This is a genomic window from Variovorax sp. 160MFSha2.1 (assembly GCF_048305075.1).
Classification (GTDB): domain Bacteria; phylum Pseudomonadota; class Gammaproteobacteria; order Burkholderiales; family Burkholderiaceae_C; genus Variovorax; species Variovorax guangxiensis.
The window spans coordinates 5417992-5529023 of the sequence record NZ_CP157624.1; the positions used below are offsets into that span (position 1 = coordinate 5417992).

At 67.7% G+C, this 111032-nt stretch carries 111 protein-coding genes and 1 tRNA gene (2 of these 112 only partly in view); 58 read left to right on the forward strand and 54 right to left on the reverse strand.

Going from position 1 to position 111032, the window contains the following annotated elements; translation table 11 throughout:
• From ABL838_RS24740 to ABL838_RS24765, 6 genes are all read left to right on the forward strand, one after another.
• Positions 1-366 carry the final stretch of a segregation and condensation protein A gene (locus ABL838_RS24740; protein ID WP_019656612.1) on the forward strand. The gene continues 471 nt to the left of window position 1, outside the view, so only the last 366 of its 837 coding nucleotides appear in the window; its start codon lies off the left edge, out of view; its stop codon occupies positions 364-366.
• Between the two features lie 10 nt (positions 367-376).
• On the forward strand, positions 377-1951 hold the full coding sequence (gene nadB, locus ABL838_RS24745) for an L-aspartate oxidase (RefSeq protein ID WP_418122367.1): 1575 nt from the start codon (positions 377-379) through the stop codon (positions 1949-1951).
• 69 nt (positions 1952-2020) lie between these two features.
• The gene (panB, locus tag ABL838_RS24750) at positions 2021-2938 is read left to right on the forward strand and encodes a 3-methyl-2-oxobutanoate hydroxymethyltransferase (RefSeq protein ID WP_418122369.1); all 918 of its coding nucleotides are present in this window, start codon (positions 2021-2023) and stop codon (positions 2936-2938) included.
• A 14-nt stretch (positions 2939-2952) separates the two neighbouring features.
• Positions 2953-3792 carry a pantoate--beta-alanine ligase gene (gene panC / locus ABL838_RS24755; RefSeq protein WP_418122371.1) on the forward strand — a complete coding sequence of 280 codons (840 nt, stop codon included), beginning with the start codon at positions 2953-2955 and terminating at the stop codon, positions 3790-3792.
• Positions 3789-4427, forward strand: coding sequence for a 7-carboxy-7-deazaguanine synthase (queE, locus tag ABL838_RS24760; protein WP_418122372.1), 639 nt, complete (start codon positions 3789-3791; stop codon positions 4425-4427). The genes panC and queE overlap by 4 nt, the downstream gene beginning before the upstream one ends.
• Before the next feature lie 36 nt (positions 4428-4463).
• Entirely contained in the window at positions 4464-4826 is a 363-nt protein-coding gene (locus ABL838_RS24765; RefSeq protein WP_418122374.1) for a 6-carboxytetrahydropterin synthase, read from the forward strand.
• Between the two features lie 129 nt (positions 4827-4955).
• Here ABL838_RS24765 and nadA read toward each other — a convergent pair whose 3' ends face one another.
• The 6 genes from nadA to ABL838_RS24795 form a co-directional block, all read right to left on the reverse strand.
• Positions 4956-6077, reverse strand: coding sequence for a quinolinate synthase NadA (gene nadA, locus ABL838_RS24770; protein ID WP_418122376.1), 1122 nt, complete (start codon positions 6075-6077; stop codon positions 4956-4958).
• A 7-nt stretch (positions 6078-6084) separates the two neighbouring features.
• Positions 6085-6963, reverse strand: a complete 879-nt coding sequence (gene nadC, locus ABL838_RS24775) for a carboxylating nicotinate-nucleotide diphosphorylase (RefSeq protein WP_418122377.1) — start codon at positions 6961-6963, stop codon at positions 6085-6087.
• Positions 6964-6988: 25 nt separating this feature from the next.
• A complete protein-coding gene (locus ABL838_RS24780; RefSeq protein WP_418122378.1) occupies positions 6989-8041 on the reverse strand; it encodes an NAD(P)H-dependent glycerol-3-phosphate dehydrogenase in 1053 nt (350 codons plus the stop codon).
• Between the two features lie 42 nt (positions 8042-8083).
• Positions 8084-8548 (reverse strand): protein-export chaperone SecB, encoded by a 465-nt coding sequence (secB, locus tag ABL838_RS24785; protein ID WP_093198195.1) that lies wholly within the window; start codon positions 8546-8548, stop codon positions 8084-8086.
• 119 nt (positions 8549-8667) lie between these two features.
• Positions 8668-8928: a glutaredoxin 3 gene (gene grxC, locus ABL838_RS24790; RefSeq protein ID WP_126024726.1), complete on the reverse strand. Its 261-nt coding sequence runs from the start codon at positions 8926-8928 to the stop codon at positions 8668-8670.
• A 21-nt stretch (positions 8929-8949) separates the two neighbouring features.
• The gene (locus ABL838_RS24795) at positions 8950-9333 is read right to left on the reverse strand and encodes a rhodanese-like domain-containing protein (protein ID WP_418125908.1); all 384 of its coding nucleotides are present in this window, start codon (positions 9331-9333) and stop codon (positions 8950-8952) included.
• A gap of 105 nt (positions 9334-9438) precedes the next feature.
• On the opposite strand from ABL838_RS24795, the gene gpmA reads away from it, so the two are divergent.
• The 3 genes from gpmA (at position 9439) to ABL838_RS24810 (ending at position 12640) form a co-directional block, all read left to right on the forward strand.
• Positions 9439-10182, forward strand: coding sequence for a 2,3-diphosphoglycerate-dependent phosphoglycerate mutase (gene gpmA, locus ABL838_RS24800; protein WP_126024724.1), 744 nt, complete (start codon positions 9439-9441; stop codon positions 10180-10182).
• Between the two features lie 126 nt (positions 10183-10308).
• Positions 10309-11751, forward strand: coding sequence for a S41 family peptidase (locus ABL838_RS24805; protein ID WP_126024802.1), 1443 nt, complete (start codon positions 10309-10311; stop codon positions 11749-11751).
• Between the two features lie 115 nt (positions 11752-11866).
• On the forward strand, positions 11867-12640 hold the full coding sequence (locus tag ABL838_RS24810; RefSeq protein ID WP_126024723.1) for a HesA/MoeB/ThiF family protein: 774 nt from the start codon (positions 11867-11869) through the stop codon (positions 12638-12640).
• On the opposite strand, the gene ABL838_RS24815 is transcribed toward ABL838_RS24810, so the two are convergent.
• Positions 12637-14679, reverse strand: coding sequence for an AsmA family protein (locus ABL838_RS24815; protein ID WP_418122379.1), 2043 nt, complete (start codon positions 14677-14679; stop codon positions 12637-12639). The two genes, ABL838_RS24810 and ABL838_RS24815, sit on opposite strands and share 4 nt — an antisense overlap.
• A gap of 236 nt (positions 14680-14915) precedes the next feature.
• On the opposite strand from ABL838_RS24815, the gene ABL838_RS24820 reads away from it, so the two are divergent.
• Positions 14916-15329, forward strand: coding sequence for a response regulator transcription factor (locus ABL838_RS24820; protein ID WP_184642541.1), 414 nt, complete (start codon positions 14916-14918; stop codon positions 15327-15329).
• 61 nt (positions 15330-15390) lie between these two features.
• On the opposite strand, the gene ABL838_RS24825 is transcribed toward ABL838_RS24820, so the two are convergent.
• On the reverse strand, positions 15391-16023 hold the full coding sequence (locus ABL838_RS24825; RefSeq protein WP_019656595.1) for a response regulator transcription factor: 633 nt from the start codon (positions 16021-16023) through the stop codon (positions 15391-15393).
• 131 nt (positions 16024-16154) lie between these two features.
• Here ABL838_RS24825 and ABL838_RS24830 point away from each other — a divergent pair, with 131 nt between their 5' ends.
• From ABL838_RS24830 to ABL838_RS24855, 6 genes are all read left to right on the forward strand, one after another.
• Complete coding sequence (locus ABL838_RS24830; protein WP_126024801.1) at positions 16155-17474, forward strand: CHASE3 domain-containing protein; 1320 nt, start codon at positions 16155-16157, stop codon at positions 17472-17474.
• A gap of 208 nt (positions 17475-17682) precedes the next feature.
• A complete protein-coding gene (locus ABL838_RS24835; protein WP_093198217.1) occupies positions 17683-17847 on the forward strand; it encodes a DUF1328 domain-containing protein in 165 nt (54 codons plus the stop codon).
• 54 nt (positions 17848-17901) lie between these two features.
• Positions 17902-18279 carry a hypothetical protein gene (locus tag ABL838_RS24840; protein ID WP_418122381.1) on the forward strand — a complete coding sequence of 126 codons (378 nt, stop codon included), beginning with the start codon at positions 17902-17904 and terminating at the stop codon, positions 18277-18279.
• A 43-nt stretch (positions 18280-18322) separates the two neighbouring features.
• Positions 18323-18706 carry a hypothetical protein gene (locus ABL838_RS24845; RefSeq protein ID WP_418122383.1) on the forward strand — a complete coding sequence of 128 codons (384 nt, stop codon included), beginning with the start codon at positions 18323-18325 and terminating at the stop codon, positions 18704-18706.
• Positions 18693-19277 (forward strand): hypothetical protein, encoded by a 585-nt coding sequence (locus ABL838_RS24850; protein ID WP_418122385.1) that lies wholly within the window; start codon positions 18693-18695, stop codon positions 19275-19277. The genes ABL838_RS24845 and ABL838_RS24850 overlap by 14 nt, the downstream gene beginning before the upstream one ends.
• Positions 19274-19843 carry a ferritin-like domain-containing protein gene (locus ABL838_RS24855; RefSeq protein ID WP_126024717.1) on the forward strand — a complete coding sequence of 190 codons (570 nt, stop codon included), beginning with the start codon at positions 19274-19276 and terminating at the stop codon, positions 19841-19843. Before ABL838_RS24850 ends, ABL838_RS24855 begins: the two co-directional genes overlap by 4 nt.
• A gap of 73 nt (positions 19844-19916) precedes the next feature.
• On the opposite strand, the gene ABL838_RS24860 is transcribed toward ABL838_RS24855, so the two are convergent.
• The 20 genes from ABL838_RS24860 to serA form a co-directional block, all read right to left on the reverse strand.
• Positions 19917-20447 (reverse strand): BON domain-containing protein, encoded by a 531-nt coding sequence (locus ABL838_RS24860; protein ID WP_418122386.1) that lies wholly within the window; start codon positions 20445-20447, stop codon positions 19917-19919.
• Positions 20448-20546: 99 nt separating this feature from the next.
• Positions 20547-20744, reverse strand: coding sequence for a CsbD family protein (locus ABL838_RS24865; RefSeq protein ID WP_093198234.1), 198 nt, complete (start codon positions 20742-20744; stop codon positions 20547-20549).
• A 127-nt stretch (positions 20745-20871) separates the two neighbouring features.
• Positions 20872-21696 (reverse strand): DUF429 domain-containing protein, encoded by an 825-nt coding sequence (locus ABL838_RS24870; RefSeq protein WP_126024716.1) that lies wholly within the window; start codon positions 21694-21696, stop codon positions 20872-20874.
• A 4-nt stretch (positions 21697-21700) separates the two neighbouring features.
• Positions 21701-22582 (reverse strand): EamA family transporter, encoded by an 882-nt coding sequence (locus ABL838_RS24875; RefSeq protein WP_418122388.1) that lies wholly within the window; start codon positions 22580-22582, stop codon positions 21701-21703.
• A 102-nt stretch (positions 22583-22684) separates the two neighbouring features.
• Entirely contained in the window at positions 22685-23107 is a 423-nt protein-coding gene (locus ABL838_RS24880) for a BLUF domain-containing protein (protein WP_126024714.1), read from the reverse strand.
• A 3-nt stretch (positions 23108-23110) separates the two neighbouring features.
• Positions 23111-23842 (reverse strand): GTP cyclohydrolase I, encoded by a 732-nt coding sequence (folE, locus tag ABL838_RS24885; protein WP_126024713.1) that lies wholly within the window; start codon positions 23840-23842, stop codon positions 23111-23113.
• A 73-nt stretch (positions 23843-23915) separates the two neighbouring features.
• Positions 23916-24683: an endonuclease/exonuclease/phosphatase family protein gene (locus tag ABL838_RS24890; RefSeq protein ID WP_418117661.1), complete on the reverse strand. Its 768-nt coding sequence runs from the start codon at positions 24681-24683 to the stop codon at positions 23916-23918.
• The gene (gene nudB / locus ABL838_RS24895; protein ID WP_184642546.1) at positions 24680-25156 is read right to left on the reverse strand and encodes a dihydroneopterin triphosphate diphosphatase; all 477 of its coding nucleotides are present in this window, start codon (positions 25154-25156) and stop codon (positions 24680-24682) included. Before nudB ends, ABL838_RS24890 begins: the two co-directional genes overlap by 4 nt.
• A gap of 7 nt (positions 25157-25163) precedes the next feature.
• On the reverse strand, positions 25164-26969 hold the full coding sequence (aspS, locus tag ABL838_RS24900; protein ID WP_184642547.1) for an aspartate--tRNA ligase: 1806 nt from the start codon (positions 26967-26969) through the stop codon (positions 25164-25166).
• A gap of 39 nt (positions 26970-27008) precedes the next feature.
• Positions 27009-27641 (reverse strand): DUF502 domain-containing protein, encoded by a 633-nt coding sequence (locus ABL838_RS24905; RefSeq protein ID WP_126024709.1) that lies wholly within the window; start codon positions 27639-27641, stop codon positions 27009-27011.
• A 15-nt stretch (positions 27642-27656) separates the two neighbouring features.
• Positions 27657-27986, reverse strand: coding sequence for an FmdB family zinc ribbon protein (locus ABL838_RS24910; protein WP_126024708.1), 330 nt, complete (start codon positions 27984-27986; stop codon positions 27657-27659).
• 103 nt (positions 27987-28089) lie between these two features.
• On the reverse strand, positions 28090-29541 hold the full coding sequence (locus tag ABL838_RS24915) for a sodium:solute symporter family protein (protein ID WP_418122390.1): 1452 nt from the start codon (positions 29539-29541) through the stop codon (positions 28090-28092).
• Positions 29542-29554: 13 nt separating this feature from the next.
• Positions 29555-31120 (reverse strand): ubiquinone biosynthesis regulatory protein kinase UbiB, encoded by a 1566-nt coding sequence (ubiB, locus tag ABL838_RS24920; protein WP_184642549.1) that lies wholly within the window; start codon positions 31118-31120, stop codon positions 29555-29557.
• Positions 31117-31689, reverse strand: a complete 573-nt coding sequence (locus ABL838_RS24925) for a ubiquinone biosynthesis accessory factor UbiJ (protein ID WP_126024705.1) — start codon at positions 31687-31689, stop codon at positions 31117-31119. The genes ubiB and ABL838_RS24925 overlap by 4 nt, the downstream gene beginning before the upstream one ends.
• A 56-nt stretch (positions 31690-31745) precedes the next feature.
• Positions 31746-32753: a Tim44 domain-containing protein gene (locus ABL838_RS24930; protein ID WP_418122391.1), complete on the reverse strand. Its 1008-nt coding sequence runs from the start codon at positions 32751-32753 to the stop codon at positions 31746-31748.
• Positions 32754-32787: 34 nt separating this feature from the next.
• Entirely contained in the window at positions 32788-33519 is a 732-nt protein-coding gene (gene ubiE, locus ABL838_RS24935) for a bifunctional demethylmenaquinone methyltransferase/2-methoxy-6-polyprenyl-1,4-benzoquinol methylase UbiE (protein WP_126024703.1), read from the reverse strand.
• Positions 33520-33667: 148 nt separating this feature from the next.
• Positions 33668-34081 carry a gamma-butyrobetaine hydroxylase-like domain-containing protein gene (locus ABL838_RS24940; protein WP_418122393.1) on the reverse strand — a complete coding sequence of 138 codons (414 nt, stop codon included), beginning with the start codon at positions 34079-34081 and terminating at the stop codon, positions 33668-33670.
• On the reverse strand, positions 34081-34524 hold the full coding sequence (locus ABL838_RS24945) for an HIT family protein (RefSeq protein ID WP_418122394.1): 444 nt from the start codon (positions 34522-34524) through the stop codon (positions 34081-34083). The genes ABL838_RS24940 and ABL838_RS24945 overlap by 1 nt, the downstream gene beginning before the upstream one ends.
• Positions 34521-38399, reverse strand: a complete 3879-nt coding sequence (locus ABL838_RS24950) for a DUF3683 domain-containing protein (RefSeq protein ID WP_418122396.1) — start codon at positions 38397-38399, stop codon at positions 34521-34523. Before ABL838_RS24950 ends, ABL838_RS24945 begins: the two co-directional genes overlap by 4 nt.
• A 147-nt stretch (positions 38400-38546) precedes the next feature.
• Positions 38547-39779 (reverse strand): phosphoglycerate dehydrogenase, encoded by a 1233-nt coding sequence (gene serA / locus ABL838_RS24955; RefSeq protein WP_126024699.1) that lies wholly within the window; start codon positions 39777-39779, stop codon positions 38547-38549.
• Between the two features lie 275 nt (positions 39780-40054).
• Between serA and ugpB the strand changes: the two genes are divergently transcribed.
• The 6 genes from ugpB (at position 40055) to ABL838_RS24985 (ending at position 47411) form a co-directional block, all read left to right on the forward strand.
• Positions 40055-41368 carry a sn-glycerol-3-phosphate ABC transporter substrate-binding protein UgpB gene (ugpB, locus tag ABL838_RS24960; RefSeq protein WP_126024698.1) on the forward strand — a complete coding sequence of 438 codons (1314 nt, stop codon included), beginning with the start codon at positions 40055-40057 and terminating at the stop codon, positions 41366-41368.
• Between the two features lie 102 nt (positions 41369-41470).
• A complete protein-coding gene (gene ugpA / locus ABL838_RS24965; protein ID WP_126024697.1) occupies positions 41471-42352 on the forward strand; it encodes a sn-glycerol-3-phosphate ABC transporter permease UgpA in 882 nt (293 codons plus the stop codon).
• A 1-nt stretch (position 42353) separates the two neighbouring features.
• On the forward strand, positions 42354-43205 hold the full coding sequence (gene ugpE, locus ABL838_RS24970; RefSeq protein ID WP_019656566.1) for a sn-glycerol-3-phosphate ABC transporter permease UgpE: 852 nt from the start codon (positions 42354-42356) through the stop codon (positions 43203-43205).
• Between the two features lie 3 nt (positions 43206-43208).
• Positions 43209-44216, forward strand: a complete 1008-nt coding sequence (locus tag ABL838_RS24975; protein WP_418117665.1) for a sn-glycerol-3-phosphate import ATP-binding protein UgpC — start codon at positions 43209-43211, stop codon at positions 44214-44216.
• A 3-nt stretch (positions 44217-44219) separates the two neighbouring features.
• Positions 44220-44966: a glycerophosphodiester phosphodiesterase gene (gene ugpQ, locus ABL838_RS24980; RefSeq protein WP_126024695.1), complete on the forward strand. Its 747-nt coding sequence runs from the start codon at positions 44220-44222 to the stop codon at positions 44964-44966.
• Positions 44967-45017: 51 nt separating this feature from the next.
• Entirely contained in the window at positions 45018-47411 is a 2394-nt protein-coding gene (locus ABL838_RS24985; RefSeq protein WP_418122398.1) for a DUF3772 domain-containing protein, read from the forward strand.
• Between the two features lie 145 nt (positions 47412-47556).
• Here ABL838_RS24985 and ABL838_RS24990 read toward each other — a convergent pair whose 3' ends face one another.
• Positions 47557-48027 (reverse strand): Lrp/AsnC family transcriptional regulator, encoded by a 471-nt coding sequence (locus tag ABL838_RS24990; protein WP_418122399.1) that lies wholly within the window; start codon positions 48025-48027, stop codon positions 47557-47559.
• Between the two features lie 246 nt (positions 48028-48273).
• On the opposite strand from ABL838_RS24990, the gene ABL838_RS24995 reads away from it, so the two are divergent.
• The 4 genes from ABL838_RS24995 to ABL838_RS25010 are packed head-to-tail and all read left to right on the forward strand — an operon-like array spanning position 48274 to position 51454.
• Complete coding sequence (locus ABL838_RS24995; RefSeq protein WP_418122400.1) at positions 48274-49218, forward strand: ABC transporter substrate-binding protein; 945 nt, start codon at positions 48274-48276, stop codon at positions 49216-49218.
• 30 nt (positions 49219-49248) lie between these two features.
• Positions 49249-50145 carry an ABC transporter permease gene (locus tag ABL838_RS25000; protein WP_184642558.1) on the forward strand — a complete coding sequence of 299 codons (897 nt, stop codon included), beginning with the start codon at positions 49249-49251 and terminating at the stop codon, positions 50143-50145.
• The gene (locus ABL838_RS25005; RefSeq protein WP_126024692.1) at positions 50145-50939 is read left to right on the forward strand and encodes an ABC transporter ATP-binding protein; all 795 of its coding nucleotides are present in this window, start codon (positions 50145-50147) and stop codon (positions 50937-50939) included. Before ABL838_RS25000 ends, ABL838_RS25005 begins: the two co-directional genes overlap by 1 nt.
• On the forward strand, positions 50939-51454 hold the full coding sequence (locus ABL838_RS25010; protein ID WP_418117670.1) for a GNAT family N-acetyltransferase: 516 nt from the start codon (positions 50939-50941) through the stop codon (positions 51452-51454). The genes ABL838_RS25005 and ABL838_RS25010 overlap by 1 nt, the downstream gene beginning before the upstream one ends.
• A 13-nt stretch (positions 51455-51467) precedes the next feature.
• Here the strand turns inward: ABL838_RS25010 and ABL838_RS25015 are convergent, their stop codons facing one another.
• Positions 51468-51746, reverse strand: coding sequence for a hypothetical protein (locus ABL838_RS25015; protein WP_126024690.1), 279 nt, complete (start codon positions 51744-51746; stop codon positions 51468-51470).
• 112 nt (positions 51747-51858) lie between these two features.
• Here ABL838_RS25015 and hemA point away from each other — a divergent pair, with 112 nt between their 5' ends.
• The 6 genes from hemA to ABL838_RS25045 all read left to right on the forward strand — a co-directional run bounded on the left by hemA (position 51859) and on the right by ABL838_RS25045 (position 57426).
• Entirely contained in the window at positions 51859-53130 is a 1272-nt protein-coding gene (gene hemA / locus ABL838_RS25020; protein ID WP_093302366.1) for a glutamyl-tRNA reductase, read from the forward strand.
• A gap of 97 nt (positions 53131-53227) precedes the next feature.
• On the forward strand, positions 53228-54316 hold the full coding sequence (gene prfA / locus ABL838_RS25025) for a peptide chain release factor 1 (protein WP_126024689.1): 1089 nt from the start codon (positions 53228-53230) through the stop codon (positions 54314-54316).
• Positions 54313-55167 (forward strand): peptide chain release factor N(5)-glutamine methyltransferase, encoded by an 855-nt coding sequence (gene prmC, locus ABL838_RS25030; RefSeq protein ID WP_418122402.1) that lies wholly within the window; start codon positions 54313-54315, stop codon positions 55165-55167. The genes prfA and prmC overlap by 4 nt, the downstream gene beginning before the upstream one ends.
• Before the next feature lie 29 nt (positions 55168-55196).
• Positions 55197-55526, forward strand: coding sequence for a Grx4 family monothiol glutaredoxin (gene grxD / locus ABL838_RS25035; protein WP_126024687.1), 330 nt, complete (start codon positions 55197-55199; stop codon positions 55524-55526).
• Between the two features lie 16 nt (positions 55527-55542).
• On the forward strand, positions 55543-56061 hold the full coding sequence (locus tag ABL838_RS25040; RefSeq protein WP_418122404.1) for a cupin domain-containing protein: 519 nt from the start codon (positions 55543-55545) through the stop codon (positions 56059-56061).
• Between the two features lie 54 nt (positions 56062-56115).
• A complete protein-coding gene (locus ABL838_RS25045; protein WP_126024685.1) occupies positions 56116-57426 on the forward strand; it encodes a hemolysin family protein in 1311 nt (436 codons plus the stop codon).
• A gap of 34 nt (positions 57427-57460) precedes the next feature.
• Here ABL838_RS25045 and ABL838_RS25050 read toward each other — a convergent pair whose 3' ends face one another.
• Together ABL838_RS25050 and ABL838_RS25055 are read right to left on the reverse strand one after the other, a co-directional pair.
• On the reverse strand, positions 57461-58141 hold the full coding sequence (locus ABL838_RS25050; protein WP_418122405.1) for a lytic transglycosylase domain-containing protein: 681 nt from the start codon (positions 58139-58141) through the stop codon (positions 57461-57463).
• Entirely contained in the window at positions 58138-59883 is a 1746-nt protein-coding gene (locus tag ABL838_RS25055) for a proline--tRNA ligase (RefSeq protein WP_418117673.1), read from the reverse strand. The genes ABL838_RS25050 and ABL838_RS25055 overlap by 4 nt, the downstream gene beginning before the upstream one ends.
• A gap of 137 nt (positions 59884-60020) precedes the next feature.
• Between ABL838_RS25055 and ABL838_RS25060 the strand changes: the two genes are divergently transcribed.
• Both ABL838_RS25060 and ABL838_RS25065 read left to right on the forward strand, forming a co-directional pair.
• Positions 60021-60692, forward strand: a complete 672-nt coding sequence (locus ABL838_RS25060; RefSeq protein ID WP_126024797.1) for an RNA pyrophosphohydrolase — start codon at positions 60021-60023, stop codon at positions 60690-60692.
• Positions 60637-61233 carry a CNP1-like family protein gene (locus tag ABL838_RS25065; RefSeq protein ID WP_418122406.1) on the forward strand — a complete coding sequence of 199 codons (597 nt, stop codon included), beginning with the start codon at positions 60637-60639 and terminating at the stop codon, positions 61231-61233. The genes ABL838_RS25060 and ABL838_RS25065 overlap by 56 nt, the downstream gene beginning before the upstream one ends.
• 62 nt (positions 61234-61295) lie before the next feature.
• Here ABL838_RS25065 and proB read toward each other — a convergent pair whose 3' ends face one another.
• The 4 genes from proB to rplU form a co-directional block, all read right to left on the reverse strand.
• Positions 61296-62438 carry a glutamate 5-kinase gene (proB, locus tag ABL838_RS25070; RefSeq protein ID WP_126024682.1) on the reverse strand — a complete coding sequence of 381 codons (1143 nt, stop codon included), beginning with the start codon at positions 62436-62438 and terminating at the stop codon, positions 61296-61298.
• 89 nt (positions 62439-62527) lie between these two features.
• Entirely contained in the window at positions 62528-63604 is a 1077-nt protein-coding gene (cgtA, locus tag ABL838_RS25075) for an Obg family GTPase CgtA (protein ID WP_184642159.1), read from the reverse strand.
• A 72-nt stretch (positions 63605-63676) separates the two neighbouring features.
• Complete coding sequence (rpmA, locus tag ABL838_RS25080) at positions 63677-63937, reverse strand: 50S ribosomal protein L27 (protein WP_093057448.1); 261 nt, start codon at positions 63935-63937, stop codon at positions 63677-63679.
• A gap of 12 nt (positions 63938-63949) precedes the next feature.
• Entirely contained in the window at positions 63950-64261 is a 312-nt protein-coding gene (gene rplU / locus ABL838_RS25085; protein WP_057592097.1) for a 50S ribosomal protein L21, read from the reverse strand.
• Positions 64262-64457: 196 nt separating this feature from the next.
• Between rplU and ABL838_RS25090 the strand changes: the two genes are divergently transcribed.
• From ABL838_RS25090 to ABL838_RS25135, 10 genes are all read left to right on the forward strand, one after another.
• The gene (locus ABL838_RS25090) at positions 64458-65450 is read left to right on the forward strand and encodes a polyprenyl synthetase family protein (RefSeq protein ID WP_418122407.1); all 993 of its coding nucleotides are present in this window, start codon (positions 64458-64460) and stop codon (positions 65448-65450) included.
• Between the two features lie 51 nt (positions 65451-65501).
• A tRNA-Pro gene (locus tag ABL838_RS25095) sits at positions 65502-65578 on the forward strand.
• A 116-nt stretch (positions 65579-65694) separates the two neighbouring features.
• On the forward strand, positions 65695-67428 hold the full coding sequence (gene pilB / locus ABL838_RS25100; RefSeq protein WP_126024679.1) for a type IV-A pilus assembly ATPase PilB: 1734 nt from the start codon (positions 65695-65697) through the stop codon (positions 67426-67428).
• A 26-nt stretch (positions 67429-67454) separates the two neighbouring features.
• Complete coding sequence (locus ABL838_RS25105) at positions 67455-68684, forward strand: type II secretion system F family protein (RefSeq protein ID WP_418122408.1); 1230 nt, start codon at positions 67455-67457, stop codon at positions 68682-68684.
• Complete coding sequence (locus ABL838_RS25110) at positions 68684-69649, forward strand: prepilin peptidase (RefSeq protein WP_184642162.1); 966 nt, start codon at positions 68684-68686, stop codon at positions 69647-69649. Before ABL838_RS25105 ends, ABL838_RS25110 begins: the two co-directional genes overlap by 1 nt.
• 7 nt (positions 69650-69656) lie before the next feature.
• On the forward strand, positions 69657-70268 hold the full coding sequence (gene coaE, locus ABL838_RS25115; protein ID WP_418122410.1) for a dephospho-CoA kinase: 612 nt from the start codon (positions 69657-69659) through the stop codon (positions 70266-70268).
• Between the two features lie 69 nt (positions 70269-70337).
• Positions 70338-71831: an MBOAT family O-acyltransferase gene (locus tag ABL838_RS25120; protein ID WP_126024676.1), complete on the forward strand. Its 1494-nt coding sequence runs from the start codon at positions 70338-70340 to the stop codon at positions 71829-71831.
• A gap of 4 nt (positions 71832-71835) precedes the next feature.
• Complete coding sequence (locus ABL838_RS25125; RefSeq protein ID WP_418122411.1) at positions 71836-72870, forward strand: hypothetical protein; 1035 nt, start codon at positions 71836-71838, stop codon at positions 72868-72870.
• Between the two features lie 30 nt (positions 72871-72900).
• Positions 72901-73656 (forward strand): cell division protein ZapD, encoded by a 756-nt coding sequence (gene zapD, locus ABL838_RS25130; protein ID WP_126024674.1) that lies wholly within the window; start codon positions 72901-72903, stop codon positions 73654-73656.
• A complete protein-coding gene (locus tag ABL838_RS25135) occupies positions 73653-73865 on the forward strand; it encodes a DNA gyrase inhibitor YacG (RefSeq protein ID WP_184642167.1) in 213 nt (70 codons plus the stop codon). The genes zapD and ABL838_RS25135 overlap by 4 nt, the downstream gene beginning before the upstream one ends.
• 18 nt (positions 73866-73883) lie before the next feature.
• Here ABL838_RS25135 and ABL838_RS25140 read toward each other — a convergent pair whose 3' ends face one another.
• From ABL838_RS25140 to secA, 6 genes are all read right to left on the reverse strand, one after another.
• Positions 73884-75854 (reverse strand): acyltransferase family protein, encoded by a 1971-nt coding sequence (locus tag ABL838_RS25140; protein ID WP_418122412.1) that lies wholly within the window; start codon positions 75852-75854, stop codon positions 73884-73886.
• A 51-nt stretch (positions 75855-75905) separates the two neighbouring features.
• A complete protein-coding gene (locus tag ABL838_RS25145) occupies positions 75906-77873 on the reverse strand; it encodes an acyltransferase family protein (RefSeq protein ID WP_418125909.1) in 1968 nt (655 codons plus the stop codon).
• A gap of 7 nt (positions 77874-77880) precedes the next feature.
• On the reverse strand, positions 77881-78342 hold the full coding sequence (locus ABL838_RS25150) for an NUDIX domain-containing protein (RefSeq protein WP_418122414.1): 462 nt from the start codon (positions 78340-78342) through the stop codon (positions 77881-77883).
• Positions 78339-79214: an ATP-binding protein gene (locus ABL838_RS25155; protein WP_184642171.1), complete on the reverse strand. Its 876-nt coding sequence runs from the start codon at positions 79212-79214 to the stop codon at positions 78339-78341. The genes ABL838_RS25150 and ABL838_RS25155 overlap by 4 nt, the downstream gene beginning before the upstream one ends.
• Positions 79211-80440 carry a bifunctional glutamate N-acetyltransferase/amino-acid acetyltransferase ArgJ gene (gene argJ / locus ABL838_RS25160; RefSeq protein WP_418122415.1) on the reverse strand — a complete coding sequence of 410 codons (1230 nt, stop codon included), beginning with the start codon at positions 80438-80440 and terminating at the stop codon, positions 79211-79213. The genes ABL838_RS25155 and argJ overlap by 4 nt, the downstream gene beginning before the upstream one ends.
• 164 nt (positions 80441-80604) lie before the next feature.
• Positions 80605-83391 (reverse strand): preprotein translocase subunit SecA, encoded by a 2787-nt coding sequence (gene secA, locus ABL838_RS25165; protein ID WP_418122416.1) that lies wholly within the window; start codon positions 83389-83391, stop codon positions 80605-80607.
• A 173-nt stretch (positions 83392-83564) separates the two neighbouring features.
• On the opposite strand from secA, the gene ABL838_RS25170 reads away from it, so the two are divergent.
• From ABL838_RS25170 to ABL838_RS25180, 3 genes are all read left to right on the forward strand, one after another.
• Positions 83565-83873 carry a hypothetical protein gene (locus tag ABL838_RS25170; RefSeq protein WP_126024667.1) on the forward strand — a complete coding sequence of 103 codons (309 nt, stop codon included), beginning with the start codon at positions 83565-83567 and terminating at the stop codon, positions 83871-83873.
• Between the two features lie 58 nt (positions 83874-83931).
• Positions 83932-84918 carry an ornithine cyclodeaminase family protein gene (locus tag ABL838_RS25175; protein ID WP_418122417.1) on the forward strand — a complete coding sequence of 329 codons (987 nt, stop codon included), beginning with the start codon at positions 83932-83934 and terminating at the stop codon, positions 84916-84918.
• Between the two features lie 610 nt (positions 84919-85528).
• Positions 85529-87523 (forward strand): YadA family autotransporter adhesin, encoded by a 1995-nt coding sequence (locus tag ABL838_RS25180; RefSeq protein WP_418122418.1) that lies wholly within the window; start codon positions 85529-85531, stop codon positions 87521-87523.
• A gap of 120 nt (positions 87524-87643) precedes the next feature.
• Here the strand turns inward: ABL838_RS25180 and ABL838_RS25185 are convergent, their stop codons facing one another.
• On the reverse strand, positions 87644-88789 hold the full coding sequence (locus tag ABL838_RS25185; RefSeq protein WP_418122420.1) for a threonine synthase: 1146 nt from the start codon (positions 88787-88789) through the stop codon (positions 87644-87646).
• Between the two features lie 106 nt (positions 88790-88895).
• Between ABL838_RS25185 and ABL838_RS25190 the strand changes: the two genes are divergently transcribed.
• The gene (locus tag ABL838_RS25190; protein WP_126024663.1) at positions 88896-89525 is read left to right on the forward strand and encodes a helix-turn-helix transcriptional regulator; all 630 of its coding nucleotides are present in this window, start codon (positions 88896-88898) and stop codon (positions 89523-89525) included.
• A gap of 12 nt (positions 89526-89537) precedes the next feature.
• Here ABL838_RS25190 and ABL838_RS25195 read toward each other — a convergent pair whose 3' ends face one another.
• Positions 89538-90530, reverse strand: a complete 993-nt coding sequence (locus ABL838_RS25195; RefSeq protein WP_418122422.1) for a Bug family tripartite tricarboxylate transporter substrate binding protein — start codon at positions 90528-90530, stop codon at positions 89538-89540.
• 17 nt (positions 90531-90547) lie between these two features.
• Positions 90548-91738: a threonine synthase gene (locus ABL838_RS25200; protein ID WP_369662400.1), complete on the reverse strand. Its 1191-nt coding sequence runs from the start codon at positions 91736-91738 to the stop codon at positions 90548-90550.
• A gap of 140 nt (positions 91739-91878) precedes the next feature.
• Between ABL838_RS25200 and ABL838_RS25205 the strand changes: the two genes are divergently transcribed.
• On the forward strand, positions 91879-92799 hold the full coding sequence (locus ABL838_RS25205; RefSeq protein ID WP_126024661.1) for a LysR substrate-binding domain-containing protein: 921 nt from the start codon (positions 91879-91881) through the stop codon (positions 92797-92799).
• Positions 92800-92806: 7 nt separating this feature from the next.
• Here ABL838_RS25205 and ABL838_RS25210 read toward each other — a convergent pair whose 3' ends face one another.
• From ABL838_RS25210 to ABL838_RS25220, 3 genes are all read right to left on the reverse strand, one after another.
• Positions 92807-93529 carry a hypothetical protein gene (locus ABL838_RS25210; RefSeq protein ID WP_418122424.1) on the reverse strand — a complete coding sequence of 241 codons (723 nt, stop codon included), beginning with the start codon at positions 93527-93529 and terminating at the stop codon, positions 92807-92809.
• An 82-nt stretch (positions 93530-93611) separates the two neighbouring features.
• Entirely contained in the window at positions 93612-94619 is a 1008-nt protein-coding gene (locus ABL838_RS25215; RefSeq protein WP_126024792.1) for a response regulator transcription factor, read from the reverse strand.
• A gap of 20 nt (positions 94620-94639) precedes the next feature.
• Entirely contained in the window at positions 94640-98206 is a 3567-nt protein-coding gene (locus ABL838_RS25220; RefSeq protein ID WP_418122426.1) for an ATP-binding protein, read from the reverse strand.
• 104 nt (positions 98207-98310) lie between these two features.
• On the opposite strand from ABL838_RS25220, the gene ABL838_RS25225 reads away from it, so the two are divergent.
• The 7 genes from ABL838_RS25225 (at position 98311) to ureG (ending at position 103338) form a co-directional block, all read left to right on the forward strand.
• Positions 98311-98613 (forward strand): urease subunit gamma, encoded by a 303-nt coding sequence (locus ABL838_RS25225; RefSeq protein ID WP_042578881.1) that lies wholly within the window; start codon positions 98311-98313, stop codon positions 98611-98613.
• Positions 98614-98651: 38 nt separating this feature from the next.
• Positions 98652-99251 (forward strand): HupE/UreJ family protein, encoded by a 600-nt coding sequence (locus ABL838_RS25230; protein ID WP_418122428.1) that lies wholly within the window; start codon positions 98652-98654, stop codon positions 99249-99251.
• A 10-nt stretch (positions 99252-99261) separates the two neighbouring features.
• Entirely contained in the window at positions 99262-99567 is a 306-nt protein-coding gene (locus ABL838_RS25235) for an urease subunit beta (RefSeq protein ID WP_126024658.1), read from the forward strand.
• The gene (gene ureC / locus ABL838_RS25240; RefSeq protein WP_418122430.1) at positions 99567-101285 is read left to right on the forward strand and encodes an urease subunit alpha; all 1719 of its coding nucleotides are present in this window, start codon (positions 99567-99569) and stop codon (positions 101283-101285) included. The genes ABL838_RS25235 and ureC overlap by 1 nt, the downstream gene beginning before the upstream one ends.
• 92 nt (positions 101286-101377) lie before the next feature.
• Positions 101378-101995: an urease accessory protein UreE gene (gene ureE, locus ABL838_RS25245; RefSeq protein ID WP_369660986.1), complete on the forward strand. Its 618-nt coding sequence runs from the start codon at positions 101378-101380 to the stop codon at positions 101993-101995.
• Positions 101958-102668, forward strand: a complete 711-nt coding sequence (locus tag ABL838_RS25250) for an urease accessory protein UreF (RefSeq protein ID WP_418122432.1) — start codon at positions 101958-101960, stop codon at positions 102666-102668. The genes ureE and ABL838_RS25250 overlap by 38 nt, the downstream gene beginning before the upstream one ends.
• Before the next feature lie 16 nt (positions 102669-102684).
• Complete coding sequence (ureG, locus tag ABL838_RS25255) at positions 102685-103338, forward strand: urease accessory protein UreG (RefSeq protein ID WP_184642184.1); 654 nt, start codon at positions 102685-102687, stop codon at positions 103336-103338.
• A 43-nt stretch (positions 103339-103381) separates the two neighbouring features.
• On the opposite strand, the gene ABL838_RS25260 is transcribed toward ureG, so the two are convergent.
• Positions 103382-103561 carry a DUF3606 domain-containing protein gene (locus tag ABL838_RS25260; protein WP_126024654.1) on the reverse strand — a complete coding sequence of 60 codons (180 nt, stop codon included), beginning with the start codon at positions 103559-103561 and terminating at the stop codon, positions 103382-103384.
• Entirely contained in the window at positions 103551-103820 is a 270-nt protein-coding gene (locus ABL838_RS25265; protein WP_418117695.1) for a hypothetical protein, read from the reverse strand. Before ABL838_RS25265 ends, ABL838_RS25260 begins: the two co-directional genes overlap by 11 nt.
• Before the next feature lie 11 nt (positions 103821-103831).
• Here ABL838_RS25265 and ABL838_RS25270 point away from each other — a divergent pair, with 11 nt between their 5' ends.
• Positions 103832-105313, forward strand: coding sequence for an ATPase domain-containing protein (locus ABL838_RS25270; RefSeq protein WP_418122434.1), 1482 nt, complete (start codon positions 103832-103834; stop codon positions 105311-105313).
• Positions 105310-106887 (forward strand): ATP-binding protein, encoded by a 1578-nt coding sequence (locus ABL838_RS25275; RefSeq protein ID WP_369660981.1) that lies wholly within the window; start codon positions 105310-105312, stop codon positions 106885-106887. Before ABL838_RS25270 ends, ABL838_RS25275 begins: the two co-directional genes overlap by 4 nt.
• A gap of 39 nt (positions 106888-106926) precedes the next feature.
• Here the strand turns inward: ABL838_RS25275 and ABL838_RS25280 are convergent, their stop codons facing one another.
• The 4 genes from ABL838_RS25280 to ABL838_RS25295 all read right to left on the reverse strand — a co-directional run.
• Complete coding sequence (locus ABL838_RS25280) at positions 106927-107457, reverse strand: hypothetical protein (protein WP_418122437.1); 531 nt, start codon at positions 107455-107457, stop codon at positions 106927-106929.
• A gap of 79 nt (positions 107458-107536) precedes the next feature.
• Positions 107537-109048 (reverse strand): tripartite tricarboxylate transporter permease, encoded by a 1512-nt coding sequence (locus tag ABL838_RS25285; protein WP_184642187.1) that lies wholly within the window; start codon positions 109046-109048, stop codon positions 107537-107539.
• Between the two features lie 50 nt (positions 109049-109098).
• On the reverse strand, positions 109099-109587 hold the full coding sequence (locus tag ABL838_RS25290) for a tripartite tricarboxylate transporter TctB family protein (protein WP_369660979.1): 489 nt from the start codon (positions 109585-109587) through the stop codon (positions 109099-109101).
• Positions 109588-109719: 132 nt separating this feature from the next.
• Positions 109720-111032, reverse strand: partial view of a sensor histidine kinase gene (locus tag ABL838_RS25295; protein ID WP_418122439.1) — the 3' portion only. It continues 58 nt past the right edge of the window; only the last 1313 of its 1371 coding nucleotides appear in the window; the start codon falls outside the window, past its right edge; the stop codon is at positions 109720-109722.

Below are 111032 nucleotides of genomic sequence, written 5' to 3' on the forward strand. Positions count from 1 at the left end.
GGCCGCGACTTCTGGAAGGCGCAGGTCTACATCGAGCAGTCGCTGAAGCCGCGCTTTCCCGACGTGGACGTGATCGAGCTGCGCGACGCCTGGGCCGACATCATGAAGCGCGCCAAGCTCGTGCAGCACCACAAGATCTCGCGCGAGGAACTCAACGTGCGCGAGCACATGAGCATCGTGCTGCGCCACCTGCAGGGCCAACGCTTCGTGGAGTTCGAGAAGCTCTTCGACGTGTCGCGCGGCGTGCCGGTGCTGATCGTCACCTTCATCGCGATGCTGGAGCTCGCGAAGGAGACGCTGATCGAGATCACGCAGGCGGAAGCCTTCGCTCCCATCTACGTGCGGCTGGCGTACTCCCCTTCCTGATTCATACCTCGTGCGCGACTTCGACGTCCTCATCGTCGGCAGCGGATTGGCCGGCCTCTCGGCGGCGCTGCACCTGGCGCCCACGCACCGCGTGGCCGTGCTGACCAAGCGCGCGCTGAACGACGGCTCCAGCGCCTGGGCGCAGGGCGGCATCGCGGCGGTGCTGGCCGCGGGCGACAGCTTCGACGCGCACGTCGAGGACACGCTGGTGGCCGGCGCCGGCCTGTGCGACCCCGAGGCCACACGCTTCGTGGTGGAGCACGCGCCCGAGGCCATCGGCTGGCTGCGCGAGCTGGGCGTGCCCTTTTCCGAAGAAGATGGCGGCCTGCACCTGACGCGCGAAGGCGGCCACAGCCAGCGCCGCATCGTGCACGTGACCGACGCCACCGGTGCGGCGGTGCAGCAGGTGCTGATCGAACGGGTGCGCCGCACGCCGAACATCGCGCTGTTCGAGAACCACACGCTGGTCGACCTCATCACCGGCCCGAAGCTTGGGCTCGACGACCCCGCCTGCCTGGGCCTGTACGCGCTCGACGGAGATACCGACGAGGTGGTGGCTTTCCGCGCGCCGCACACCATCCTGGCCACCGGCGGCGCGGGCAAGGTGTATCTCTACACGACCAATCCGGACACGGCCACCGGCGACGGCATCGCCGCCGCGTGGCGCGCGGGCTGCCGGGTGTCGAACATGGAGTTCATCCAGTTCCACCCGACCTGCCTGTACCACCCGCACGCGAAGTCCTTCCTGATCAGCGAAGCGGTGCGCGGCGAAGGCGGGCTGCTGAAACTGCCCGATGGAACCCGCTTCATGCCGGAACACGACGGGCGCGCCGAACTCGCGCCGCGCGACGTGGTGGCCCGCGCCATCGACTTCGAGATGAAGAAGCACGGCCTGGACTGCGTGTACCTCGACATCTCGCACCAGCCGGCCGCGTTCCTGAAGGAGCACTTCCCCAACATCCTGGCGCGCTGCCTGGAGCTGGGCATCGACATCACGCGCGAGCCCATCCCGGTGGTGCCGGCCGCGCACTACACCTGCGGCGGCGTGCTCAGCGACCTGAGCGGGCGCACCGACATCCCGGGCCTCTACGCCATCGGCGAGACCGCCTGCACCGGCCTGCACGGCGCGAACCGGCTTGCGAGCAACTCGCTGGTCGAGTGCATGGTGTTCGCGCGCGCGGCGGCCGGCGCCATCGCCTCGGCACCGGTGCGCGAACTCGCCGAACTGCCCGCCTGGGACGACAGCCGCGTCACCGACGCCGACGAGGCCGTGGTCATCTCCCACAACTGGGACGAGCTGCGCCGCTTCATGTGGGACTACGTCGGCATCGTGCGCACCAACAAGCGCCTGGAGCGCGCGAGCCACCGCATCGCGCTGCTGCAGGCCGAGATCCAGGAGTTCTACGCGAACTTCCACGTCACGCGCGACCTGCTCGAGCTGCGCAACCTGGTGCAGGTGGCCGAGCTGATCGTGCGTTCCGCGCAGGCCCGCCACGAGAGCCGTGGCCTGCATTTCAGCCGCGACTACCCCTCGCTCGCCGAGCCCACCGCACCCACGGTGCTGGCGCCTCCGGCAGACCGATAACCCCCACCCGTTCGTTTTTCTTCACTCAAGGATGCCCGGCCACCGACGCCCGCAGGGAGAAACCCAACCATGTCGAACACCACACCCGCCACCACATCCGTTACCACCCCCGTCACGGAGGCACCGCCGGCCTCGCCCTACGGCACGCTGCCGCCGGCCTCCCCGCCCGCGTCGCGCAAGCCGGTGAGCCTGCCGAGGCTGGCCGACATGCACGCGCGCGGCGAGAAGATCGCGATGCTCACCGCCTACGACGCCACCTTCGCCGCCATGGCCGACGCGGCCGGCGTCGACTGCCTGCTGGTCGGCGACTCGCTCGGCATGGTCTGCCAGGGCCTGAACAGCACCGTGGGCGTAAGCCTGGACACCATGCGCTATCACACCGACAGCGTCTCGCGCGGCCTGCGCCGCGTGCAGGGCACGGCCTGGCTCATCGCCGACCTGCCCTTCGGCAGCTATCAGGAATCGCGCGAGCAGGCGCTGCGAAGCGCCACCGTGCTGATGCAGGCCGGTGCGCACATGGTCAAGCTCGAAGGCGGCGGCTGGACCACCGACACGGTGCGCTTCCTGGTCGAGCGCGGCATTCCCGTGTGCGCCCACCTCGGCCTCACGCCGCAGACGGTGCATGCGCTGGGCGGCTACCGCGTCCAGGGCAAGGGCGACACGGCCGGCGCACTGCTGAAGCAGCAGGCCCATGAACTGCAGGACGCGGGCGCCGCGATGCTGGTGCTCGAGATGGTGCCGGCCGCGCTGGCCGCCGAACTCACCGCAGAGTTGAAGCACTGCGCCACCATCGGCATCGGCGCCGGCAAGGCCACCGCCGGACAGGTGCTCGTGCTGCACGACATGCTGGGCATCAACCTCGGGAAGATGCCCAAGTTCGTGCGCAACTTCATGGCCGACGCGCCGGGCGTGCTGCCCGCGCTCAAGGCTTACGTGCAGGCCGTCAAGGACGGCAGCTTCCCCGACGACCGACTCCACGCCTGGTAAGGAAGGAAACCCTCATGTACATCGCACACACCATCGCCGAACTGCGCGATCACCTGGCCGCCTTCAGGCGCCCCGCCTTCGTCCCGACCATGGGCAACCTGCACGACGGCCACCTGGCCCTGGTGAAGCAGGCGAAGCCGCTGGGCGACGTGACGGTCGCCAGCATCTTCGTGAACCGCCTGCAGTTCCTGCCGCACGAGGACTTCGACACCTACCCGCGCACCTGGGAGAGCGACTGCGAGAAGCTGCGCTCGGCCGGCTGCGACGTGCTGTTCGCGCCCGACGAGAAGGCGCTCTACCCCGAGCCCCAGACCTGCAAGGTGCACCCCGACCCGGCGCTGGCCGACATCCTCGAAGGCCACTTCCGCCCGGGCTTCTTCGTCGGCGTGTGCACGGTGGTGATGAAGCTCTTCCAGTGCGTGCAGCCGCGCGTGGCCGTGTTCGGCAAGAAGGACTACCAGCAGCTGATGATGATCCGGCATATGGTCCGGCAGTTCGCGCTGCCCATCGAGATCGTGGGCGGCGAGACCTTCCGCGCCGACGACGGCCTGGCGCTCTCGTCGCGCAACGGCTACCTCAGCGAGAGCGAGCGTGCCGAGGCGGTGCAGCTGTCGAAGGCGCTGAAGGCGATGGCCGAGGCGGTGCGCTCGGGCGAGCGCGACCTCGGCGCGATCGAGGCCCGCGCCATGCAGGCGCTCGCGCAGCGCGGCTGGCAGCCCGACTACCTGGTGCTGCGCCGCCGCTCCGACCTGCAGGCGCCGGCTGCCGGCGAGCCGCTGGTGGCGCTGGCCGCCGCGCGGCTGGGCAGCACGCGGCTGATCGACAACCTCGAGATCGAGACGGCTGCCCCATGACCTACAGCGTCAAGGAAATCTTCTACACGCTGCAGGGCGAAGGCGGACAGGCCGGCATGCCGGCCGTGTTCTGCCGCTTCGCGGGCTGCAACCTCTGGACAGGCCGCGAGGAAGACCGCGCCTCGGCCATCTGCCGTTTCTGCGACACCGATTTCGTCGGCACCGACGGCACGCTGGGCGGCAAGTTCAAGACCGCCGCCCTGCTGGCCGACACCATCGCCGCGCAATGGCCTGCCACCGATGCCGACCACCGGCTGGTGGTGCTGACCGGCGGCGAGCCGCTGCTGCAGGTGGACGCGGCGCTGGTCGACGCGCTGCACGCGCGGCGCTTCCGCATCGCGGTCGAGAGCAACGGCACGGTCGAAGCGCCCGAGGGCATCGACTGGCTGTGCATCAGCCCCAAGGCCGGCGCGCCCTGGGTGCAGCAGCGCGGCCAGGAGCTGAAGCTGGTGTGGCCTCAGCCAGGCATCGACCTCGGCGCCATGGCGCGCACCGGCGAGTTCACCCACCGCTTCCTGCAGCCCATGGACGGCCCCGACCAGCTCGCGAACACCGAGCTGTGCATTGCCGAATGCATGAAGCAGCCCGTGTGGCGCCTGAGCGTGCAGACGCACAAGATCACCGGCATCCGCTGAGGCAGAGCCTTTTTCCCCGAGTTTTTGTTTTCGACGATGCGATTCACCATCAGCCAACGCTTTTTCTTCGATGCCGCCCACACGCTCAAGCGCGAGATCGAGGCCGAAGGCAGCCGCCGTATCCACGGCCACACCTATCACGCGGAAGTGTGGCTCTCGGGCGAGCGCGATCCTGTGACCGGCATGGTGATCGACCTGGGCCTGCTGCGTCGCAGGCTCGAGGAAGTGCGCGAGCAGCTCGACCACCACCTGCTGGACGACGTGCCGGGGCTGCATCCGCCGACGCTGGAGAACCTGTGCGTGTTCATCGCGGATGCGCTGCCGGACCTGCGGCCCTCGCTGGCGCGCGTGCGGGTGTGGCGCGAGGCGATGGGCGATTCCTGCACCGTGGATTTCTAGGGGCTTGCTCCCTCTCCCCTCGGGGAGAGGGTTGGGGTGAGGGCTGACGGCGTCGAAGGCCACGCGGTGTTGTAAGGCCCAAGACCCTCACCCTAACCCTCTCCCGCACGCGGGAGAGGGAACAACACCTCAGGCGGCGCCGATGCCCGCCACCAGGCTCCCCGGCGCCTGCCCCTTCTTCAGCCCGGCCGTGAACGCCAGCATCCGATCGATCGGCACCCGCGCCCGCAGCCCCAGCGCCGGATCGACATGGATCTCCCCCGCCCCCGTCTCCAGCGCATTCGCCAGCTCCACCAGTCCGTTCATCGCCATCCACGGGCAATGCGCGCAGCTCTTGCAGGTGCCGCCGTTGCCGGCCGTGGGCGCCTCGATGAAGACCTTGCCGGGGTTCAGCGTGCGCAGCTTGTGCAGCATGCCGGTGTCGGTGGCGACGATGAACTCCTTGGCGTCCATGCGCTGCGCGGCGTTGAGGATGGCCGAGGTGGAGCCGACCGCATCGGCCAGCGCGATCACGTCGGAAGGCGACTCGGGGTGCACCAGCACCTTGGCCTTCGGGTGCTCCTTCATCAGCAACTCGAGCTCCAGCGCCTTGAACTCGTCGTGCACGATGCAGGCGCCGTTCCAGCTGACCATGTCGGCGCCGGTCTGGCGGCGGATGTAGTCGCCCAGGTGGCGGTCGGGGCCCCACAGGATCTTCTGCCCCGCCGCATGCAGCGCGTTCACCACGTCGAGCGCGCAGCTGGAAGTGACCAGCCAGTCGGCGCGCGCCTTCACGGCCGCGCTGGTGTTGGCGTATACGACCACTGTGCGGTCGGGATGCTGGTCGCAGAAGGCGCTGAACTGGTCGACGGGGCAGCCCAGGTCAAGCGAGCAGTTCGCGTCGAGGTCGGGCATCAGCACGCGCTTCTCGGGCGAGAGGATCTTGGAGGTTTCGCCCATGAAGCGCACGCCCGACACCACCAGCGTCTGCGCGGCGTGGTCGCGGCCGAAGCGCGCCATCTCGAGCGAGTCGCTCACGATGCCGCCGGTTTCCTCGGCGAGGTCCTGCAGGTCGGGATGCACGTAGAAGTGCGAGACCATCACCGCATTGCGTTCGCGCAGCAGGCGGCGGATGCGCTCCTTCAGGGCGATGCGCTCGTCGGGCGATGGCTCGGGCGGCACGCGCGCCCAGGCGTGGCGGGTGTCGCAGACGGCGCCGGCCCTGGTTCCGGCGGGCTGCTCGTAGTCGACGTCGATGACCGTGGACGACATGGACGGATCAGCCTTCCTGGAAACGCATCGAGTAGTCGATCGCCTTGACGTCCTTGGTCAGGGCACCGACGGAAATCCGGTCGACGCCGGTCTCGGCCAGGGCGCGCAGGCCCTCCAGGGTGACGCCACCCGAAATCTCGAGCACGGCCTTGCGGCCTTCGCCGGCCCCGTCGTTGATGCGCACGGCCTCGTGCAGCGTGGGCAGGTCCATGTTGTCGAGCAGCACCATGCGCGCCCCGGCGTCGAGCGCCTCGCGCAGCTGGGCCAGCGTCTCGACCTCGACCTCGACGAACTCCGCCTTCGCGGCGGCAGGCGCCACCGCACGCAGGGCTGCCGCCACGCCGCCGGCTGCGGCGATGTGGTTTTCCTTGATGAGCACCGCGTCGTACAGGCCGATGCGGTGGTTCAGGCCGCCGCCGGTGCGCACGGCGTATTTCTGCGCAAGCCGCAGGCCGGGAATGGTCTTGCGAGTGTCGACGATGCGCGCGCGGGTGCCGCGCACGGTGTCGGCGTAGAGGGCGGTCTTGGTGGCGACGGCGCTCAGCAGCTGCAGGAAGTTGAGCGAGGTGCGCTCCGCCGTCAGCAGCGCGCGGGCCGAGCCTTCGATCTCGAGCACGGTCTGGCCAGCCTCGCAGCGCTCGCCCTCGGCGCAGAGCCACTGGATGCGCACCTGCGGATCGAGCTGCCGCAGCGTGGCCTCCACCCAGGGCGCGCCGCAGACCACGGCCTCCTCGCGGGCCAGCACGCGGGCGCGGGCGCTGCGGGCGGGGTCGACCAGCGAGGCGGTGAGGTCGCCGTCGGCGACGTCTTCCTGCAATGCACGGGTGGCATCGGACAGGGCCAGCGCGGCCACGGCCGACGCTGAAAAATCAAAGCGAAGGCTCATGGCTCTCTTTGTCTCTGCGTTTTTCTCAGGGGGATTGACGGGGGGAAGCGGTGGCGCCCGGCTGGGGCTGCTGCACCGATTCCGGCACCGGCTCGCGGCCGACGAGGGCCGCCACGGCGTCCTGGGGGCTCATGCGGCCATCGAGCAGCGCGACCACGCCCTCGGCGATGGGCATCTCGAGGCCGAGGCCGCGCGCGCGCTGCACCACGGTGCGGGCGCAATACACGCCCTCGGCCACGTGGCCCAGCGAATCGACGGCCTGCGCCAGCGTGCGGCCCTGCGCGAGCAGCAGGCCGACCTTGCGGTTGCGCGACAGGTCGCCAGTGGAGGTGAGCACCAGGTCGCCCAGGCCAGAAAGGCCCATGAACGTCTCGGCGCGGGCGCCCAGCGCGAGGCCGAAGCGCGTCATTTCGGCAAGGCCGCGGGTGATGAGCGCCGCGCGGGCGTTGAGCCCCAGCGCGAGGCCGTCGCACAGCCCGGTGGCGATGGCCAGCACGTTCTTGACCGCGCCGCCCACCTCGACGCCCACGATGTCCTCGTTGGCATAGACGCGCAGCGCGGGGCCGTGGAAGGCGTCGACCAGCATGTCGCGCACGGCGGCGTGCGGACTGGCGGCCACCAGCGCGGTCGGCCGGCCTTCGGCTACTTCCTGCGCGAAGCTGGGGCCGCTGAGCACGCCCGCTCTCAATTCAGGAGCAACCTGCGCCCAGATCTCGTGGGCCAGCAGGCCGAAGGATGCGGGCGAAGACGCGTCGAGCGCGGGCTCGACGCCCTTGCACAGCCAGGCCACGGCGGCGGCGGTGCCGCGCAGTGCGATGAGCTGCTCGCGCAGGGCGGCCATCGGGGTGGCCACGATGACGAGGTCGGCGCCGGCCTGCGCCTGGGCGATGTCGCCGGCGCGCACGGCCAGCGAGGCCGGCAGGGCCAGCCCGGGCAGGTAGCGGGAGTTTTCGCGCGCGGCCGACATGGCGTCGGCCTGGGCGGCGTCGCGCGCCCAGAGCGTGACTTCGTGGCGGGCCGCCGCGTTGACGGCGACCGCCGTGCCCCAGGCGCCGGCGCCATGAACGCAGATCTTCATCGGCGTCGGTGGCTGCTGCGGCTGTACGGCTTCAAGCCGTGATTACTGCGCCAGCGAGGGCGCAGCCTGGCCGGCGGCCTGGGCCTGCTGCTGCTCGTACATGGCCTGGAAGTTGATTTCGGCCAGGTGCACGGGCGGGAAGCCGCCGCGCTGGATCACGTCGGCCACGTTGCCGCGCAGGTAGGGGTAGACGATCTGCGGGCAGGCGATGCCGAGGATGGCGCCCATCTGCTCTTCGGGCAGATGGCGGATCTCGAAGATGCCGGCCTGCTTGGCCTCGACCAGGAATACGGTCTTGTCGCCGATCTTGGTCTGCACGGTGGCGGCCACGGTGATCTCGAAGATGCCTTCAGCCACGGGCTGTGCGTCCACGCCGAGCTGGATGTCGACGGTGGGCTGCTCCTGCTCCAGCAGGATCGCGGGCGAATTGGGCTGCTCGAGCGACAGGTCCTTGAGGTAGACGCGCTGGATCTGGAAGACGGGATCTTGGGCTTGCTGGTCGGCCATGGCTGAACTTTCGAGGATCAAAACAATGCCCGCCGGGGAGGGGGTCCCGCAGCGGGCTGCAGATGAGTGAACTGGCGATTATGGCCCCGTCGCAGGACGGTTCCGGGGCAGGGCCGGTTTCAGGCGCCCTGCAGCAGCGGAACCAGGCCGCCGCGGCTGTCGAGCGCCATCAGGTCGTCGCAGCCGCCCACGTGGGTGTCGCCGATGAAGATCTGGGGCACCGTGCGGCGCTGGGTGATCTCCATCATGGTGTTGCGGGCCTGGGGGTCGGTGTCGATGCGGATCTCCTCGATCTGCTCGACGCCCTTGGACTTCAGGATCTGCTTCGCGCGTATGCAATAGGGGCAAACGGCGGTGGTGTACATCTTGACTGCTTGCATACGCTCCATCTCGGGGGGATTTCAGGCTTTTTCAACCGGCAGGTTAGCCTCTTTCCACGCCTTCAGCCCGCCGGACACCGCTTGGGCCTGCTCGTAACCGAGCTTCTTGGCCACCGCCACGGCGCGCTGGGCGCGGGCGCCTGTGGCGCAGACCAGCAGCAGCGGCACGTTCTTGTTCTTGACCGCGCCGGCGAGCTTTTCCTCGAGCTGGTTCAGGGGAACGTTCCTGGCGCCGATCATGTGGCCGGTGGCGAACTCCTCGGGCTCGCGCACGTCGACCAGCACGGCGCGCTCGCGGTTGATGAGCTGCACGGCGCCCTGCGCGGTGAGCGTTCCGCCGCCCGCCCCCCGCACCAGCGGCCAGGCCAGCATGGCACCCGAGCTGAGCGCGATCAGGATCAGCATCCAGTTCGCGGTGACGAATTCGATCAATTTCACGGGGGTTCCTTGAATGGCAAACCGGGGATTTTAGAATGCGGGGTTTCGCAAGCGCAGCCAAAGGCCTCCCACATGCACAAACTGGTATTGATCCGTCACGGTGAATCGACCTGGAATCTCGAAAACCGCTTCACCGGATGGACCGACGTCGACCTGACCGAAACCGGCGTCGAACAGGCCAAGCAGGCCGGCCGGCTGCTCAAGGCCGAAGGCTACGACTTCGACGTCGCCTACACGAGCGTGCTCAAGCGCGCCACCCGCACCCTGTGGCACACGCTCGACGAACTCGACCGCACCTGGCTGCCCGTGGTGCATTCCTGGCGCCTCAACGAGCGCCACTACGGCGGCCTGCAGGGCCTGAACAAGGCCGAAACCGCCAAGAAATACGGCGACGAGCAGGTGCTGGTCTGGCGCCGCAGCTACGGCACCCCGCCCCCGCCGCTGGAAGCCGACGACCCGCGCAGCGAACGCGGCGACGTGCGCTACGCCAAGCTGTCGCCCGAGCAGATCCCGCTGACCGAGTGCCTGAAGGACACCGTGGCGCGCGTGCTGCCCTTCTGGAACGAATCGATGGCGCCGGCCATCCGCACCGGCCGCCGGCTGGTGGTGGCGGCCCACGGCAACTCGATCCGCGCGCTGGTGAAGTACCTCGACGGCATCTCCGACGACGACATCGTCGGGCTGAACATCCCCAACGGCATCCCGCTGGTGTACGAGCTCGACGACGACCTCAAGCCCCTGCGCCACTACTACCTCGGCGATGCCGCGGCCGCCGAGAAGGCCGCCGCCGCGGTGGCATCGCAGGGCAAGGGCTGAGAAGGCCCGCCAGGAGCGCCCTGAAAAGCCCCCGTCCGGCGCTCCACCCGTGGAACCCCGGCAAACAATTTGCTTCCAAGCTGTGTATATTGGACTGACAGCCGCCGACAAGGACAACCACTCATGATGGGCCAGAAACTCAAGATCACCGGCTGGGTCGCCGCCGGCGCCGTTGCAGGCGTCCTGACCACCGTCTCGCTGCAGACAGTCGCGCGCGGCTCGCTCGCGCCCCTGCCGCTCGAGGAATTGCAGCAGCTCGCCGCCGTCTTCGGAATGGTCAAGAGCGACTACGTGGAGCCGGTCGACGAGAAGAAGCTGATCTCCGACGCCATCTCCGGCATGGTCGCCGGGCTCGACCCCCACTCCCAGTACTTCGACAAGAAGTCCTTCAAGGAATTCAGGGAAGGCACCACGGGCCGCTTCGTCGGCGTGGGCATCGAGATTTCGCAGGAAGACGGCCTCATCAAGGTCGTCTCGCCCATCGAGGGCTCCCCCGCCTTCCGCGCGGGCCTCAAGCCCAATGACCTGATCACCAAGATCGACGACACCGCCGTGCGCGGCCTGTCGCTGAACGAGGCGGTCAAGCGCATGCGCGGCGAAGCCAACACCAAGGTGCTGCTGACCATCTTCCGCAAGGACGAGAGCCGCACCTTCCCCGTGACCATCACGCGTGAAGAGATCCGCACGCAGTCGGTCCGCGGCAAGATGATCGAGCCCGGCTACGGCTGGATCCGCCTCTCGCAGTTCCAGGAGCGCACCGTCGACGACTTCGTCAAGAAGATCGACGAGCTCTACAAGGAAGACCCGAACCTCAAGGGCCTGGTGCTCGACCTGCGCAACGACCCGGGCGGCCTGCTCGACGCGGCCGTGGCGGTGTCGTCGGCCTTCCTGCCCGAGAACGTCACGGTGGTCACCACCGACGGCCAGCTGGCCGAGAGCAAGTCGGTCTACAAGGCAGCGCCGGAGTTCTACCAGCGCCGTTCGGGCAGCGACCCGCTGCGCAGCCTGCCGGCCGCGCTGAAGACCGTGCCGCTGGTGGTGCTGGTGAACGAAGGCTCGGCTTCCGCCAGCGAGATCGTCGCCGGCGCGCTGCAGGACCACAAGCGCGCCACCATCATGGGCAGCCAGACCTTCGGCAAGGGCTCGGTGCAGACGGTGCGCCCGCTCGGCCCCGACACCGGCCTGAAGATCACCACCGCGCGCTACTACACGCCCAGCGGCACCTCGATCCAGGCCAAGGGCATCGTGCCGAATGTGCTGGTCGACGAAAGCGCCGAGGGCAGCCCCTTCGCCGCCCTGCGCATGCGCGAGGCCGACCTCGAGAAGCACCTGGCCAGCGGCCAGGGCCCCGAAGTCAAGGACCCGGAACGCGAAAAGGCCCGCGACGAAGCCCGCAAGCGCCTCGAGGAAGAAGCCAAGAAGCCGCCGCAGGACCGCAAGGTGCCCGAGTTCGGCACCGACAAGGACTTCCCGCTCGTGCAGGCGCTCAACCGCCTGAAGGGCCAGCCGGTGCTCGTGAGCAAGACGCAGGTCATCGTCGACAACAAGGAAGAGAAGAAAGAGAACTGAGCCGGGCAAGTCGGTTCTTTTCAGGAATACCGCGGAACCGGCCTTGCCGGGCCGCCGGTATTGCCCCCGGTAGGGGGTGGGCGGCCACACGAAGTGGGCAAGCCTGGGGGCGAGCATGAATGATCACCAGCTGCTGCGCTATTCGCGCCACATCCTTCTGGAAGAATTCGGCATTGACGGGCAGGCCCGTGTCAGTGCCGGACGGGTTCTGGTCATAGGCGCCGGCGGGCTGGGCTCGCCGGTGGCCCTGTACCTTGCGGCAGCGGGCGTCGGCCACATCGTGCTGGTCGACGACGACGAAGTCGACCTCACCAATCTCCAGCGCCAGGTGGCCCACACCCATGCGCGCGTCGGCCTGCCGAAGGTCGAATCAGCCGCGCAGGCCATGCGCGACATCAACTCCGACATCGCCATCGAAACCCACGCACTGCGCGCCGACGAGGCGCTGCTGTCGCGCCTCGTGGCCGAGGCCGACGTGGTGGTCGACTGCTGCGACAACTTCGCCACCCGGCAGGCCGTCAACCGTGCCTGCGTGGCGCATGCGAAGCCGCTGGTGGCGGGCGCGGCGATCCGTTTCGACGGGCAATTGAGCGTCTACGACACCCGCGACGCCGCCTCGCCCTGCTATGCCTGCCTGTTCCCGCCCGATGCGAGCTTCGAGGAAACGCGCTGCGCGGTGCTCGGCGTGTTCGGCCCGGTGGTCGGCACCATCGGCACGCTGCAGGCCAGCGAGGCACTGAAGCTGCTGGCCGGCATCGGCCCGTCCCTGGCGGGCAAGCTGCTGATGTTCGACGGGCGCAGCACCTCGTTCGACACGCTGCGGGTGGCGCGCGATCCGCACTGCAGCGTCTGCGCGCAACGCGCGACCTTCCCCTCCACTCCGGTCTAGTTGGGCTGCTTCGCGCCCTTCGCCCGGGCGGCGCCCTTGGCTGCCGCCCCCGCCGTGGGCTTGTTCGCCTGCGCCACCACGCCCTGGCAGTTCGAATCCTCGCCCGGGCCCGGCTCGATGGTCGCGGCAAGTGCCAGCAGCGGATTGACCGCCCCCAGCGCCAGCGCGGCCAGTCCGCGTCCGGCCAGCGGGCCGACCTCCAGGCCGCCCTTGGGATCGCCGAATGTGCCGCCCACCACCAGCGGCGTGCGGATCGAGAGGATGTTCTTGCTCTTGGGCTCGGGGCGGATCACGAAATCCAGCCCCTCGGTCGCCAGGTTGGCCTGGCCGGTGGCGATGAAGACGGCGTTGGTGGTGTCCACCACCAGCGTGCGCCCGGTCATCAGGCCCTTGTTGACGTCGAAGGCCAGGGCCGCGCAGCGCAGCTCCACGTTGCGGTCGCCGCGCAGGATGAACTTGATGATGTCGCCGCCCACCAGCGTCGCGAACACCGGCAGCAGGTTGCCGAACTGCCCGCGTCCGGAGATGACCGCCACATCGCCCGACGCGCCGCCGAGCCAGTTGGCGACGGTGCTGCCGGAGCCCGAGAGATTGATGCGCCCGTCCAGCCTGCCGACGCTGTTTCCGGTGGTTTCGAGCTTCGGGAACAGCCGCGCCAGCTGCATGGCCCGGGCGTCGAGCGAGGCGCGGATGTCCGCGGGCTTCTTCGAGCCGTCGATGCGGATCGCGCCGCTGAGCCTGCCGCCGGCCACGCCCAGGTCGAGCGGATCGAGCGTGAGCACGCCTTCGGCCAGCTTCACCTGCACGCTGCCGCGCTCCAGCGGCACTTCGCGCACGTTGCGTATGCGATCGGCCGTGTACTTCACGTCGGCGTTCATGGCGCGCAGGCGATCGAAGTCCAGCGGCGCCGTGGGCAGCACCTTGCCGCCGGGCCGCTTGACCTGGGTGACTGTGGGCGGCGGCGCGACCCCTTCCACCGTGGCGGCGGTGCGCGCCGTGGGCGGCAGGCCGATCAGCGGGCCCAGGTCGTCCATGTCCATCACGTTCGAGCGCAGGTCGCCCGCCAGGTGCGGCAGCTTGCCGGACTGGTCGAAGCGCATGTCGCCCGCGATGTCGGACAGGCCCAGGCGCCCCTTCAGGCCCGAGGCCTCCCACAGCTTGCCGCGCTTGTCGAGCTTGCCGCTCAGGGTGTAGGGCGAGGTCTGCGGCAGCGCGATGCCCAGCAGCGGGAACAGCGCACCCAGCGTCTGGCCCTTGATGTCGAACCTGGCGTCGATGCCGTCCAGGTCCGACAGGCGCGCGACCGTGCCGGCCGCCCTCAGCTGCGTCTGGCCCGCAGCGGCGCGGATCTCGATCGGGAAAGGCGGCGCGTTCGTGGCCTCGATCTGCAGCACATTGCCCGTGCGCCCGCTGGCGGTCAGCGGCTGGCCCTTGTAGCGGCCCTTGATGCGGTAGTCCAGCGGCATCTCGCCGCGGCCGCTGTCGTAGTTCAGATCGGCATGCAGGTCCACGCCGAGGTGCTTGGCCAGGAAGTCGACCGCGCCGCTGTCGATCTGCACCTGGCCGATGGTGGGCACGGTACCGCCTTCGGAGCTGTCCTTGCCTTCCTTGCCCAGCGACCATGTGCGGCGGCCGTCGGCTTCCATCTGCAGTCCCACCGTGGGCGAGGAAAGCACCAGCCTGGGAATGACGATGCTGCTCGAGATCAGCGGCCAGAGGCGTATGTCGAAGTCGGCACGCTCCGCCTTCACCAGATAGGGATCGCGCGCCCATGAGGGGTTGGCGAACTCCACGCCGTCCAGCCTCACCGTGGCCTGCCGCCAGCCCAGGCCCACGTCGAGCCGCCGGGTGATCTCGAACTTGCGCCCGGTCTTCTCGCTGACGTAGCGGTTGACCGGTTCGCGCAGCACGTCCCAAGGGAAGAAGGCGAGCCCGATCGCCAGCAACGCAACCAGCAGCACGAGGCCCGCCAGCAGCTTCTGCCAGAGCGGCCGGCCGCGCAGGACGCCGGCCTTCTTCGGTACGTTCGTCGTTGCCATGGGCTCCTTGTAACTCAGTCGATCGCCCCGCCGCGGTCGGCCACGAACCGCAGAGATCGTGAGGGATTGCCTACTGGAGGCCTTCGCAGGCCGCGTCGGAACCCGCCTACAGCCACCAGCCGCCGAAGCTTGCATGATGCGCGCAGGGGACGAAGCAAAGTCGAGTGGCAGGCAGTTCCTGCCAACGGGCGCACGCTGAAGGCGTCCGCAAAAGCTCAGAGGAAGAGTGGTTCGGCATGGATTCCAGATTGCAGACTTATGTTGTCGAAGACAACCTCACGATCCGTGAAAACCTCATCGGCACGCTGGAAGAGCTCACCTGTACCACCGTGGTCGGCTTCGCCGACACAGAGAGCGGCGCGCGCGCATGGCTGCTCGGCCACGACGGCGATTGGGACCTCATGATCGTCGACCTCTTCCTCAAGCAGGGCAGCGGCCTGGGCGTGCTGCAGGCCTGCCAGGCCCGCAAGCCGGTGCAGAAGGTGGTGGTGCTCAGCAACTACGCGACGCCCGACATCCGGCGGCGCTGCGCGGAATTCGGGGTCGATGCGGTTTTCGACAAGTCGAACGAGATCGACGCGCTGGTCGAGTTCTGCCTCGTGCAGGCCCGAGACCGGGCCTCGCGCTCCTCGCCCGGAGCCACCGGCTGAGCAATGAAAGAAGAAGCGAGAAGAAGCCCCCTTGGACCCCTTCGCCGCCCATCAGCCGATCTCAGTCGATCAGCTTGTTCTTCAGCGCGTAGTACGTGAGGTCGCTGTTGGAGGAGAGATTCATCTTCTCCATCAGGCGCGTGCGGTAGGTGCTCACGGTCTTCACCGACAGCGACAGCGTCTTGGCGATGTCACCGGCGGTCTCGCCCTTGGCGAGCTTGAGGAACACCTGGAATTCACGCTCCGAGAGCTGCTCGTGCGGCGCGGCGTCGTCCTTGCGGTCGAGCTGGCGGGCCAGCAGTTCGGCCACGGCGGGCGTGATGTAGCGCCGGCCCAGGGCGATGGTGCGGATGGCGTTGACGATCTCGATGGGATCGCATTCCTTGTTGAGGTACCCGCTCGCCCCCTGACGGATCAGGTTCATCGCGTAGTGCTCCTCGGGGTATCCGCTCAGGATGAGGATGCCCACGTCCGGCGCCTTGGCGCGGATCATGGCGAGTGCGTCGATACCGCTTTGCCCGGGCATCGAAAGGTCCATGACCAGCACGTCCAGCTCCGTGGTGCGCACCAGTTCGATGGCCTCGCGGCCGCTGGCAGCTTCACCCGCCACGCGCAGGTCCACGTGCTCGGAGAAGAACTGCCGGAGGCCCGATCGCACGATGGCGTGGTCGTCCACAATTCCGATTTTGATCATTTGTTACTTTCGTCGTTGTGTTGCGCACCCGAGGGTCGCAACATGCCAGGTCCCTGATTGTTGTCAATTATTCACGAACTTGCGCCGCAAGCAGCCTTGAAAGTTTCATGCACTGGTTAGCCCCACCAAGAATGGCCGTGAGCCTGCTGCTCGCGGCACTGGCCGCGCTGGCCCTCGTCGGCATCAACGAGGCCGGGTACCGGCAGTCCAGCCGCGCCCTCGCCGACATCGACGAGGCTCAGCAGGTGCGCGGCACGCTCAACCAGCTGCTGCAGAACATGCTGGACGCCGAGACCGGCCAGAGAGGCTACCTGCTGACCGGCGAGGCCGGCTACCGAAAGCCCTACGACGACGCGGTCAAGCAGGTCGACGGCCACCTCGCCACCTTGCGCCGCCTGTACGCCGGCCGGCCGGCCGAGCTCGCCCAGCTGACCGAGCTGTCGAAGCACGTGCTGCGCAAGATCGCCGAGATGGACATGAGCGTGCGCCTGCGCCAGGACGGCAAGGAGGACGCCTGGAAGTTCGTCATCACCACCGACGTCGGCAAGGAGGAGATGGAGGCCATCCGCACCACCGCCGGCGAGCTGGTGAAGATCAGCAACGGCACCCTGCACCAGAGCCAGGCGCAGGTGCTGCGCTCGCTGCAGCTGGCGCGCATCGGCACCTCCATCGTGGCAGTGGCCGCGCTGATCGCCTTCTTCCTGTATCTGCGGCAGACCCATGCGCTGCGCTCCATCGGCGAGCGCCAGCAGGAGGCCCTGCAGCGCGAGCGCAACGCCCTGGAAGACGAGGTGCGCGAGCGCACAGCCTCGCTGGCCGAACTGGCGACCCACCTCCAGGACGTGCGCGAAACCGAGCGCGGCTTCCTTGCGCGCGAACTGCACGACGAACTGGGCTCGCTGCTCACCGCCGCCAAGCTCGACGTGGCGCGGCTGAAGTCGCGGCTGGCGGACGCGCCCGACGCGATCCAGCGGCTGCAGCACCTGACCGAGCTGCTCAACAGCGGCATCGCGCTGAAGCGCCGGATCATCGAGGACCTGCGGCCCTCCTCGCTGGCCAACCTCGGGCTGGTCGCTTCGCTGGAGATCCTGGGGCGCGAGTTCGGCGAGCGCTCGGGCCTGCAGGTGGAGATGGTGCTGGAGCCGGTGACCATGGATGAATCGCGCCAGCTCACCATCTACCGGATGGTGCAGGAGAGCCTCACCAACATCGGCAAGTACGCCGAGGCCACCGAGGCCACCATCGTCCTGAAGAACTACGACAACCACGTGGTGGTGGAAGTGGCGGACAACGGCAAGGGCTTCGACACGCTTCGCGTGCGGCCCTCCACCCACGGCCTCGCGGGGATGCGGCACCGCGTGGAAGCCGCGCGCGGCAGGCTCACGGTGGCATCGGTGCCGGGCAAGGGCACGCGGCTGAGCGCCATGCTGCCGATCGTCAAGCCGGCCTGAGCCCGGGCCGGGACGGTAGAGGCCGGCACTTCTGCACACGCCGCCGCAAGGCCACTCGGCCATCTCCTACGCACCCCAGCCACGGCCGCTGACAGGTCAGGGACGGCCCTCCATTTAAGGTTGCATCCATGGCGCCGGAGCCTTCCTTTTCTGGGGAGTCCGGTGCGATGTTTTCAAGACAACGAGCCAAGCCTCGAAGGAGTTCCACATGCTGCATTACGCCGTGGTGTTTCTGGTCATCGCCCTGATCGCCGCCCTCTTCGGGTTCGGCGGCATCGCCGCCAGCGCGGTGGGCATCGCCAAGATCCTCTTCGTGATCTTCGTGATCCTCGCGATCGCGAGCTTCCTTGCCGGCTTGCTACGACGCAAGTAGCGTCGTTACGATCAACAGGCTTGCGCATTTCACTTTTCCGGAAAGGACTTTCAAATGAACACGACGACCAAGACTCCCTCGCAAATCGCCGAAGAAGCGCGCCAGACCGCCCGTGACGCGGTCGAAACGACCCGCGCCTATGCACAGAACGCGGTGAATGCGGCGGGCGAAAAGGTCCGCGACCTGCAGCGCGATTCCGAGCCGGCCGTCGAGCAGCTGGCCGCCCGCGTGCAGCAAGCCGTTCAGCGCGGCCTGGACGCCGCGTCCACCACCGGTGCGCGCGCACAGCGCCGCCTCGAACAGGCAGCCGACGTCACGGGCCGCTACATCTCCGACCAGCCCGTGCGCTCGGTGCTGCTGGCAGCGGCGGCCGGCGCCGCCATCACCGCGCTCATCGTGCTGGCCAGCCGCCGCAGCCGCGACGACTACTGATTGACACGGCAACAGGCGTTCATCGTCGATCGAACCCGGCACCATGCTCCATCCGATTTTTTCCACGGTGCTCGGGCATCCGGAACTCGTCGCTGAACACCTCGCCAACTACGCCGCCCTCATCCGGCAGGAATCCGCCCAGGCGGGACGCGGCATCGCCGCACGCATCGTCGCGGCCGTGCTGGCGGTGGCCACCATCACCCTGGCGCTCGGACTGATAGGCGTTGCGATCCTGCTGGGCGTGATGCACGGCAGCTTCCACTGGGTGCTTGTGGCCGTTCCGGGCGTGGCCGTGGTGATCGCGGCCATCTGCACCTGGTACGCGGCGCGGCCCGCACCCCACTACGCCTTCGAGGATCTGCGCTCGCAGCTCGATGCCGACCTGCAGGCCCTGCACGAAGCCGGAGCGCGCCATGACCGGTACTGAGCGCCGCAATTCGCATCCAGAGCAACTCTCGCCTCAGCAGCGCCTGGCCCTTTCGCGCCGCGCGCTGGTGCGGCAGCTGAACGGCGGCGTGGACGACGACAGCCATCAAGGCCGCGGCCACGCCGGCTCCGATCCCCGGTTGGACGACCTGGAATACGCACACTATGAAGCGCAGGCCACAGGCCGGCGCCAAGGCCACCCGCACGAAAGAGGAGAAGGAGATCCCGCAGGGCAAGGGGAACGCGGAGGCAGCCGAAGAAGAAACGAGAACGTATGGCTCGCCGTGGGGCGCAGCGTGCTGGAACGCTGGTGGCGCAGGCATCCCGCGCATGCGGTCGGCCAGCTGGCGCGGCCGATGCTGGAGCACTACGCCCGCAAGGAGCCGGCCAAGCTGATGGCAGCCGCGGCCGCCACGGGCGCGCTGCTGGTGCTGGCCAAGCCCTGGCGACTGCTGTCGGCGACGGCGGTGCTCGCGGCCGTACTGAAGACATCCGACGTGGCCGACCTCGTCAATACCCTGATGAGCAAGACCCCGAATTCAACTCGCCCCCCACGAAAGGACTCTCCATGAAAAACGACGTTTCCTCCACGGCAGCCTCCTCCAAGGCCTCCGGCCACCAGCACCTGGCGCTCGACCAGAGCGGCCTCGACGCAGCCCGCAACAGCCTGGACGACGGTGCCGTCACGCCGAGCTACGGCCCCTGGCGCGACGACGTCGTGAAGCTCCTGAACGATGCGCTGGCCACCGAGCTGGTCTGCATCCTGCGCTACAAGCGCCACTACTTCACCGCCAACGGCGTGGAGTCGCCGGCCATCGCCGACGAGTTCCTGGTGCACGCCAACGAAGAGTCGGCCCATGCCGACCTCATCGCCGAACGCATCGTGCAGCTGGGCGGCGAACCCGACTTCGCGCCCACGCACCTGCTCGAACGCAGCCATGCCTCCTACGACGAATCGACCGACCTGCAGTCGATGGTGCGCGCCAACCTGATCGCCGAGCGTATCGCTGTGGAGTCGTACCGCCAGATGATCTCGCTCATCGGCGACAAGGACCCGACCACGCGCCGCATGCTCGAAGGCATCCTCGCCGATGAAGAGGAGCATGCCGACGAACTGAAGGACTGGCTCGGCCACTGAGCGACGAAGGCCCCGCCCATGAGAAAGCCCGGCAGCGCCGGGCTTTTTCGTTGCCGGGGGTCGAAGGGGATCTTCAGCCCTTCACCTCGAGCTGGTTGCTCACCGAGGTCACGCCCTGCACGCCCTTGGCGATCTCCTCGGCCCGCGCCTTCGCGGCGGCCGAGGGTGCCGGCCCCTTCAGGCTCACGGCGCCGGCCTTGGTGTCGACGTCGATCTTGATGGCGCTCAGGTCCGGGTCCCTGGCAAGGCCAGCCGAGACCGAGGCCGTGATGGCAGCATCGTCCATCGTCGCGCTCACTGCCGCGCCTGCCTCCTTGAGCGCTTCCTTGGCATTGGCGGCGCCTTCCTTCACCTCTGCGGTGGTGTTGGACGACTCGACCTTGGCCTTGGCGTCCTTCAGGGCCTCGCCCGTCTTTGCCGCGGCCGTGTCGGCCGCCTGCTCGGTCTTCGCCACGGCGCTGTCGAGCTTCTCGCCGGCAGTGCGGTTGTCGCCCTTGTCGCAGCCGGCCAGGGCCAGCGCGGCGCCGGCCAGCAGCACGGCAAGACAGACGTGCGCGTACGGCATGCCGGCGACGCGTTGTCGAATGTTCGATCCGTTGTTCATGGCAGTCCTCCTGTCGCTTCTTGGAAATTGGAAATGGGAAAAAAAGAGAGTGTGTGAACGGGGCGGCCGGGCTGGATGCATGCCCCCGCCCCCGACCGGTCACAGCTTGTCGGCGCCCGACTTGATCGCGTCCTTGGCCTTTTCCTTCACGTCGCCGTAGGTCTTCTGCACCTTGCCGGCGGCCTGATCGGCAATGCCCTCGCCTTCGAGCTTCTCGTTGCCGACAACCTTGCCGGCGACTTCCTTCAGCTTGCCCTTGGCTTCCTCGACGCGGCCTGCCACTTGATCCTTGTTCATGTCGCTTCCTTCCTGATGGATTGATGTTGAAACAGGTGGGCCGGGGTGGCCCACCGCAGTCAATCTAGGCGCCGCCGCATGGCGGCGAACGCCGACGGAAGCCCGAAGCGGTGTAGGACAACGAGGCTCAGGCGCTGACGATCCATCCTTCAAGCGGATCGAAGTCTTCCGGCAGGCCATGGCCCGGGCCGGGGCTTGCGGCGCGCTGCAGGCCCCAGGCGGCCTGCAGCAGGCACAGCACGGCGTCGATGTCGTCGCCGCGTGCGTCCGCGAGCAACTCCGCGCGCTGCGGCGCGGTGACGGCCAGCCTCAACCCGAGGCGGGACGAGCCGGCTTCGAGCGCCGCCAGCAGGTCGGCGCGCGCGGCTCGTCGCTCGGGTGTCTGCTTCGCCAGGTCGTCGCTCTTGTAGCTGCGCCGTCCGATCAGCTCGCGCGCCAGCAGACCGGGATAAGCCTCCAGCGCGATGCGATCGGCCCCCCTGCCGGCATGCAGCCCCGGAATGCGCGCACCCGCCGCGAGCAGGCGCGGCACGCCGGCATGGAGCATGTAGGCCACCGGCGGGTTGACCCACTTCATCGAGGGGCTGGAGCCTGCGGGCCCGTCAGCCTTGCGGTGCGCGAACTTGCCGCCCACCGGGCGCGCCGCGCAGAAGGCGGCGAAGGTCTGGCGGATCTCGGCGCGGCTCAGGCCGGCGTAGTGGGCCATCAGCGGCTCCCACTGCAGCGGCCATCGCAGCTGCTCGACGAGTTCCCGCGGCAGGCTGAACGGAAAGTCGAAACCGCCGGTCCAGGACGGCGTGGCGCACAGCCATTCGCCCCAGGCGTCGAGCGTGGAAAAGCGCTGCAGGCCACGCAGCACGACCCTGTCGGTGCCGCTCTGTTCGCCTGTCGCGACGACGATGGGCTTGCGTGCCGTCGGCGCGCTGGAGAAGTCGCAGCCGAACAGCAGCACTGGCTCAGCCCAGGGCGAGCGCCACCACGCCGGCGGCGATGAACATCGCGCCCATCAGCCTCAGCAGCCGGTCGCCCTCGCGCAGCAGATGGCCCCCGATGAGCGCCGCGAAGAGCATCGACACCTCGCGCGCCGGTGCAACGTGCGAGATCGGCGCCTGCTGCACCGCGTAGAGCACGAGCACGTACGAGACGGGGCTGATCGCCGCCACCAGCAGCGCGTATTTCCACTGGTCGCGCCACATGCGCACGGTGGTCGCGCGGTCCTGCAGCGCCGCGGGCAGCAGCAGCACGATGCGCACGAGGTTGCCCATGTAGTCGAGCAGGATCGGCGACATCGCGAGGAACTTGACCGCGTAGCTGTCGGCCACCGTGTAGGCCGCGATGAAGGCGCCGGTCAGCACGCCGTAGCGCATGCCCTTGTGCACCCGCGCGCGCTGCGCCGGGTCGTGCGCCTTCTGCCACAGGCGCGGGCCGCCGGCGATGAGGAACACGCCGGCCACCACGCCAAGGATGCCGGCCACGCCGACGGGGCTGATCTTCTCGCCGAGGAAGAGCACGGCCACCAGCGAGGACAGCAGCGGCCCCGAGCCGCGCGCCAGCGGATAGACCACCGTCAGGTCCGACTTGCGGTAGCCGCGCAGCAGCACGATGAAATAGAAGACGTGCAGCACGCCGCTGAGCACGACGAAGCTCCACTCGGCCCAGCCCCAGTTCGGCACCACATTCCAGCCGAGCACGATGCCCAGCGGCGCCCAGATGACCATGTTGAACACGCTGGTCTGGAAGCTGAAGCGCGCATCGCCGTTCGCCTTCTTGGCGGCGATGTTCCAGCTGGCGTGGATGATCCCGGCGAGCAGGATCAGGGCGAATGCGGAGAGCGGCACCTCGAGCTACGCGAGACCGAGCGCCGCCGGGCCGTCCCAAGGCGCGGGCTGCCCCCCCGGGGGGCAGCGAGGACACGAAGTGCCGAGCGTGGGGACCACGTTCTAGTGGCGGCCGACGATGGCGGCAGTTGCCATCAGTTCCTCGAGCAGCGCCAACGAGACCTTGCCCGACACCGCGTACGGGTTGAGCTCGGGCTTCTCGGAATACTTCAGCAGCGTCGATGCGTTGAGCTTCGACAGGTTGACCTGGCCCATCGTCCAGCCGCCGAAGCGGCGCTCGGAGATCTCTTCGTAGTGCAGCAGCACCACGTCCTTGTGGCGCGCATCGCGCTGGATGTGGCCGTAGAGCTCGGAGATGGCCATGCGGCCGCCTTCGATGGCCTGCAGGAAGGTGCCCGCGCCGTAGCAGAGGATGCCGGTGATGCCGCACGCGGTGTTGTGGGTGCGCGATTGCGCCAGGATCGACTCGATGGCCTCGGGGCTGGTGTCGACGGCGCGGCTGGCGTAGAGGAGTCGGACCAGCATGGCTCAGTCCTTTCTGGGCAGGAGGGAAAGGAATTCGCGGCGCAGGCTCGGATCTTTCAGGAACACGCCGCGCATCACGGAATTGATCATCTTGCTGTCCATTTCCTTCACGCCGCGCCAGGCCATGCAGAAGTGCTCGGCCTCCATGACGAGGGCCAGGCCGTCGGGCTGGGTCTTTTCCTGGATCAGGTCGGCCAGCTGCACCACGGCTTCTTCCTGGATCTGCGGACGGCCCATGACCCATTCGGCCAGGCGCGCGTACTTCGACAGGCCGATCACGTTGGTGTGCTCGTTGGGCATCACGCCGATCCAGAGCTTGCCGATGATCGGGCAGAAGTGGTGCGAGCAGGCGCTGCGCACGGTGATCGGGCCGACGATCATCAGTTCGTTCAGGTGCTCGGCGTTCGGAAACTCGGTGAGCGAAGGCGCCGCCACATAGCGGCCCCTGAACACCTCGTTGAGGTACATCTTGGCGACCCGGCGCGCGGTGTTGTCAGTGTTGTGGTCGTTCTCGACGTCGATCACCAGGCTCTGGAGCACGTCCTTCATCTTGACCTCGACCTCGTCGAGCAGGGCCTCCAGCTCGCCGGGCTGGATGAACTCGGAGATGTTGTCGTTGGCATTGAAGCGCTTGCGCGCCGCGGTGATGCGCTCGCGGATCTTCACGGAGACGGGCGTGCCCTCGTCATCGTCATTTCGATCGGGGCGCGGTTCGACGTCGGTTTTCCTCAGCATGGCAAAGATCGTACCAGTGAATGGCTCCAGACATTCGGGGCCGCAACGCCCGTCCCTTCTCGGAGCAATGCTATCAATTAAGGAGTGAAAAATCAGCCACCAGCGGCAGGTGGTCGGACATGCGGGCCCAGATCGGACCGCGCGGCACCACGCAGGACAGCGGCTCCAGCCCGCGCCCGTAGACGAAGTCGAGCTGCGCCACCGGCAGGCGCGAGGGATAAGTGAGCGTGCGCGGACCGCGCAGATCGCTGGTGTCGCGCAGGCCCATGGCGTTCATGGCGTAGCGCATGCGCGCGCCCCAGTCGTTGAAGTCGCCCGCCACCACCACGGCCTCGCCGGGCGGCACCTCGCGGTCGATGAACTCGCGCAGCCGCGCGATCTGCCGCACCCGGCTGCCCTTGATGAGCCCCAGGTGCACCACGATGGCGTGCACCCGCCGGCCTTCCACGTCGATCACCACGTGCAGCAGCCCGCGCTGCTCGAAGCGGTGGTCGGAAATGTCCTGGTGGTTGGTGCCCAGCACCGGCCAGCGCGTGAGCAGCGCGTTGCCGTGCTCGCCATGGCGCGTGACGGCGTTGGTCTCGTAGACGGCGGTGTAGCCCTCGGGCGCGAGGAAGTCGGCCTGCGGCAGCTCGGGCCAGCGCGCGAAACGCGCCGCCGCCTGCCGGTTCATCTTGCGCACTTCCTGCAGGCAGACGATGTCGGCGTCGAGCTGCTCGATGGCGTGGCCGAGGTTGTGGATCTCGAGCCGCCGCGCGGGGCCGATGCCCTGCACACCCTTGTGGATGTTGTAGGTCGCGACGCGGAGGTTCTGCACCGCTGCTGCTGCCGGCTGGTTCATCGCGCAAATTCTGGCAGCAACAGAATGGCTTCGGCATTCGATGGGGAAAAGCAGGCGTCAGCCGCCTCCCGGTAGGGCAGCCAGCGCCAGTCGGTGTGCTCGCGGGGGTCGAGCGTGGGCACGACGCGTTCGGGCACGCGCAGGCCGAAAAGGTGCTCGGTGTTGTGGGTGACGCCCGGTGCATAGCGGGCGCGCCAGCGCGGATAGATCTCGTAGACGTTGCGCAGCTGCCAGTCGACCAGTTGCGAGGCCAGCGGCGTGCCTTCGCCGCACAGGATGCCGGTTTCCTCGGCCACCTCGCGCGCCGCGGTGAGCACCAGGGGCTCGTCGGCCACGTCCTTGCTGCCGGTGACCGATTGCCAGAAGTCGGTCTCGGCATCCGCACGCCGGATCAGCAGCACATCGAGCGCCGGCGTGTGGATCACGACCAGCACCGACTCCGGGATCTTCCAGGGCCGGGGGCTGGTCGTCATGGCCGCATCAGGCTGCTTGGGGGTTGTTGCGCAGCTTGATGTGCAGTTCGCGCAGTTGCTTCTCGTCGACCGGGCTCGGCGCCTGCGTCAGCAGGTCCTGCGCGCGCTGGGTCTTGGGGAAGGCGATCACGTCGCGGATCGACTCGGCGCCGGTCATGAGCATGACCAGGCGGTCCAGGCCGATGGCAATGCCGCCGTGCGGGGGCGCGCCGTACTGCAGCGCATCCAGCAGGAAGCCGAACTTGAGCTGCGCGTCCTCGGCGCTGATCTTCAGCGCGCGGAACACCTTGCTCTGCACTTCCTCGCGGTGGATACGCACCGAGCCGCCGCCCATCTCGATGCCGTTGAGCACCATGTCGTAGGCCTTGGCGATGCACTTCTCGGGCGCGGTGTCCATGAGGTCTTCGTGGCCGTCCTTCGGCGCGGTGAACGGGTGGTGCACGGCGCTCCAGCGCTGGCCTTCCTCGTCGAACTCGAACATCGGGAAGTCCACCACCCACAGCGGCGCCCAGCGGTCATCGAACAGGCCGCTCTTCTTGCCGAAGGCGCTGTGGCCGATCTTGATGCGCAGCGCGCCGATGGCGTCGTTGACGATCTTTTCCTTGTCGGCGCCGAAGAACAGGATGTCGCCGTTGCGCGCACCCGTGCGCGCGATGATCTCGGCCAGCGCGTTGTCGTCGAGGTTCTTCACGATCGGGCTCTGCAGGCCATCGCGGCCGGCAGCAGCGTCGTTGACCTTGATGTAGGCCAGGCCCTTGGCGCCGTAGATCTTGACGAACTCCTGGTACGCGTCGATCTCGCCGCGCGAGAGACCGCCCTCGGCACCGCCGCCGGGCACGCGCAGCGCCACGACGCGGCCGCCGGCCATGGTGGCGGCGTTGGAGAACACCTTGAACTCGACGCGCTTCATCAGCTCGGTGAGTTCGGTGAACTCGAGCTTCACGCGCAGGTCGGGCTTGTCCGAGCCGTACTTGAACATCGCGTCCGCGTACGTCATGGTCGGGAACACCGGCAGGTCGATGCCCGCGGCGTTGCGGAACACGTTGCGGATCATGCCTTCGAACATCTCGCGGATCTCTTCCTCGGCGAGGAACGAGGTCTCGATGTCGATCTGCGTGAATTCGGGCTGGCGGTCGGCGCGCAGGTCTTCGTCACGGAAGCACTTCACGATCTGGTAGTAGCGGTCGTAGCCGGCCACCATCAGCAGCTGCTTGAAGAGCTGGGGCGACTGCGGCAGCGCGAAGAAGCTGCCGTCGTGCACGCGGCTGGGCACGAGGTAGTCGCGCGCGCCTTCGGGCGTGGACTTGCCGAGCATCGGCGTCTCGATGTCGATGAAGCCGTTGGCGTCGAGGAACTTGCGCGTTTCCATCGTCACCTTGTAGCGCAGCAGCATGTTGCGCTGCATGGCCGGGCGGCGCAGGTCGAGCACGCGGTGCGTGAGGCGGGTGGTTTCCGACAGGTTGTCGTCGTCCAGCAGGAACGGAGGCGTGACCGAGGGGTTCAGCACCTTCAGCTCATGGCACAGCACTTCGATCTTGCCGCTCTTGAGCTGGTCGTTGGTCGTGCCTTCGGGCCGTGCGCGCACCAGGCCGGTGATCTGCACGCAGTATTCGTTGCGCAGGCTCTCGGCCACGGCGAAGGTCGAGGCGCGGTCGGGGTCGCACACCACCTGCACGTAGCCTTCGCGGTCACGCACGTCGATGAAGATCACGCCGCCGTGGTCGCGGCGACGGTTGACCCAGCCGCAAAGGGTGACGGTCTGGCCCAGCAGGGCTTCGGTCACGAGACCGCAATATTGAGTACGCATGGCCATAGGAATCCATTCCGGCGCCTCGAGGGCGCGTTCGTTCTTTTATGAGTTGGAAGACTTCACCGCCACCGTGGCGGGGCCGCCTGGAACGACCACCCCCATCGAGACGATGTACTTGAGCGCTTCGTCCACGCTCATCTTCAGTTCGATGCAGTCGCTGCGCTTGAGCATCACGAAGTAGCCGCCCGTGGGATTGGGCGTGGTCGGCACATAGACGCTGAGGAACTCGCCCTCGCCGAGATGCGCGGCGACCTCGTTGCCGGGCGCGCCGGTCACGAAGGCGATGGTCCACACGCCTTCGCGCGGCCATTGCACCAGCACCGCGGTGCGGAAGGCATTGCCGTTCTCGGAGAACAGCGTGTCCGACACCTGCTTGACGCTGGAGTAGATCGAGCGCACCACCGGGATGCGCCGGACCACGGCGTCACCCCAGCCGAGCAGGCGCTTGCCGACGAAGTTGCTGGCCGTGGCCCCCACCACCAGCAGGATCGCCAGCGTGAGCAGCACGCCCAGGCCGCGCACCTTGTGGTCGCTCAGCCAGGTCTGCCACTGCTCGGGCAGCAGCCACAGCGTCTGGTCGAGCGTGCCGATGATCCAGTTCAGCACGCCGAGCGTGATGACCAGCGGCACGATGACCAGCAGGCCGGACAGCAACCATTTGCGCAGGGCGAGCATGGCGGTCGGGGTGTTTCAGTCGCCGCTCGTCGCGGCCGGCGCGGGAGCCGGTGCGGCGGGCGCCGGAGCGGGGCTCGGCGCGGCTGACGTGGTGGAAGAAGAGGAGGAAGACGAAGATTCGCCGGAGGCGGGCGACGTGGCCGGCTCGGACTTCTTGCCGCCGCCGTCACGGAAATCGGTCACGTACCAGCCCGAGCCCTTGAGTTGGAAGCCGGCGGCCGTGACCTGTTTTTCGAACGCACTCGCGCCGCACGCCGGACACACCGTGAGGGGTGCGTCGGACATCTTCTGCAAAGCGTCCTTGGCGAAGCCGCAGGCGCTGCACTTGTAGGCGTAGATGGGCATGGGAAATGAGGTCAAAAAAGCGGCGCAGCGGCCGCTCGCAAAGCCCTCGATTATAGGGGCGCCCCCGTGAAAGGACGCCCGGCCCGGCCGGCGGGCCCCGGCTTCAGGCCGGCTCCGTGGCCAGCGGGCGGTGAGGCGTGTGAGTGTTCGCCAACCATTGCGGCAGCAGCGAGCCGGCCACCATGCCCGCGAAAGAGCACAGAACACCCGCCAGCTGGGCCGGGAACACGGCTCCCCAGGACGGCACCTGCAGGAACAGCAGCCACACGCCGATGCCCAGGACGATCGAGGCGACCGCGCCCTGCGTGGTGGCCCGACGCCAGTACAGGCCGCACACCAGCGGCACGAAGGCGCCCACCAGCGGCACCTGGTAGGCGCCCGAAACCAGTTCGTAGATCGGCGTGCCCTGCATGCGAATGGCGTAGGCCAGCACGGCGGCGCTGAACAGCAGCACCGTGATGCGCATGGTCATGAGGTTCTGGCGGTCGGTGCCGGCCGGTCGGAACTGGCGCCAGATGTTCTCGGTGAAGGTGACGCTCGGGGCCAGCAGCGTGGCCGAGGCAGTCGACTTGATGGCCGACAGCAGCGCGCCGAAGAACAGCACCTGCATCACGAAGGGCATTTTCTCCAGCACCAGCGTGGGCAGCACCTTCTGCGGATCTTCCTTCAGCAGCGCGCCGGTCTGCTCCGGCATGATGAGCAGCGCACTGGCCACCAGGAACATCGGCACGAAGGCGAAGAGGATGTACGCCAGGCCGCCGATCACCGGGCCACGGCGGGCCGCCTGGACGCTGTTGGCCGACATCACGCGCTGGAACACGTCCTGCTGCGGGATGGAGCCCAGCATCATCGTGATGGCCGCGGCGAAGAAGAACACCATGTCGTGCCAGCTCGGCTCGGGCCAGAACTTGAAGAGGTCCTTGCTGACCGCGAAGGCCACCACCTTGTCGGCGCCGCCGGCCATGTTGCCCGCGAACATCGCGATCACGGCCAGGCCGGCCACGAGGATGATCATCTGGATGAAGTCGGTGACCGCCACCGACCACATGCCGCCGAAGAGCGTGTAGGCCAGGATCGAGATCACCCCGATCACCATGCCCACCGGGATGCTGACCACGCCGCCCGACAGCAGGTTGAACACCAGCCCCAGCGCCGTGACCTGCGCCGACACCCAGCCCAGGTAGCTCAGCATGATGATCAGCGAGCAGGCCACCTCCACGCCGCGGCCGTAGCGCTCGCGGTAGTAGTCGCTGATGGTCAGCAGCGTCATGCGGTAGAGCTTGCCGGCGAAGAACAGGCCCACCAGGATCAGGCAGGTGCCGGCGCCGAACGGGTCTTCGACCACGCCGTTGAGCCCGCCCTCGATGAACTTGGCCGGGATGCCGAGCACCGTTTCGGAGCCGAACCAGGTCGCGAAGGTGGTCGTGACGATCATGTAGAGCGGCAGGTGCCGCCCGGCGATAGCGAAGTCGGTGGTGTTCTTCACCCGCTTGGCGGCGTACAGGCCGATCGCGATGGTGACAAGCAGATAGACGATGACCAGCGTCAACAACACGGCACAGACTCCTCTAGAACAGACGCACGCGCACCAGCAATTGCATGGCGAGCAACCCCAATACAAAACCTATGCCACCGTAGACGATGGTCTGCAGCAACCGGTTGGTGCGCTTCTGTTCGGCCAGCAGCTCGAGCAGCTCGCGGCGGTTGTCGACCGGGCGATTCTCCAGGAAATCGTGCAGTAATCGAGGCAATTGGGGCAGCAATTTGGCGTACCTGGGCGCCTCGGCCTTGAGCTGCTGCAGCAGCTTCTTGGGGCCGATCTGGTCGACCATCCACTTCTCGAGGAAGGGCTTGGCCGTGGCCCAGAGGTCGAGTTCGGGGTCGATGTTGCGCCCCAGGCCCTCGATGTTGAGCAGCGTCTTCTGCAGCAGCACCAGCTGCGGCTGGATCTCGACGTGGAAGCGCCGCGAGGTCTGGAACAGGCGCATCAGCACCATGCCCAGCGAGATCTCCTTCAGCGGCCGGTCGAAGTACGGCTCGCACACGGTGCGGATGGCCGCCTCCAGTTCATCGATCCGGGTGCCCACCGGCACCCAGCCGCTTTCGAGGTGCAGCTCGGCCACGCGCTTGTAGTCGCGCCGGAAGAAGGCCACGAAGTTCTGCGCGAGGTATTCCTTGTCCGACTCGGTCAGCGTGCCGATGATCCCGAAGTCAAGCGAGATGTAGCGCCCGAAGGTCTCGGGCTCCAGGCTCACCTGGATGTTGCCCGGGTGCATGTCGGCGTGGAAGAAGCCGTCGCGGAACACCTGCGTGAAGAAGATGGTCACGCCGTCGCGCGCCAGCTTCGGAATGTCGACGCCGGCCGCGCGCAGGCGGTCCATCTGCGCGATGGGCACGCCCTTCATGCGCTCCATCACGATGACCTCGGGGTGGCAGAAGTCCCAGAACATCTCGGGGATCAGCACCAGGTCGAGCGCGGCCATGTTGCGGCGCAGCTGGGCCGCGTTGGCGGCCTCGCGCACCAGGTCGAGCTCGTCGTGCAGGTACTTGTCGAACTCGGCCACCACCTCGCGCGGCTTCAGGCGCTTGCCGTCGGCCGAGAGGTTCTCGAGCCAGCCGGCCATCATGGCCATCAGCGCCAGGTCCTTCTCGATCACGCCGCGCATGCTGGGGCGCAGCACCTTCACCGCCACCTCGCGCTCTTCGCCCTCGTTGGTGCGGATGGTCGCGAAGTGCACCTGCGCGATCGATGCGCTGGCGATGGGCGTCTCGTCGAACTGCACGAACACATCGCTCACCGGGCGGCGGAACGCGCGCTCGATGGTGGCGATGGCCACGGAAGAGGGAAACGGCGGCACCCGGTCCTGCAGGAAGGCCAGTTCGTCGGCGATGTCGGGCGGCAGCAGGTCGCGCCGAGTCGACAGAACCTGGCCGAACTTCACGAAGATGGGGCCGAGGCTTTCGAGCGCCTCGCGCAGGCGCTGGCCGCGCGGCGCATCGAGGTTGCGCCCGAAGGAAAGAACGCGCGTGACCCCGCGCACCCAGGGCTTCTGGAAGCTCGAGAGCACCAGCTCGTCGAGGCCGTAGCGCAGCGCGACCCAGACGATGAAAAGTCCGCGGTAGAAGCGCCTCATTCGGCGTTGCCTGCGGGGCCGACAGCCGAACCGCCGGCCTTGCCGGCCGTGCGGTTGCCGACGAACTGGCGCAGCGCACCGACAACACGGCGCACGGCGTTGCCCAGCGTATGCGCGGGCACGTCGCCGATCACGCGGGCCAGATCGTCCTCGACGTCCCAGCGCACATGGTCGACCAGCCAGTTGACCTCGGCCGCCAGCTGCACGTCGCCGATGATCTGCACGGCGGGCTTGTCGCCTCGAAGCGCGGCGCGGGCAATGTCGAAGGGAGAGTCGTCGGTGACGGTGAGCGTCAGCTCGGGCACCGAGCCGGCCGGGGCAAGGTCGAGAAGGCCGGCCGGCGTTGCCACCAGCTCCATGGTCACGAAGCGCCACTGGAAGCGCACCACCCGCCCCTGCTGGCGCAGCAGCCGCTGCTGGGCCTCGGGCTCCTGCTGGAGCACATGGTTGAGGAACAGGACCGCGCGGTTCTGGATCTCGTGGACCGCCCAGTCCGGGGGCTGCAGGCGCTCGCCAATGGTGTTGAAGAGATCGCCTAGAAAGGAAAATGGGGACGATGGTGTGGCCATGTCCCCATTATCCCGCCTGCGTTGCGGCCCCGTGAGGGCCGCTTTTCAGCTTTTTATTACTGCAGTGCCTGTACGCCTGCAACCAGCCAGCCACTGTTGCCGCTGACCGGCTTGGTCATGTTCCACACTTCGCGGAACGGGCCCGGGCCGGCCGAGGCGTCTTCGCGGATCATGCCGGAGAACTCCACGCTGGCCATGTAGGCGTCTGGCAGCTCCTCGATGCCGAGCAGCTTGGCGTCGAGCATCACGACTTCGGTCTTGTTGGAGGCACCACCGGTGTGGCTGGCGCGGTCGGCCAGCTGGGAACGGATTTCGTCGACCATGCCGTCGGTCATCATCGAACGCAGCGTCGACACGTCGGCGCGGTCCCACGCGTCCTGCAGGGTCACGAAGTTGCGCTTTGCAGCGCCGAGGAAGCCGTCGACGTCGAAGCCGGCGGGAATGCCCCACGACTGCGAACCGCCGAGTGCCGAGCCGATCATGCTGCCGCCTGCCGCTGCGCCAGCCGCCGAAAGGCTGCTGCCGTGCGGCGTGGCATCGAAGGCAGCGTTGTTGCGCTCCCAGGGACGCGCCGATGCGTCGTTGCCCACGTTGTTGGGGCTGTACTGCGCCGGAGCGCTCGCGCTGCTCGGGCTGGCACCGGCGCCCTGGAAGGCGAAGCCGCCCTGGCGATTGGCAACGGGCTGCGAGCGCGACTTGATCATGCGCCACACCACCACGCCTGCCAGCACCAGCAGGCCGATCAGCAGGATGTTGGCGAAGCCGGCGCCGAGGCCCAGCGAATTGGCGAGCCATGCGAGGCCCAGGCCGGCGGCCAGGCCGCCGAGCATCGCGCCCCAGGGACGCTTCGGTGCAGCTGCCGCGGGCGCGGGCGTTGCGGGCTTGGCCGCTGCCGCGTTGGTCGCGTTCTGCTGCGCGGGTGCCGAAGGCGCTGCGGACTCGCGCTGCGTCACGTTGGACGACTGGCGACCCATCGACTTGCCGCCACCGATGCGCGCAGCCTCGGCCTGGACACTGACCAGGACCAGCGCGGCTGCCAGGAACAAAGAACCCAAACTCTTCATATCGTCGTCTCCTCTCGAGCGAAAGATCCGCTTTTCAACACTTGATTCCAACATGGAGGGCAGCGATTCCCCCAGTCATGTTGTGATAGTCCACATGTCCGAAACCGCCCTCTTTCATGAGGGTCTTGAGCTCCTCTTGCGAGGGGTGCATCCGGATGGATTCGGCGAGATAGCGATAGCTCGCATCGTCGCCAGCCACGAGCTTGCCGAGCCTCGGCAGCACGTTGAAGGAGTACCAGTCGTAGGCCTTCGCGAGCGGCTTCGCGACCTTCGAGAACTCGAGCACCAGCAGCTTGCCGCGCGGCTTGAGCACGCGGTTCATCTCCTTGAGCGCGGCGTCCTTGTGCGTCATGTTGCGCAGGCCGAAGGCCACGGTGACCACGTCGAAGTGGTTGTCGGGAAAGGGCAGCTTCTCCGCGTCGCAGACCATGGTGGGCAGCACCACGCCGGCGTCGAGCAGCCGGTCGCGGCCGGTGCGCAGCATGGCTTCGTTGATGTCGGTGTGGACCACCTGGCCGCTGGCGCCGACCTTCTTCGCGAAGGCCAGTGCGAGGTCGCCGGTGCCGCCCGCGATGTCGAGGACGCGCGAGCCTTCGCCCACGTTCGCGACCATGACGGTGTACGCCTTCCAGGCGCGGTGCAGGCCTGCCGACATCAGGTCGTTCATGATGTCGTAGCGCGATGCGACCGAATCGAAGACACCGCGAACGCGGCGGGCCTTCTCGCTTTCGTCGACCGTTTCGAAGCCGAAGTGTGTGGTACTCATGCGACCGATGTTAGGCCGGAAGCCTTCACATCAAGTCGACGACCCCGCGACCACGGCGGACATTTGTTGCTTTTTCAGCCCCGCCCTTTCTGGGCGTAGGGCTATCTTTTCAATAGCAGCGGCGGATTCTTGCGCTGCCTCGAAGGCCTCAGTGGCTGCCGCAGGCGTGGCCGCCCTTCTCGATCATCGGCGCGTCGCGGTCGACACCCGCCTCGGCCAGCCGGCGCTCATAGGCAGCCCACAGCTCGGCCTGCTTCTCGCCCAGTTCGTAGAGCAGGTCCCAGGAGTAGATGCCCGTGTTGTGGCCGTCGCTGAAGATCGGTTGCACCGCGTAGTTGCCCACTGCCTCGAGCTCGACGAGCTCGACATCGCGCTTGCCCGTCTGCAGCACTTCCTGCCCGGGGCCATGGCCCTGCACCTCGGCCGAGGGCGAGTAGATGCGCATCAGCTCGAAGGGAATGCGGAAGGTCGCGCCGTCGGAGAAGCCGACCTCGAGCACGCGCGACTGCCCGTGCACGGTGATCGACTGCGGCGTCGGTGCGCCCGGTTTCAAGCCTGCCATCAGAAGCTCCTGTTGCCCAATCGCTCGATCATCGCAGCCTCGACGGCAGGCAGGTGCGCGGCGATGTCCGCCTCCAGCGCCGCATCTCGCTCGCGCTGCACGGGCGCCCACACCGAGCCGGGGAAGTGGCTGTCGTTCGGGAAGCGCGCGATGACATGCCAGTGCAGGTGCCCGACCATGTTGCCAAGCGCGGCGAGGTTGATCTTCGCCGGCTTCAGATGCTCGCGCAGGCACTGCTCGACCACTGTCACCGCTTCCATGCACAGGGCACGGTCGGCCGCGTCGAGATCGGAGAACTCCGGCGCGTGCTCGCGCCACACCACGCGATAGAAGGCCGGGAAGCCCGCCTCCTCGGCATGGATCACGCGCAGCTTCGCGCCCTCGAACACGAGGCGCCCGCCCGGGCCCTCGCACAGCACGCAGCCCTGCACCTTCGACGTCACACCAGCACCCGCTCGATGCCGCCCTGATTGGCGGCTTCCACGTAGTTCGGCATCCAGTCTTCGCCGAGGATCTTGTTGGCCATCTCGACCACGATGTAGTCGGCTTCGAGCAGGCCGTTGTTCAGGTCGTTGCCGTAGCGCGAGAGGCCCTGCAGGCAGCTCGGGCAGCTGGTGAGGATCTTCACGTTCTCCTTCTCGCCGACCTTGCCGGCTTCGCGCAGCGCGGCTTCGCCCTTCTTCAGCTCCTGCTCCTTGCGGAAGCGGATCTGCGTGGAGATGTCGGGCCGCGACACGCCCAGCGTGCCCGATTCGCCGCAGCAGCGGTCGTTCTTGAGCACGTTGTCGCCCACCAGCGCCTTCACCGTCTTCATCGGGTCCTGCTGCTTCATCGGCGAGTGGCAGGGGTCGTGGTAGAGGTAGCCGCCGCCTGCCGCATCGGCGAGCGTGATGCCCTTTTCGAGCAGGTACTCGTGGATGTCGACGATGCGGCAGCCCGGGAAGATCTTGTCGAACTGGTAGCCCTGCAACTGGTCGTAGCAGGTGCCGCAGCTCACCACCACCGTCTTGATGTCGAGGTAGTTGAGCGTGTTGGCCACACGGTGGAAGAGCACGCGGTTGTCCGTGATCATCTTCTCGGCCTTGTCGAACTGGCCGCTGCCGCGCTGCGGATAGCCGCAGCACAGGTAGCCCGGCGGCAGCACGGTCTGCACGCCCGCATGCCAGAGCATGGCCTGCGTGGCCAGACCGACCTGCGAGAACAGCCGCTCCGATCCGCAGCCCGGGAAGTAGAAGACAGCCTCGGTCTCGGAGGTGGTCGCCTTCGGGTTGCGGATGATCGGCACGTAGTCCGCATCCTCGATGTCGAGCAGCGCGCGCGCCGTCTTCTTCGGCAGGTTGCCCGGCATCTTCTTGTTGATGAAGTGGATCACCTGCTCCTTGACCGGAGCCGGCCCGAGCGACGCCGGCGGCGCGGAGGTCTGCTTCTTCGCGAGGCCGCGCAGCAGGTCGTTGGCCAGGCGCTGCGCCTTGAAGCCCACGCCCACCATGCCCGCGCGCACCGCCTTGATGGTCTGCGGATTGGTCGCGTTCAGGAAGAACATCGCGGCCGCGTTGCCCGGGCGGAAGCTCTTCTGGCCCATCTTGCGCAGCAGGTTGCGCATGTTCATCGACACGTCGCCGAAGTCGATCTTCACCGGGCAGGGCGTGAGGCACTTGTGGCACACGGTGCAGTGGTCGGCCACGTCCTCGAATTCCTCCCAGTGCTTGATGCTCACGCCGCGCCGGGTCTGCTCTTCGTAGAGGAAGGCCTCCACCAGCAGCGAGGTCGCGAGGATCTTGTTGCGCGGGCTGTACAGCAGGTTGGCGCGCGGCACGTGCGTGGCGCACACGGGCTTGCACTTGCCGCAGCGCAGGCAGTCCTTCACGCTGTTGGCGATGTCGCCGATGTCGCTCTGCTGCATGATGAGCGACTCGTGCCCCATGAGGCCGAAACTCGGCGTGTAGGCGTTGGTCAGGTCGGCGTGCAGCGTCTCGGGCTTGCCCGCGGGCGCGCGCAGCAGCTTGCCCTTGTTGAAGCGGCCTTCGGGGTCGACCTTGGCCTTGTACTCGGTGAAGGGGCGCAGCTCGTCGTCGCTCAGGAATTCGAGCTTGGTGATGCCGATGCCGTGCTCGCCCGAGATCACGCCGTCGAGGCTGCGCGCCAGCGCCATGATGCGCACCACCGCGGCATGCGCGGTCTGCAGCATGTCGTAGTTGTCGCTGTTGACGGGGATGTTGGTGTGCACGTTGCCGTCGCCCGCGTGCATGTGCAGCGCGACCCACACGCGCCCCTTGAGCACGCGCTTGTGGATGGCGGTGCACTCCGCCAGGATCGGCGCGAACTCCGCGCCCGTGAAGATGGCCTGCAGCGGCTGGCGCAGCTGGGTCTTCCAGCTCGCGCGCAGCGAGTGGTCCTGCAGCTGCGGGAAGAGCGCGTCGACGTCCTTCAGCCAGCCGGCCCACAGCGCGCGCGTTTCCTGCACCAGCGCCACCGCCTGCGCGACGCGGTCTTCCAGCAGCTCGGCCGCGGGAATCTCGTGCGCGTCGTCGGTCTTGCCCAGCGGCAGGTTGCCGCGCGTGAGGAAGGCTTCGAGCTCGTCGGTGAGCGCGAGCTTGTTCTGCAGCGACAGCTCGATGTTGATGCGCTCGATGCCGTCGCTGTACTCGGCCATGCGCGGCAGCGGGATCACCACGTCTTCGTTGATCTTGAAGGCGTTGGTGTGGCGGCTGATGGCCGCCGTGCGCTTGCGGTCGAGCCAGAACTTCTTGCGCGCCTCGGGGCTGATGGCGATGAAGCCTTCGCCGCTGCGCGAGTTGGCAATGCGCACAACCTCGGAGGTGACGCGCGCCACCGCGTCGGCGTCGTCGCCCGCGATGTCGCCGAACAGCACCATCTTGGGCAGCCCGCCGTGCGTCTTCGACTTGGTGGCGTAGCCCACGGCCTTGAGGTAGCGGTCGTCCAGGTGTTCGAGGCCGGCCAGCAGCACGCCCGAGCGCTTCTGCTCGGCGAACATGAAGTCCTTGATCTCGACGATGCTGGGCACCGCGTCCTTGGCGTTGCCGAAGAATTCCAGGCACACGGTGCGCGTGTGAGCCGGCATGCGGTGCACCACCCAGCGGCAGCTGGTGATGAGGCCGTCGCAGCCCTCCTTCTGGATGCCGGGCAGGCCCGAGAGGAACTTGTCGGTCACGTCCTTGCCCAGGCCCTCTTTGCGGAAGGTGCGGCCCGGGATCTCCAGGCGTTCGTTGCGCAGCTTGGTCCTGCCGTCGGCGGCGTAGTACTGCAGCTCGAACACGGCGCTTTCGGCGTCGTGAATCTTGCCGAGGTTGTGGCCGATGCGCGTGACCTCGAGCCACTCGGCCTGCGGCGTGACCATGCGCCACGAAGCCAGGTTGTCGAGCGCCGTGCCCCAGAGCACGGCTTTCTTGCCGCCCGCGTTCATGGCGACGTTGCCGCCCACGCACGAGGCCTCGGCCGAGGTCGGGTCGACCGCGAAGACGAAGCCCGCGCGCTCGGCCGCGTCGGCCACGCGCTGGGTGACCACGCCGGCCTCGGTCCAGATGGTGGGCACCGGGTCGGCCAGGCCGGGCAGCGAGACGTGCTCGACCTCGGTCATCGCCTCGAGCTTCTCGGTGTTGATGACGACGCTGTTCCAGGTCAGCGGAATGGCGCCGCCGGTATAGCCAGTACCGCCTCCGCGCGGGATGATGGTCAGGCCCAGCTCGATGCAGCCCTTCACCAGCAGCGCCATCTCGGCCTCGGTGTCGGGGCACAGCACCACGAAGGGGTACTCCACGCGCCAGTCGGTGGCGTCGGTGACGTGGGCGACGCGCGAGAGGCCGTCGAACTTGATGTTGTCCTTGGCGGTAAGCCGGCCCAGCACGCGCGTGGCCTTGCGGCGCAGGGCGGCGACGTCGCGGAACTTGGTGTCGAAGGCGGCCACCGCATCGCCCACGAGGCCGGTGAGCTCGCCCACGAGCTGGTCGCGCGGCAGGTCGCTGTCGGGGGTGCGGCGCTTCTGCACCTCGGCCAGGCGGTGCCTCAGGGCATCGACCAGCTGGCCGCGGCGGCGCGGGTTGTCGAGCAGGTCGTCGACCAGGTAGGGGTTGCGCTGCACCACCCAGATGTCGCCCAGAACCTCGTAGAGCATGCGCGCCGATCGGCCGGTGCGGCGCTCGGCGCGCAGGGTCTGCAGCAGTTCCCAGCCGCGTTCGCCCAGCAGGCGAATCACGATCTCGCGATCGGAGAAGCTGGTGTAGTTGTACGGGATCTCGCGCAGTCGGACAGGCTCTGCGGCCTGTGCCAATAGCGTATTCAACGCGGTCGGAGCATTCATCGGGTGGGGCGCCTCGGCCGGGCGCTGCGCGCCCATAGCCGGGCTGGGGATTTTATTGCAGCGCTCGGGGTCTTGCCTCGTGACCGTGCTTGCGGCCTTGTGGTAGGCGCTGCTTCCGGGGGAATCTCCTCCCCCAGGGAGGCCGGGTCAGAACAGCACGCGGCTGCGGATCGTCCCGCCCACCTTCGCCAGCTTCTCCAGCGCCAGGTCGGAAGAGGCCGCGTCGATGTCCATCACCACGTAGCCGATCTTCTCGTTGGTCTGCAGGAACTGCGAGGAGATGTTGATGTGGTTGTCCGAGAAGATCTTGTTGATCTCCGACAGCACGCCCGGCACGTTGCGGTGCACGTGCAGCAGCCGGTGCTTGCCCGGGTGCGCCGGCAGCGCCACCTCGGGGAAGTTGACCGACGAGGTCGAGGTGCCGTTGTCGCTGTACTTGACCAGCTTTTCCGCCACTTCCAGGCCGATGTTGGCCTGCGCCTCCATGGTCGAGCCGCCGATGTGGGGCGTGAGGATCACATTGTCCAGGCCGCGCAGGGGCGACTGGAACTCGTCCTTGTTGCTGCGCGGCTCCACCGGGAACACGTCGATGGCGGCGCCCAGCAGCTTGCGCGCCTTCAGGGCCTCGGCCAGCGGATCGATCTCGACCACCGTGCCGCGCGAGGCGTTGATGAGGATCGCGCCGGGCTTCATCGCGGCGATCTCGGCCGCGCCGATCATCCACTGGGTGGCCTGGGTCTCGGGCACGTGCAGCGTGACGATGTCGCTCTGGGCCAGCAGCTGGTGCAGGTCGCGCACCTGGCGCGCATTGCCCAGCGGCAGCTTGGTGACCACGTCGTAGAAGGCCACGTGCATGCCCAGCGCCTCGGCCAGCACCGACAGCTGCGCGCCGATCGAGCCGTAGCCCACGATGCCCAGCGTCTTGCCGCGGATCTCGTAGGCGTTCTCGGCCGACTTGAGCCAGCCGCCGCGGTGCGCCACCGCGCTCTTCTCGGGCACGCCGCGCAGCAGCAGGATGGCTTCGGCGAGCACCAGCTCGGCCACCGAGCGGGTGTTGGAATAAGGAGCGTTGAACACCGCCACGCCATGCTCGCGGGCAGCTTCCAGGTCGACCTGGTTGGTGCCGATGCAGAAGCAGCCTGCCGCCACCAGCTTGTGCGCCGCAGCGAACACCTCGGCCGTGAGCTGGGTGCGCGAGCGGATGCCCAGGAAGTGCACGTCGGCGATCTTCTCTTTCAGCTCGGCATCGGGCAGCGCGCCCGGCAGCGACTCGACGTTGGTGTAGCCGGCGGCGCGCAGCACCTCCACGGCCGAGGGGTGGATGCCTTCGAGCAAGAGGAACTTGATCCTGCTTTTGTCGAGGGAGGTTTTGCTGCTCATGGAGGTCTCTTGGAAGCCCCGGCCACGGCGACAGGCTAGGCCGAAAAAAGGGAGGGCGATGCTAGCATGGTGCGGCGCAGCAAGAGGGGCCTCGCCCCCTGCCGGGCCTGCTGCGAACAGGGCCAAATCCGGCCGAAAAGGCAAGGGAAGGCCGAAGGGTCCAAAGGGGTTTCCCCGATTGGAGGAAACCCGTGCTCCGTGCGCCAATGTGACGCGGCTGTGTCATCCACATGCCCTAGCATCCGCGCTTTCCATTTTTCCCTTCAGGAGTCTTCATGCGATTCAAGACGCTCGCGCTGGCATCGGCGTTGGCCGCCACCACGCTGTTCAACGTGGCGCAGGCCCAGACCGAGATCCAGTGGTGGCATTCCATGACCGCCGTCAACAACGAGTGGGTCAACGACTTGGCCAGGCAGTTCAACGAGAGCCAGAAGGAATACAAGGTGGTCCCGACCTTCAAGGGCACCTACGACGAATCGATGACGGCCTCCATCGCGGCCTTCCGCGCCGGCAACGCACCGCACATCCTGCAGGTGTTCGAAGTGGGCACCGCCACCATGATGGCCAGCAAGGGCGCCATCGTGCCGGTCGGCCAGGTCATGAAGGACGCGGGCGAGAAGTTCGACCCGGCCGCCTACATCCCCGCCGTGGCCGGCTACTACACCGCTCCCAACGGCCAGATGCTGAGCTTCCCGTTCAACAGCTCGACCACCATCTTCTATTTCAACAAGGACGCCTTCAAGGCCGCCGGCCTGCCCACCGACAAGGCTCCCGCCACCTGGCCCGAGGTGGTCGCCGCCGCCGCCAAGCTCAAGGCCAGCGGCCACAAGTGCCCGTTCACCACGGCCTGGCAGAACTGGACGCAGGTCGAGAGCTTCTCGGCCTGGCACAACGTCGAGTTCGCGAGCAAGGCCAACGGCCTGCAGGGCCTGGACGCGCGCCTGAAGGTCAATTCGCCGCTGCACCAGCGCCACATCGAGAACCTGGCCAGCATGGCCAAGCAGGGCCTGTTCATCTACAAGGGGCGCGGCAACGTGCCCGAGGCCTCGTTCGTGTCGGGCGAGTGCGCCATGATCAACACGTCCTCGGGCTTCTACGGCAACGTGGCGAAGAACGCCAAGTTCGCCTACGGCCTGGCTCCCCTGCCCTACTACCCGGACGTGCCCGGCGCGCCCCAGAACACCGTGATCGGCGGCGCCAGCCTGTGGGTCATGTCGGGCAAGAAACCGGCCGAGTACAAGGGCGTGGCCAAGTTCTTCAGCTTCATCTCGACGCCTGAAGTGCAGTCCGCCAGCCACAAGCGCACCGGCTACCTGCCCGTGACCATGGCCTCGTACAAGCTCACCGAGGACTCGGGCTTCTACAAGCAGAACCCCGGCACCGACGTGGCCGTGACGCAGATGATCCGCAAGGTCACCGACAAGAGCCGCGGCATCCGCCTGGGCAACTACGTGCAGATCCGCGCCATCGAGGACGAAGAGCTCGAACAGGTCTGGAACGGCAAGAAGACCGCCAAGGAAGCCCTCGACGCCATCGTGACCCGCGGCAACGAGCAGCTGGAACGCTTCCAGAAGGCCAACAAGAGCTGACGATCGACAACCGGACCCCGCGCGTGTCCGGCTAATATCGCCCGCCCCCGTCCGCTCTTGCGCAAGAGCGGGCCGGGCGGGATTTTTATATGTAGAGGGTTCATGGAAAAACGCGTCTTCTTTCGCTCGGGCTGGCTGCCCTGGCTGCTGCTGGCACCGCAGATGGCGGTGATATTCGTGTTTTTCTTCTGGCCGGCCGCACAGGCCCTGCTGCAGTCGCTGCAGCAGCAGGACGCCTTCGGCACCTCGGTCGATTTCGTCGGGCTGCAGAACTTCAGGGAACTCTTCGAGGACCCGGCCTACGCCGAGTCGTTCAAGACCACCGCCATCTTCTCGGTGCTGGTGGCCAGCATCGGCTTGACGCTGTCGCTGACGCTGGCCGTGTTCGCCGACCGCATCGTGCGCGGCGGCATGTTCTACAAGACCATGCTGATCCTGCCGTATGCCGTGGCGCCCGCCGTGGCCGCCGTGCTGTGGGTCTTCATGTTCTCCCCCTCGCTGGGCGTGGTGGCCTATGCGCTGGGCAAGATCGGCATCGACTGGAACCACCTGCTCAACTCGAAGCACGCGATGACGCTGATCGTGATGGCCGCCGTGTGGAAGCAGATTTCCTACAACTTCCTGTTCTTCCTGGCGGGGCTGCAGTCCATCCCGAAGTCGCTGATCGAGGCGGCCGCCATCGACGGCGCGCGCCCGTGGCGCCGCTTCTGGACGGTGCAGTTCCCGCTGCTGTCGCCCACCACCTTCTTCCTGCTGGTGATGAACGTGGTCTACGCGTTCTTCGACACCTTCGCCATCGTGCACGCCGCCACCGAGGGCGGCCCGGGCAAGGACACGGAAATCCTCGTCTACAAGGTCTATCACGACGGCTTCAAGGCCCTGGACCTCGGCGGCTCGGCCGCGCAGTCGGTGGTGCTCATGGTGATCGTGATCGCGCTGACCATCGTGCAATTCCGCTACGTCGAAAAGAAGGTGCAGTACTGACATGGTTGAAAGAAGAAGCACCCAGGGCATCCTGGCCCACGTGGTGATGATCCTCGGCGTCCTGATCGTCGCCTTCCCCATCTACCTCGCCTTCGTGGCGTCCACGCATACCGCGCAGGAAATCGTGCAGCGGCCGATGCCGCTGCTGCCGGGCTCGCACATGCTGGAGAGCTACAAGGGCGCGCTCTTCGGCCGCGCGAGCAGCGCCGGCTCCAACGCGCCGGTGGCCCACATGATGTGGGTGAGCCTGGTGACGGCGCTGGTCATCGCCGTCGGCAAGATCGCCATTTCGCTGCTGTCGGCCTTCGCCATCGTCTACTTCCGCTTCCCGTTCAAGAAGATCTGCTTCTGGGCGATCTTCGTCACGCTGATGCTGCCGGTGGAAGTGCGCATCCTGCCCACCTACAAGGTGCTGTCGGACCTGAGCATGCTCAACAGCTACGCGGGCCTGACGGTGCCGCTGATCGCATCGGCCACTGCCACCTTCCTGTTCCGGCAGTTCTTCCTGACGGTGCCCGAGGAACTCACCGAGGCCTCCCGCATGGACGGCGCGAGCCCGATGCGCTTCTTCTTCGACGTGCTGCTGCCGCTGTCGAAGACCAGCATCGCGGCGCTCTTCGTGATCCAGTTCATCTACGGCTGGAACCAGTACCTCTGGCCGCTGCTGGCGGTCACCAACGAGGACATGTACCCGATCGTGGTCGGCATCAAGCGGCTGATCGCCGGCGGCGACGGCCAGAACGAATGGAACGTGGTGATGGCGACCGCCATCCTCGCGATGCTGCCGCCGGCGCTGGTGGTGGTCCTCATGCAGAAGTGGTTCGTCAAAGGCCTCGTGGACACTGAAAAATAAGTTATGGCTTCCCTCTCCCTACGCAACGTCATCAAGCGCTACGGCCACGGGCCCAAGGCGAACCAGGTCATCCACGGCGTGAGCGCCGAGATCGCCGACCACGAGTTCATCGTCATCGTCGGGCCCTCGGGCTGCGGCAAGTCCACGCTGCTGCGCATGGTGGCCGGCCTGGAGGAAATCTCCGCCGGCGAGATCGCCATCGGCAACAAGGTGGTGAACAACCTGGAGCCCGCCGAGCGCGACATCGCCATGGTGTTCCAGAACTACGCGCTGTATCCGCACATGAGCGTGTTCGCGAACATGGCCTACGGCCTGAAGATCGCGAAGGTCCCGCCGGCCGAGATCAAGACGCGCGTCGACAAGGCCGCGAAGATCCTCGAGCTGGGCCACCTGCTGGAGCGCAAGCCGCGCGAGCTGTCCGGCGGCCAGCGCCAGCGCGTGGCCATGGGCCGCGCCATCGTGCGCCAGCCGCAGGTGTTCCTGTTCGACGAGCCGCTGTCGAACCTCGACGCCAAGCTGCGGGCGCAGACCCGCCTCGAGATCCAGAAGCTGCACCGCGAGCTCGGCATCACCTCGCTGTTCGTCACGCACGACCAGGTCGAGGCCATGACGCTGGCCCAACGCATCATCGTGATGAACGGCGGCGTGATGGACCAGTTCGCCACCCCCGAGGAGGTGTACTCGCGCCCCGCCACCACCTTCGTCGCGAGTTTCATCGGCTCGCCGCCGATGAACCTGCTGAAGCACGCGCCCGGCGTGCGCCCGGGCCAGATCCTGGGCATCCGCCCCGAGCACCTGAAGCTCGACGAGAGCGGCTGGTCGGTGCAGGTCGAGCAGGTCGAACTGCTGGGCGCCGAGCGGCTGGTGTACGGCCGCATCGGCGACGAGCAGATCATCATGCGCACCGACGAGGCCGACCATCCGCCGGTCGCGGGCGACACGGTGAAGATCGCGGCGCGCGAAGAAAAGCTGCACTGGTTCGACGCCGGCTCCGGCAAACGCGCGGACTGATCGATGGCCGAGCTGAATCCCTGGCCCTACCCCCGCTGGGTCGCCCACCGCGGCGCCGGCAAGCTCGCTCCCGAGAACACGCTGGCCGCGTTCCGCCTCGGCGCCTCGCACGGCTATCGCATGTTCGAGTGCGACGCCAAACTCAGCGCCGATGGCGTGGTGTTCCTGATGCACGACGCCACGCTCGACCGCACCACCAGCGGCCACGGCACCGGCGGCGCGCAGCCCTGGAGCGCGCTGGCGCAGCTCGACGCGGGCGGCTGGCATTCGCGCGCCTACGCGGGCGAGCCGCTGCCCACGCTGGAGAACCTGGCGCGCTTCTGCCTGGCCAACGGCCATCTGCTCAACATCGAGATCAAGCCCACGCCCGGCACCGAGCGCGAGACAGGCGAAGTGGTCGCCCGCGAGGCCGCCCGCCTCTGGAAGGGAGCCGCCGTGCCGCCGCTGCTCACCTCCTTCCAGGTCGAATCGCTCAAGGGCGCCCAGGCGGTGCAGCCCGGGCTGCCGCGCGGCCTGCTGCTCGACAAGCTCTGGGATGGCTGGCTCGAGGCAGCCAGGCAGCTCGGCTGTGTCGCCATCGTCTGCAACCACGCGCTGTGGGACGCCACCGTGGTGGCGCTGGTGCACGAGGCGGGCATGCGCGCACTGAGCTACACGGTGAACGACGACTGGGCCGCGCAGCGGCTGATCGAGCTCGGCACCGACGGCATCATCACCGACAGGGTCGATCTCTTTCCTCCAGCCGCCTGACGCGGAGATTCTTACCAGTCCTTACGAAATGGCGGCTTCTATGATGCGGCCATGAGTTGGACCCAACGCTTCGCGAGCTTCTGCCTCGCGGCCCTGTTCATCTGCGGCGGTGCGCAGGCGCAACCGGACGCCGGCAACGGAAACAACGCCAACAGCGCCGCCGCGGCCGCCGCAGCCCCTGCCCCCACGATCGCCGAGCTGCGCGCGCAGTTCACCAAGCTCAGCAACGCCGCCGAGACGGACGACGACGCGCGCAAGCTGCTCGCCCAGATCAACGACATCGGCGTGCAGGCCGACAAGTTCGTCGCCGCGCGCACCGGCGATCTGGCCGATCTGAACGCCAAGCTCGGCGAGCTCGGCAATCCGCCCGCCGCCGGCACCACCGAAGACCCCGACATCACCCGCCAGCGTGCGAGCCTGACGAAGGAGCGCAACGCACTGGATGCCGACATCCGCCTCGCGCGCCTGCTGTCGGTCGACGTGCGGCAGCGCGGCACCGAGCTGGTCACGCAGCGGCGGGCGCTGTTCGAGGCGCAGCTCACCGAGCGCGCGGCGTCGCCGCTGACCACCGAGTTTTGGAGCGACCTGCGCGAAGCCTGGCCCGACGACCTGGTGCGCCTGAAGGCGATGGCCTCCTCGGTGAACGATGGCCTGCTGGCTGCCACGCAGCCGGAGACCCGCCTTCCGGTGATCGCCGCGCTGGTGGGCGCGCTGCTGCTCACGCTGTTCGGCATCTGGGGCGCCGAGGTGCTGCTCGCCTGGCTGGCGGCGCGCTACCTGCCGGCGGGGCGGCTGCGGCGCTCGGTGCTGGTGATCGGCATCGTCGCCAGCCACGTGCTGCTGGTGGCGGTGGCGGCGCACGGCTTCGTCGAGGTGCTGAAGGAGTTCGCCAGCTGGGAACCGCAGGCGCGCAAGGTGCTGCAGTCGGCCGCGCAGCTGCTGGTGTTCATGGCCTTCGTGATCGGGCTGGGCCGTGGGCTGCTGGCCACGCGCCGGCCCTCGTGGCGGCTGCCGCCCATTCCCGACGAGATGGCCAGCCGGCTCGCGCCCCTGCCCTGGATGGTGGCGCTGGTGGCGGTGCTGGCCTGGACGCCGGCCGAGGTCAACGCGCTCATCGACGCCAGCTTCGCCGCCGTGGTGGCCACGCACGTGCTCACGGCGCTGGTGCTGACGGCGCTGGTCGCCTCGGTGCTCTACCTCGTGAAGCCGCTGCGCGCCGACGCGGCCGAAGCCGGCCTGCCCGAGCGGCCGATGTGGGTCGGCCTGCTGGTGGCGCTGATCGGCATGCTGATGATCGCGATCTGGGTGCTGGTGGCGCTGGGCTACGTGGCGCTCGCGAGCTTCCTGGCCTCGCAGCTGGCCTGGAGCGGCATCGTCGCGGCCGCCTTCTACGTGCTCTTCAAGTTCGCGGACGACGTGTTCATGGCCACGGTGTCGTCTCGCGCCGGCTTCGGCCAGCGGCTGCAGAAGAGCTTCAACCTCGCGCCGCAGACGCTGGACCAGGCCGCCACGGTGCTCTCGGCGCTCAGCCGGGTGGCGCTCTTCTTCTACATGCTGGTGGCGCTGGCCGCGCCGCTGGGCACGGGGCCGGGCGAGGTGTTCCAGCGCAGCGGCAAGTTCGGCACCGGCGTGAAGGTGGGCGAGTTCCAGCTGGTGCCGGGCGCGATCCTCAGCGCGGTCGCGGTGGCCGTGGTGGGCTTCGTGGTGCTGCGCATCTTCAAGCGCTGGCTCGCGCGCAGCTACCTGCCCAACACCAAGTTCGAGCCGGGCATGCAGAGCTCGATCACCACGCTGCTGGGCTACGTGGGCGGCATCCTGGTGATCGCCTTCTCGCTGTCGGCGCTGGGCATCGGCATCGAGCGCATCGCGTGGGTGGCCAGCGCGCTGTCGGTGGGCATCGGCTTCGGCCTGCAGGCCATCGTGCAGAACTTCATCTCGGGGCTGATCCTGCTGGCCGAGCAGCCGGTGAAGGTGGGCGACTGGGTGGTGCTGGGCACGGCCGAGGGCGACGTGCGGCGCATCAACGTGCGCGCCACCGAGATCCAGCTGGGCGACCGCTCGACGCTGATCGTGCCGAACTCGGAGTTCATCACGAAGACCGTGCGCAACATGACGCTGGCCAACGCCGAGGGCCGGGTGCTGATCCGCCTGCCGATGCCGCTGACCACCGACGCGCAGCGCGTGCGCGAGCTGATCCTCGCGGCCTGCAAGGCGCACGAGGGCGTGCTGGAGACGCCCGCGCCTTCGCTCACGCTGGAGGGCATCGAGAACGGGCTCCTGATCTTCCAGGCCATTGCCTACGTGGCGAGCCCGCGGCTGGCGGGCGGCGTGCGCAGCGACCTGCTGTTCACCATCCTCGACGAACTGAAGAAGGCCTCGCTGCCGCTGGCGGTGCCGACGATGGTGATGACGGCGCCGCCGCCGGCGCCTGGCGGGGCGGGTTGAAAGCGGGATCGGGAGCGGACAGCCGAACGCAGAAGTCGCGAAGGTTTCGCAGAGGTCGCAGAAGAAAACTTTTTTGGTTCTCCTTCTGCGACCTCTGCGTAGTTTTTGTATTCCTTCTGCGTTCGGCTGTCCGCTCCCGCCTCCTTCACTCCAGCGGCAGCGCCGTGGTGAACTTGATCTCGTTGAGGCAAACGCTGGAGCGCACCGCCGACACGCCGGGCATGTGCATCAGCGTGTGCATCAGGAACTGAGAGAGCGACTCGAGGTCGTGCGCGACGACCTTGAGCACGTAGTCGAAGTCGCCCGTCACCGAGTAGCACTCCAGGATCTGCTTCATGTCCGCGATCAGGTCCTGGAACTTGGGCAGTTCGTCGACATGGCCGCGCGCCATGGTCACGTGGATGAAGGCGATCACGCCCAGCCCGATGTGGCGCGCGTTCAGCCGCGCCGCGTAGCCGTGGATCAGCCCCAGCTCCTCCAGCCGCCGGTGGCGCCGCAGGCACTGGGCGGGCGAGAGATTGACTGCCTCCGCCAGTTCCAGGTTGGTGGCCCTGCCATGGGCCTGCAGGTGCTCGAGAATCTTCCGGTCGATCCGGTCGAGTGCGATGTCATGCAATTTCTTCTCCCAATGCACCAGATCGATGCAATTTTATGGCGCAAAGCGGGGTAAGCCCGAGGCTTTCATGCACCTTAATTGTGCAAAGTACGATCTAGACTCCCTGGCGCCCGGACCGCACGACGCGATGTCCAGCCGTTGAATCCCTCGCCGCCGGCACCCGCCGGCGGCTTCAGACGCATCCCAATCCCCACCCGGAGACCCTTTCCCGTGAAAAACGCTTTGCTTCGCACCCCCTTCAGCGCAATGGCCCTGGCCCTCGGCATGCTGGCCGCCGCGCCTTCGTTCGCGGCCGACACCAAGTCGGTGGCCGTGACCGCCATCGTCGAGCACCCGGCGCTGGACGCGGTGCGCGACGGCGTGAAGGCCGAGCTGAAGGCTTCGGGCTACGAGGAAGGCAAGAACCTCAAGTTCACCTACCAGAGCGCGCAGGGCAACGTGGGCACCGCCGCCCAGATCGCCCGCAAGTACGTGGGCGACCAGCCCGACGCGATCGTCGCCATCGCCACGCCGTCGGCGCAGGCCATGGTGGCGGCCACCAAGAGCATTCCGGTGGTGTACTCGGCGGTCACCGACCCGGTGGCGGCCAAGCTGGTGAAGAGCTGGGAGCCCACGGGCACCAACGTGACGGGCGTGTCCGACCTGTCGCCGCTGGAAAAGCACATCGCCCTCATCAAGCAGGTGGTGCCCGCCGCCAAGCGCATCGGCGTGATCTACAGCCCCGGCGAAGCCAACTCGGTGGCCATCGTCGACTCGCTCAAGAAGGCCGCCTCGGCCGCCGGCATGACCGTGGTCGAAGCCGCCGCCGCCCGCACGGTGGACGTGCCGACCGCCGCGCAGAGCCTGGTCGGCAAGGCCGACGTGATCTACACGCCCACCGACAACAACGTGGTCTCGGCCTTCGAGGGCATCGTGAAGGTGGCGCAGCAGGGCAAGCTGCCGGTGGTGGCGGCCGACACCGCCACCGTCGAGCGCGGCGCCGTGGCCGCCCTGGGCCTGAACTACACCGACATCGGCCGCCAGACCGGCAAGGTCGTGGTGCGCATCCTCAAGGGCGAGAAGCCCGGCGCCATCGCCTCGCAGACCAGCGCCAACTTCGAGCTGGTGGTGAACCCCGGCGCGGCCAAGCTGCAGGGCGTGACGCTGTCCGACGAGCTGCTGAAGACCGCCAAGGTCGTGAGCACGAAGTAAGAAGAAGCTGCCGGCTTTCCGCTTTTCCCCATGTCGCTCATCGCTTCGCTGGGCGCCATCGAGATCGGCCTGATATTCGGGCTGGTCGCGCTGGGCGTCTTCCTGTCGTTTCGCATCATCAACTTCCCCGACCTCACGGTGGACGGCAGCTTCCCGCTGGGCGCCGCCGTGGCCGCGACGCTGATCGTGGCGGGCTGGAACCCGGTCGCCGCCACAGCGGTGGCCTGCGTGGCCGGTGCCGCCTCGGGCTGGGTCACGGCCTGGCTCAACGTGAAGCTGAAGATCATGCAGCTGCTCGCGAGCATCCTGGTGATGATCGCGCTGTACTCCATCAACCTGCGCGTGATGGGCAAGCCCAACGTGGCGCTCATCACGGAACCCACGGTGTTCAGCATGGCCAGCTTCGGCGGCATGCCCGAGCAGTGGGCCAAGCCGCTGCTGCTGCTCTTGATCGTGATCGTCGCGAAGATCGTGGTCGACATGTTCTTCGCTTCCGAGGCCGGCCTGGCGATGCGCGCCACCGGCGGCAACGCGCGCATGGCGCGAGCCCAGGGCATCTCGACCGACTTCCACACCATGGCGGGCCTGGCGCTGTCGAACGCGCTGGTGGCGCTGGCCGGCGCGCTGTTCGCGCAGAGCCAGGGCACGGCCGACATCTCGATGGGCGTGGGCACGATCGTGATCGGGCTGGCGGCGGTGATCATCGGCGAGACGCTGATCCCGGCGCGCAGCATGGTCATCACGACGCTGGCCTGCATCATCGGCGCGCTGCTCTACCGTTTCTTCATCGCGATGGCGCTGAACACCGACTTCATGGGCCTGCAGGCGCAGGACCTGAACCTGGTGACCGCCGTGCTGGTGGCCTTCGCGCTGCTGGTGCCAGCCTACAAGCGCAGGCTGGGTGGCCTGTTCAAGGGGAAGAACTGATGCTGCGCGCCCAACAACTCGAAATGACCTTCAACCCGGGCACGCCGATCGAGAACCGCGTGCTGCGCGGCCTGAGCCTGGAGATTCCCACCGGCCAGTTCGTCACCGTGATCGGCTCGAACGGCGCGGGCAAGTCGACCTTTTTGAACGCGGTGAGCGGCGACCTGATCGTCGACAAGGGCCGCATCGAGATCGACGGCAAGGACGTGACGCGCATGAACGCCTGGCAGCGCTCGGGCATGGTGGCGCGCGTGTTCCAGGACCCGATGGCCGGCACCTGCGAGGCGCTGACCATCGAGGAGAACATGGCGCTGGCCTGGAAGCGTGGCGAGCGCCGGGCCTTCGGCTTCGCGCTCAATCGCAACCTGCGCGAGATGTTCCGCGAGAAGCTGTCGATCCTGAAGCTCGGGCTGGAGAACCGCCTGGCCGACCGCATCGGCCTGCTCTCGGGCGGGCAGCGGCAGGCGGTGAGCCTGCTGATGGCATCGCTCAGGCCCTCGCGCATCCTGCTGCTCGACGAACACACGGCCGCGCTCGACCCCAAGACCGCCGCCTTCGTGCTGGAGCTGACCGCCAAGATCGTCGAGGCCGGCCAGCTCACCGCGATGATGGTGACGCACAGCATGCGCCAGGCGCTGGACTACGGTTCGCGCACGGTGATGCTGCACGAGGGCCAGGTGATCCTCGACGTCGCCGGACCGCAGCGCTCGGGCCTCGACGTGCCCGACCTGCTGCGCATGTTCGAGCAGACCCGCGGCGAGAAGCTGGACGACGACAAGCTGCTGCTGGCCTGATGGCGCCCGACACCGTCATCGTGCGCGGCATGCGCGCCGACGACCTCGACGCGGTGCTGGCGATCCAGCTTGCCTGCTACGGCGCTGGCTTCGTGGAAGACGGCGCGCTCATCGCCAGGCGGCTCGCCGCCGCGCCGCACACGGGCTGGGTGGTGGAACATGAAGGCGGCGTGCGGGCCTATCTGGCGGGCTATCCGTCGGTGGCCGGCAAGCTGACGCCGCTGCACGGCGAGTTCGAGGTGGCGGCGCAGGCCGATTCGCTCTACCTGCACGACCTGGCGGTGCATCCGGACGCGTCGGGCCTGGGGCTGGGGCCCCGGTTGGTGCGCCATGCCTGGGCCCATGCGCTGCATGCCGGCTGGCGGCAGTCGACGCTGGTGTCGGTGCAATCGTCGGTGGGGTTCTGGGAGCGCCAAGGTTATGCGGCCACGCTGCCTCATGGCCCGCAGCAGCAGGCCCGGCTTGCCACCTACCCGGGCGAGTCGGTCTACATGATCCGGCGGCTGCCTGGCTGAGCGGGGGGAAATTTCAGCGGCGCCAGCCGCGCATCGCCAGCCACTGGACCGTGCCGCAGACCACGACCAGCGCGGCGTATGTCGCCATCGCCCCATCGCGCCCGAACACCACCAGCCCGGCAACCAGCACCCCGACGCCGGCCGCGAAGGTCAGCGCGAACTGCAGCCACCAGCGCGGGACGCCGGCGCGCCCGCCGCCCAGGAAGCGCCCGGCAAAGGCCAGCACCAGCGCCAGGAAAGCCGCGGGTGCTACGAAATTAAGCAGGTGGTTCAGGAGGGCCGGCAGGTCCATCGGAGAAGGTTGCGCACGGGCTGGAACATGTGTCCAGGGTTATGGCTGTCATAGGGAAAGCCATTTGTCCCTCGTCAAGCCCCGTGGGGCTGCTGATTTTATAATCACGGGCATGTCAGTCTGGGCCCTCGGCTTGAACCACACGACCGCGCCGCTCGATCTGCGCGGTCGTTTCGCGTTCGCGCTCGACCAGATCGCCCCCACGCTGCAGAGCCTGCGCAGTTCCTTCGCCTCCGGCCGCCATCCCCAGGTCGAGGCCGCGATCATCTCCACCTGCAACCGCACCGAGATCTACTGCGCCTCGGAGCACGCCGCGCTCGACCACACCTTCGGCTGGCTCGCCCAGAGCGGCGGCGTGGCCCCCGCCCTGCTGCGCTCGCACGCCTACACCCTGCACGACGGCGAAGCCGCCCGCCACGCCTTCCGCGTGGCCAGCGGGCTCGACTCGATGGTGCTGGGCGAGGCCCAGATCCTCGGCCAGATGAAGGACGCCGTGCGCGCCGCCGAGACGGCCGGCGCCCTCGGCAGCACGCTCAACCAGCTGTTCCAGCGCTCCTTCGCGGTGGCCAAGGAAGTGCGCACCGCCACCGAGATCGGCGCCCACTCCATCAGCATGGCCGCCGCCGCGGTGCGACTGGCCGGCCAGCTCTTCGAGGACCTGCGCAAGACGCGCGTGCTCTTCGTCGGCGCGGGCGAGATGATCGACCTCGCGGCCACGCACTTCGCGGCCAAGGAGCCGAAGGCCATCGCCATCGCCAACCGCACGCTGGAGCGCGGCGAGAAGCTGGCCTCGCGCTTCGGCGGCGAGGCGATGCGCCTGGCCGACCTGCCCTCGCGGCTGGCCGAGTTCGACATCATCGTGAGCTGCACCGCCAGCACGCTGCCGATCATCGGCCTGGGCGCCGTCGAACGCGCGCTCAAGGCGCGCAAGCACCGCCCGATGTTCATGGTCGACCTGGCCGTGCCGCGCGACATCGAGCCCGAGGTGAAGGCGCTGGAAGACATCTATCTCTACACCGTCGACGACCTCGCACAGGTCGTGCAGCAGGGCCAGGCCAACCGCCAGGCCGCCGTGGCGCAGGCCGAGGTGATCATCGACGCCGGCGTGCAGAGCTTCATGCACTGGCTGGGCCAGCGCGGCACGGTGCCGCTGATCCAGCAGCTCAATGCGCAGGCCGACGAGTGGCGCGCCGCCGAGATGGCGCGTGCGCGCAAGCTGCTGGCCAAGGGCGAATCGGTGGAGGCCGTGCTCGAGGCCATGTCTCGCGGCCTCACGCAGAAGATGATGCACGGCGCGATGGCCGAGCTGCACGCGGGCGATGCCGCCTCGCGCGAGCAGACGGCGCAGACGATCTCGCGCCTGTTCCTGCGCAAAGAGCGTTAGCGACGCTCATCGGTGGCCCGGCCTGCATGGCTGCGGCTTTCATGCGCCCTGCCTTCGCACGGCAGCACATCCCCATTTTTTCGAGCCTCCTTCCTCCGTGAAATCCTTTCTCCGCCACCAACTCGAACGCTACGCCCAGCGCCTGGGCGAGCTCGACTTCCTGCTCTCGCGCGAAGACATCATGAGCGACATGGCCCAGTACCGCACCATCTCGCGCGAGCACGCCGAGGTGACGCAGGTCGCGGGCCGCTACGAGCGCTACAGGCAACGCGAGGCCGACATCGCCGGCGCGAAGGAGATGCTGGACGACCCCGACATGGCCGAGATGGCCAAGGAAGAAATCGCCAGCGGCGAGGCCGAGCTGGTGCAACTGGAGGACGAGCTGCAGCGCCTGCTGCTGCCCAAGGACCCCGACGACGCGCGCAATGCCTTCCTCGAAATCCGTGCGGGCACGGGCGGCGACGAATCGGCCCTCTTCGCGGGCGACCTGCTGCGCATGTACACGCGCTACTGCGATCGCGCCGGCTGGCGCTGCGAGATCGTCAGCGAGAGCGAGAGCGAGCTCGGCGGCTACAAGGAAGTGGTGGTGCGCATCGTGGGCGACGACGTGTTCGGCCACCTGCGCTTCGAATCGGGCGGCCACCGCGTTCAGCGCGTGCCGGCCACCGAGACGCAGGGCCGCATCCACACCAGCGCCTGCACGGTCGCCGTGCTGGCCGAGCCCGACGAGACGGTCGCGGTGCAGATCAACCCGGCCGACCTGCGCATCGACACCTACCGCGCGAGCGGCGCTGGCGGGCAGCACATCAACAAGACCGACTCGGCCGTGCGCATCACGCACATCCCGACCGGCATCGTGGCGGAGTGCCAGGACGACCGCAGCCAGCACCGCAACAAGGCGAAGGCGCTGCAGGTGCTGTCGGCGCGCATCCAGGAGAAGGAGCGCAGCGAACGTGCCGCCAAGGACGCCGCCATGCGCAAGGGCCTGATCGGCAGCGGCGACCGCTCGGACCGCATCCGCACCTACAACTTCCCGCAGGGCCGGCTCACCGACCACCGCATCAACCTCACGCTCTACAAGCTGCTCGCCATCATGGAAGGCGACCTGGGCGACGTGCTGGGCGCGCTGCGCGCCGCGCGCGAGGCCGAGCAGCTGGCCGAGCTGGAATCGAGCCTGCCGGCATGAGCGCCGTCGAGAACCCGAAGCCGGCCACCGTGGCGCAGGCGCTGGCCGCGTCCATCGCGCTGGGCGTCGACCGGCTCGACGCCCAGCTGCTGCTGCTGCATGCGCTGGGCCGTGCGCCGCACGACCGTGCCTGGCTGCTGGCGCACGACACCGACGCCATGCCCGATGCGGCGTGGTCCGCGCTGGCCGCGCAGCTCTCGCGCCGCCGGGCCGGGGAGCCGGTCGCCTACCTGCTGGGCGAAAAAGAATTTCATGGCCTCGCCCTGCAGGTCGATGCCCGCGTGCTGGTGCCCCGCCCCGACACGGAAACGCTGGTCGAATGGGCGCTGGAGTGCCTCGAAGGCCAGGCCGCGCCTCGTGTGCTCGATCTCGGCACCGGCAGTGGAGCGATCGCGCTGGCGCTGCAGCATGCCCGGCCCGACGCGCAGGTCGATGCGGTCGATGCCAGCGCCGATGCGCTGGCCGTCGCCCAGGCCAACGCCTCGCGGCTGGGCCTGCCCGTGCGCTTCGCCCAGGCCGACTGGCTGGACGGCGCTGGCGCCGGCTACACGGTCATCGCCAGCAATCCGCCGTACATCGCCGCCGGCGACCCGCACCTGCCCGCCCTGCGCCACGAGCCCTCTTCGGCGCTGGTTTCGGGCACGGACGGCCTCGACGACATCCGCCGCATCGTGCAGGACGCCCCCGCCCACCTCGCCGAGGGCGGCTGGCTGCTGCTCGAACACGGCCACGACCAGGCCCCGGCCGTGCGCGAACTGATTGCGGCGCGCGGTTTCGCCGAAGTGCAAAGCCGCGACGACCTCGCCGGCATCCAGCGCTGCTCCGGCGGAATCTGGCGCACGGTGAAATAATCCCCCCAGCCTATTTTTCAGGAGTCCCCATGTCCGACGCCCAGCAACGCATCGACGATCTCGTCAAGACCAACGACCTCGTGCTCTTCATGAAGGGCAACGCCAGCTTTCCGATGTGCGGCTTCTCGGGCCGCGCGATCCAGATCCTGAAGGCGGTCGGCGTCGACACCAGGACGCTCAAGACCGTCAACGTCCTCGACGACGACAGCATCCGCCAGGGCATCAAGGAGTACAGCAACTGGCCCACGATCCCGCAGCTGTACGTGAAGGGCGAGTTCATCGGCGGCTCGGACATCATGATGGAGATGTACGAGTCGGGCGAGCTGCAGCAGGTGGTGAACGGGGCCGCAGCCTCCTGAGCCTACGGGAACGGTCATGAGCCACGATCACGCGGACCACGGCCATTCCCACGATGACGGCGGCAACGATGCCGCGCCGGCCTGGAAGCACGACGGCGTGCGCGTGATCCCGGCCAACCGGCTCGACGCCAACACCGCCCAGACGCCCGGCATGAACCGGGCAGCGGCCATCAACTTCGCCCGCGTGGGCGCGCAGAAGCTCTGGGCCGGCACGGTGACCATCCACGCCGACGCCAGGACCGGCGCCCATCACCACGGGCATCTCGAATCGGTGATCTACGTGGTGCGCGGCCGGGCCCGCATGCGCTGGGGCGAGAAGCTGGAATTCACGGCCGAGGCCGGGCCGGGCGACTTCATCTACGTGCCGCCGTACGTGCCGCACCAGGAAATCAACGCCAGCGCGACCGAGACGCTCGAATGCGTGCTGTGCCGCAGCGACGGCGAAGCGGTGGCGGTGAACCTCGACATCGAGCCCGTGGAGAAGCCCGAATCGGTGCTGTGGGTCGACCCGACCCACCCTCACGGCGGCGTCTGAGCGATTTCCGGTGCCGAGTCATGGCACCATGTTGGCCGTCTTCGACGTGCCACCATGACCCTCACCCAAAGCCTGCTCATCATCGCGCTGCTGATTGCGCTGAGCGCCTTCTTCTCCCTCGCCGAAATCACCCTGGCCGCATCGCGCCGGCTGCGTCTGCGCCAGATGGCCGACGAGGGCGACCCCCGGGCCGAGAAGGTATTGCGGGTACAGGAGCAGCCGGGCCACTACTTCACGGTGGTGCAGATCGGGCTCAACGCGGTGGCCATCCTCGGCGGCGTGGTGGGCGAAGGCTCGCTGAGCCCGTACTTCGCGGTCCTCTTCGAGAAGTGGCTCAGCCCCGAGGCTTCGGCCAGCGCGGCGTTCCTGTGCTCCTTCGTGATCATCATCGCGGTGTTCCTGGTGTTCGCCGACCTGTTCCCCAAGCGGCTGGGCATGAGCAACCCCGAGCGGCTGGCGGTGCGCATGGTCGGGCCGATGCTGCTGCTGATCACCACCTTCAAGCCGCTGGTGTGGTTCTTCACGCGCTGCACCGACCTGCTGTTCAAGCTGCTGGGCATGCCGATGGCACGCGACGACAAGATCACCTCGGCCGACATCCTCGCGATGACCGAGGCCGGCGCGCAGGCGGGCGTGCTCGCGGCGCGCGAGCAGCAGGTGATCGCCAACGTGTTCGAGCTCGACACGCGCCTGGTCAGCAGCGTGATGACCGTGCGGGACAACATCACCTGGTTCCTGCACGACGACCCCGAGACAGTGCTGCGCGCGCGCATCATCGCCGAGCCCTTCTCGGCGTATCCGGTGTGCGACGGCGACATCGACCACGTGCTGGGCTACGTCGATGCCAAGGACATGTTCCAGCGCGTGCTCAGCGGCCAGCCGCTGGCTTTCGACCAGGGGCTGCCGCTGCACAAGGCGCTCGTCATTCCCGACCGGCTCTCGCTTACCGAGGTGCTGGAGCAGTTCCAGCAGGCGCACGAGGACTTCGCGATCATCGTCAACGAGTACAGCCTGGTGGTGGGCGTGATCACGCTCAACGACGTGATGAGCACGGTGATGGGCGACCTGGTGTCCACGCCCGACGAGGAGCAGATCGTGCAGCGCGACGAGAACTCGTGGCTGATCGATGGCGTGACGCCCATCCAGGACGTGCAGCGCGCGCTGCAGATCGACGAGATGCCGCACGCCGAGGAGTACGAGACGCTGGCCGGCTTCCTGATGGTGATGCTGCGCCGCGTTCCGAAGCGCACGGACAACGTGAGCTGGGGCGGCTACACCTTCGAGGTGATGGACGTCGACAGCTACCGCATCGACCAGGTGATGGTCACCAAGGGCTCGGGCACCGCGAAGGCACCTGCGAACTGAGCAGACGGAAGAGGAAGGCGCCAGTCGGAAGGCGTCAGGCCGCCGAGCGGTCCTTGTCCTTTTCCCTCTCGCGTTCCCTGTCGTTGAACACCCAGAACCGCTGGTTGGCGAACACGGCGTTCGGATACGGCGACTTGCCGCGGCTGCCGTTGTAGCGGCCCAGCGTCATGAACAGGTCGCCGTTCTCCCGGTCGAGGTAGTGGCGAAGAATGACGCAGCCGAAGCGCAGGTTGGTCTGCATGTGGAAGAGCTTGGCCGGGTCGCTGTCGCCGATCACGCGCGTCCAGAACGGCATGACCTGCATGTAGCCGCGCGCCCCCGCGCTCGACACCGCGAACTTGCGGAAATTGCTCTCGACCTGGACCAGCCCCAGCACCAGGCTCACCTCCAGCCCCGAGCGCTTGGCTTCGTACCAGACGGTCTGCAGGAACTCGATGCGCGAGGGCGCATCGGCGATCTTCTTCTTGAGCCGCTCGCTCATCTCTCCGAGCCAGCGCAGGTAGGCCAGCCGGGCCTCGGTGCTCGCGAACTGCGGCACCGGCGGCGCCTTGTTGTGGATGGCCGAACTCAGCGCGGTGCGCACCGAGTCGATCAGCGGCTCCTCGATCTGCGCGCCGGCCATGGCAGCCCGAGGCAGCGACAGCACGGTGAGGGCGCCTGCGGTCACGGCGCCGCCCAGGCACTGGCGTCGCGAGAGGCCGCCCTCCAGGCTCATTGGGCGAGCTTGCCGGCGATGAAGTCGGCGATGCCGGCCGCGGGCACCTTGGTAGCCGCCGTGTCGCGGCGGTTCTGGTATTCGAGCTGGCCTTCCTTGAGACCGCGGTCCGAGATGACCACGCGGTGCGGCACGCCGATCAGCTCCCAGTCGGCGAACATCGCGCCGGGGCGTTCGCCACGGTCGTCGAGCAGCACGTCGACGCCCTTGGCGAGCAGTTCCTCGTAGAGCGCCTCGGCCGCCGCCTTGACCTCGGGGCTGCGGTCCATGCCGATCGGGCAGACCACCACGGTGAAGGGGGCGATGGCGTCGGGCCAGATGATGCCGCGCTCATCGTGGTTCTGCTCGATGGCGGCGGCCGGCAGGCGGGTGATGCCGATGCCGTAGCAGCCCATCTCGAGGAACTGCGGCTTGCCGCCTTCATCGAGGTAGGTGGCGTTCATGTCCTTGCTGTACTTGGTGCCCAGTACGAACACATGGCCCACTTCGATGCCGCGCTCGATGGCCAGCACGCCCTTGCCGTCGGGCGAGGCGTCGCCGGCGACCACGTTGCGGATGTCGGCGACGAGGTCGGGCTCGGGCAGGTCGCGGCCCCAGTTGACGCCGGTCATGTGGAAATCGACTTCGTTGGCACCCGTGATCCAGTCGGCCAGGACGGCGGCTTCGCGGTCGGCCACGAGCTTCACGGGCTTCTTGAGGTTCAGCGGGCCCAGGTAGCCGGGCTTGCAGCCGAAGTGGTCCTCGATTTCGGCCAGGGTCGCGAAGCGGAAGCCCTGGTTCAGGCCGGGCAGCTTGCCGACCTTGATCTCGTTCATGTCGTGGTCGCCGCGCAGCAGCAGCAGCCAGACCTGCGAGCCCTTGATGTCGCCGGCCTCGTCGAGGACGTCGGTGGCCAGCACCAGCGACTTGATGGTGGTGGAAAGCGGCACGCCGAGCAACTCGGCCACATCGGCGCAGGTGCTCTTGCCGGGGGTCGGGGTCTTCTCGAGCGCCTTGGCGGGCGCCGGGCGCGGGCCGGCCGGGGCCAGCGCCTCGGCCTTTTCCATGTTGGCGGCGTAATCGCTGTCGGGGCAGTAGACGATGGCGTCCTCGCCGGTGGCGGCGATCACCTGGAACTCCTCGCTCAGGTCGCCGCCGATGGCGCCGCTGTCGGCCGCCACGGCGCGATAGCGCAGGCCGAAGCGGTCGAAGATGTTGCGGTAGGCCTGCGCCATGACCTGGTAGCTCGCCTTGGCGGCGTCGAGGTCGCGGTCGAAGCTGTAGGCGTCCTTCATGATGAATTCGCGCCCGCGCATCAGACCAAAGCGCGGACGGCGCTCGTCGCGGAACTTGGTCTGGATCTGGTAGAAGTTCTTCGGCAGCTGCTTGTAGCTGCGGATCTCCTGGCGGGCGATGTCGGTCACCACCTCTTCGCTGGTCGGCTGGATCACGAAGTCGCGGTCGTGGCGGTCCTTGATGCGCAGCAGCTCGGGGCCCATCTTGTCGAAGCGGCCGGTCTCCTGCCAGAGCTCGGCGGGCTGCACCACGGGCATGGTCATCTCGACGGCACCGGCGCGGTTCATCTCCTCGCGGACGATGGCTTCCACCTTGCGGATCACGCGCAGGCCCATGGGCATGTAGGTGTAGATGCCCGTGCCGAGCTTCTTGATCATGCCGGCCCGCATCATGAGACGGTGGCTCGCCACTTCGGCGTCAGCGGGCGCTTCCTTGAGGGTGGAGACGAAAAAACGGGAAGCTTTCATCGGAATGGTGGCGCTGGATTCGAGTTCGGAAGTGGGGAACTGCTCCCCCGGAGAGACCCTGAGAGCCTGGCATCGGCAGCTTGCCGAGGGCAACCCGGCATGCATAATCGACTCAGTTCAAAAATTGGGGTTTGATTATGCTCGACCGGGACGGCTTCAGGCCCAACGTCGGCATCATCCTGCTCAACCAGAGAAACCAGGTTTTCTGGGGCAAACGCATACGCACGCACTCCTGGCAGTTTCCGCAGGGCGGCATCGACCGCGGCGAAAGTCCCGAGCAGGCCATGTACCGGGAACTGCACGAGGAAGTGGGACTCCACCCGGAGCATGTGCGCATCGTGGCCCGTACCCGCGACTGGTTGCGCTACGAGGTGCCGGATCGGTTCATTCGCCGTGACGCACGGGGCCACTACAAGGGCCAGAAACAAATCTGGTACTTGCTGCAACTCATCGGCCACGATTGGGATCTCAACCTGCGTGCAACCGACCATCCCGAATTCGACGCCTGGCGCTGGCATGACTACTGGGTGCCGCTCGACGTGGTCGTCGAGTTCAAGCGCGGCGTCTACGAGATGGCGCTCACCGAGCTCGCTCGCTACCTGCCCAGGCAGGATTTCCGCAACCGCTTCCTGCGCAGCAACGTGCGCGCCCGAGAATTCGAGCGCCACTCGCCGGACGCCGGGGCGCCGCCCGGGCTCGATCTGCCGCCCGGCGGCAGCTTCGATCCGCATCCCGACATTCCTTCCGCGAGCAATGAACCTCCTGTCCAAGACAACAAGGCCCCCCCGCCCCTTCCGACGCAGCGCTGAGCGCGTCCTCCTGCTGGCCTGCTTCGGCATCCTCGCCGGATGCGCCTCGGGCCCCCACGACACCGACAACCCCGACTGGGCACAGGCCGGCCTGCCGCCCCCGCCCAAGCGGTACGAGACGGACAAGGAGTGGGAAGAAACGGCCACCCCGCCCCCGCCGGCCTTCAGCGAAAGCCGCCTGCTGCCGATCGAAATGCCGCCCTACATGAGCCTGAAGTTCGGCGTCGACCCGCAGACGATCACGATCACGGGCGACGGCATCGTCCGCTATGTGGTGGTGGCCCAGAACCGCAGCGGCGGCGCGACCAACGCCTTCTACGAGGGCATCCGCTGCTCCACGGCCGAGATGAAGAGCTACGCGCGCTACAACAACGGCAGCTGGCAGGACGTCGCGAAGCCCGAATGGAAGAAGCTCGGCGACATGAACTCCAGCTACACGCGCAAGCTGGCCACACAGGCCCTGTGCCGCGGCAACGCCCCGCGGCCGTCGGTGGGCGACATGGTCCAGAACATCCGCAATCCGGTACGGGAAGTGCAGTAGGCGATCCGCACCGAGGATAAAAAAACGGGGCCCGCGGGCCCCGTTTTGTTTCTCGCGGCCTCTCAGCCCGGCATCAGCACCATGTTGTCGCGGTGGACCATCTCCGGCTCCGCCACATAGCCCAGCAGGCGTTCGAACTCCGACGAGGGCTTGCGGCACAGCAGGCGCGCCTCCACGCTCGAGTAGTTGGCAAGGCCGCGGGCCAGCTCGACACCGTCGGCGTCGCGCACCGCGATCACGTCGCCGCGCGAGAACTCGCCCGAGACCCCGGTCATGCCGATCGGCAGCAGGCTCTTGCCCTCGGCCCGCACCTTGGCGGCCGCGCCCGCGTCGACCACGACGGAGCCGCGCAGCTGCAAATGGTCGGCCATCCAGCGCTTGCGGGCCTGGTGCTTGGCGGTCTGCGCCACCAGCAGCGTGCCGATGGATTCGCCCTTCGCCAGCCGCAGCAGCGCGTCGGCCTCGCGGCCCCAGGCGATGACCGTGGAGGCGCCCGAGCCGGCCGCGCGCTTGGCCGCGAGGATCTTGGTGATCATGCCGCCCTTGCCGATGCTCGAACCCGCGCCGCCGGCCATCGCCTCGAGCGCCGGGTCGCCGGCGGCGGCCTCGTGCACGAACTTCGCATCGGGGTCCTTGCGCGGGTCGGCCGTGTACAGGCCCTTCTGGTCGGTGAGGATGACCAGCGCATCGGCCTCGACCAGGTTGGCCACGAGGGCGCCGAGCGTGTCGTTGTCGCCGAACTTGATCTCGTCGTTGACGACCGTGTCGTTCTCGTTGATGACCGGCACCACGCCCAGCTTGAGCAGCGTGACCAGCGTCGATCGGGCATTGAGATAGCGCTCGCGGTCGGCCAGGTCGGCGTGCGTCAGCAGCACCTGGGCGCTGCCGATCTCGTTCTCGCGCAGCTTGGTCTCGTACATCTGGGCCAGGCCCATCTGGCCGACCGCGGCAGCGGCCTGGAGCTCGTTGATCTCGTGCGGCCGGGTGCGCCAGCCAAGGCGCTTCATGCCTTCTGCGATCGCGCCGCTCGACACCATCACCACCTCGCGCCCGTCGCGCACCAGCGCGGCCAGTTGCCGGCACCACTCGCCGATGGCGGCCTCGTCGAGACCGCGCCCCTCGTTGGTCACGAGGCTGGAGCCCACCTTCACGACGATACGGCGGGCATCCCGCAAGGCAGTGGATCCGGAGTTCGACGAGGTCATTTGGGGTGTTACGGTCTTTGGATGCTGCTCGGGTTGCTGTCTTCGGCCCGTCTCGGGCCGGCCGTCGATGCTGCTGCGGCAGGTGCCGCTCAGGAGCCTTCGGGAGGCAGAGGCACGAAGCGCGGATCGACCTCGACCGTCTGGTGCTCGGCCACCTGCTCGGCCTTGACCTGCTGGTAGATGGCCTGCACCAGGTGCTCGCAGCCTTCGCGCGTGAGCGCCGAGATTTCGAACACCGGACCCTTGAAACGCAGGCGCTTCACGAAGTCCTTGATGCGCGCGGCGCGCTCGTCGGCGGGCACCATGTCCAGCTTGTTCAGCACGAGCCAGCGCGGCTTTTCGTACAGGTCGGCGTCGTATTTCTTGAGTTCGCCCACGATGGCCTTGGCCTGCGCCACGGGGTCGACGCTGTCGTCGAACGGGGCCATGTCGACCACATGCAACAGCAGGCGCGTGCGCTGCAGATGCCGCAGGAAGAGATGACCGAGGCCGGCGCCTTCGGATGCGCCTTCGATCAGGCCAGGCAGGTCCGCCACGACGAAGCTCTGCTCGGGACCGACGCGCACCACGCCCAGGTTCGGGTGCAGCGTGGTGAAGGGGTAGTCCGCGATGCGCGGGCGGGCGTTCGAGATGGCGCTGATCAGCGTCGACTTGCCCGCATTCGGCATGCCGAGCAGGCCCACATCGGCCAACACCTTGAGTTCGAGCTTGAGGCTGCGCTTCTCGCCAGGCCAGCCGGGGGTTTTCTGGCGCGGGGCACGGTTGATCGCGCTCTTGAAGCGCATGTTGCCGAAGCCGCCATCGCCGCCCTTGGCGATGGTGATGACCTCGCCGTCTTTCAGCAGCTCGAACAGCACTTCCCCGGTCTCGGCGTCGGAAATGATCGTTCCGACCGGCATCTTGAGCGTGATGTCGTCGCCCGCGGCGCCGAACATGTCGGAGCCCATGCCGTGCTCGCCGCGCTTGGCCTCGTGGCGGCGCGAATAGCGGAAGTCGACCAGGGTGTTGAGGTTGGAATCGGCCACCGCGAAGACGTGGCCGCCACGGCCGCCGTCTCCGCCGTTGGGGCCGCCGAATTCCTTGTACTTCTCATGACGGAACGACACGCAGCCGTTCCCGCCATCGCCCGCGGCGATGTCGATGAAGGCTTCGTCGACGAACTTCATGGGATGTCTAGTTTACAAATGAAGAGGCCCCGGCAATGCGGGGCCTCGGGATGGTCAGGGCTGACTCGGGGCTTAAGCCGCGGGAGTCACGTTGACCGTGTGCTTGTTCAGCGCACCCTTGGTACCGAACGACACGTGGCCGTCGACCAGGGCGAACAGCGTGTGGTCCTTGCCCACGCCGACGTTCACGCCGGGGTGGAACTGGGTACCACGCTGGCGCACGATGATCGAGCCTGCGCTGATCAGTTCGCCGCCGAAAGCCTTCACGCCGAGCATCTTGGGCTTGGAATCGCGCCCGTTTCGCGTTGAGCCGCCGCCTTTTTTCTGTGCCATGGAATCTTCTCCTTAGCCCGCGATCGCGCCGATTTGCAGTTCGGTGAACTGCTGGCGATGGCCTTGACGTTTCTGATAGTGCTTGCGACGGCGCATCTTGAAGATGCGAACCTTGTCGTGCTTGCCGTGCGACAGTACCGTGACCGTCACCGTTGCACCGGACACCAGGGGCGTGCCAACCTTGATCTCAGCGCCGTTGCCGACTGCCAGAACCTGGTCGATCACGATTTCCTGGCCTACGTCCGCAGCAATCTGTTCTACTTTGATTTTCTCGCCGGAAGCAACGCGATACTGCTTGCCACCGGTTTTTATGACCGCGTACATGTAAACCTCTTAGAAATGAGTCTCCACGGCGAATTCCGCAGAGCCCAAGATTATAGCGCGGTTTGCGCCCACTAGCTACTCTTGGGCCGAAGCCCCATCAGCAAGCCGCTTCGGCTCCATATAATTTGCGCCTTCCGGCCCTGCACCTGCCTGGGTCCCCCACATACAACACTCAGCAGCGCCCCGCGCCTTCGCTTTGCCAGTTCCAGCCGCCGACACCTCCCCCACCGCCACCGTGCTGGACCTGATTGCCGGCGACATGGTCGAAGTCGACCGCGTGATCGCCCGCCGCCTCGACACCGGCGTGCCGCTGGTCAGCCAGGTTTCCCGGTACATCATCTCCGCTGGCGGCAAGCGCCTGCGACCGGCGCTCCTGCTGCTGATGTCGGGCGCGCTGGGCTACACCGGGGACCAGCGATTCAATCTGGCGGCCGTGGTGGAGTTCATCCATACGGCAACCCTGCTGCACGACGACGTGGTCGACGAGTCGACCCTGCGGCGCGGACGCGCAACGGCCAACGAATCGTTCGGCAACCCGGCCAGCGTGCTGGTCGGCGACTTCCTCTATTCGCGCGCGTTCCAGATGATGTTGGACGCCAACAACATGCGCGTGATGCAGATCCTGGCCGAAGCCACCAACATCATCGCCGAGGGCGAGGTGCTTCAGCTGATGAACATGCACGATGCGTCGCTGGACGAAGCGGCCTATCTGCGCGTGATCCGCTCGAAGACGGCGAAGCTCTTCGAGGCGAGCACCCGCCTCGCGGCCGTGCTGGCGAACGCCACCCCAAAAATGGAAGAGGCCTGCGCGACCTACGGCCAGGCCTTGGGCACCGCCTTCCAGGTGATCGATGACGTCCTGGACTACACGGGCGACGCCAACGAAACCGGCAAGAATGTCGGCGACGACCTGCGTGAAGGCAAGACCACGCTGCCGCTCATCTTCGCGATGCAGCGAGGCACTCCGGCACAGAGCGCGCTCGTGCGCGCCGCCATCGAGGCCGGCGACACCACCCAGCTGGGCAAGGTCATCGAGATCGTTCAGGAAACCGGGGCCCTGGATGCCTCGCGCGCAGCGGCAGCAGCCGAGGCGCAGCGTGCGATTCATGCATTAAAAGATTTCCCGGCCAATTTGCACGCTTCAGGTTTGCTACAATTAGCGGCTCAGTTGCTTGAGCGACGTGCCTGAACACCTCTCCTGAGTTGGCATCTAGGACGACTTCTTCTTTCTTGCAACCATCGGGGTGTAGCTTAGCCTGGTAGAGCGCTACGTTCGGGACGTAGAGGCCGGAGGTTCGAATCCTCTCACCCCGACCAGCCTTTGGCTGGCATTAATGGACAAATGGCCAGCCTGTTGCTGTGTAGCGATTTACAGCACAGGACTGTTCAGCGATGATCGTGAAGCAAATTTTCACATCTTTTTCACTCGCTGAATGGCTGCAGCCGAACTTCCTGTTAAAGAACCTTCGCAAATTGCCCTACCCGGGCTTGCGCGCGCCCTGGTTTCGGCCGGCAAGCTGCCTGCCAGGGCAGCCGAGGACATCTATCAGAAGTCCATCAGCGCTCGCACGAGCTTCATTGCCGAACTGACCGGCTCCGGCGCCGTTTCCGCCGCAGACCTCGCCCACACCCTTTCCACCGCGTTCGGCGCACCGCTGCTCGATCTCGACGCCATCGATCCCCAGCGCCTGCCCAAGGACCTGCTCGACCAGAAGCTGTGCCATGCGTACCGCATCGTCGTGCTCAGCAAGCGCAACAACCGTCTGATTGTTGCAACAGCCGATCCTTCCGATCAGCAGGCCGCGGAAAAGATCAAGTTCGCCTCCCAGATGGGCGTCGACTGGGTCATCGCCGAATACGACAAGCTGTCGCGGATGATCGAAGCCGCCGCCGTCAGCGCGGCCGAGACCATCAACAGCATCGTCGGCAGCGAGTTCGAGTTCGACGACGTCGCGGCCGAGACCGCGAACGAGGGCAATGACCAGGCCATCGCCGAAGTCGAAGATGCGCCGGTCGTGCGCTTCCTGCACAAGATGCTGCTCGACGCCGTCAGCATGCGGGCATCCGACATCCACTTCGAGCCCTACGAGCACAACTACCGCGTCCGCTTCCGGGTCGACGGCGAACTGCGCGAAGTTGCCAGCCCGCCCACGGTCATCAAGGACAAGCTGGCCTCGCGCATCAAGGTCATTTCCCGGCTCGACATCTCCGAGAAGCGCGTGCCGCAGGACGGCCGCATGAAGCTCAAGATCGGTCCCGACCGCGTGATCGACTTCCGCGTGAGCACGCTGCCCACGCTCTTCGGCGAGAAGATCGTCGTGCGTATCCTCGACCCGAGCAGCGCGCGCCTGGGCATCGACGCCCTGGGTTACGACGCTGACGAAAAGGCGCGGCTGCTGCATGCCATCGGCCGCCCGTACGGGATGGTGCTCGTCACCGGCCCTACCGGCTCGGGCAAGACGGTGTCGCTCTACACCTGCCTGAACCTCCTGAACCAGCCGGGCGTGAACATCGCGACGGCGGAAGACCCGTCGGAAATCAACCTGCCCGGCGTCAACCAGGTCAATGTCAACGAACGCGCGGGCCTGACCTTCGCAGCCGCGCTGCGCGCCTTCCTGCGCCAGGATCCCGACATCATCATGGTCGGCGAAATCCGCGACCTCGAAACCGCCGACATCTCGATCAAGGCAGCCCAGACCGGCCACCTGGTGCTCTCCACGCTGCACACCAACGATGCGCCGACCACGCTCACGCGGATGCGCAACATGGGCATCGCGCCGTTCAACATCGCGTCGAGCGTGATCCTGATCACTGCCCAGCGCCTCGCGCGGCGCCTGTGCACCGTCTGCAAGCTGCCGGCCGACATCCCGCGCGAAACGCTGCTCGAGGCAGGTTTCAAGGAAGAAGAGCTGGACGGCTCCTGGAAACCGTACCGCCCCGTCGGCTGCTCCGCCTGCAGCAGCGGCTACAAGGGCCGCGTGGGCATCTACCAGGTGATGCCGATCTCGGAAGCCATCCAGGAAATCATCCTGCGCGACGGCAGTGCGCTCGACATCGCCGCGCAGTCGGAAGCCGAGGGCGTGCGTTCGCTGCGCCAGTCGGGCCTGCGCAAGGTCATGCAGGGCCTCACTTCGCTCGAAGAAGTGGTGGCCTGCACCAACGAATAACGAACACACCGAATACCGGAGATCGAATGGCTACAGTGGCATCCTCCCGCACCCAGCCCACACACAAGGAATTTGTCTTCGAATGGGAAGGCAAGGACCGCAACGGCAAGCTGGTACGCGGCGAACTTCGTGCTGCCGGCGAAAACCAGGTGCAGGCCGCGCTGCGCCGCCAGGGCGTGCTCGCCTCCAAGATCAAGAAGCGCCGCATGCGCTCAGGCAAGGCGATCAAGCCGAAGGACATCGCGATCTTCACGCGCCAGCTGGCGACCATGATGAAGGCCGGCGTGCCCCTGATGCAGTCCTTCGATATCGTCGGGCGCGGCAATGCGAACCCGAGTGTGGCCAAGCTGCTCAACGACATCCGCAGCGACGTGGAAACCGGCAGTTCGCTCTCGTCCGCCTTCCGCAAGTTTCCGAAGTACTTCGACAATCTCTATTGCAACTTGGTGGAGGCAGGCGAAGCGGCCGGTATTCTCGAAGAGTTGCTGGACCGGCTGGCGACCTACATGGAAAAGACCGAGGCGATCAAATCCAAGATCAAGTCGGCCTTGATGTATCCGATCTCAGTGATTGTTGTGGCCTTCGTGGTGATCGCCATCATCATGATCTTCGTGATCCCGGCATTCAAATCGGTGTTCACGTCGTTCGGAGCCGACCTGCCGGCACCGACCCTGATCGTGATCGGCATCAGCGAGTTCTTCGTGTCTTACTGGTGGCTGATCTTCGGCGGCATTGGCGGCGGGCTCTATTTCTTCCTGCAGGCCTGGAAGCGCAATGAGCGCGTGCAAAGGACCATGGACCGCCTTCTGCTGAGAATTCCGGTTTTCGGCGCGCTGATCGAAAAATCCTGCGTCGCCCGCTGGACCCGCACTCTGGCCACCATGTTCGCCGCCGGCGTCCCGCTGGTCGAAGCCCTCGACTCCGTGGGCGGCGCCTCCGGCAACACCGTCTACGGCGACGCCACCGCGAAGATCCAGCAGGAAGTCTCCACCGGCACCAGCCTCACGGCGGCCATGACCAACGTCAACCTGTTCCCGTCCATGGTGATCCAGATGACCGCCATCGGCGAGGAATCCGGCTCGATCGACCACATGCTGGGCAAGGCCGCCGACTTCTACGAATCCGAGGTGGACGACATGGTCGCGGGCCTCTCCAGCCTGATGGAGCCGATCATCATCGTGTTCCTCGGCACCATCATCGGCGGCATCGTGGTGTCGATGTACCTGCCCATCTTCAAGCTCGGCCAGGTCGTTTGATGCTGGTTTCGCGGGAATTCGACACCGTCTTCGCCGGTGTCCTGGGGCTATTGATCGGCAGCTTCATGAACGTCGTCATCTACCGCGTGCCGGTGATGATGTACCGCGAGTGGCTTGCCGACGCGGTCGCCAATCTCATGTCGTCGAAGGATGCGCCCTCGCTGTGGTCGCTGGCCTTCGGGCCGAAGGTCGCGGCGCCCGCCGGGCTGGAGGCCTCCGCCGACAAGGCGGCCGAAGTCGTCGAGAAGCAGCCTCCCTTCGACCTGATGCGCCCCGCGTCGCGCTGCGGCGCCTGCGGCCACGAGATCCGCTGGTACGAGAACATCCCCGTGCTGAGCTATGCCGCGCTGCGCGGACGCTGCTCGTCGTGCAAGACCTCGATCAGCCTTCGCTACCCGTTGGTCGAGCTGATCACCGGTGGCCTGTTCGCCCTGTGCGCCTGGCGCTTCGGCATCACGCCGGCCGGGGCGCTTTGGGCGGCGTTCGGGGCCTTCCTGATCTGCCAGTTCCTGATCGACTTCGACACGCAGTTCCTGCCCGATTCGCTCAACTACCCGCTGCTCTGGCTCGGCCTGATCGGCGCGGCCATGGGCTGGACCGGCGTTTCGCTGAGTTCGGCCGTCTGGGGCGCGGTGTTCGGCTACCTGAGCCTCTGGCTTGTGTACCATGCCTTTCGCCTGGTCACGGGCAAGGAAGGCATGGGCTATGGAGACTTCAAACTGCTGGCCGCGCTGGGCGCATGGCTCGGAGCGGACTACCTCATCGCGATCATCCTCGTCTCTTCGCTGGTGGGTGCGGTGATCGGCATCTCTTTGCGCATCGCCGGCAAGCTGGCGCACAAGGACATTCCCATCGCCTTCGGCCCCTTCCTGGCCGGCGCTGGCCTCGTCTGCCTCGTGGCGGGCCCCGAAGTCGTGAGGCAGTGGATTCCGTTCGCCTTTCCCCTGGACGCGCTGATGCGCTGACCTCCGCATGGCAGTGCGGCGCATCGGCCTGACGGGCGGCATCGGCAGCGGCAAGAGCACGGTCGCGAGCCTCCTGGTGGCCCAGGGGGCGGTTCTCGTGGACACCGACGCCATCGCGCGCTCCATCGCGCTGCCGGGCGGCATCGCGATGCCGGCCCTGGAAGCCGCCTTCGGCCCGGGCGTCATCGACCCGGCCGGCGGCCTGGACCGTGCCGCGATGCGCCAGATCGTGTTCGCGGACGCCGGCGCCAAGGCCCGGCTCGAATCCACTCTCCATCCCCTGATCGGCGCCGAAACCCAGCGCCAGGCCGCGGCAGCCGGCGAGGATGCCGTCGTCGTGTTCGACGTTCCCCTGCTGGTCGAATCCGGCCGCTGGCGCGCGATCGTCGACCGGGTGCTGGTGGTCGACGCCACCGAGGAAACGCAGCTGAAACGCGTCATCGCACGCTCGGGCTGGGCGCCCGAAGCGGTCAAGGCGGTGATCGCCCAGCAGGCTCCGCGCCGGGCCCGGCGGGCCGCCGCGGACGCCGTCATTTACAACGAGTCCCTGACCCTGGAGGAACTCGCTCAGCAGGTCCGGGGTTTCTGGGAACGGTGGGCTAAGTCAAGCACGCGATAATTTGGGGTTGACGCCGCGACGGCAAAAAGACGGTCACGTCAAACGGCGCATGCCCAAGCGCCCCTCACGATGCTTTTCAATTCGTACCCCTTCATCTTCGTTTTCTTCCCGCTGGTCCTGATCGGCTTCTTCCTGATCGGTGCGCGCAGCCCCCGGTCGGCGGCGGGGTTCCTGGCACTGGCTTCCCTCTTCTTCTACGGGTGGTGGAGCGTCAAGGCGCTGCCGCTCCTGCTGGGGTCGATCTGCGTCAACTACTGGTTCGGGCTGCGGCTCACGCCCTCCCCCAGCCGGGAGGACAAGTACCGCAAGACGCTGCTGATCATCGCCCTGGTGGTCAACCTGGGGGTGCTGGCGGTCTTCAAGTACGCCAACTTCTTCCTCGAGAACGTCGATGCCGGCCTGGCCGCCGCAGGGCTCCCGCAGATCGACCTGGTCCACATCGTCCTGCCCATCGGCATCTCGTTCTACACCTTCACCCAGATCGCCTTCCTGGTCGACTGCTGGCAGGGCAAGGTGCACGAGCGCAGCTTCATCCATTACGTGCTGTTCGTGACCTACTTCCCGCACCTGATCGCGGGCCCCGTGCTGCATCACGCGCAGATGATGCCGCAGTTCAACAGCCCGGCCACCTACAGGATCAACGCCAACAACATCGCGCTGGGCCTGGGCATCTTCGTCTTCGGCCTGGCCAAGAAGATGCTCATCGCCGACCCGCTGGGCCAGTACGCCGACATGATGTTCAAGGGCGTGCACGAAGGCGTGCTGCCCTCGCTGTACACGGCCTGGTTCGGGGTGCTGGCGTACACGCTGCAGATCTACTTCGACTTCTCGGGCTATTCCGACATGGCCGTGGGCCTCTCGCTGTGCGTGGGCGTGCAACTGCCGCTCAACTTCAGGTCGCCGTACAAGTCGACCAACATGATCGAGTTCTGGCGCCGCTGGCACATCTCGCTGTCGACCTTCCTGCGCGACTACCTCTACGTGCCGCTGGGCGGCAACCGAAAGGGTCCGACGCGGCGCTACATCAACCTGTTCCTGACGATGCTGCTGGGCGGCCTGTGGCACGGCGCCGCCTGGACCTTCGTGCTCTGGGGCGCGCTGCACGGCTTCTACCTGATGGTCAACCACTTCTGGAACGCCAAGGTGCGTCGCGGCAAGACCGAAACCACCTGGTACGGCCGCGTGGCCGGCTGGTTCCTCACCTTCCTGTGCGTGATGATCGCCTGGGTGGTCTTCCGCGCCGACAGCATGTCGGCCGCCATCGAGATCTACAAGGGCATGCTGGGCATGCACGGCGCGCCCGTGTCGGCCTTCAGCGAGTTCCGCGTGCCGTTCCGCAAGCCGGAATTCTTCCAGACGATCCTGGTCGGCCTCGTGATCTGCCTGGCGCTGCCGCCCACCATCACGCTCGACCGCTGGATTCCCGCCGTCGCCGGGCTGGCCGGCCGCCCGCGCCTGCAGCGCCTGGCGACCTGGGCCACCGGCCTGGGCTGCGTCTACCTCTTTGGCCTGTGCGTGTCGAAGTTCGGCAGCTACAGCCCCTTCCTCTATTTCCAGTTCTGACGACATGGAAGACACGAAATCTGCCAGGACCTGGCTTCGCATCTTCGCCGCGGGCTACCTGGTGTGCTGCGCCCTGCTGCTGGTCAGCCTCTTCACGCCCATCCCCTACGGCGACCTGACCCGCATCGGGCGCATTTCCGAGCGCGAGTTCGGCTGGCACGAGCCGCCGCCGCCCATTCCCGACGCCGACGTCAAGACCTGGCCCATCACCGAATCCGACATCCTGGTGATCGGCGACAGCTTCTCGGTGCGCTACGCGTGGCAGTCGAAACTGGTGGGCGCGGGCTACAAGGTCACGACCACGCACTGGGACAACCTGGGCGGCGTGCTCTGCGACGACTTCTCGGGCTGGCTCCAGAAGTCGGGTTTCAAGGGCAAGGTCGTGATCGTCGAGAGCATCGAACGGCTGCTGTACGACCGCATCGAGAAGTCCGAGTCGTGCAAGACCATGAAGCACAGCTTCAAGCCGACGCCGCCTCCCTTCGAGAACCCGTCCAGGCCGGCCCCTGGCTTCCAGCTCAACTGGGATGCCCAGTTGCTCAGCGGCTGGTTGACATACCAAAACACCAAGGAGATCCTGGCCTCCGACAGCTGGACCAACACGCCCGATCGCTGGGGCCCGCTGATCGACGCCCGCGTGGTGCCCGAGGGCTGCAAGCAGTTCAGCCACCGCGCCTGCAACAAGCTCCTGATGACCGCCGAGGACCGCGTCAATCCGGCGCTGACAGCCGAGTCCGCGAGCTTCATGAAGCGCTTCGAGAGCACTGCAGCACCCTACAAGGTGGTGTGGATGGTCGTGCCGAACAAGACCAGCGTGTATTTGCAACAAAACCATGCCGATGCGTTCCGGGCCGCGTTCAACCCGCAAAATATCGGACCGGACCTGTTCGCGCTGGCCGAGCAGAACCGCTTCAAGATGAAGGATCTTTTCCCTGCCAACGAGACCCACGTGTCGACCCGGGGTTACATTCTTTTCGGGCAGCGTATGCTGGAGGCTGTGCGCGAGGTGTTCCCGCCACCGGCCGCCAAGACGCAATGAGCCCGAACCCGACGTGAAAAACCGATACGCGTGATCCTCTACGAGTACCCCTTCAACGAGCGCATCCGCACGTACCTGCGGCTAGAGCACCTGTTTCGCCGCCTCGGCGAGCTGGTGCCGGCCGAATCCCCGCTGTCCCACCACTACGCCCTGGTCACGATCTTCGAGATCATGGACGTCGCCGCGCGCGCCGACCTCAAGGCCGACGTGCTGCGCGACCTGGACAAGCACAAGAACGTCTTCAACAGCTACCGGGGCAATCCGGCCATCGCCGAGACGGTGCTCGACCAGGTCATCGGCCAGCTCGAAGGCAATTTCGCCACCCTCAACGGCGTGGCCGGCAAGGCGGGCCAGGCGCTGACCGAGAACGAGTGGCTCATGAGCATCCGCAGCCGCGCCGGCATTCCGGGCGGCACCTGCGAGTTCGACCTGCCCGCCTACTACGCCTGGCAGCACCGCCCAGCCACCAGCCGCCGCGCCGACCTCGAGCGCTGGTCGAACACGCTGTCGCCCCTGGCCTCGTCGATCTACCTGCTGCTCAAGCTGCTGCGCGACGCCGACGTGCCCTACAAGGTGATCGCGGTCAACGGCCAGTTCCAGCAGAACCTGCCCCAGGGCCGCAGCTTCCAGCTGCTGCGCCTGCGCATCGACCCCAAGCTGGGCCTGATCCCCGAAATCAGCGGCAACCGCCTCATGGTCTCGGTGCGCCTGATGCGCCACGACAAGGACGACCGCCTGCACCAGAGCTCGGAAGACGCCCCCTTCGAGCTCACCCTTTGCGCATGACGACCGAGGTGAACAGCAAGGGCGAGCGCATCGTGCGCTGCCCCACCTGCGGCGGCGAGAGCGTCTATGCGCCGAGCAACGCCTACCGGCCCTTCTGCAGCGCGCGCTGCAAAGGCATCGACCTGGGCGCCTGGGCCAGCGAGGAATTCCGCATGCCCGCCGAAGCGCCGCCGGACGACGAGCCTTTCGGCGATCCCAAGATCCAGTAGGTCGGCAGGAAAAGCCGCTTACTTGCCGACGGCGCCTTCATCCAGCAGCGCCGGATCGATGTACGTCGCGGAGCTTCGCGCATAGCGCGGCCGAAGATGGCCGATGTCCTTGTAGGCTGGCGAACCGTCGTCCGGCATGCTGCGGATGCACTCGCCATCCGCGCACAGGCTGGCGAAAGGCTCGATGACCTTGGCGCCATTGGCCTGCGCCACCTGCTTCAGCCGCGCGTTGAACTGCGCCTGGTCCTGCGGCATCGGCGCCTTGAGCTGACCCGACTCCGCCGTCATGCGCCCCAGGCGGCTGCCCTCGATCTGCCGCAGCGGATCGAAATCCATGCCCACCGGATTGCCCAGCACCAGGTAGACCGGCTTGTGCGCCGACAGCCGCTTCAGCACCTCGCCCAGCGACTTGAGCGACTGATCGATGCCGTCGCCGCCGATGAACGGATGCACGGCCTTCCGGTCGTCGACGAAGAAGTTCACCGTCGGGCCGGCGCCGGTGAAGTAGCAGCTCCAGCACGCACCCAGCACGACCGAGTCGATCTCGGGCTTGAGCGCCAGCTCGAGCACCGCGGTGCGCCGCTCGTCGCAGCCGGTGTCGGGGCCGCTGAAAAGGCCCGGCACCGGCGGGCACGAGCCCTTGGTCGCGAAGTAGATGGTGCGTGCCTTGTCGGGCTGCGTGCGCACCAGCTCGAGCGCGCGCGGCGCGTACTGCTCGACGTGGCTGTCGCCGATCAGCAGCACGTTGTGCTTGCCGTTGCCGGCGCGGTAGACGAACTGGTTGCCCAGCGCGGCCTCCTCGAAGCCGTCGTAGTAGTTGTCCTCGCGGGTCGCATCGGCCACCGCCTGCAGGGCCGGGCTGTCGTGGCGAGGCATCGGCGTGCCCAGGAAAACAAGAACACCGGCCAGCGCCAACGCCGCGCCCGCACCCGCCAGCCCGCGCAGGATTGCCTGCGAGAGGTGCAGCTTGACGAAGCGCTCGAGGAAGCGATACGTGGCCCACGCCAGCACGACCGACGCCGCCACCAGCACGATGCGCAGCTGCAGCGGCGGCTCGCCGCCGGTCACGATGCGCGCGTAGGACAGCAGCGGCCAGTGCCAGAGGTACAGCGGGTAGCTGATGAGGCCGATCCACACCATCACCCGGTTCGACAGCAGATACCGGTTGAGCACCCCGCCCGGCCCTGCCGCGATGCAGCTCGCCGCGCCCAGCACCGGCAGCAGCGCCCACCAGCCCGGAAACGCCTTGGTGCTGCGCGTCATGAAGAGGCCGAGCACGATCAGCGCGATGCCGACGATCGACTGCAGGTGCTTCTTCCACGCACGGGTGCTCGCGGCGCCTTGTGCAACTGACTGCAGCTGCATGACCGCCAGCAACCCGCCCGCCATCAGCTCCCACGCGCGCGACAGCGGCGAATAGAAAGCCGCCGCGCGGTGCGCCTGTACCGTCAGCACGTTGACGAGGAACGAGATCACGGCCACCGCCAGCACCACGCGCAGCATCGGCCAGCGGCTGCGCCATGCCAGCCCCAGCATCAGCGGCCAGAAGATGTAGAACTGCTCCTCGATGCCCAGCGACCACAGGTGCAGCAGCGGCTTGGTCTCGGCCGAGGCGTCGAAATAGCCGGCCTCGCCCAAGAAGACGAGGTTGGCGAAGAAGGCGGCGCCGCCCGTGGTCTGCTTGCCCAGCTGCGAGAACTCGCCCGGCAGCAGCACATACCAGCCGAAGGCCAGCGTCGCCAGCAGCACCAGCACCAGCGCCGGAAAAATCCGCCGGATGCGCCGCGCGTAGAAGTCGCGGTAGCTGAAGTCGCCCGCCGCCAGGCTCTGCAGGAGGATGGTCGTGATCAGGAAGCCCGAGATCACGAAGAAGATGTCGACCCCGATGAAGCCTCCCGGCAGCAGGCTCGGGAAGGCGTGGTACGCCAGCACCGAGCCGACCGCGATGGCTCGCAGGCCGTCGATGTCCGGGCGGTACTTGGGATGCATGGGCGCTTGCTCTTCTTCGATCTGTCGGTCGGTCGGCTGGCGAACGGCCGCTCAGCGCGACGGCTGCTGCGCCGGGGCGCTGCGCACGGTCCGGTCGAAGTAGCTCGCCTCTTCGCGCGTGTAGCGCGGACGCAGGTGGTCGGCGTCCTTGTACGCGGGCGCGCCGTCGGGCAGCGTGACCAGGCAATGGGCGCCGTCCTTGCACAGCACAGCCATCGCATCGATGGGCTGCGCGCCGCTCGCCTCGGCGATGGCGCGCAGCCTGTCGTTGAGCACCTTCTGGTCGGCCGGCAGCGGCACCGTCGGCGAGGAGGTCATCGCCTCCATGTGCGTGAGGCGGCTGCCTTCGATCAGGCGCTTGGGCGTGAATTCGGGGCCGCCGGGGTTGTCGAGCAGCAGGAAGACCTTCTTGTGCCGTGCCAGCTCGCGCAGCGTGGCCTCCAGCGAGGCCAGCGAACGCTCGATGCCGTCGCCGCCCTGGAACGGATGGACCTTGTTGTCGGGGCCGCGGAAGTAGTACTCCAGCGCCCCGTGGCCGACGAAGTAGCAGTTCCAGCAGCCACCGATGACGACCGAGTCGACCTCCGGGCCCATCGCATAGGCCAGCATCGCGTCGCGGCGCTCGGCGCATCCGATGTTCTTGTCGACCTGCACGCCCGGAACCGCCGGGCATGCGCCCTGGGTCACGAACCAGGCCGACTTGTCGGGCATCGACAGCGTGCGCGACAGCTCCATGATGCGCGGCGCGTACTGCTGCACGTGGCTGTCGCCCACGAAGAGCACGCGCTTGGGGCCGCTTCCGGTCTTGTAGACCAGCTGCTCGCCGATCTGGTCGAGCTTGAAGCCGGCGTAGTAGTCGGCGTCCAGCGTGGCGTTGGCGACGACCTGCAGCCGGTCGCTGTCGTTGCGGGGGCCGGGCACGCCGAAGAAGATCGCGGTGCCCAGCGCGGCGACCAGCACCATGCCACCGCCCAGCGCCTTGAGGATCCCCGTGCCGGGACGGCTTCTCGTGTAGCGTTCGACGAAGCGGTACGTGGCCCATGCCAGCAGCACGGCGGCCACCATCGCGCCGGCGCGGTAGACCGGCGATGGATGCAGCGGATCGGCCTCCACGATGCGCACGAAGGCCAGCAGCGGCCAGTGCCACAGGTACAGCGGATAGCTGATGAGCCCGATCCACACCATCACCCGGTTCGACAGCAGGTACTTGTTGAGCACGCCGTTCGGCCCCGCGGCGATGCAGCTGACGGCGCCCAGCGTGGGCAGCAGCGCCCACCAGCCCGGGAAGGCCTTGTTGCTGCGGATCATCACCAGCCCGAGCACGATCAGCCCCACGCCCAGCACCGACTGCAGGTGGCTGCGCCGCGCGCTCGGCGCCGGCGGCTTCAGCCGCATGCAGGCCAGGATGCCGCCCACCATCAGCTCCCAGAAACGGGAAGCCGGCGAATAGAACGACGCCGCCGGCAGCGGATGCACCGTGGCCACGTTCACGACGAACGAGACCGCCGCCACCGCCAGCACCACGCGCACGATCGGCCAGCCCTTGCGCCAGGCGAGCCCCAGCAGCAGCGGCCAGAAGATGTAGAACTGCTCCTCGATGCCCAGCGACCACAGGTGCAGCAGCGGCTTGGTCTCGGCGGCCGTGTCGAAGTAGCCCGACTCGCCCCAGAACACGAAGTTGGCGACGAAGGCCGCGCCGCCCACGGTCTGCTTGCCGAGCTCGGCGAACTCGTCGGACAGCAGCAGGTACCAGCCCGCGCAGAGCGTGGCGAACAGCACCACGATCAGCGCCGGGAAGATCCGCCGGATGCGCCGCGCGTAGAAGTCGCGGTAGCTGAAGTCGCCCGCCGCGAGGCTCTGGAGAATGATGGTCGTGATCAGGAAGCCCGAGATCACGAAGAAGATGTCGACGCCGACGAAGCCGCCCATCAGCGCCGTCGGGAACGCGTGGTACACCAGCACCGAGCCCACGGCGATTGCCCGCAGGCCGTCGATGTCCGGACGGTACTTGGGATGCATCAAGCGATCAGCTGGCCGGCGCGTCGGCCGGCGCGACCACCGGCGGCGCCACGAACGGCAGGCCGCGCTCTTGCGACAGCCACTGCAGCACCGGGAACGCGCCCGGCAGCACCGGCGCCACGTCCAGCGGCAGCTGCTGCCAGGCCATGCGCTGGCCTTCGCGCATCTCGAATTCGCCGCTCCAGGCCGTGACCTTGCACCAGTGCAGGCGCACCAGCGCGTGCGGGTAGTCGTGCTCGGTCACCTTCCAGACCTCGGCGCCGTCGATGGTGATGCCGAGTTCTTCCTGGAGCTCGCGCCGCAGCGCCTGTTCGACCGTCTCGCCCGCCTCGATCTTGCCGCCGGGAAACTCCCAGAAGCCCGCGTAGGCCTTGCCCTCGGGCCGCGTCGAAAGCAGCAGCGCGCCGTCGGACAGGCGGATCAGCACGCCGACCGCGACTTCCGTGTGCTTGCGGGTCTGTTCGCTCACGCCTTGCTCCGCCCCGCGTAGTCGCGCGCGAACTGGTAGGCCACGCGGCCGCTGCGCGAGCCGCGCTCCAGCGCCCACACGAGCGCCTCGGGCCGCGCCGCCGCGATGGTGGCCTCGTCCATGCCGAACGACGAGAGCCACTGGCCCACGATCGTCAGGTATTCGTTCTGGCTGAAGGGATAGAAGCTCACCCAGAGGCCGAAGCGCTCCGACAGCGAGATCTTTTCCTCGATCACCTCGCCGGGGTGGACTTCGCCGTCCTCGGTGTGGGTGTACGAGAGGTTGTCCTTCATGTACTCGGGCAGCAGGTGGCGCCGGTTGCTGGTCGCGTAGATCAGCACATTGGGCGTCGATGCCGCGATGGAGCCGTCGAGGATCGACTTCAGCGCCTTGTAGCCCGGCTCGCCCTCGTCGAAGCTCAGGTCGTCGCTGAACACGATGAACTTCTCGGGCCGCTGCGACACCACCTCGACGATGTCAGGCAGGTCGGTGAGCTCGGCCTTGTCCACCTCGATCAGGCGCAGCCCTTGCGGCGCGTAGGCCTGCAGGCAGGCGCGGATCAGCGACGACTTGCCCGTGCCGCGCGCGCCCGTCAGCAGCACGTTGTTGGCTGGCTTGCCTTCGACGAACTGCTGCGTGTTGCGCGCGATCTTTTCCTTCTGGACGTCGATTTCCTTCAGCGAATCGAGCGACATCGCCGCCACGTGCTTCACCGGCTCCAGCACGCCGTGGCCCGAGCTGCGGCGGCGGTAGCGCCAGGCGATGGACGCGTTCCAGTCGGCCGGCTCGGCCAGCGGCTGCGGAAGGATCGATTCGATGCGCCCGATGAGCTGTTCGGCTCGCTCGATCAGCCTCTGGAACTGCTCATTCATGACCGGTAATCGGCGTTGATCGTCACGTATTCGTGGCTGAAGTCGCAGGTCCACACCGTCTCGCTGGCATTGCCGCGGCCCAGGCCGATGCGCACCGTGATTTCGCTCTGCTTCATCACGCGCTGGCCGTCTTCCTCGCGGTACGACGGATTGCGCCCGCCCTTGACCGCCACATGGACGTCGTCGAGGAACAGGTCGATGCCGGTCTGGTCGAGGTCGGCGATGCCCGCATAGCCCACGGCAGCCAGGATGCGGCCCAGATTCGGGTCGCTGGCGTAGAAGGCCGTCTTGACCAGTGGCGAGTGCGCCACGGCGTACGCCACCTGCTTGCACTCGGCAGCGTCGCGGCCGCCTTCGACCTGGACGGTGATGAACTTGGTCGCCCCCTCCCCGTCGCGCACGATGGCCTGCGCCAGCTGGCGCGCCACCTCCTGCATCGCGGCCACCAGCGCCTTGCCCTCGGCCGAGTCGAGCGAAGTGATGGTCGCGTGCGCGGCCTTCTGCGTGGCGATGACCACGAACGAGTCGTTCGTCGAGGTGTCGCCGTCGATGGTCACGCGGTTGAACGAGGCATCGGCCAGCTGCCTGGCCAGCGGCTGGATCAGCGAGGGGTCGATCTTCGCGTCCGTCGCCAGGAAGCCCAGCATGGTCGCCATGTTCGGGCGGATCATGCCGGCGCCCTTGCTGATGCCGGTGATGGTGACGGTGGCGCCGCCGACCTGAACCTGCTGGCTGAACGCCTTGGGAATCGTGTCGGTGGTCATGATGCCCTCGGCCGCGCGCGCCCAGTTGTCCTCCCTGGCGTCTGCCAGGGCGGCGGGAAGGCCGGCCTCGATGCGGTCGACGGGCAGCGGCTCCATGATCACGCCGGTGGAGAACGGCAGGATCTGCTCGGGCGAGATCTCCAGCTTGCGCGCCAGCGCGATGCAGGTGGAGCGCGTGCGCATCAGCCCGTCTTCGCCGGTGCCCGCATTGGCATTGCCGGTGTTGATGACCATCGCCCGGATGCCGTGGTTAGCGGCCAGGTGCTCGCGGCAGACCTGCACCGGCGCGGCGCAGAAGCGGTTCTGCGTGAACACGCCGCCGACGGCCGAACCTTCGTCGATCAGCACGACCGTCAGGTCCTTGCGATTGGCCTTGCGCACACCCGCCTCGGCCACGCCGATGCGGACGCCGGGCACCGCGAACAAGGCGGCAGGATCAGGGGCAGACAGGTTCACGGGCATGGCACTTATTCCTTCTTGCGTATCAATTTTTCATCGGCACCGACAAGACGCACTTTTCGTCGCCAGGGATACCGCGGAACCGGCTTTGCCGGGCCGCCGGTATCGCCCCCGGCGAGGGGCTGGCGGCCACACGAAGTGCGGCAAGCCTAGGGAGCATGTCTACTTCAGGTCAGCTTGCCGTGGCACTGCTTGTACTTCTTGCCGCTGCCGCAGGGGCACGGGTCGTTGCGGCCGACGCGGGCGAAGGCGGCAGCCTCCGCGCCGAGCGCGCCCAGCCCGGCGGCCGCGATGCGGCGCTGGTTTTCCTCGTCGACGCGCACCTCGACTTCGCCCGTCTCGGTCGGTGCCGAGTAGGTGATGTTCGAGACGTTCTCGCCGCGGCTTTCCATCGCTTCGGCGGCCTGTTCGAGTTGCTCGCTCGACTGCACGCGCACCGTCATGAGCTGGCGCGTGACTTCGTTCTTGACCGAATCGAGCAACTGGCCGAAGAGCTCGAAGGCTTCGCGCTTGTATTCCTGCTTGGGCTGCTTCTGCGCGTAGCCGCGCAGGTGGATGCCCTGGCGCAGGTAGTCGAGCGAGGCCAGGTGTTCGCGCCAGTGGGTGTCGATGCTCTGCAGCAGCACCATGCGCTCGAACTGGGTGAAGTTCTCCTGGCCGATCAGCGCGACCTTGGCGTCGAAGGTCTCGTTGGCGTTCTTGAGCACCTTCTCGACGATGTCCTCGTCGGCGATGGCCTCGGAAGCCTCGACTTCCTTCTTGAGCGGCATGTCGATGCCCCACTCGTTGAAGAGGTTCTTCTCCAGGCCGTCCAGATCCCATTGCTCTTCCACCGACTCGGCCGGTACGTACTGGCGCACGAGGTCGGTGAAGCAGCCTTCGCGCAGCGCCGCGATCTGCGCCGTCAGGTCGGCCGCGTCGAGGATGTCGTTGCGCTGCTGGTAGATCACCTTGCGCTGGTCGTTCGACACGTCGTCGTACTCGAGCAGCTGCTTGCGGATGTCGAAGTTGCGCGCCTCGACCTTGCGCTGCGCGCTCTCGATGCTGCGCGTGACGATGCCGGCCTCGATGGCCTCGCCGTCGGGCATCTTCAGGCGGTCCATGATCGCCTTCACGCGATCGCCCGCGAAGATGCGCATCAGCGGATCGTCCAGGCTCAGGTAGAAGCGCGAGGAGCCGGGGTCGCCCTGGCGGCCCGAGCGGCCGCGCAGCTGGTTGTCGATGCGGCGCGACTCGTGGCGTTCGGTGGCGATGATGCGCAGGCCGCCGAGCGACTTCACGAACTCGTGGTCCTTGGTCCACTCGGCGCGGATGTGGGCGATGTCGGCCTGCTTGGCAGCCTCGTCGCGGCCTTCGTCGTTCTCGATGGCCTCGATCATCTTCTCGATGTTGCCGCCCAGCACGATGTCGGTGCCGCGGCCCGCCATGTTCGTCGCGATGGTGATCATCTTCGTGCGGCCGGCCTGCGCCACGATGTCGGCCTCGCGCGCATGCTGCTTGGCGTTGAGCACCTGGTGCGGCAGGCCCGCCTGGGTGAGCAGGCCGTCGATGATCTCGGAGTTCTCGATGGACGAGGTGCCCACCAGCACCGGCTGGCCGCGCTCGTAGCACTCGCGGATGTCCTGGATGGCCGCCTCGTACTTCTCGCGCGTGGTCTTGTAGACGCGGTCGAGCTGGTCCTCGCGCTTGCTCGTGCGGTTCGGCGGGATGATGACGGTCTCGAGGCCGTAGATCTCCTGGAACTCGTAGGCCTCGGTGTCGGCCGTGCCGGTCATGCCGGCGAGCTTGGAATACAGGCGGAAGTAGTTCTGGAAGGTGATGGAGGCCAGCGTCTGGTTCTCGGCCTGGATCTCCACGCCTTCCTTGGCTTCCACGGCCTGGTGCAGGCCGTCGCTCCAGCGGCGCCCGCTCATCAGGCGGCCGGTGAACTCGTCGACGATCACCACTTCGCCCTGCTGCACCACGTAGTGCTGGTCGCGGTGGTAGAGGTGACGGGCGCGCAGCGCCGCGTTCAGGTGATGCATCAGCGTGATGTTGGCCGGGTCGTAGAGCGACGCGCCCTCGGGCAGCAGCTTGAATTCGCTCAGCAGGCGCTCGGCGTTCTCGTGGCCGTCCTCGGTGAGGAACACCTGGTGCGTCTTCTCGTCGACCGTGAAGTCGCCGGGCACCGTGACGCCTTCGCCGGTGCGCGGGTCGGCTTCGCCTTCCTGCTTCTTGAGCAGCGGCACCACCTTGTTGATGGCCAGATACAGGTCGGTGTGATCTTCGGCCTGGCCGCTGATGATCAGCGGCGTGCGGGCCTCGTCGATCAGGATGGAGTCCACCTCGTCGACGATTGCGTAGTTCAGCCCGCGCTGGACCCGGTCGCCCGGCTCGTAGACCATGTTGTCGCGCAGGTAGTCGAAGCCGTACTCGTTGTTCGTGCCGTAGGTGATGTCGCTGCGGTAGGCCTGCTGCTTCTCCTCGCGTGGCATCTGCGGCAGGTTGATGCCCACCGTCAGGCCGAGGAAGTTGTAGAGGCGGCCCATCCAGGTCGCGTCGCGGTTGGCGAGGTAGTCGTTCACCGTGACCACGTGCACGCCCTTGCCGGACAGCGCGTTCAGGTACACCGGCAGCGTGGCGGTCAGCGTCTTGCCTTCGCCGGTGCGCATTTCGGAGATCTTGCCGTTGTGCAGCGCCATGCCGCCGAGCAGCTGGACGTCGAAGTGGCGCATCTTCATAACGCGCTTGGAACCCTCGCGCACCGTGGCAAAGGCTTCGGGCAGCAGGGCATCGAGGGTTTCGCCCTTGGCGATGCGGTCCTTGAATTCCTGGGTCTTGGCGCGCAGTGCGTCGTCGCTGAGCTTCTCGAACTCGGGTTCGAGCGCATTGATGCGTTCCACCGTCTTGCGATACTGCTTGAGCAGCCGGTCGTTGCGACTGCCGAAAATCTGGGTCAGGAAGTTGGTTGCCATGGGTGGAGATGGGCGGGCGCCTGATGAGATACGGCAGGCACTTCGACCGGATTCCCTAAGATATGGTGAAAGCAGTTGGGCGCGCTTTCCATGAAAGCAAGCAGCCTTTTTCCGGCGCAATCGCCGGCAAACCGGGCATTTTAGCTGTCTTGTTTCTAACCCCTGGATTACCGATGTATCGCCGACTTCCCCCCGCCATTTCACTGCAGCAGGCTGCGGAAGGCGCCCCCACGCTGGGCAGCCTGATGGCGCGCGCGCGCGACACCACGGAGCGGCTCAAGGCGGTGGAAGGGCTGATCCCGCCGGCCATGCGCGCGGCCGTGCAGGCCGGTCCGGCCGAGGGCGACGTCTGGTGCCTGCTGGTCAAGGGCAGCGCCGCGGCAGCCAAGCTGCGCCAGCTCTCGCCGATGCTCGTGACCCGGCTCAAGAACCGGGGCTGGGACGTGGCGACGATACGGATCAAGGTGCACACGGGGCGCTGACTGCCTCGGCCCTGCCGGTTGTTTTGATTTTTTGTCTGGAAATAGATAATATTTCCAGATGACATTCTTCGCCGCGGCCGCCGACGCTCAACTCCTGCTTCTCGACAAGAACCAGGTCGACGCCCTCCTCTCCCCCGATGAAGTGCTCGGGGCCGTGCGCGAAGCCTTCATGTTGCACAGCGAACGCGAGGGCCGCGTGTTCCCGGTGGTGCGCGAACCTCTCGGCACCGGCGGCGTGTTCGGCATCAAGTCCGGCGACGTGCAGGCCCAGGGGCTGCTCGGCTTCAAAGCCGCCGGCTTCTGGCCGGCCAACCGGCAGCGCGGCGGCGAGCCCCATCAGGCCACCATCATGCTGATCGACCCGGCGACAGGGCGGCCGCTGTGCGTCATCGACGGCAACACGGTGACCACCGCGCGCACCGGCGCGGCCGGCGGGCTGGGCCTGCAGCTGCTCGCACGGCCCGGCAGTGAGCGGCTGTGCATCTTCGGCACCGGCGTACAAGCGCGGATCCAGCTCGACTTCGCGCTTCGGCTCATCCCCTCGCTGCGCGAGGCTCTCTATATAAGTGCGAGCGGCGAGCGCAATGCCGCCTTCGAAGCGCACTTCAGCGGCCGCTGCGACATTGCACCAGCCACGGACCGCAACGCCGCCGTGGCCGGCAGCGACATCGTGATCACCGCCACGCCGGGCGGCGGCGCGCTGTTCGATCTCGATGCCGTGCGGCCCGGCACGCACCTGAACTGCGTAGGCGCCGACACCCGCGGCAAGCGGGAGCTGCCGGAAGGCCTGCTGGCACGCGCGTGCCTGTTCGTCGACGACCGCACGCAGGCCCGGCAGATCGGCGAAACGCAGTGGGCGCCCGACACCGAATGCATGGAACTGGGCGACCTGCTCAGTGGCAAGGCCGCCTTCGGGCGCGCCCCGAAAGACATCACCGTCTTCGACATGACGGGCCTCGCGCTGCAGGACCTCACCGTCGCACGCCTTCTTCATGCGCGCGCTGCCGAGACCCGAACAGGCACGCGCATCGCCTGGCCCTGGTAGCGCTGCTCGAAAGGCAGGGCGCAATGCCACGCTGCTTGCCTCGCATCTGAAAAGCGTGATTTTTTGTTGCGGACGGAGGAACATTTCGGCCCTTGGGCGCTGACTCCCTACCGGCATTTTTCGTCATCAATGCGCTGCATGACTGTTTTGGCCGTGAGACTCTTCTGAAGAGAAAAATCGAAATCGCGGACTTCTTCTCGCCCAAAAAGCAAAAGTCGCAATCCGGAAATAATTCAATCCCGGAGGAATGCCATTAATTGACATCAATGGTCATTGTCCGAGTCAATTTCCAATCGATACATTCCGCAACCTTGAAGTCTTGGCGGAGCTTGCAACGCACCTCTGCGCGACTTTCATCGTCGAATAAACACAGAGAGGTTGGAATGATTTCACCCGAGCCCTGCGGCTAGCTCGCGCACCGCCACTTGCCTGCCTGAACCGCGCCCGCGCGCAGCCCATTGGCAAGGCCGATTTCCCGAAGTTGGGGAATCCATCTTTCACCCCCGCGAACCAAACGACGCCCGATCCCGGCAAGGGAATCAGGCCGTCTCGTCACGCGCATCGAATCCGCATTTCTTTTTTTCAGAAGATCGATTTCAAAGAAAAATCCATGAGCAATTCCTACAGAAACACCCGCCGCGGCCACATCGGCTTCAGGCTGTCAGCCGTGACCGCAGTTCTCGCGAGCGGGCTCCAGCTCTCGCCGCTCACAGCAAGTGCATCGACCTACGCTCCGGCCAACTGCAACAGCTCGAGCACGGCAACCATCGGCCGAGTGACCGTCACCGGAACGAACAGCATGCCGGTCGACGGGACCGGTCCCTGGTCCAACATCACCGGCTGCAACTCGAGCGGCAACAACCTGGACGGCGTGACGGTGTACGGCAGCTACTCGCAGGGCACGGGTGACGGGGCCACCGCCGTCGGGTTCTCCAGCACCGCCGGCAAATGGGCCTCCGCGGCCGGGCTTTCGAGCAGCGCCTCGGGAACCGGGAGTGCCGCCTTCGGCTACGACGCACAGGCACAGGGGCTGAACTCGGCCGCGATCGGTGCGGCGTCCAGTGCAGCCGGCCAGGGTGCCGTGGCCCTTGGCAGCGGCGCCTCCGCGAAGTACGACAACTCCGCCGCCATCGGCGCCGGCAGCACCACCGCCGACTCGCTGGCAAACCTGCAGGGTGCGCCCGCCTACTCGCCGGCCGCGGGAACCGCGGTCGCAGCTGCGACGGCGGCTGGCGAAGTGTCGGTGGGCAGCGGCGGCAGTGAGCGCAGGCTCACCAATGTCGCCGCCGGCGGCTCTGCGACCGACGCGGTCAACGTCAGCCAGCTCTCGACCGCCACCGCTTCGCTGTCCACCAGCCTGGACACGGCCAACGGAACCATCGCCAGCCTGTCCACCTCCACCGCCGCCGGCATCGGCAGCCTGTCGACCGGCCTCAATACGGCCAATGGCGCCCTCGCCAGCCTGTCCACGTCCACCGCGGCAGGCATCGGAAGCCTCTCCACAGGCCTGTCCACCGCCAACGGCAACCTTCGCAGCCTGAGCACGTCGGTCAGCACCATCTACAACACGGGCACCAAGTACTTCCACACCAAGTCGACGGCGGGCGACTCGATGGCCAGCGGCGACAGTTCCGTTGCGATCGGCCCGCAGTCGGAGGCCAGCGGTTCCAGCTCCCTTGCGGCCGGCACAGGCGCCAAGGCAGCAGCCAACAACGCATTGGCCGTGGGCTCCTACGCCCTCGCGACAGGCGCGAACGCGATCGCCATCGGCACCGGCGCGCTGGCCACGGGCTCGCAGGCCATCGGCGCGAGTTCGCGCGCAGGCGGAGGCGGCACCGCTCTCGGCGACAACGCCGATGCCGGTGGAACGTCGCTGAGCCAGTCGCCGCGGATCGCCAAGGGCACCGCCATCGGCTTCGGCGCGGTGGTGCAGCAGAGCGAGGGTGTGGCGCTGGGCGCCGGCTCGGTGGCCGCCACCGCTGCCGGCGTGGCCGGATACGTGCCTCGCAACACATCGGCGCAGCAACAGGCCGCCGTCAAGGCCACCGCCAGCACACAGGCAGCCGCTTCGGTCGGCGACGCAGCCAGCGGCCGCTTCCGCCAGATCACCGGCGTGGCGGCCGGCACGGCGGACAGCGACGCGGCGAACGTAGCGCAGCTCAAGGCATCCGAAGCCGCCTCCCGGGCCAGCAGTGCGCAATACACGACCCGCGCCGATGGCTCCGTCGACTACAGCCAGATCGTGCTGGGCAACGGCCAGGCGCCGGGAGGCACGCGCATCTCCAACGTGGCGCCAGGCGTGCAGCCCACGGACGCCGTCAACGTGAACCAGCTCAACCAGGTGCGCAGCCAGGTCGCCGACGTGGCGCGCATCGCCTACACGGGCACGGCGATGGCCATGGCCATGTCGGGCACCTACCTGCCCACGCTCGCCCCGGGCGAGAAGACCGTGGGCGTCGGGGTGGGCAGCTACAAGGGCTACAGCGCCGTGGCGCTGACCTTCAAGGCGCTTGCCGGCGACGGAGGAATGTCGTGGGGCGCGGGCATTTCGACCAACGGCAGGGAATGGGGCGTGAACGCCGGCGTGGGCTGGAAGTGGAAATAAGGGAAATAAGGGCTCAGGGGAAATAGAGCCGATCAGGGAGCGAGCCGGCAACGAATCGGCAAGCAAGAGGATGGCCCCCATGCCTCGCGGCGTGGGGGCCATTTTTTTTGAGCAGGCCCGCTATGCGGCAGCCACGTCCGCGAAGAGCCCGGTCATGAACTGCGTCGACTTCAGCCCGGTACCCGTCAGCAGCGCCACGGTCGTCTCCGTGCTCCTGATGTCGCCGCGCTGCGCCAGCACGTCGATGGCCGCGGCGGCCGACGCGGAAGTCGGCTCGGTGTAAAGGCCGCAGGCCGCGAGCCGGCGCACCGCCGCCGCGATCTGCTCCTCGGTCAGCGCCACGGTCCTGCCATTCGTCTCGCGCAGGGCCTGGATGATTTCCGCCAGCCGCACCGGCCGCTTGATCGCCGTGCCCTCGGCGATGGTCGGCTGCACGGCGCGCTCCACGAGCGTGTCGACGCCAGCGGTGAAGCTCGCGTCGATCGGCGAACAGTTCAGCGGCTGCGCAACGAAGATGCGCGGCAACTTCCTGATCTGCCCCGCCGCCAGCAGCTCCTTGAAGCCGATCCAGCAGCCGAGCACGTTGCTGCCCGCGCCGGTCGGAATCACGACGTTGTCCGGCGCCACGAAACCCAGGTCTTCCCACAGCTCGTAGGCCAGCGTCTTCGTGCCCTGCAGGAAGAACGGATGCCAGTTGTGGCTCGCGTAGAAGATCGATTCCGACTGCCGCACCGCCTCGTGTTCCGACTCCTCGCGCGGCCCCGGCACCAGTTGCACCTCGGCGCCGAAGGCGCGGATCTGCGCCACCTTCGGCGCGGGCGTGTAGCTCGGCGCGAGCACCTTCACGCGCATGCCGGCCGCGGCGCCCGCGGCGGCGATGGCCGCGCCGCCGTTGCCCGAGCTGTCTTCCAGCACAGCATCGACGCCGATCTGGCGCAGGAAGGACATCATCACCGCCGCGCCACGGTCCTTGAAGCTGCAGGTCGGGTTGAACCACTCCAGCTTGAAGTGCGGCTCGAAGTCGCCCCAGCGCTTCTGCACGAGCGGCGTGCAGCCTTCGCCCATGCTCGCGGGCCTGTCGATGGCCACGGGCAGCGCCGCGCGGTAACGCCACAGCGAGCGCGTACGCGAATCGATGTCGTCGCGCCCGATGCCCGGCAGCGGCGTGACCAGCATCGGGTTGCCGTCGTCCGAGCGCCAGCGGCGTTCGGACAGCTCGTGGCGCCGGCCGGTGCGGGGATCGACGTAGCGTGCGCGTTCTGTCATTCGTGGCTCCTGGATCAACAATCTGAAAAAGACTGGATAATACATCCAACACTGTACTTTTTGTATAAATCAGATTGTTCGTCCAGAGCTGGATACATTCCCCGGTATGAAGAAGAAGCCGAACAAGCAGCTGCTCGACATGCTCAGCAACATCGCCGAGGGCCTGGGCCAGACCTTCGCGCCCTTCTGCGAGGTGGTGGTGCACGACCTGAGCAACCCCAGGAACGCGATCCACGCGATCGAGAACGGCCTGAGCGGCCGAGACGTCGGCGATTCGGTCACCGAACTGGGCCTCGCGCGCATCCGCGATCCGGAGTTCCCGGCGGTGATCGCGAACTACGCCAACACCTTTCCCGACGGGCGCAAGGTCAAGAGCACCTCCATCGGCATCAAGGACGAGAGTGGCGAGTACGTGGCCGCGCTGTGCCTGAACGTCGACCTGACGCTGTTCCAGAGCTTCCAGGGCGCGATCTCGCAGTTCACGCGCATCGACGACAGGGAAGTGCACGAGCACCTCGAAGCCGGCGGCGGCAGCCATTCGGACCGCATCCACGCGCGCATCGACGAGTTCGCCGCCGCGCGCGCGACCACGCCGCGCTCGCTGAAGCCGGCCGACCGCAAGCAACTGGTGCAGGAACTGAAGAAGGCCGGCATGCTCGAAGTCCGCCGCGGCGCCGAGATCGCGGCGGCGCACATGGGCGTGTCGCGCGCCACCGTCTACAGCGACGCGAAGTAGCCCTGCCGGGGCTTACTGCGGCTGCAGCCCGATCTCGTGCGCGGCCTTCTGCCAGCGCTCCGCCTCCGAGCGCAGGAAGGCGCGCAGCTCGGCCGGCGTCGACCCCTTCATCTGCACGCCGAGCACCGAAAGCCGCTCCTTCACCGACGGATGCTCCAGCGCGGCAATGGCCTCGCGGCGCAGCTTTTCGATCACGTCCAGCGGCGTGGTGGCCGGCGCCACCAGGGCCCACCACTGGTCGATCTCCAGGCCCCTGAGGCCGTTCTCGGCGAGCGCCGGCACGTTCTGCAGGCCGGGCAGGTTCACCCGCTGCGCGCTCGTCACCAGCAGCGGCCGGATGCGGTTGGCGCCCAGCAGGCTGGAGCCGCTGGCCAACGTCGCGAAATGCCCCACCACCGTGCCCGCCGCCACGTCGGTGAGCGCAGGCGCCGAACCGCGATACGGAACCATGTTGAACGGGATCTTCGTGCGGCTCGCGAGCAGCTCTCCCGCGAGGTGGCTCACCGTGCCCGCGCCGCTGTGCGCGATGGCAGGCGGCGAGCCCTTGGCGGCGGCAGCCGCAGCGGTCTTCAGGAAGGTCTTGAAGTCCTTGCTGTCGTCGCCCATGCCAGCGAAGAACACCAGCGCAGAGGTGCCGATCATGGTCACCGGCGTGAAGTCGCGCAGCAGGTCGTAGGGCAGCTTCGCCGTCACCGCCGGCGCGATGGCGTGCGGGAGCTCGACGATGGCAAGCGTGTAGCCGTCGGGCGCGGCCTTGGCCACCGCGTCGGTGCCGATCATGCCGGCGGCGCCGGGCCGGTTGTCCACGATCACCGGGCTGCCGATGGTCTGGCTCATGCGCTGCGCCATGGCGCGGGCAATGGCGTCGGTGCTGCCCCCGGCCGCCCACGGCACGACCAGCTTCACCGGCTTGTCGGGGTAGGCAGCCCACGCGGGGCTGACAAAAGAGGCGAGCAGGGCTGCAGAGCCGGAGGCCGCGAAGGCCCGGCGATTCATCGTCGGCATGTTGGATTCCTGGAAAGTTAAACCGGGCGGTCGGGCCAGCTCGGATCGCCGGTCGCGTTGGCCGTCAGCATCAGCACCACGTGCGCGTCCGCAGCGATGGAGTTGCTTTCTCGCAGTTGGCGCAGCGCGGCCAGGCCGCCGGCCGCGCACAGCTCGGCACTCACGCCGGCTGCGGTGAGCACGCGGCGTGCGGCTCGGGCTTCGTCGTCGTTCACCACCACGGCGCCGCCGCCGGTGGCGGTGGCCGCCTGCCACTGCAGGTAGGTGACGGTGGCACCCGCGGTGGAGAACTGCGCCGTGTGGCCCGGGTAGCTGCCGTTGATGGCGCCACCCGCGAACACGCGGGCCAGGCGCGGGAACGGCTCCACCAGCCAGAGCTTCGGCAGGCGCGCGATGCGCCCGGCTGCCAGCAGGTCGCGAAAGCCCGCGTAGATGCCCCACGCGAGGTCGCCGCGCGCGGTGGGGATCACGACGTGGTCGGGCAGGCCGCCCTCGTTCACGCACTCCAGCGCGATCGGCTTGTAGCCCTCGATCGCCAGCGGCGCGCTGCCCAGCGCGGGCAGGCGGTAGTTGGTGAGCGCGAAATAGCCGGGATGCTGCGAGCGCTCGCGCACGAAGGCCCAGCGGCCGGCGTTGTCGGAGAACACGTAGCGCCGCGCGCCCAGCGCGTCGAGCTGCCGCGCGTAGGTGGCCGGCATGCCCTCGTAGGTCGCGACCTCGCAGCCCAGGCCCGCGGCCCATGCGTAGTGCGCCGCCGAGACGGCCGCGTTGCCGGAAGAGGCCAGCACCAGCGTGTGGGCGTCGAAGTCGAGCGCCTGCGCCACGCCGACCGCGGTCATGCGGTCCTTGTGCGAGCCGGTGGGGTTGCACGACTCGTCCTTGATCGACAGGCGCGACACGCCGAACTGCTGCGCCAGCCCGGGCATGTCCTGCAGCGGCGTCTGCCCCTCGCCCAGCGCGAAGCTGGAGGTGTAGGGCATGGGCATCAGCTCGGCACTGTCGGGCAGGTAGCTGGCGCGCAACGCCACGTGGATGCCCTCGCGCCGGCACGCCGGGCAGCCGTCGTGCGCCAGCGTGACCGGGTAGAGCGCATCGCAGCGCAGGCACTGCAGGCCGCGCAGGTTCGGGTTGCGCACGGGCTTGGGCGTACGGTCGCGGACCAGCCCGGGGGGATGGCCCGGGGACGAAGGATGGCTCAGCGGATCCATCGGGGGAGCGGCGAACTTGAAATCCAGAACGGGCGATGTCGTCACGGGGGTCTGCGCTTGATGAAGTTGTGACTAAATCTTATGCAATCGGAAATAAAATTACGCAGCCTCAGATACTCAACCGATAACAGAACTTATCGATGCGATTCGGCGAAATCGAAACGTTCCGGGCACTCATGCGCAGCAGTTCCACGCGCAAGGCCGCCGCGCTGCTGCACGTGACGCAGCCCGCCATCAGCCAGTCGCTCAAGCGCCTGGAGACCCAGGCCGGCATGCTGCTGTTCCAGCGCATCGGCGGGCGGCTGGTGCCCACGCCCGAGGCGCGCGCGCTGTGGGTGGAGGTGGAGCGGGTCTTCATCGGCATGGACGCCATCGAGCACCGGGTGCGCAGCCTGCGCGACTTCGGCGTGAGCCAGCTCGAGCTCAGCTGCTTTCCGGCCTACGGCCTGGGCTTCATGCCGCGCGCCCTGGCGCGGCTGAAGGCGCACCGCGGCGCGAGCCCCTGGCCCCAGGTATCGCTGCAGGTGCTGAGCTCGAAGGACGTGCGCGACCGCGTGGCCATGGGCATCTCCGACTTCGGGCTGATGGCCGACGAGCTCTCGCTCGAAGGCATCGACCACTCCACCTTCTCGCGCTTTCCCGGCGTCGTGGTGATGCCGCCCAACCATGCGCTGGCCCGCTTCAAGACCATCAAGCCCGAGCAGCTCGCAGAGGCGCCGTTTCTCTCGCTCAATCCCGAAGACCCCTCGCACCAGCGGCTCGAGGCTGCGCTGGCGCCGCACGGCGTGGCGCTGCGCGTGCTGGTGCAGACGCCCTACGCGGCCAGCGTGTGCGAGATGGCGCTGCGCGGCCTGGGCGTGGGGCTGGTCAACCCGATCACCGCGCTCGACTACGCGGAGCGCGGGCTGGTGGTGCGCAAGTTCTCGGTCGACGTGTACTTCACCTGCCTGCTGGCGCTGCCGGCGGGCAAAGTGCTGTCGGCCACCGCGCGCGACTTCATTTCGCTCATGCGCCAGCAGCTGGCGGAAGACGAGAAGCGCATCCAGCGCCACCTGCGCTAGGGCCGGCTCACTTCCAGCTGAACTCGTGGTTCAGCCCGATCACGAAGCCGCGCACGCCCTGCGGTCCGGTGCGCGATGCGCTCACGTCCACGCTGATCAGCGGCGTGATGCTGAAGCGCCCGCCCACGCGCGATGTCCAGGCGTTCGAGGCGCGGTTGCGCTCGGCGATGAGCGACACCGTGTCGTTCAGAGCCCACTCCACGCCGACGCCGCCGCGCGGCGTGCGCGCCCCGGTTCCGGTCGCCCAGTCGGCGCCGACGTTCGCGTGGATCTGCAGGCTGTCCAGCGGCCGCCAGGTGACGGGAACGACGAACTGCCCGCCCGCGCGGCCACCGCGCTTGAAGTCGAACACCGCCCCCGCCGACACCGCCGCGCTGAAGGGCGCGTCGGCCGCCTGTCCGTAGAAATTCCACTTGAGCTGCGGCCCGCCGGTGACCGAATGGACGCCGCCCACCGAGGTTCGGTCGAGGTTCAGGCCCAGTTCCACAGGCCCGACGCGGCAGGCCGGCCCGAAGTGGAAGCCCGTGACGGGCTCGACGCCGGTGCGGCCCCACCAGGTCTCGTACTGGCACTGACCCGGGTCGAGCGTGCTGGCGTCGTCCACATCGAAATGCCCCGCCGCCTGTGCAACGGGAGCCGCGAGCAGCCCCGCTCCAAGGCAGGAGGCCGCGAGCATCCAGCCGCGCGATGGCGGTCGGGTCGTTGTTCTGCTGTGGCTGGTGTTCTTCATCGCTCGCGTCCCCGGGGCCTCGAACCATTCTAGGGACGCGGAAAGCAGGCGCCATGACACGGCACCACGCGGTGGGTACCCTTCAGATCTCGAACTGGGGCTGAAGCTCGCGGATGCGCTTGATGGCCACGCCCGCCGCCGCGGTGCGCGTCTCCACCCCCAGCTTCACGTACACCCGCTCCAGGTGCTTCTTTGCCGTGGCCGGGCTGCTGCCGAGGATCTCGCCGATGTCCTTGTTGGTCTTGCCCTTGACCACCCAGTACAGCACTTCGGCCTCGCGCGCCGTGAGCTTGAGGCTCAGGCTCATGGCCTCGATGACGGCGGTATCGGACACCTCGCGCATGATGATCATCCACTCGTCGCCGTCGTCGTCGCCGCCGGTCTGCTGGTGCAGCCGCAGCGTGAGGCTGCCGGCGCCCTGCACGATCGACAGCGCCGGCGGCTCGATGCCACGCTCGCGCGCATCGGGCGTGTGGCTGCGCAGCCATTCGAGCACCGCCGGCGGCGTCTCGGGCGCGCGGGTGTCGCAGTAGCGCAGCAGCAGATCGCGCGCGAGCGCCGTCTGCCAGATGAGCTTGCCTTCGGGCAGGCGCACCGTGATGCTGGCGTAGCCGAAGGCGTCGAGCGCGTTGCGCGCCTGGCCGGCCTGCCGCGCGTCCTGCCTCGCGCGGCGCGCGCCCTGCAGGTGCACGTTCATGCGCGCCAGCACTTCCTTCGGCTTGATGGGCTTGGTGACGTAGTCGACGCCGCCGGCCTCCAGCGCGGCCACCAGGTGCTCGGTCTCGGTGAGCCCCGTCATGAACACGATGGGAATGTGCGCCGTCGCCGCATCGGCCTTGAGCCGGCGCGCGACCTCGAAGCCGTCGATGCCCGGCATCATCGCGTCGAGCAGCACGATGTCGGGCTTGGCCTGCACGGCGCGCTGCAGCGCCTGCTCGCCGTTGGTGGCGATCAGCACGGTGTAGCCCGATTCGTCGAGCGCGTCGTGCAGCACCGCGAGGTTGTCGGGCACGTCGTCGACGATCAGCACGAGGTCGCTGTTGGCGCCCTGCTGTTCGCGCAGGGTCCTGGCGAGCGATGAGGTTTCCATGGCTGCGGATGGCTTCGTGGTCATGCTGCGCTTTCGACGGCCTCGGCCAGCGCGCGGCTCATGACTTCGAACTGGAACTGGCGGGCGAGCGTGCGCTGCGCTTCGGTCCATGCCGCGCACTCGGGCTGCGCGGCGTCGATGTCGTCGAGCTGGTTCATGATGCCCCGGAAGTAGCCCAGGCCGACGGCCTCCTCCAGCGCGCGCAGGCGGGCCAGCGAAGGCGCCAGCATCGCGCGCGGCTCGGCGATGGCGGCGGGCTTTGCGGCGGTCTCGGTCCAACGCAGCCCGAGCCGGCGTTCGAGCCAGTCGAGCAGCTCGGTGTGGCGCACGGGCTTGACGAAGAAATCTTCCGGCGCAATGCCCACGTCGTTGTCCAGCCCCTTGTCGAAGGCGTTGGCCGAGACGATGGCCACGGCAGCCTCGGTCAGGCCCAGCTTGCGCGCGCGGCGGATGGTCTCCCAGCCATCGATGCCGGGCATCGCCAGGTCGACGAACATCGCATCCGGCCGGTAGCCGGCGGCAACGAGGTCGAGCGCGTCGTGCCCGCTGGCCGCGCTGCGCAGCTCGAAACCCAGCGGCGCGAGCAGATGGCCGAGCAGGTCGCGGTCGGCTTCCTCGTTGTCGACCACCAGCAGGCGTCGGCGCGGCCCCTCGTAGCCGCGCCGCGCGCGCGGAACGGGTAGCGCGCGTCCCGCGCCGGCCGCCGCGTCATGCACGCGCGGCAGAAACAGCCGCACGCAGAAGAGCGACCCCACGCCCGGCGTGCTGCTCACCTTCATCTCGCCGCCCATCAGGTCGGTGAGCATCTTGGCGATGGTGAGCCCCAGCCCCGCCCCCGGCGCGGCTGCCGTGCCCGTGGCGTTGCCTCGCGCGAAGGGTTCGAAGATGCGCTCGATGTCCCCGGCCGGCATGCCCGGGCCCGTGTCCTCGATCTCGATGGAGGCGAACTCGCGCGCATAGGCCAGCCGCAGCGTGACCTGCCCCGCGGCCGTGAACTTGATCGCGTTGCCCAGCAGGTTGATGAGGATCTGGCACACGCGCTTCTCGTCGGCGCGCACCACCTCGGGCAGCTGCCCCGCTGCCTCGAAGCGGAACTGCAGGCCCTTCTCGGCCGCCTGCAGCTCGAACATGTCGGCCAGCTCGCGCAGCGTGTCGGCGAAGCGCATCGGCCGCGCGTGCAGCGTGAGCTTGCCGGCCTCGATGTGCGCGATGGCCAGCGTGCCCTCGATGAGCGAGAGCAGGTGCTCCCCGCCGCGCTTGATGACCGCCACCGCCTGTTGCCGGTGTGGCGGCACCGAGTGGTCTTCACCCATGAGCTGCGCGTAGCCCAGGATGCTGTTGAGCGGCGTGCGCAGCTCGTGGCTGATGGCGCTGATGTAGCGGCTCTTGGCCTGGTTGGCCTGGTCGGCGGCCTGCTTGGCCTGCTCTGCGATCTCGCGCGCCTCGTCGGCAGCCTGCTTTGCAGCCTGCAGCGCGCGGTCGGTCTCGCGATGCAGTTCGATCTCGCGCATCAGCAGGTGGGTCTGGCGGTTCGATTCCTCCTGCGCCACCTTGCGGCTCTGGTGCGCCAGCACCAGCCACCACGCGACGATGCCCGCGATGACCAGCAGCGCCATGTACGCCTTCAGGAAGCCCGAGCGCAGCGACAGCTTCTGCAGCCCCGCCAGCGCGGCCGTCACTTCCGATTCGGAAGCCAGCTCCAGCGCGCCCTCGGCGAGAGCGCGCAGCTCCTGCTGGTAGAGCACGCCGAACACCACCGCCAGCAGCGGCACGATCACCAGCATCAGCAGCAGGAAGTGCCCCAGCCCCGTGTCGAGGTAGCGCCAGCTGCGCCGCGGCAGCAGCCAGCGCAGCACCGCCGACCACTGCGACGACAGGCTCGCGTGCGGCTTGCACAGGTCGCCGCAGCGCGCGTCCAGCGTGCAGCACAGCGAGCAGATCGGGCCCTGGTAGGCGGGGCAGTGAGCCATGTCCGGCCCCTCGTACTCGCGCTCGCAGATCACGCAGTGCTGCACCTTCAGGCGCTGGTAGCTGCCCTCGTGCTCGACCCTGGCCCAGCGCACCACGCCGGCCCCGGAGGACGCCGCGCCGCGCGCCAGGTAGTACTTGCCGCCGGTCGCCCAGGCCAGCAGCGGCGAGGCCACCAGCGCAGTGCCCAGCGCGATCAGCGCCGAAAAAGCCTGCGCCAGCGGCCCGAACACGCCCAGGTGCGCGGTGATCGACAGCCCCGAGGCCAGCGCCATCGCACCCACGCCCACCGGGTTGATGTCCCACAGGTGCGCGCGCTTGAACTCGATGCCCGGCGGCGACAGGCCCAGCGGCTTGTTGATGACCAGGTCGGCCACCACCGCCATCATCCAGGCGATGGCGATGTTGGCGAACAGGCCCAGCACGTCGCCCAGCGCCTCGAACACGTTCATCTCCATCAGCATGAAGGCGATGAGCGCGTTGAACACCACCCACACCACCCGCCCCGGGTGGCTGTGCGCCACGCGCGAGAAGAAGTTGCTCCAGGCCAGTGAGCCCGCATAGGCGTTGGTCACGTTGATCTTGAGCTGCGAGATCACCACGAACAGCGCCGTGGCCGCCACCGCCCAACCGTAGTGCGGGAACACGTACTCGTAGGCCGCCAGGTACATCTGGTTGGGGTCGACCGCCCGGTCGGCCGGCACCATGTGCGTGAGCGCCAGGTAGGCCAGCAGCGCGCCGCCCAGCATCTTGAGCACGCCCAGCACCACCCAGCCCGGGCCGCCGGCCAGCACCCCGGCCCACCAGCGCCGCGCCGTGGCCGCCGTGCGCGCGGGCATGAAGCGCAGGTAGTCGGCCTGCTCGCCCATCTGGGTGATGAGCGCGATACCGACCGTGAGGGCTGCGCCAAACAGGTGCAGATCGAAGCCCTTCGTGCCCGAGCGCACGCCGTTGTAGTGCACGATGCCCGCGAACGCACCAGGATCGCGCACGAGCACATACGCGAAGGGCACCACCAGCATCAGCAGCCACAGCGGCTGGGTCCACAGCTGCAGCCGGCTGATGGCCGACACCCCGTGCGTGACCAGCGGAATCACCACCAGCGCGCACACCAGGTAGCCCCAGACCGGCGGAATGCCCAGCGCCAGTTCCAGCGCATAGGCCATCACGGCAGCCTCCAGCGCGAAGAAGATGAAGGTGAAGCTCGCGTAGATCAGCGAGGTGAGCGTGGAGCCGATGTAGCCGAAGCCGGCGCCGCGCGTGAGCAGGTCCATGTCCACGCCGTAGCGCGCCGCGTACATGCTGATCGGCACGCCCGCCAGGAAAATGATGAGCCCGGTCGCCAGGATCGCCCAGAAGGCATTGGCGAAGCCGTACTGCACCAGCAGCGTGGCGCCCACCGCCTCCAGGATCAGGAACGAGGCCGCCCCGAACGCCGTGTTGGCCACCCGCCATTCGGACCATTTGCGGAAGCGCTGCGGCGTGTAGCGCAGCGCGTAGTCCTCCAGCGTCTCGCTGGCCACCCAGCTGTTGTAGTCGCGCCGCACCTTGACGATGCGCTGCGGGGCATCGTCGGGGGTGGCGGTCGTGGCTTCAGGGTTCACACCGTTTCGGTGCATCTTCCGTGCCATCCATACGGCTTTTGGCGGACAAGGCACGACTGTTGCAAACAAGCCGGCTTGCCCATAATGGCCGCCTCCTCCCGCCACCCGATGCCGATCCCATGGAACTGACCCCGCGCGAAAAAGACAAGCTGCTGATCTTCACCGCGGCACTCCTGGCCGAACGCCGCAAGGCCCGCGGCCTCAAGCTCAACTACCCCGAGGCCGTCGCCCTGATCTCCGCCGCCGTCATGGAAGGCGCGCGCGACGGCAAGAGCGTCGCCGAACTCATGAGCGAGGGGCGCAGCGTGCTCACCCGCGCCGACGTGATGGACGGCATCGCCGAGATGATTCCCGACATCCAGGTCGAAGCGACCTTCCCCGACGGCACCAAGCTGGTCACCGTCCATCAGCCCATCGTCTGACATTCGAAGAACAAGAGAAAGAACAGAAGGACTTTTCCATGCGCCACAGCACCTCCAAGACCCTTGCCCTGATCGCCCTCCTGCTGCCCTTGGCCGCCAGCGCCCACACCGGCGTCGACGGCGGCATGCACCACGGCTTCGTCACCGGCTTCATGCACCCGCTGACCGGCGCCGACCACCTCGCGGCGATGGTCGCGGTCGGCCTGTGGAGCGCGCTGGCCGCGCGCCGTGCCTGGCCCGACCTGCTCTGGGCGCCGCTGGCCTTCGCCGGCATGCTGCTCGCGGGCGCGCTGGCGGGGCTGGCCGGCGTGCAGCTGCCGGCGGTCGAGCCGATGATCGCGGCCTCGCTGCTGGTGCTGGGCCTGCTGGTGGTCACGCGCGTGCGCCTGCCGGCCGTGGCGGCGATGGTGGTGGTGGGCGTGTTCGCTGTCTTCCACGGCGTGGCGCACGGCTACGAACTGGCGAGCGAGCAAGGCGCCGCCCTCACGCTGGCCGGCATGGCCTGCGCGACCGTGCTGCTGCACGCCATCGGCATCGCATTCGGCTGGGCGCTGCGCAATGCCAACGCATGGCTGCCGCGCGTGGCCGGCGCCGCGGTCGTCGGCCTGGGCGCAACGCTGCTGGCGCAGGCCATCTGAGGCGGCCGGCATGATCCCCGGAGAACTCTTCACCGACGAGGGCGAGCACACGCTCAACCCCGGCCGCCGCACCCTCACGCTGGTGGTGCAGAACACCGCCGACCGGCCGATCCAGGTCGGCTCGCACTATCACTTCGCCGAGACCAACGGCGCGCTCGGCTTCGACCGCGAGGCCGCGCGCGGCATGCGGCTGAACATCGCCTCCGGCGCCGCGGTGCGCTTCGAGCCGGGCCAGCAGCGCACGGTCGAGCTGGTCGACTTTTCGGGCGATCGCATCGTCTACGGCTTTCGCGGCCTGGTTCAAGGAAAGCTCTGATGGCGACCATTTCAAGGCGTGCCTACGCCGAAATCTTCGGCCCCACGGTGGGCGACCGCATCCGTCTCGCGGACACCGAGCTGGTCATCGAGGTCGAGGCCGACTACACGCTTCGCGCCGGCGGCTACGGCGAAGAGGTGAAGTTCGGCGGCGGCAAGACGATCCGCGACGGCATGGCGCAATCGCAGCGCACCCGGGCGCAGGGCGCGGTCGACACGGTGCTGACCAACGCGCTCATCCTCGACCACTGGGGCATCGTGAAGGCCGACATCGGCCTGAAGGACGGCCGCATCGCCGCCATCGGCAAGGCCGGCAACCCCGACGTGCAACCGGGCGTGGACATCGTCATCGGCCCGGGCACCGAGATCATCAGCTGCGAGGGCAACATCGTCACCGCCGGCGGCATCGACAGCCACATCCACTTCATCTGCCCGCAGCAGATCGAGGAGGCGCTCTCCTCCGGCGTGACCACCATGCTCGGCGGCGGCACCGGCCCAGCCACCGGCACCTTCGCCACCACCTCCACGCCCGGTCCCTGGCACATCGAGCGCATGCTGCAGGCGGCCGACGCCTTCCCGATGAACCTGGGCTTCCTGGGCAAGGGCAACGCCAGCCTGCCGCACGCGCTGCACGAGCAGATCGAGGCCGGCGTCATCGGCCTGAAGCTGCACGAAGACTGGGGCACCACGCCCGCGGCGATCAGCAACTGCATGGACGTGGCCGACGCCACCGACACGCAGGTGGCCATCCACAGCGACACGCTCAACGAATCGGGCTTCGTCGAGAACACCATCGCCGCCGTGGGCGGGCGCGGCATCTGTGCCTTCCACACCGAGGGCGCGGGCGGCGGCCATGCGCCCGACATCCTGCGCGTGGTGGGCGAGGAGAACTTCCTGCCGTCTTCGACCAACCCGACGATGCCCTACACCGTGAACACGCTCGACGAGCACGTCGACATGCTCATGGTGTGCCACCACCTCGACGCCGGCATCGCCGAGGACCTGGCCTTCGCCGAGTCGCGCATCCGCAAGGAGACCATCGCGGCCGAGGACGTGCTGCACGACCTGGGCGCGATCAGCATGTTCAGCTCCGACAGCCAGGCCATGGGCCGCGTCGGCGAGGTGGTCATCCGCACCTGGCAGACCGCGCACAAGATGAAGCTGCAGCGCGGCACCCTGCCCGAGGACAGCGCGCGCAACGACAACTTCCGCGCGAAGCGCTACGTCGCCAAGTACACGATCAACCCGGCACTCGCGCACGGCATCGCGCACGAGGTGGGCTCGCTCGAAATCGGCAAGTGGGCCGACATCGTGATCTGGAAGCCGGCCTTCTTCGGTGTGAAGCCCTTCACCATCATCAAGGGCGGCAGCATCGCGCTGGCGGCCATGGGCGACCCCAACGCATCGATCCCCACGCCGCAGCCGGTGCACTACCGCCAGATGTTCGGCGCCTATGGCGGCTCGCTGGCGAAGAGTTCGCTGACCTTCGTCTCGCAGGCCGGCCTGGCCGCTGGCATCGGCGAGCGCTACGGCCTGAAGAAGCAGTTGAGCGCGGTGAAGAACATCCGCAACGTGCGCAAGAAGGACCTGGTCCACAACGGCTACACGCCGAAGATGGAGATCGACGCGCAGACCTACGCGGTGCGCGCCGACGGCAACCTGCTGACCTGCGAGCCGGGGAAGCTGCTGCCGATGGCGCAGCGGTATTTCCTGTTCTGAAGCCCTGGGGAACGCGGCTGCTTGACAGGCTGCGTATCCTCGAAGGTATTCATCCAGCCAGCGGGCGCCCTCCGGAGCGCTCCATTTGCACCATGCTCACCGCCAACAAACTCATGCCCCAGGGCCGCGGCCTCGCGCCCGTGCTGCTCAAGCGTGCCGCCACCATCGAACTCGACTGGGACATCCGCCAGAAGAGCCGCTTCGACGCCACCGACTCGCAGGGCCGCCAGATCGGCGTGTTCCTGCCGCGCGGCACGCTCGTGCGTGGCGGCGACGTGCTGGTGGCCGAGGACGGCTCGCTGGTGCGCGTGATCGCGGCGCCGCAGCCGGTGCTTCGCATCACGCACTGCACCGCCCACGGCACGCCCTTCGACCTGACGCGCGCGGCCTACCACCTGGGCAACCGGCACGTGCCCATCGAGCTGAAGCCCGACCACCTGAAGATCGAGCCCGACCACGTGCTGGCCGACATGCTGCGCTCCATGCACCTGATCGTCGTGGCGGTGGAAGAAGCCTTCGAGCCCGAGGGCGGCGCGTATGGGTCGCATGAGCATTCGCATGGCCATGGCCACAGCCACGACCACGGGCATTCGCACGATCACGGTCACCCGCATGCCCACGGCAGCGGCCCGAAGCCGCTGGTGCTCGCGCCGGAGCTGCTGGACGACCACGATGGCCACGGCCACGGGCATCACGGTCACTCCCACTGACGACGTGTCCGCCCAAAGCCTCCTGCAGCTGATCTGGCTCGCCTCGCCCGCGCTGCCGGTCGGCGGCTTCTCGTACTCCGAGGGCGTCGAAGCCGCCGTCGAATGGGCCGGCATCGATTCGGAGCCGTGCGCGGCCGAGTGGATCTCCGACCAGCTGCACCTGAGCTTCGCGCGCGGCGACCTCGCCGTCTGCGCGCAGGCCATCGCGGCCTGGAGCGCCGGCGACATGCCGCGCATCCGTGCGCTCAACGACTGGGTGATGGCCACCCGCGAGTCGGCCGAGTTCCTGCTGCAGACAGAGCAGATGGGCCGCTCCTTCGTCGAATGGCTGAAGCTGCACCACGCCGATACGGCGGAAGTCTTTGCCGAGCTGGGTGCGAGCTACCCCGTCGCATTCGCCTTCGCCGCCAGCCGCGCGGGCGCCACGGTGCACGACGGCTGCCTGGCCTTCGCCTTCGGCTGGGCCGAGAACATGGTCGCCGCCGCGGTCAAGGCCGTGCCGCTGGGCCAGAGCGCGGGCCAGCGCATCCTGGGCCGGCTGGCGCAGGAGATTCCCGATGCCGTGACCCGCGCAATGGCCTTAGGCGACAACGAGCGCCAGGCCTTCGCGCCCCTGCTGGCGGTGCTGTCGGCTCGCCACGAAACACAATATTCCCGCCTCTTCCGAAGCTGAACCGAGCACCATCCTCATGACCTCCGCCCTGCACCACATTCCCAACCGCACCAAGAGACTTCCGCCCCTGCGCGTGGGCATCGGCGGCCCGGTCGGCTCCGGCAAGACCACCCTGCTCGAGATGCTCTGCAAGGCGATGCGCGACAAGTACGACCTGATCGCGATCACCAACGACATCTACACCAAGGAAGACCAGCGCCTGCTGACGGTGGCCGGCGCGCTGCCGGCCGAGCGCATCATGGGCGTGGAGACGGGCGGCTGCCCGCACACGGCGATCCGCGAAGACGCCTCGATCAACCTCGAGGCCATCGACCGCATGCTGGAAGACTTTCCGGACGCCGACGTGGTGTTCGTCGAATCGGGCGGCGACAACCTCGCGGCCACCTTCAGCCCCGAGCTGTCGGACCTCACCATCTACGTGATCGACGTGGCGGCCGGCGAGAAGATCCCGCGCAAGGGCGGCCCCGGCATTACCAAGAGCGACCTCTTCGTGATCAACAAGACCGACCTCGCGCCCTACGTGGGCGCCAATCTCGACGTGATGGAGCAGGACACGCAGCGCATGCGCCGCCAGCGGCCCTACGTGATGACGAACCTCAAGACGCTCTCGGGCGTGGCCGACGTGGTCGCGTTCATCGAGCAGAAGGGCATGCTGGCCGCAGCGGCCTGAGGTCCAAGGGCCCGAGGCATGGCGCCCGCCGCCTCGGCAGCGGTCAGGGCAGCCCGAGATAGATCCGCAGGTCGTCCCTGTGCGTGCCGGCCGATGCCACGGCGGTGCGCAGCCTGGCCTCGCTCACGCCGAACCAGCGGGTCCAGTAGTCAACCTCCTTCAGGTCGGTGACGTCGATGCGTTCGTCGTCTTGCGGAATGCGGATCTCGCTGTCATCGGGCATCGTCGTCTCCTGGGCAATGAGTGAAATGTCTGGGGTTGAACGAAAGAAAGAAGGAAGCAGAAGCCGCAGTCTCTTTGCCGCGCACCGCGCGCCAACCGGACAGTTCCGACACGGCGTGCAGGACAACGCCTCTGCCTCGCACCACCCGTACCGCAATGTGCAAAGGGATCGCCGCCGACATGGGCTTGGCCTCCCGGCTGGCGCGGCGCGCATGCATTTTCAAACGCTCCATGATGGAATGAGTGTCCGCATGTTTCATGGAGAACGACGATGGAGCCGAACGCCAGCGGCCCCCTCAGCACCGGCGTACCAGGCCTGAACGATGTGCTGGGAGGAGGCCTGGAACCCAACCGCCTCTACCTGCTGGAAGGCATGCCCGGCGCGGGCAAGACCACCATTGCCCTGCAGTTCCTGCTGGAGGGCGTGAGCGCGGGCGAGTCGGTGCTCTACGTCACGCTGTCGGAAACCGAAACCGAACTGCGCGGCGTGGCCGCCTCGCACGGATGGGATCTCACGGCGATCCACATCCGCGAGATGCTGCCCACCCAGGATGCGCTGCAGCCCGAAGAGCAATACACCATGTTTCACCCGTCCGAGATGGAGCTCAGCGAGACCACGCTGCGCATCCTCGGCGACGTGGAAACGCTCAAGCCTTCGCGCGTGGTGTTCGACTCGCTGTCCGAGCTGCGCCTGCTCTCGGGCAACTCGCTGCGCTACCGGCGCCAGATCCTGGCGCTCAAGCAGTTCTTCGCGGGACGCCAGTGCACCGTGGTGCTTCTCGACGACATGACGGCCACCGAGCACGACCTGCAGGTGCAGAGCATCGCGCACGCGGTGCTGCGGCTGGAGCAGTCCAATTCCGACTACGGCGCGGCTCGCCGCCGCCTGCTGGTTGTGAAGTACCGCGGCCAGTCGTTCCGCGGCGGCTACCACGACTACAAGATCGAGCGCGGCGGCCTGCATGTATTTCCGCGGCTGGTGGCGGCCGAGCATTCGCGCGAAATGATGCTGACCAAGCTGCCCAGCGGCATCGACAAGCTCGACGCACTGCTCGGCGGCGGCCTCGAGAAAGGCACGAGCACGCTCTTCGTCGGCGCTCCGGGCACCGGCAAGTCGTCGCTGGCGGTGCAGTTCGCCATCGCGGCAGCGCAGCGGGGCGAGAGCTCCGCGCTCTTCATCTTCGACGAAAGCATCAATACGCTGCGCACGCGGTGCATGGGGCTGGGCATGGAGATCGAGCCGCACCTTGCATCGGGCCTGATCCGCATCAAGCAGATCGACCCGGCCGAACTCTCGCCCGGCGAGCTGGTGCACGAGATCAGGCTCGCGGTCACGCGGCATTCGGCGGCGGTGGTGGTGATCGACAGCCTCAACGGCTACCTCAACGCGATGCCCGACGAGCGCTTCCTGATCGTGCACCTGCATGAGCTGCTCACGTACCTCGGCCAGTCCGGCGTGGCGACGCTGCTGGTGGGCGCCCAGCACGGGCTCGTCGGCATGCAGATGCAGACACCGGTGGACGCCAGCTACCTCGCCGACGCGGTCGTGCTGCTGCGCTACTTCGAATCCGATGGCGAGGTGCACCAGGCGATCTCGGTGCTCAAGAAGCGCGGTGGCGTGCACGAGCGTTCGATCCGCGCCTTCTCGATGGACCACAACGGGCTCAACGTGGGCGAGCCGTTGCGCCGCTTCAGGGGCATCCTGACGGGGGTGCCCGTACCGATCGACGGCGTGTCGGCCGTTCCACCGTGACGAACACCGACGCCCCCGACGCCTCTCCCGTGCACACGCAGCTGCGCGTGCTGCTGCGCACAGCCACGTCGAAGGATGCGGCAATGACCACCGCCGTGCTGAAGCACGCCGGCATCGAATCGCTTGCGTGCCCCTCGCTGCGCGACCTGCTGCAGGAAATTCCGCATGGCGCGGGCGCGCTGCTGGTGTCGGAGGAAATGCTCTCGGGCACCGGCGCGGCGGAACTGGCCGATGCGGTCTCGGCTCAGCCGCCATGGTCCGACCTGCCTGTGCTGATCCTTGCCCGGCAGGGGGCCGACTCGCGTGCCATCGGCGTCGCCATGGACGGCATGGCCAACGTCACCGTGCTGGAGCGGCCCATGCGCGTGGCCTCGCTGGTGAGCGCCTTGCGCAGCGCACTGCGCGCGCGCCGCCGGCAGTACGAACTGCGCCGGATCCTCGACGACCTGGGCGAAGCCGACAAGCGCAAGACCGAGTTCCTCGCCACCCTGGCGCACGAGCTGCGCAACCCGCTCGCGCCATTGAGCACCGCGCTGGCCATCCTCAAGCGCAAGGCCCCCACGCCCGAGGCGGCACTGCCCTACTACGAGCTCATGGGCCGCCAGGTGGAGCACATGGTGCGCCTGGTGAACGACCTGATGGAGGTCTCGCGCATCACCCGCGGCAAGATCGAGCTGCAGCTCGCCGAGCTGACGCTGGCGCAGGTGATCCGCGACGCTGTGGAACTGAGCCGGCCGTTGATGGAAGCCCGCAAGCACACCCTCGCGCTGAACATGCCCGATGCCTCGCTGGCGGTCGAAGGCGACAGCGTGCGGCTCACGCAGGTGTTCGCCAACCTGCTGAACAACGCCGCCAAGTACACGCCCGAGGGCGGAACCGTCGAGGTGTTCCTCGAGCAGGGGGACCACGGCGATGCCGTGGTGCGCGTGAAGGACAGCGGCACGGGCATTCCCTCAGCCATGCTCGACGCGATCTTCGACATGTTCGTGCAGGTGAGCGACACGGCGCGCGCCGCGCAGGGCGGGCTCGGAATCGGCCTCACGCTGGTGAAGAGCCTGGTGGAGCTGCACGGCGGTTCGGTCGACGCGAGGAGCGCAGGCATCGGCCACGGCAGCGAGTTCGTCGTGTCGCTGCCGCTGCTAGGCCGCGGCGTGAAGGCCGGTACCCGGCCCGGCGTTGACGCGGAGGCCGCCGCCGCGCGGCAGCGCATCCTGGTGGTCGACGACAACCGCGACGCGGCGGAATCGCTCGCGGCGCTGCTGGACCTGCTGGGCGCCCAGACGGCCATCGCCTTCGGCGGCATGGAGGCGCTGCGCGCGGCGGAAGACTTCGGCCCGACGCTCGGCATCCTGGACATCGGCATGCCGGGCATGGACGGTTGCGAACTGGCGCGCCGGCTTCGCGCGCACCCGCGTCACCGGCACATGGGGCTGATCGCGCTCACCGGCTGGGGCCAGCCCGGCGACCGGGCCCGCATCGCGCAGGCCGGCTTCGATCATCATCTGCTGAAGCCTGTGAACGAGGATGCGCTCTCGGCCGCGCTGCGCGACCTGGGGCAGCGCCGGCGCAGCTGACGAAACAGCGGCACAGGCGAAGCTGCCCGAAAGCCGCGCTCAGAGCTCGCTGCCGTCGCGCAGCTGCCGCGCCTTGTAGACCAGCCGCACGCTCGCCCTGCGCGGATCGCCGGCCTGCTGCTGCACGTAGATGTCGGTGTCGTTGCTCGCCCATGCGGCGTACGCGCTGCCGGGGTCGCGCGACGCCAGCTCGTTGCCGAAAACGCCCCGGCCCCACTGCACCAGCGCCGCGAAGGCCGCCGAGCCGCCGTCGGGCGTGGATTGGGCCGAGGCCACGTACTCGACGCGCCGCAGTTCCGAGGCCGCGAAGAAGAAGGTCGGCTCGAACAGCAGGCCGGCCATCTCCACAGGCGCCGCGCGCCACGAGCCGACGAGGCCGCCGCCCAGGCGCTGCGGCCTCGGCATGCGCTCGGCGGTGGGCAGCGCGGTCTGCAGTTCCTCGGCCGACATGCCCAGCCGCACGCCGGGCGGCAGGGCCTGCGCGTGCAGGGCGCCTGCGGTGAGAAGGGTCGCGCTCAGGGCGAGCGAGCGAAGAAGGATCGAGAAGGAAGGAAGTCGCACGTCGGGCATCGGACAGAGGAAAGGCGGCGGCAGCGTGGGACCGCAAGTATCGCGCGGAGTTCCGACCAGCCGCCCTCTCCCCTGTCCGTCAGTCCTCGACGAAGGCCTCTTCGCGCTTGGCCTTCACCGAAGGCAGCAGCACCACGATCAGCAGCAGCGCGGCGGCGACCAGCAGGCCCGCCGACAGCGGCCGCATCACGAACACGCTCCAGTCGCCACGCGACAGCAGCAGCGCCCGGCGCAGGTTCTCTTCCATCATCGGCCCGAGGATGAAGCCCAGCAGCAGCGGCGCGGGCTCGCACTTCAGCTTGAGGAACAGGTAGCCCACGATGCCGAAGATCGCCACCATCCACACGTCGAAGGTGTTGTTGTTCTCCGAGTAGACGCCCACCGCGCAGAACAGCACGATCGACGGGAAGAGCCACTTGTAGGGAATGGTCAGCAGCTTGATCCAGATACCGATCATCGGCAGGTTCAGCACGATCAGCATCAGGTTGCCGATCCACATCGAGGCGATCAGGCCCCAGAACAGCTCGGGGTTGCTGGTCATCACCTGCGGGCCCGGCTGGATGTTGTGGATGGTCATGGCCCCGACCATCAGCGCCATCACTGCATTGGGCGGAATGCCCAGCGTCAGCAGCGGAATGAAGGAAGTCTGCGCACCAGCGTTGTTGGCCGACTCGGGGCCCGCCACGCCGCGGATGTTTCCCTTGCCGAAGGCCATCTCGCCCTGCTTGAGCTTGATCTTCTTCTCGATGGTGTAGGCCGCGAAGGCCGACAGCAGCGCGCCGCCGCCGGGCAGGATGCCCAATGCCGAGCCCAGGGCCGTGCCGCGCAGCACGGCGGGCGTCATGTCCTTGAAGTCCTGCCTGGTGGGCCACAGGCCCTTCACCTTGGCGGTGAACACTTCGCGCTCATGCTCGGGCACCGCCAGGTTGGCGATGATCTCGCCGTAGCCGAACACGCCCATCGCGATGGCGATGAAGCCGATACCGTCGGTGAGTTCCGGGATGTCGAAGCTGTAGCGCGCCACGCCCGAGTTCACGTCGGTGCCGACGAGGCCGAGCGCGAGGCCCAGCAGGATCATCGTGATGGCCTTCAGCAGCGAACCCGAGGCCAGCACCACGGCGCCGATCAGGCCCAGGATCATCAGCGAGAAGTATTCGGCCGGGCCGAACTTGAAGGCCAGCTCGGTCAGCGGCGGCGCGAAGGCGGCCAGGATCAGCGTGCCCACGCAGCCCGCGAAGAACGAGCCCAGGCCGGCAGCGGCGAGCGCCGGGCCGGCCCTCCCCTTGCGCGCCATCTGGTAGCCGTCGATCACTGTCACCACCGACGAGGATTCGCCCGGCAGGTTGACCAGAATGGCCGTGGTGGAGCCACCGTACTGCGCACCGTAGTAGATGCCGGCCAGCATGATGAGAGCCGACACCGGCGGCAGCGCATAGGTGGCAGGCAGCAGCATCGCAATGGTCGCCACGGGGCCGATGCCCGGCAGCACGCCGATCAGCGTGCCCAGCAAACAGCCCACGAAGGCATAGACGAGGTTCTGCGCCGTGAAGGCGACGCCGAAGCCGATCGAGAGATTGGTGATCAGGTCCATTTTTCTTGTCTTGTTCTTGTGTCTTGTTCTTGTGTCTTCTTTGCCGCGGATCAGCCCGAGATGAAGGTCGGCCACACCTGGAACTGCAGCTTCAGCGCGACCACGAAGGCCAGGTAGCTGCCGAGCGCGAGGATGGTGGCGAGGATGGTCACGCCCTTCCAGCCGAAGTTGTCGCCCGCGAGGCTGGCGATGAAGGTGAGCGCGTAGATGGCGACGATGAGTCCCATCGACGGCAGCCCGATGCCCGGCAGGCCGCCCAGCAGCACGCCGAACATCAGGTTCGCGCCGATGATGAAGACCAGAGGCTTCCATGCGATGCGCCCGATGGGCTCGCCGTCTTCCGTCTCCACGGCCAGCGCCTTGAGCGTGATGAGCACGCCCATCAGCGCGATGAGGATGCCCACGATCAGGGGAAAGTAGCCCGGCCCCATGCGAGCGCCGGTGCCGACGTTGTATGTGGTGGCGCCCCATGCGAAGGCCACGCCGAAGGCGCTGAAGAGCACGCCCGAGCAGAAGTCTCTCTGACTCTTGATTCTCACCGTTGATGTCTCCTGGAAGGAACTGCGTTGATCCGCACGGTATGTGCGCTCGTTCGATCCTAGGAATTCACGGCCCCGCTGTGCATGAACAGAACATTGCCATTCGGCAATGTCGGGAACGAAGGCGCCCGCTCAGCCGTCCGCCATCGGCAGGTCGATGCATGCGCGCAGGCCCGGTTTCGCGTCCGCGAAATCGAGCCGCCCGCCATGCAGCGCCACCACCGCCAGCACGCTCGCAAGGCCCAGCCCGTGACCCGGCACGCTGCGGTCGAGCCGGTGGAAGCGCACGCCGATGCGTTCGTGCTCGGCCTGCGGAATGCCCGGCCCGTCGTCCTGCACGAAGAGCTGCGCCCTGCCGTCCACCGTGTGCGTGCCTATGCGTACGGTGGCGCCGGTGCCGGCGTACTTCAGCGCGTTGTCGAGCAGGTTGGCGGCCGCGCCAGCCAGCAGGTCGCGGTCGCCCAGCGCCCCGGCCATGTCGGCGGGCTCGCGCAGCAGCACAATGCCGCGCAGCTCGGCCACGGCCTCGTAGAGCTCCGCCACGTCGTCGGCGATGACGTGCAGCGCCACCGGCGCGAACTGCTGCCGCCGCGCGCCGGCTTCCACCTCGGCGATCTGCAGCAGCTTCTCGAAAACCACGGCCAGCTCCTCCAGTTCGCGGATGGCGGTGCTCACGGCCTCGCGCTGCGGGTCGCCCGCATCGAGCCCTGCTTCCACCGCGCGCAGCCGCACCAGCACGCGCGTGAGCGGGGTGCGCAGGTTGTGCGCGATGGTGTTGGAGACGTGGCGAACGCCGTCCATCAGCGACTGGATGCGGTCGAGCATCGCGTTGATGTCGTGCTCCAGCAGCGCGAACTCGTCTTCCTCGCCCGAAGGCTCCACGCGCTCCTGCAGCTCGCCCTCGGCGATGCGCGCCGCCGTGCGCCGCACCGCGCCCACGCTGCGCTCCAGCTCCTGGCGGAAAACGAAGGTGCCGCCGATCAGCAGCAGCACCGCCACGATGCCCGCCGCCGCGCTGGCGCTGGCCACCAGCGATTCGATGGACTCCTGGTCGCGCAGGTCGTGCCCCACCACCAGCAGGCCGCCATCGGGCAGCGGACGCATCACCAGATACGCGATGACGGTCTGTCCCGTGCGCACCACGCGGCGGTGCACGCCGTCGCCTGCATCGGGGGCCTGCGATGGCATCTGGTCGAGGTTGCCCGCGAGCTTGCGGCCTTCGCGGTCGGTCAGCAGGTAGATCTCGTTGTCGGAGTTGCGGCCGTCGGAGAGCGCATTCGCGATCTCCCCGGCCACGCCGTCGGCGCCGCGCGCGTCGTAGCGCACCATCAGCTGCTGCATGCTCGCGGCCACCTGCCGCACCATGCGCTGCTGCAGCACGCCCACCGTCTGCATGTAGACGATGGCCAGCGCCGCCAGCATGGTGATCGCCACCAGCAGCCCGT

Bases quoted from the DNA above. Each gene is read 5' to 3' on its own strand.
- panB (WP_418122369.1), top strand. From the start codon at position 2,021: ATGTCGAACACCACACCCGCCACCACATCCGTTACCACCCCCGTCACG.
- panC (WP_418122371.1), top strand. From the start codon at position 2,953: ATGTACATCGCACACACCATCGCCGAACTGCGCGATCACCTGGCCGCC.
- queE (WP_418122372.1), top strand. From the start codon at position 3,789: ATGACCTACAGCGTCAAGGAAATCTTCTACACGCTGCAGGGCGAAGGC.
- ABL838_RS24765 (WP_418122374.1), top strand. From the start codon at position 4,464: ATGCGATTCACCATCAGCCAACGCTTTTTCTTCGATGCCGCCCACACG.
- nadA (WP_418122376.1), bottom strand. From the start codon at position 6,077: ATGTCGTCCACGGTCATCGACGTCGACTACGAGCAGCCCGCCGGAACC.
- nadC (WP_418122377.1), bottom strand. From the start codon at position 6,963: ATGAGCCTTCGCTTTGATTTTTCAGCGTCGGCCGTGGCCGCGCTGGCC.
- ABL838_RS24780 (WP_418122378.1), bottom strand. From the start codon at position 8,041: ATGAAGATCTGCGTTCATGGCGCCGGCGCCTGGGGCACGGCGGTCGCC.
- secB (WP_093198195.1), bottom strand. From the start codon at position 8,548: ATGGCCGACCAGCAAGCCCAAGATCCCGTCTTCCAGATCCAGCGCGTC.
- grxC (WP_126024726.1), bottom strand. From the start codon at position 8,928: ATGCAAGCAGTCAAGATGTACACCACCGCCGTTTGCCCCTATTGCATA.
- ABL838_RS24795 (WP_418125908.1), bottom strand. From the start codon at position 9,333: ATGCTGATCCTGATCGCGCTCAGCTCGGGTGCCATGCTGGCCTGGCCG.
- gpmA (WP_126024724.1), top strand. From the start codon at position 9,439: ATGCACAAACTGGTATTGATCCGTCACGGTGAATCGACCTGGAATCTC.
- ABL838_RS24805 (WP_126024802.1), top strand. From the start codon at position 10,309: ATGGGCCAGAAACTCAAGATCACCGGCTGGGTCGCCGCCGGCGCCGTT.
- ABL838_RS24810 (WP_126024723.1), top strand. From the start codon at position 11,867: ATGAATGATCACCAGCTGCTGCGCTATTCGCGCCACATCCTTCTGGAA.
- ABL838_RS24815 (WP_418122379.1), bottom strand. From the start codon at position 14,679: ATGGCAACGACGAACGTACCGAAGAAGGCCGGCGTCCTGCGCGGCCGG.
- ABL838_RS24820 (WP_184642541.1), top strand. From the start codon at position 14,916: ATGGATTCCAGATTGCAGACTTATGTTGTCGAAGACAACCTCACGATC.
- ABL838_RS24825 (WP_019656595.1), bottom strand. From the start codon at position 16,023: ATGATCAAAATCGGAATTGTGGACGACCACGCCATCGTGCGATCGGGC.
- ABL838_RS24830 (WP_126024801.1), top strand. From the start codon at position 16,155: ATGGCCGTGAGCCTGCTGCTCGCGGCACTGGCCGCGCTGGCCCTCGTC.
- ABL838_RS24835 (WP_093198217.1), top strand. From the start codon at position 17,683: ATGCTGCATTACGCCGTGGTGTTTCTGGTCATCGCCCTGATCGCCGCC.
- ABL838_RS24840 (WP_418122381.1), top strand. From the start codon at position 17,902: ATGAACACGACGACCAAGACTCCCTCGCAAATCGCCGAAGAAGCGCGC.
- ABL838_RS24845 (WP_418122383.1), top strand. From the start codon at position 18,323: ATGCTCCATCCGATTTTTTCCACGGTGCTCGGGCATCCGGAACTCGTC.
- ABL838_RS24850 (WP_418122385.1), top strand. From the start codon at position 18,693: ATGACCGGTACTGAGCGCCGCAATTCGCATCCAGAGCAACTCTCGCCT.
- ABL838_RS24855 (WP_126024717.1), top strand. From the start codon at position 19,274: ATGAAAAACGACGTTTCCTCCACGGCAGCCTCCTCCAAGGCCTCCGGC.
- ABL838_RS24860 (WP_418122386.1), bottom strand. From the start codon at position 20,447: ATGAACAACGGATCGAACATTCGACAACGCGTCGCCGGCATGCCGTAC.
- ABL838_RS24865 (WP_093198234.1), bottom strand. From the start codon at position 20,744: ATGAACAAGGATCAAGTGGCAGGCCGCGTCGAGGAAGCCAAGGGCAAG.
- ABL838_RS24880 (WP_126024714.1), bottom strand. From the start codon at position 23,107: ATGCTGGTCCGACTCCTCTACGCCAGCCGCGCCGTCGACACCAGCCCC.
- folE (WP_126024713.1), bottom strand. From the start codon at position 23,842: ATGCTGAGGAAAACCGACGTCGAACCGCGCCCCGATCGAAATGACGAT.
- ABL838_RS24890 (WP_418117661.1), bottom strand. From the start codon at position 24,683: ATGAACCAGCCGGCAGCAGCAGCGGTGCAGAACCTCCGCGTCGCGACC.
- nudB (WP_184642546.1), bottom strand. From the start codon at position 25,156: ATGACGACCAGCCCCCGGCCCTGGAAGATCCCGGAGTCGGTGCTGGTC.
- aspS (WP_184642547.1), bottom strand. From the start codon at position 26,969: ATGGCCATGCGTACTCAATATTGCGGTCTCGTGACCGAAGCCCTGCTG.
- ABL838_RS24905 (WP_126024709.1), bottom strand. From the start codon at position 27,641: ATGCTCGCCCTGCGCAAATGGTTGCTGTCCGGCCTGCTGGTCATCGTG.
- ABL838_RS24910 (WP_126024708.1), bottom strand. From the start codon at position 27,986: ATGCCCATCTACGCCTACAAGTGCAGCGCCTGCGGCTTCGCCAAGGAC.
- ubiB (WP_184642549.1), bottom strand. From the start codon at position 31,120: ATGAGGCGCTTCTACCGCGGACTTTTCATCGTCTGGGTCGCGCTGCGC.
- ABL838_RS24925 (WP_126024705.1), bottom strand. From the start codon at position 31,689: ATGGCCACACCATCGTCCCCATTTTCCTTTCTAGGCGATCTCTTCAAC.
- ABL838_RS24930 (WP_418122391.1), bottom strand. From the start codon at position 32,753: ATGAAGAGTTTGGGTTCTTTGTTCCTGGCAGCCGCGCTGGTCCTGGTC.
- ubiE (WP_126024703.1), bottom strand. From the start codon at position 33,519: ATGAGTACCACACACTTCGGCTTCGAAACGGTCGACGAAAGCGAGAAG.
- ABL838_RS24940 (WP_418122393.1), bottom strand. From the start codon at position 34,081: ATGGCAGGCTTGAAACCGGGCGCACCGACGCCGCAGTCGATCACCGTG.
- ABL838_RS24950 (WP_418122396.1), bottom strand. From the start codon at position 38,399: ATGAATGCTCCGACCGCGTTGAATACGCTATTGGCACAGGCCGCAGAG.
- serA (WP_126024699.1), bottom strand. From the start codon at position 39,779: ATGAGCAGCAAAACCTCCCTCGACAAAAGCAGGATCAAGTTCCTCTTG.
- ugpB (WP_126024698.1), top strand. From the start codon at position 40,055: ATGCGATTCAAGACGCTCGCGCTGGCATCGGCGTTGGCCGCCACCACG.
- ugpA (WP_126024697.1), top strand. From the start codon at position 41,471: ATGGAAAAACGCGTCTTCTTTCGCTCGGGCTGGCTGCCCTGGCTGCTG.
- ugpE (WP_019656566.1), top strand. From the start codon at position 42,354: ATGGTTGAAAGAAGAAGCACCCAGGGCATCCTGGCCCACGTGGTGATG.
- ABL838_RS24975 (WP_418117665.1), top strand. From the start codon at position 43,209: ATGGCTTCCCTCTCCCTACGCAACGTCATCAAGCGCTACGGCCACGGG.
- ugpQ (WP_126024695.1), top strand. From the start codon at position 44,220: ATGGCCGAGCTGAATCCCTGGCCCTACCCCCGCTGGGTCGCCCACCGC.
- ABL838_RS24985 (WP_418122398.1), top strand. From the start codon at position 45,018: ATGAGTTGGACCCAACGCTTCGCGAGCTTCTGCCTCGCGGCCCTGTTC.
- ABL838_RS24995 (WP_418122400.1), top strand. From the start codon at position 48,274: ATGGCCCTGGCCCTCGGCATGCTGGCCGCCGCGCCTTCGTTCGCGGCC.
- ABL838_RS25000 (WP_184642558.1), top strand. From the start codon at position 49,249: ATGTCGCTCATCGCTTCGCTGGGCGCCATCGAGATCGGCCTGATATTC.
- ABL838_RS25005 (WP_126024692.1), top strand. From the start codon at position 50,145: ATGCTGCGCGCCCAACAACTCGAAATGACCTTCAACCCGGGCACGCCG.
- ABL838_RS25010 (WP_418117670.1), top strand. From the start codon at position 50,939: ATGGCGCCCGACACCGTCATCGTGCGCGGCATGCGCGCCGACGACCTC.
- ABL838_RS25015 (WP_126024690.1), bottom strand. From the start codon at position 51,746: ATGGACCTGCCGGCCCTCCTGAACCACCTGCTTAATTTCGTAGCACCC.
- hemA (WP_093302366.1), top strand. From the start codon at position 51,859: ATGTCAGTCTGGGCCCTCGGCTTGAACCACACGACCGCGCCGCTCGAT.
- prmC (WP_418122402.1), top strand. From the start codon at position 54,313: ATGAGCGCCGTCGAGAACCCGAAGCCGGCCACCGTGGCGCAGGCGCTG.
- grxD (WP_126024687.1), top strand. From the start codon at position 55,197: ATGTCCGACGCCCAGCAACGCATCGACGATCTCGTCAAGACCAACGAC.
- ABL838_RS25040 (WP_418122404.1), top strand. From the start codon at position 55,543: ATGAGCCACGATCACGCGGACCACGGCCATTCCCACGATGACGGCGGC.
- ABL838_RS25045 (WP_126024685.1), top strand. From the start codon at position 56,116: ATGACCCTCACCCAAAGCCTGCTCATCATCGCGCTGCTGATTGCGCTG.
- ABL838_RS25050 (WP_418122405.1), bottom strand. From the start codon at position 58,141: ATGAGCCTGGAGGGCGGCCTCTCGCGACGCCAGTGCCTGGGCGGCGCC.
- ABL838_RS25055 (WP_418117673.1), bottom strand. From the start codon at position 59,883: ATGAAAGCTTCCCGTTTTTTCGTCTCCACCCTCAAGGAAGCGCCCGCT.
- ABL838_RS25060 (WP_126024797.1), top strand. From the start codon at position 60,021: ATGCTCGACCGGGACGGCTTCAGGCCCAACGTCGGCATCATCCTGCTC.
- ABL838_RS25065 (WP_418122406.1), top strand. From the start codon at position 60,637: ATGAACCTCCTGTCCAAGACAACAAGGCCCCCCCGCCCCTTCCGACGC.
- proB (WP_126024682.1), bottom strand. From the start codon at position 62,438: ATGACCTCGTCGAACTCCGGATCCACTGCCTTGCGGGATGCCCGCCGT.
- cgtA (WP_184642159.1), bottom strand. From the start codon at position 63,604: ATGAAGTTCGTCGACGAAGCCTTCATCGACATCGCCGCGGGCGATGGC.
- rpmA (WP_093057448.1), bottom strand. From the start codon at position 63,937: ATGGCACAGAAAAAAGGCGGCGGCTCAACGCGAAACGGGCGCGATTCC.
- rplU (WP_057592097.1), bottom strand. From the start codon at position 64,261: ATGTACGCGGTCATAAAAACCGGTGGCAAGCAGTATCGCGTTGCTTCC.
- pilB (WP_126024679.1), top strand. From the start codon at position 65,695: ATGGCTGCAGCCGAACTTCCTGTTAAAGAACCTTCGCAAATTGCCCTA.
- ABL838_RS25105 (WP_418122408.1), top strand. From the start codon at position 67,455: ATGGCTACAGTGGCATCCTCCCGCACCCAGCCCACACACAAGGAATTT.
- ABL838_RS25110 (WP_184642162.1), top strand. From the start codon at position 68,684: ATGCTGGTTTCGCGGGAATTCGACACCGTCTTCGCCGGTGTCCTGGGG.
- coaE (WP_418122410.1), top strand. From the start codon at position 69,657: ATGGCAGTGCGGCGCATCGGCCTGACGGGCGGCATCGGCAGCGGCAAG.
- ABL838_RS25120 (WP_126024676.1), top strand. From the start codon at position 70,338: ATGCTTTTCAATTCGTACCCCTTCATCTTCGTTTTCTTCCCGCTGGTC.
- ABL838_RS25125 (WP_418122411.1), top strand. From the start codon at position 71,836: ATGGAAGACACGAAATCTGCCAGGACCTGGCTTCGCATCTTCGCCGCG.
- ABL838_RS25135 (WP_184642167.1), top strand. From the start codon at position 73,653: ATGACGACCGAGGTGAACAGCAAGGGCGAGCGCATCGTGCGCTGCCCC.
- ABL838_RS25140 (WP_418122412.1), bottom strand. From the start codon at position 75,854: ATGCATCCCAAGTACCGCCCGGACATCGACGGCCTGCGAGCCATCGCG.
- ABL838_RS25145 (WP_418125909.1), bottom strand. From the start codon at position 77,873: ATGCATCCCAAGTACCGTCCGGACATCGACGGCCTGCGGGCAATCGCC.
- ABL838_RS25155 (WP_184642171.1), bottom strand. From the start codon at position 79,214: ATGAATGAGCAGTTCCAGAGGCTGATCGAGCGAGCCGAACAGCTCATC.
- argJ (WP_418122415.1), bottom strand. From the start codon at position 80,440: ATGCCCGTGAACCTGTCTGCCCCTGATCCTGCCGCCTTGTTCGCGGTG.
- secA (WP_418122416.1), bottom strand. From the start codon at position 83,391: ATGGCAACCAACTTCCTGACCCAGATTTTCGGCAGTCGCAACGACCGG.
- ABL838_RS25170 (WP_126024667.1), top strand. From the start codon at position 83,565: ATGTATCGCCGACTTCCCCCCGCCATTTCACTGCAGCAGGCTGCGGAA.
- ABL838_RS25175 (WP_418122417.1), top strand. From the start codon at position 83,932: ATGACATTCTTCGCCGCGGCCGCCGACGCTCAACTCCTGCTTCTCGAC.
- ABL838_RS25180 (WP_418122418.1), top strand. From the start codon at position 85,529: ATGAGCAATTCCTACAGAAACACCCGCCGCGGCCACATCGGCTTCAGG.
- ABL838_RS25185 (WP_418122420.1), bottom strand. From the start codon at position 88,789: ATGACAGAACGCGCACGCTACGTCGATCCCCGCACCGGCCGGCGCCAC.
- ABL838_RS25190 (WP_126024663.1), top strand. From the start codon at position 88,896: ATGAAGAAGAAGCCGAACAAGCAGCTGCTCGACATGCTCAGCAACATC.
- ABL838_RS25195 (WP_418122422.1), bottom strand. From the start codon at position 90,530: ATGCCGACGATGAATCGCCGGGCCTTCGCGGCCTCCGGCTCTGCAGCC.
- ABL838_RS25200 (WP_369662400.1), bottom strand. From the start codon at position 91,738: ATGGATCCGCTGAGCCATCCTTCGTCCCCGGGCCATCCCCCCGGGCTG.
- ABL838_RS25205 (WP_126024661.1), top strand. From the start codon at position 91,879: ATGCGATTCGGCGAAATCGAAACGTTCCGGGCACTCATGCGCAGCAGT.
- ABL838_RS25210 (WP_418122424.1), bottom strand. From the start codon at position 93,529: ATGAAGAACACCAGCCACAGCAGAACAACGACCCGACCGCCATCGCGC.
- ABL838_RS25215 (WP_126024792.1), bottom strand. From the start codon at position 94,619: ATGGAAACCTCATCGCTCGCCAGGACCCTGCGCGAACAGCAGGGCGCC.
- ABL838_RS25220 (WP_418122426.1), bottom strand. From the start codon at position 98,206: ATGCACCGAAACGGTGTGAACCCTGAAGCCACGACCGCCACCCCCGAC.
- ABL838_RS25225 (WP_042578881.1), top strand. From the start codon at position 98,311: ATGGAACTGACCCCGCGCGAAAAAGACAAGCTGCTGATCTTCACCGCG.
- ABL838_RS25230 (WP_418122428.1), top strand. From the start codon at position 98,652: ATGCGCCACAGCACCTCCAAGACCCTTGCCCTGATCGCCCTCCTGCTG.
- ABL838_RS25235 (WP_126024658.1), top strand. From the start codon at position 99,262: ATGATCCCCGGAGAACTCTTCACCGACGAGGGCGAGCACACGCTCAAC.
- ureC (WP_418122430.1), top strand. From the start codon at position 99,567: ATGGCGACCATTTCAAGGCGTGCCTACGCCGAAATCTTCGGCCCCACG.
- ureE (WP_369660986.1), top strand. From the start codon at position 101,378: ATGCTCACCGCCAACAAACTCATGCCCCAGGGCCGCGGCCTCGCGCCC.
- ABL838_RS25250 (WP_418122432.1), top strand. From the start codon at position 101,958: ATGGCCACGGCCACGGGCATCACGGTCACTCCCACTGACGACGTGTCC.
- ureG (WP_184642184.1), top strand. From the start codon at position 102,685: ATGACCTCCGCCCTGCACCACATTCCCAACCGCACCAAGAGACTTCCG.
- ABL838_RS25260 (WP_126024654.1), bottom strand. From the start codon at position 103,561: ATGCCCGATGACAGCGAGATCCGCATTCCGCAAGACGACGAACGCATC.
- ABL838_RS25265 (WP_418117695.1), bottom strand. From the start codon at position 103,820: ATGAAACATGCGGACACTCATTCCATCATGGAGCGTTTGAAAATGCAT.
- ABL838_RS25270 (WP_418122434.1), top strand. From the start codon at position 103,832: ATGGAGCCGAACGCCAGCGGCCCCCTCAGCACCGGCGTACCAGGCCTG.
- ABL838_RS25280 (WP_418122437.1), bottom strand. From the start codon at position 107,457: ATGCCCGACGTGCGACTTCCTTCCTTCTCGATCCTTCTTCGCTCGCTC.
- ABL838_RS25285 (WP_184642187.1), bottom strand. From the start codon at position 109,048: ATGGACCTGATCACCAATCTCTCGATCGGCTTCGGCGTCGCCTTCACG.